Here is a 112,008-nt window from a genome sequence, read left to right as displayed (position 1 = left end):
CGAATCGCTGGGCTCGGGCGTGATCGTCGACGCCAAGAACGGTTACGTGCTGACCAACCATCATGTGATCGAGGGCGCCGACGAGGTCTCGGTGACCCTGGCCGACGGGCGCACGGTCAAGGCCGAGTTCCTGGGCTCGGACCCGGACACCGACGTGGCGCTGATGCGCATTCCGGCGCAGAACCTCAGCGCGATCTCGCTGGCCGATTCCGACGGATTGCGGGTCGGCGACTTCGTGGTCGCGGTCGGCAACCCGTTCGGCATCGGCCAGACGGTCACCTCCGGCATCGTCTCGGCGGTCGGCCGCAGCGGCCTGCGCGGGCTGGGCTACCAGAACTTCATCCAGACCGACGCCTCGATCAACCCGGGCAATTCCGGCGGCGCGCTGGTCAACCTCAACGGCGAGCTGGTCGGCATCAACACCGCCAGCTTCAACCCGCAGGGCAGCATGGCCGGCAACATCGGCCTGGGCTTCGCGATCCCGGTCAACCTGGCGCGCAACATCAAGGACCAGCTGATCGCCAACAACGGCGTCGTGCGCCGCGGCACCCTGGGGCTGGAATCGCAGGACGTGACCCCGCAGCTGGCGGCAGCGCTCAAGCTGGCCGAGCCGCGCGGCGCGCTGGTCTCGCGGGTGTTCGCCGGCAGCGCCGCGGCCGCGGCCGGGCTGCGCGCCGGGGACGTGATCCTGTCGGCCAACGGCCAGCGGGTCGACGGCCGCGACGCGCTGCGCAACTTCGAGGGCCTGCAGTCGATCGGCAGCAAGATCGCGCTGGAAGTGCGCCGCGAAGGCCAGGCACTGCAGCTCAACGCGACCCTGCGCGAGCAGCCGCGCTCGATCGACGGCGGCGAACTCGATCCGCGCCTGGCCGGCGCCAGCTTCGGCGAGCTGCCCGAGCGCCTGCGCCAGTCGGGCCTGTCCGGCGTGGTGGTGGAAAGCGTGGCCCGCGGCAGTCGCGCGGCGGCCAACGATTTGCGCAAGGACGACATCGTTCTTGCGGCCAGCAGCGGCAACTTCGACGATCTCCCGGGCTTCCGCGCAAGCTTCACGCGCGCTCCGGCACAGTTGCTGCTGCGCGTGCAGCGCGGCAACAGCGTCGGCAACCTAGCCCTGCGCTAAAGGCCGGCCTCGTGGCGATGCACGCAGGCCGTTAACATCGGCCCGCTAAGATCGACCCGCAAGCGCGGCCCGCAGCGGCCGCCGCGCACCACCCCGTTCATCGCCGTCGAGGGCAGCGGTATCGCCCGGACCTGGCACGGCTCGCCGAACCCGGGACCTGTTCCGCGGTTCATTCCTGCAGCACTACGGAGCAACACGGAGGAAACACCATGACCCCCACCTCGACCGATAACGTCAAGAGCAACCTCGGCCAGGCCGGCGGCCACCTCAAGCAGGCCGCCGTCGATGCCGGCGACGCCATCCGCAGCGCGGCCGGCGTGGCCGGCGAAGAGCTGAAGGTCGGCAAGGCCAACGTCAAGTCCGACCTCGCCGACAGCGCGCTGGCCGGCATCGCCGCGGCCGAGCACGCCGGCGGCGCCGCGCGCGAGCAGGTCGATGCGCTGATGGACAAGGGCCGCGACCTGATCGAAAGCGCCGCCGAGCTGGTGCGCGAGCGTCCGCTGGCGTCGTTCGGCGTGGCCTTCGCTGCCGGTTTCATCATCGCCAAGCTCGCCCGCAGCGGCGACAAGTGAGCGCAGGCGACGCGCCCCACGGCGAGCAGGCGCGCGCCGCAGGTCCCGACGGCGGCGAGCCCCGACAGGGGCCGCTGCCGATCGACGAGGCGGTGCGCGAGATCGGCGAGGCGGGCCGCGAAGGCCTGTCCGCCGCGCTCGACACCGGCCGCGCGCTGCGCGGTCTGCTGATCGCCGATCTCGCCCTGGCCCGCAGCGCGCTGGGACGGGCGCTGATGTGGGTGGCGGTGGCGATCGTGTTCGGCGCGTCGTCGTGGCTGTTGCTGATGGCGGCGCTGATCGCGCTGCTGCAGGGCGCGTTGGGCTGGTCGTGGCTGGCCTCGATGTCGGCCGCGGCCGGTTTGAGCCTGGTGGTCACCGCGATCGGCGGCTGGCAGGCGCTGCGTTATTTCGAACACACCCGGCTCTCGGCGACGCGGCGGCAGTTGCGGCGGATGGGGCTGGGCCACGACGACGACGATGACGACGACCGGGGCGCCGGCGCGCATCGGCAGGAGGCGCGATGAGCCGGTTCGATCGCCTGCAGCGGCGCGTGGACAAGCGCGAGCGGCTGCTGGAAGGCCGTTATGAGCAAGTGCAGGTGCGCAAGCAGGTGTTGCAGCGTTCCTGGCGCGAGGCGTGGACGCCGGGGCGGATCGTAATCGCCGGGCTGGTGTCGGGCTTCTTCATGGGCCGCGCCGAGCCGGTCAAGATCGCGGTCAAGAGCGGCAACCTGATGCAGATCGTGAGCCTGTTGTCGGGGCTGTTCGCCGGCGCCGGCGCGCAGGAAGCGGCCGACCAGGCGGGGCAAGCCGCCGGCCAGGCCGGGCGCGCGGCGCGCGCGGCGGATCAAGCCGCCGACGGCGCGCAGGCGGCGGCGCGCGACGCGGCTTGATTCGAACGAGCGCGACGTAAGCGGCGTGGTCGCTGATTAGTTGGGGGGCTTCGGACGTCGTCCGGGGCGAGGCAAGATTTTTCGTGTGTCCGCCTCTTAGGCAGGGGGCGAGACTTCGGACCTGCGGACCTTGGCCCGGGGAAGCTCCCCGCCGGCTAGGGCCTGCGGCAAACGCCGGCGGGGAGCTTCCCCGGGCCAAGGTCCTCCACCTCTATCGATTCCCGCCTCGTTGCAGGCCGCACGCGTCGCATTGACGCGTACGCACATCGATGCGCCGGGCACTACACGCAGCACTCCTCCAAGCCGCCTCCCACGAAGCCGCAGCATCGGGCCTGCGGGAGTCCCTCCCGGGCCTTTGCCGCAGGCCTTGGCCCGGGAGGGACTCCCGCAGGCCCGATGCCCCGCGCAAGCCCCGCCAAGCCCGACACCCCGCGCAAGCCCCGCCAGCCAAGAAATCGCGCTGGCGCCTACACACGCAAGAGCGCACAGTTTGCGCCGGCTCACCGCACGCTGCCGCCTTGACCCCGTCCGACTCCGATTCCAACCCGCCGGCCCCCGCCGTCCCATCGCCCGCCAGCGAATCCGCGGCGACGCCTGCGCCGCCGCGCCCGCGCGGCCCGGTCTCGCTGCTGATCCTGGCCACCCTCGCCCTGGGCTACACCTTGTGGGCGGCGCAGGAACTGCTGCTGCCGATCCTGCTGGCCGCGTTCTTCGCCCTGGTCGGCAATCCGATCCTGCGCCTGCTCGGCAGGCTGCGCCTGCCGCGGCTGCTGGCGGCGCTGCTGGTGCTGGCCGGCGGCCTGGCCGTGGCCGGCGCGCTGACCCTGCAGTTGGCCGAGCCGGCCGGCGAGTGGGTGCGCCAGGTGCCCAAGGAACTCAAGCAGGTCGGCCCCAAGCTGCGGCAGATGACCAAGCCGTTCCAGGACGCCAACCGCGCCGCGCAGAACTTCGCCCGCGCCGCCGGCGGCGAGAACACCGCCAAGCCGGTGCAGGTGGTCAAGACCGAACTCGACGATCCCTACCGCGCGCTGACCTCCACGCCCAAGCGCGTGGCCCAGGTGCTGGCGGTGGTGCTGCTGACGTTCTTCTTCATGGTGTTCGGCGAGTCGCTGCAGCGCAACGCGATCGCGCTGTTGCCGGGCCAGCAGCAGAAGAAGCTGACCATCGACATCCTGCATTCGATCGAGCGCGAGATCTCGCGCTACGTGCTCACCATCAGCCTGATCAACACCGGCCTGGGGCTGGCCCTGGCCGGCGCGCTGTACGCGCTGGGCACGCCGCTGCAGGAGGCGCTGCTGTGGGGCACGATGGCGGCGCTGCTGAACTTCGCCCCGTTCGTCGGCCCGCTGATCGGGGTGGCGGTGATGCTGGTGATGGGCCTGGTCGCGTTCGACCAGCTGTGGCCGTCGCTGCTGCCGGCCGGGCTGTACCTGGGCCTGCACACGATCGAATCGCAGGTGGTCACGCCGCTGGTGCTGGGCCGGCGCATGCGCCTGTCGCCGCTGGTGCTGATGCTGGCGCTGATGTTCTTCGGCTGGCTGTGGGGCATCGTCGGCCTGCTGCTGGCGGTGCCGCTGCTGGTGTGCGTGAAGCTGGTGCTGGCGCGGATCCAGGGCCTGGAAGGCTGGGCGCGGCTGCTGGAATGAGCGGCGCGTGATCCTCGCCGCCGACGTGCACTACTTCGACGGCCGCGCGCGCGCGGCCGCGGTGCTGTTCGCCGACTGGGGCGACGCGTGCGCGGCGACGACGCTGACCGCGGACATCGACGCGGTCGCCGACTACGAACCCGGCGCGTTCCACCGCCGCGAACTGCCGTGCCTGGCCGCGTTGCTGGCGAAGCTGGACGCGCCGCCGGACTGCATCGTCGTCGACGGCCACGCCTGGCTCGACGGCGCCGGCCGCCCGGGCCTGGGCGCGCAATTGTGGGAATCATTGCAGCGCCGGGTGGCGGTGGTCGGCGTGGCCAAGACCCGCTTCGTCGACACCCCGGCCGAGGCCGAGGTGGCGCGCGGCGCCGGCACCCGGCCGCTGTACGTGACCGCGGCCGGCCTGGACCCGGCGCTGGCGCGCGCGGCGGTGGCGCGCATGGCCGGCGCGCACCGGCTGCCGGACTTGCTCAAGCAGGCCGACCGGCTGGCGCGCGGCGGCTGAACGCGGCGATCGCCGCGCTCGGCGACGCGCGTCGTCCATCGGCGCGGACGCGGCAGGCTAAAATGGCCGCCATGAGCTTCCCAGTCCGCGCCATCACCCTGGACCTCGACGACACCATCTGGCCGATCGCGCCGGTGATGGTGCGCGCCGAGGCGGTCCTCGACCAATGGCTGCGCACGCATGCGCCGCGCACCGCCGCGCTGTACCCGATCGACGCGGTGCGCGCGCTGCGCGACCGCATCGCCGGCGAACGCCCGGACCTGGCCCACGACTACACCACCCAGCGCCGGCTGACCCTGCAGCACATGCTGCGCGAGTCCGGCGACGACCTCGGCCTGGCCGAGCCGGCGTTCGACGCCTTCTTCGCCGCGCGCTGCGAAGTCGAACACTACGCCGACAGCGAGGCCGCGCTGGCGCGGCTGGCCGCGCGGGTGCCGCTGGCGGCGCTGAGCAACGGCAACGCCGACCTCAAGCGGATCGGGCTGATGCCGCTGTTCCGCTTCCAGCTCGGCGCGCGCGAGCACGGCCGGGCCAAGCCCGACGCGAGCATCTTCCACGCCGCCTGCGCGCGGCTGGAGTTCGAGCCGGCGCAGGTGCTGCACGTGGGCGACGACATCGAGATGGACGTCGTCGGCGGCCGCGGCGCCGGCCTGCGCACGTGCTGGATCAACCGCGAGGCGCGCCAGTGGCCCGGCCAGCATCCGCGCCCGGACCTGGAATTTTCCACCCTCACCGAACTGGCCGACTGGCTGGATCGCACTTCCCTGGACCGCGCCGTCGTCGACGGCGCGTCCCGCACGGACACCACCTGCGCATGACCGAACCCCTGGGCTTCACCTCTTCCGCCAGCGGCGCCCTGCCGCTGGACCTGGTCGGCCGCGTCGACTTCGCCGCCTGGCGCGACGCGCTGCCGCCGGCCTCCGCCGCCTGGGTGCAGGCGCACGGCTTCGACGGCGCGCCGGGCACCGTGGTGCTGGTGCCCGGCCCCGACGGCGAACTGCTCGGCGCGGCGATCGGCATCGGCGATCCGCTCGATCCCTACTCCTACGGCCACGCGCCGTTCGCGCTGCCGGCGCGCAGCTGGCGCGCGCCGACCGGGCTGGGCCCGGGCGTGCGCGACGCGCTGCGCCTGGGCTGGGGCCTGGGCAGCTACCGCTTCGGCCGCTACAAGGCGCCGCCGCGCGCGCCGGCGCAGTTGCTGGCCGAGGGCTTCGACGACGAGGTCTTCGCCGTGCTCGCCGCCAGCGTGCGCGTGCGCGACCTGGTCAACACGCCGACCGAGCACATGGGCCCGGACGAACTGGAGCAGGTCGCGCGCGAGATCGCGCAGCGCCACGGCGCCAAGATCGAGGTGATCGCCGGCGACGAGCTGCTGGCGCAGAACTTCCCCGCCATCCACGCCGTCGGCCGCGCCTCGCACCGCGCGCCGCGCCTGATCGCGCTGGAATGGGGCGACGCCGCGCATCCGCACGTGGCCGTGGTCGGCAAGGGCGTGTGCTTCGACACCGGCGGCCTCGACCTCAAGCCGGCCGACGGCATGCGCTGGATGAAGAAGGACATGGGCGGCGCCGCGCACGCGATCGCCCTGGCGGAGCTGATCATGGCGCGCAAGCTGCCGTTGCGGATCACCCTGCTGGTGCCGGCGGTGGAGAACGCGATCGGCCCCAACGCGTTCCGCCCGGGCGAGGTGATCGCCACCCGCCAGGGCATCAGCGTGGAGATCGACAACACCGACGCCGAGGGCCGGGTGGTGCTGTGCGACGCGCTGGCCTACGCCGGCGAGCGCAAGCCGGCGCTGCTGCTCGACTTCGCCACCCTCACCGGCGCGGCGCGGATCGCACTGGGCCCGGACCTGCCGGCGCTGTACGCCAACCAGGACGCGCTGGCGCAGGACTGGCTCGACGCCGGCACGGCCCAGCGCGACCCGGTCTGGCGCATGCCGCTGTGGCGCCCGTACCTGCGCTACCTCACCAGCCACATCGCCGACATCGCCAACGGCGGCCCGTCGAAGATGGCCGGTTCGGTGACCGCGGCGCTGTACCTGGAGCGCTTCGTCCCCGCCGACCTGGCCTGGGCGCACCTGGACGTGTACAGCTGGAACGACGCGGACCGCCCGGGCCGCCCGGCCGGCGGCGAGGCCCAGGGCCTGCGCGCGGTATTCGCCATGCTCAAGGCGCGCGCGGCCGGCTGAGGCCGGCGGCGCGGGGGAACGGGCAATGACGTACCGATCGATATACATGGCGCTGGCGTTGGCCGCGGCGGCGGCGCTCGCGACCGGTTGCGCGGGCGCCGGGACGAAACGGGAGACGGCGGGCATGGCGAAGACGGACGAGACGGCGCGGATCGATTCGGGCCAGGCCGCTGCGAACCGGGCCGGCTCGCAGCCGGTCGCCCCGAACCAGGCCGAGGCGGTACCGGCGCGCCCGGCGCACTCGGAACTGGTGCGCTCGCCGCAGCCGTTGCCGGCCGACGACCGGCTCACGGTGTTCCTGGCCGGCAGCATCGACATGGGCGGCAGCGCCGACTGGCAGGCGCAGTTCGCGCGCGAGCTGGCCGACGAGGGCGTGGTGCTGCTCAACCCGCGCCGCGAGGACTGGAACCCGGCGTGGAAGCCGGTCGCCGAGGAACCCGAGTTCCGGCGCCAGGTCGAGTGGGAGCTCGCCGCCCTGCAACGCGCCGACGTGATCGCGATGTACCTGGCGCCGGGCTCGCAGGCGCCGATCAGCCTGCTCGAACTGGGCCTGCACGCCGGCTCGGGCAAGGTCCTGCTGGCCTGCCCCGACGGCTTCTGGCGCAAGGGCAACGTCGACATCGTCGCCCAGCGCTACGGCATCCCGCGCTACGACACCTTGCCGGCGCTGGTGCAGGCGGTGCGCGCGCGGCTGGCGGAACTGCGGCAGGCGCGGGCGCGCTGATCGCGGCCGGTTTTCGCGGCCCGGCCCGCCCGATGCGGACGCCAGCGGGGTTGCGCCGCGACGCTCCCCGGCCCTCATCCCCGCCAACGCAGGAATCCAGGGACTTCAGCGCCCTGCCTGGATAAAGCCCTGAATGCCCGCCTTCGCGGGCATGACGCTGGTCGGGCATGACGCTGGTGGAGTTGCGCCGCGACGCTCCCCGGCCTTCATCCCCGCCAACGCGGGGCGAAGCCGGCCACAAACTCCGGCGGATTCGCGCCACCCTGCCGACTCCCAGGCGCGCCTCCTGCCCCGCCGCGCTTTGCCGCTTCGGCCGTTGTCCTCTGCGCTCCCCGTATCGCGTTGATTCCTTTCGGTTCCGGGTCGCCCAGGGGACTGGCGCCGGCGCCATCGTTCATACAAAATGTGATTTGTGGCACATTAATTCAGTGTCATGAATCACTGAAGTCGGTCCAGGCCCCCGCGCCTGGGTCCAGGGCCGCCAGGCAGCCTCAGCGCCCGAACCTTCGCAGTAAGGCTCGCAACAGGGGAATCCATGAATCGCTCGACCCAATTCGGCCGCAAGGCCGGCGCGCTGCTGTGCGCTCTCGCGCTGGCGTTCGCCGGCAACGTCCTGGCCAGCGGCGCCACCACCCAGCGCCAGGCCAACGCCACCGGCGGCACCCTGACCGACGGCTCCGACGGCCTGCGCGTGACCTGGGGCAGCAACAGCCAGTTCCAGGTGCGGCTGGGCGGCGCCGACCAGGTCTACAACGCCGGCGCCACGCCCACCACCGGCAGCCTGTTCAACAGCGTCTACCTGCGGGTCGACCGCGGCAACGGCGCGGTGCGGGTCTACAACAACGCCAACAACGCCAACCAGGCCGCGTTCGCGCTGTTCACCCAGGTCTCGCAGAGCGCGCTGGCCGGCGCCGGCACCCCGGCGTCGCCGTACCAGACCACCACCGTGCTGCGGCCGAGCAACGCCGCCGACACCGGCATCACCCTGACCATCCTCGACAGCTACATCGTCCCGCAGGCCTGGTTCACCCGCCGGGTCTCGCTGAGCGGCATGCCCGCCAGCGGCGCGACGATCCGCTTCTACCAGAACGTCGATACCTACCTGCAGGGCGGCGACAACGGCCCGGGCTTCAGCCGCACCAGCCCCGGCAACACCACCAGCCGGCCCGACCTGGTCGGCGTCGCCAAGGGCACCCAGTTCGAAGCGCTGTGGTGGGAGCCCTCGTCGGGCACGCCGAACTGGGACCGCTACTTCAGCGGCAGCTACACCTTCCCGCAGTGGCAGATCTGCAACGGCGGCAACACCCAGACCGGCAACTGCACCACCGCCGGCGGCAACCTCAGCAACGCCATCGACACCAACGCCAACACCGACAACGGCATGGCGGCGCAGTGGAACATCCCCAGCGGCGCGTCCAGCTTCGTCGCCGAGTACCGGATCACCTTCGCGGTCAGTTCGGTCGACCTGGTCAAGCGCTTCGCGCCGGCCACGATCAACGTCGGCGGCGTGTCGACGCTGACCTTCGAGCTGACCAACAAGAGCGCCAACACCACCAACAGCATCCGCTTCACCGACACCCTGCCGGCCAACGTGGTGGTGGCGCCGACCCCGAACGTGCGCACCAACTGCCCGGCCGGCGGCGCCCTGAGCAACGCCCTGGGCAGCATGACCGTGACCGCCGCGGCCGGCAGCGGCTCGATCGCGGTGAACAACGCCACCGTCAACGGCGCGAACAGCAACGGCGGCCAGCTCGCCTGCCAGGTCGCCGTCGACGTCACCTCCGCCACCGTCGGCGTCTACCACAACACCAACGCCAGCATCGGCAACACCAACAACCTGGTGAACCTGGTCGGCGACGAAGTGCTGACCGTGGTGCAGCCGCAACTCACCGCCAGCAAGTCGGTCAGCGGCGCGCTCGCCGCCGGCCAGACCGGCGCGGCCGGCGACGGCTACTTCAGCATCGGCGTGCAGAACACCGGCAGCGGCGCGACCAGCGGCGCGATCGCCATCGCCGACACCCTGCCGGCCGGCTTCAGCCTGGTCTCGGCCTCCAGCGCGCAGGGCGCGGTGAACTGCGGCACCTTGCCGGCCACCGGCACGGTCAGCTGCAGCTTCACCCCGACCGCGCCGATCGCCGCCGGCGACAGCGCCAGCGTGCGCCTCAACGTCGCCATCGCCGCGACCGCGACCGGCTCGCCGGTGAACCACGTCGGCGTGGCCGGCGGCGGCGATCCCGATCCGCTGCCGGCCTGCCCGGCCGCCGGCAACGCGCAGTGCGCGCAGACGCCGGCGCCGATCGCGGTCAAGGTCAGCCTGAGCCTGGCCAAGAGCGAAGATCCGCTGTCTTCGACCTACACCCCCGGCGCCACCACCATCTACACCCTGCGCGCCTGCAACGACACCGGTCCGGCGGTGGCCAACGGCGCCACCCTCAGCGATCCGCTGCCCAACGGCGCGCGCCTGTCCGGTCCGTGGAGCTGCACCGGCACCGGCAACGGCATCTGCCCGGCCAACGGCGGCGCGACCGACGACGACGCGGTCAACATCGCCGGGCTGGTCCTGCCGGTGGGCGCCTGCATCAACGTGCGGGTGCCGGTGCGGTTCAATCCGAATCCGTCGGCGTACTGAGCCGACGCCGCGCGCCGCAGACGGCCGTCGCCGGGGGTCCCGGCGGCGGCCGTCTTGCGTTTCGCCGGCGCAACGCCGCGGCCGCGCGCCGCCATCGCCGGGGAGGGGGCCACGCCGCGGGCGTGACAAGTGTCAGCCGCGGCCGGCGACAGCGGCGCTGACAAAAACTGACTTTAAGCAGGTTGGATCGCGCGCGCGCCCCGGTCACACTAGGCGGCATCTGGCGTCTTGGTTGGGAACATGAGTGCATCCGCCGATCTGCTGAAGGAACTCCGCATCGACCGCAACCGCCCGCCGCCGCCGTCGGGGCCGGGCCGCGGCCTGATCGTCGGCGCGATCGTGCTGGTGCTGGTCCTGGCCGCGGTGGCCGGCTGGTTCGTGTTCGCCCGCAACGCCGGCGCCCAGGTCCGCACCGCCAGCGTCACCGCGATCGGCGCCGGCAGCGGCGGCGCGGGCGCCTCGGTGCTCGACGCCACCGGCTACATCGTCGCCCGCCGCATCGCCACGGTCTCGGCCAAGATCACCGGCAAGGTGCGCGAGGTGATGATCGAGGAAGGCCAGCGGGTCGAGGCCAACCAGATCATGGCCACGCTGGACCCGATCGACGCCAACGCCCAGCGCGAACTCAGCGCCGCCCAGCTCGCCGCCGCGCAGAGCGACGTCGCCCGGGTCCAGGCCCAGCTCACGGAGGCCGAGGCCAACGCCGGGCGCCTGTCCGGGCTGGCCCGGCAACAGCTGGTGTCGCGCTCGCAGTACGACCAGGCCGTCGCCCAGCGCGACTCGCTGCGCGCGCAGCTGCTGACCGCGCAGCGCAACGTCAAGGTGTCGGGCGATTCGCTGCGCATCTCCGACATCGGCGTGGACAACACCGTGGTGCGCGCGCCGTTCGCCGGCGTGGTCACCGCCAAGGCCGCGCAGCCGGGCGAGATCGTCTCGCCGCTGTCGGCCGGCGGCGGCTTCACCCGCACCGGCATCGGCACCATCGTCGACATGGATTCGCTGGAGATCGAAGTGGACGTCGGCGAGGCCTTCATCGGCCGGGTCCAGCCGAAGATGCCGGTCGAGGCCACCCTCAACGCCTACCCGGACTGGAAGATCCCGGCCGAGGTCATCGCCATCATCCCGACCGCCGACCGCGGCAAGGCCACGGTCAAGGTGCGCATCGCGATCAAGAGCCGCGACCCGCGCATCGTCCCGGACATGGGCGTGCGGGTGAGCTTCCTGGAAGCCGCCAAACCCGCCGGCGCGGCCCCCGCCAAGCCCAGCGCGATGCTGCCCAACGCCGCGCTGGCCCAGCGCGAGGGCAAGGACGTGGCCTTCGTGGTCGAGGACGGCAAGGTCCGCCAGGCCGCGCTGACCCTGGGCCGCAAGCTCGGCGACGACCGCGAGGTCACCGCCGGCCTGGTCGGCGGCGAGAACGTGGTGCTCGATCCGCCCGATTCGCTCGCCGACGGCGCCAAGGTGCGTGTCGAAAACGCCGGCGCCGATTCGTCGGATACGCAGTGACGCAACAACGACGCCGCCCGGCGGCGCCGAAGCGCACGATGCGCCTGCGCTGACGGCCGCGCGCCGCAGCGCACGCATCCAGGCAATCCCGCGCGGCCGCCATGGCGCCGCGCGCGCTCCACCGGTCCGCGACCGGCGCGCCCGCGCGCGCCCCGCCCTCCGCCGCACCGCTTCGCGCTGCACCGCTTCGATCCGCACCGCTTCGATCCGCACCGTTTCGATCCGCGCCGCTACCACCCGCGTCGCGCCCGCTCCCGTACCGATCCCGCATCCGCACACCCGAGGACGTCGAAGATGGACACCCTGGTTTCGATCAACCACCTCACCAAGACCTACCAGCGCGGCCCGGAAAAGGTCGAAGTGCTGCACGGCATCAACCTGGACATCGCCAAGGGCGACTTCGTCGCGCTGATGGGCCCGTCGGGTTCGGGCAAGAGCACCCTGCTCAACCTGATCGGCGGCCTGGACAACCCCAGCAGCGGCGAGATCACCGTCGAGGGCGAGCGCATCGACCGCATGAGCCCGGGCCAGCTGTCGCAGTGGCGCAGCCGCCACGTCGGCTTCATCTTCCAGTTCTACAACCTGATGCCGGCGCTGACCGCGCAGAAGAACGTCGAACTGCCGCTGCTGCTGTCGCCGCTCGACGGCGCCCAGCGCAAGCGCAACGCCGAGATCGCGCTGACCCTGGTCGGCCTGGCCGAGCGCCGCAGCCACCGGCCCAACGAACTCTCCGGCGGCCAGCAGCAGCGCGTGGCGATCGCCCGCGCGATCGTCTCCGACCCGACCCTGCTGATCTGCGACGAGCCCACCGGCGACCTCGACCGCCAGTCGGCCGAGGAAATCCTCAACCTGCTGCGCCTGCTCAACCGCGAACACGGCAAGACCATCGTCATGGTCACCCACGACCCGAAGGCCGCCGAGTACGCCACCCACACCCTGCACCTCGACAAGGGCACCCTGGTCGAGCAGCAGCCCGACGCGCACTGAGCCGGAGGGACGGGCCATGAAGTATTTCCATCTGATCTGGGCCGAGCTGATGCGGCGCAAGACCCGCACCGCGCTGACCCTGCTGTCGATCGTCGCCGCGTTCTTGCTGTTCGGCCTGCTCGACGGCGTGCGCGAGAGCTTCGACCAGGCCGGCAACAGCGCCAACGGCGCCAAGCGCCTGCAGACCGGCTCGCGGCTGTCGTTCATCCAGCCGCTGCCGATGTCGCTCAACGACCGCATCGGCCAGGTCCAGGGCGTGAAGCAGGTGTCCTACGCCAACTGGTTCGGCGGCGCCTACCAGGACCCGCACAACCAGATCTTCAGCTTCGCGGTGGCATCGAACTACCTCGACCTGTATCCGGAGATCCAGGTCGACAAGGCCCAGCGCAAGGCCTTCGACGAGACCCGCACCGGCGTGCTGGTCGGCGCGCAGCTGATGCAGCGCTTCGGCTGGAAAGTCGGGCAGAAACTGCCGCTGCAGTCGACCATCTTCCCCAACAGCGACGGCAGCAAGAACTGGAACTTCGACATCGTCGGCACGATCGCCGCCGCCGACAAGAAGACCGGCGGCTGGTACGACCAGATGGTGCTGCTGCACTGGAAGTACTTCGACGATTCCAACCCCTACAACCGCGGCCAGGTCGGCTGGTACATCACCGAAGTCGGCGACGTGAACCAGGCCGACCGCGTGGCCAAGGCCATCGACGCGATCTCGGCCAACTCCGACCACGAGAGCAAGACCCAGACCGAGGCGGCGTCGGCGGCGAACTGGATGAAGCAGATGGCCGACATCGGCCTGATCGTCGGCTCGATCATGGGCGCGGTGTTCTTCACCCTGGTGCTGCTGACCGGCAACACCATGGCCCAGGCGGTGCGCGAGCGCACCTCCGAGCTGGCCGTGCTCAAGACCATCGGCTTTCCCGACCGCAGCGTGCTGATGCTGGTGCTGGCCGAATCGGTGCTGCTGTTGCTGATCGGCGGCACCATCGGCGTCGCCCTGGCGCGGCTGATGGGCCCCGTCGTCAGCGCCGGCAGCCGCGGCGCGATCAATATCCCGCCGATCAGCGGCCACAGCTGGGCGCTGGCGGTGGGCCTGATGGTCGCCATCGGCCTGGTGGTCGGCGCGCTGCCGGCGATCCGGGCGATGCGCCTGAACATCGTCGACGCCCTGGCCGGGCGCTAACGGAGACCGCACATGAAGAAGCTCGTATCGTTCGGCCGCGGCCTGTTGACCGCGCTGGCGCTGATCGCCGGACTGGCCTTGTGGGCGGTGGCGCCGTGGCCGGTGCTGGTCGGCCTGGCGGCGCTGGTGGCGCTGTGGATGCTGCTGACCCGCAGCGGCCAGCAGGCCGCCTCGGTCGCCGGGGTCGGCATCAGCACGCTGCGCCAGCGCCTGGGTTCGTCGTCGGTGGTGGTGATCGGCATCGCCGGCGTGGTCGCGGTGCTGGTGGCGATGCTGTCGATGGCCGAAGGCTATCGCCAGACCCTGGCCCGCACCGGCAGCGCCGACACCGTGCTGGTGCTGCGCGGCGCGTCCGCGGCCGAGGTGATGTCGACCCTGGACCTGGCCAGCATCAACGTGATCGAACAGGCCCAGGGCATCGCCCGCGGCCCCGACGGACGCCCGCTGGCCTCGCCGGAGACCGTGGTCGCGGCCAACCTGCCGATCAAGGGCGGCGCGCCCGACCAGGACGGCAGCGTGCAGCTGCGCGGCGTCGGCGACCGCGCCTGGCTGGTGCGGCCGCAGGTCAAGATCGTGCAGGGCCGCAAGTTCGAGACCGGCAAGCGCGAGGTGGTGGTCGGCAGCGGCGCGCAGCGCCAGTTCGCCGGCCTGGAGGTCGGCAAGCAGATCCGCCTGGGCAGCGAGCAGTGGACCGTGGTCGGCACGTTCAAGTCCGGCGACGCGATGGATTCGGAAGTGTGGGCCGACGCCGAGATGGTCGCCGCGACCTACCGCCGCGGCGCCTCGCGCAACGCGGTGGTGGCCAAGCTGACCTCGGCCGGGCAGTTCAAGCCGTTCAAGGCCGCGCTGGCCGGCGACCCGCGCCTGCAGGTCGACGTCACCACCACCGCCGACTACTTCGCCAAGCAGTCCGAGGGCATGACCACGGTGATCCGGGTCATCGGCATCGTGGTCGGCTCGATCATGGCCATCGGCGCGGTGTTCGGCGCGCTGAACACCATGTTCGCCACCGTCGCCACCCGCGCGCGCGAGATCGCGACCCTGCGCGCGATCGGCTTCCGCGGCCTGCCGGTGGTGGTGGCGGTGATGCTGGAGACGATGCTGCTGGCCCTGGTCGGCGGCCTGATCGGCGGCGTGCTGGCCTGGGCGATCTTCAACGGCTACACCGCCTCGACCATCGCCGGCGGCGTCGGCCAGCTGACCTTCGACTTCCGCGTCACCGGCGAACTGCTGTGGAGCGGGCTGAAGTGGGCGCTGGCGATCGGCTTCGTCGGCGGCCTGTTCCCGGCGCTGCGCGCGGCGACGTTGCCGGTGACGGCGGCGCTGCGGGCGTTGTAGACCGCGCCGCTCGAACCGCATCGGCAGCGCGCGGACACGAAAGCCCCCTTCGCTGAAGGGGGCTTTTTTTCGTGACGCGCGGCGCGCTGCGTCGCATCGCGCTGCGCACGCCTGGCGCAGGTCGCGCGCATGCACCCAGCGCGGCGGAAAACGGCGCTGGCGGCCGCCACGCAACGCGCGCTAGGCTGCGCCAACGCCATCGTGTTCAGGGACCGGAATGAGCGCCAGCATGCGCAAGCGGCTGTACCACATCGCCGCCGTGGTCCTGGGCACGCTCACCATGATGTTCGCGCTGGAAGGCGTGCGGCCCGACGGGCATTCGCCGTGGCTCGGCCTGCTGCTGTTGCTGTCCGGCATGGCCGCCGCCGGCGCTTGCGCGATCGCCGCCTGGCGCATCGACCTGGACGCGCCCGACCGGCGCCATGCGCAGGTGCGCGAGGCGTTGCGCGACGGCGAAGTGCGCGGCGTCGGCGCCGACCCTACGTGGACGCTGGGCGTACTCACCGCGTTCGCGGCGCTATCCGCCTGGCTGGCGTGGTCCGAGGCTGCGCGCGGGCGCATCGCCCTGGCGCTGATTCCCGGCGCGCTCGCCGCTGCGTTCGGGATCGGCGCGCTGTGGCGTTGGCGCGCGCGCGGGTCGCGACGCGAACTGAGCATCGACGCCGCCGGCGTGCGCTCGCCCGATTTCGGCCTGATCGCCTGGGCCGATGTAGTCGGCATCAGCCGCTATCGCATGCAGGTGCTGGACACCGACAGCGAAGGGCTGCAGCTGCTGGTGCGCGATCCCGCCCGCTACATCGCGCGCGTGCCGGCCTGGCGGCGTCGCTATTCGGGACTGGACGGCGCCGGCCGCCGCTTCGCGCCGCTGCTGCTGCCGCTGGAGCTGTACGGCATTGCGCTCGAACCGACCTATGTCGCCGCGGTGACCTTGCGCCGGCGCGTGGCCGCGCCGTTCGTGGACGGCTGGCAGCCGCAGATGGACGACACCGAGATCGATGAGCTGCTGGCCGCTTCGCGCCCGCGCATCGGTCCGCCGGCCAACGACGGCACGAACGCAGCCAACGACATCGCAAACGCAGCGGCCGACGGCGCGCACCCACAGTTGGCCGCGCTGCGGCGCCAGCTGCGCTACCGCGCGCGCGAACGGCGCTGGCGCGAGACCGCGCCGGTACGCGCGGGCATCGCGCTCGCCGTGGCGCTCGGCTACGTCGTGCTGCGGGCCTGGAGCGAAGGCTTGCTCGGCTGACTCAGGCCGCGTTCGCCGCCGCCGCGAGCCTGCGCGAGCGCAGCGCGCCCTCGCTGGCGAACACCGCCAGCCCCGCCCAGATCAGCGCGAAGCCGACCGCGCGCTTGGCGTCGAAGGCCTCGCGCAGCACCAGCCAGCCGATCAGGAACTGCAACGTCGGCGCCACGTACTGGAGCAGGCCGATCGCGGTCAGCGACACCCGCCGCACCGCATAGGCGAAGCCGATCAGCGGCAGCGCGGTCAGCGCGCCGGCGATCACCAGCAGCGCGTCGATGCCCAGGCCCCAGCTGCCGAAGAAGCCGCCCATGCCCTGGCTTTCGCCCCACACCATCAGCGCCAGCGCCGCGGGGAACAGGTAGACGTTCTCCACGCCCAGGCCGGTCACCGCTTCCACCGCGACCAGCTTGCGCACCAGCCCGTACACCGCGAACGAGATCGCCAGCCCCAGCGCGATCAGCGGCGGACGGCCGTACTGCAGGGTCAGCCACAGCACCCCGGCGAAGGCCAGCGCGATCGCCAGCCATTGCACCGTGCGCAGCCGCTCGCCCAGGAACAGCACGCCGAGCATCACGCTCACCAGCGGGCCGATGAAGTAGCCCAGGCTGGTCTCGATCACGTGGCCGGCGTTGACCGCCCAGATGTACAGCCCCCAGTTGAACGCGATCAGGCAACCGCTGACCGCGAGCATGCCGGCCTTGCGCGGCTCGCGCAGCACTTCGCGCAGCCAGTGCCGGCCGTTCTTCCAGCACAGCCACGCGGTCACCAACAGCGTGCTCCAGACGATGCGGTGGGCCACGATCATCAGCGAGGGCACCGAGTTGAGCAGGTGCCAGTACAGCGGCATCAGCCCCCACAGCACGAAGGACGCGACCGCGATCCACAACCCGCGGCGGTCGGTGCCGGTATTCATGTCGACTTCTCCAGTTCGCCTGCGGCGACGACGGCCGGCGCGGGCGGGGCCGCGACCGGCGCGGCCTTGGCCGCGCGCGCTTTGGCCAGGGTGATGATGACCACGCCGACCAGGATCACCGCCATCGCGCCCAGGTCGTGGGAGGTGAAACGTTCGCCCGCCAGCAGCGCGCCGAACAGTACCGCGATTGGCGGATTGACGTAGGCATAGCTGGTCGCCAGCGCCGGACGCACGTGGTGCAGCAGCCAGATGTAGGCGGTGAAGCCGAAGATCGAGCCGGCCACCACCAGGTACAGCAACGCCGCGGTGGCGCCGACGGTCGGCACCTGCACGATGCGCTCGCCGGTGACGGCGGCGGCGGCCAGCATCCACGCGCTGCCGGTCAGCATCTGCGCGCTGGCGGTCATGAACGGCGACGGCAGGTCGAGGTCGCGGCTCCAGATCGAACCCCAGGCCCAGGCGATCGGCGCGACGATCAGGCACACCAGCCCGAGCGTGGACGCCGACAGCTTGCCGCCGGCGTTGAGCCAGACGACGCCCGCGAAACCCACCGCCAAGCCCACCCATTCGATCTTCGACGGATGTCGCCCGCGCAGCATCGCGAACACGCCGGCGAACAGCGGCATCGACGCCACCGCGATCGCCGCCAGGCCCGAATCGACCTGGGTCTCGGCCAGGTTCACCAGGCCGTTGGACAGCAGCACCATGAAGATCGACAGCACCCACAGCGTGCGCCACTGCTTGCGCGTCGGGCCCGGCACGCCGCGCCGGCGCAGCACCACCCACATGATCGCGCCGGCCAGGAACATCCGCGCCGCGCCGAGCAGGAACGGCGGATAGCTCTCCAGGGCGAAGCGGATGCCCAGGTAGGTCGAGCCCCACAGCACGTAGACCGAGGCCAGGGCCAAGGCGATGGCCAACGGGCCGGGAGCGCGGTGGTCGGACGGCGGGGCGGCGGGGGCGCTCATGCGGATACTCGCGGGGGAGGGGCGAACGGAACGGGGAGAAAAGCGCAATAGCTTGACGCGCCTGCGCGGCGAGCAGGAGCGAGCAAAACTTGAGTCAGCCTGTAAACAATCTTGAGTCCGCGCGGCGACGGCTTCGTGTCGCGGCGCGGCCGCGTCCATGCGCTGCGCTGCGGCTTCGCGCTTGCGGCGCTGCGCGCACGCCCATCGCACGCGTCCTGGCGCGCTGCGCAGCCTCGTCAGCGCAGCGCGGCGCGATGCAGCGTCGTTCCTGGCGCGCCGCGGCGCTGCATCCTTGCCGCGACCGGGAACGCGCGCGCTCCCTGCGCGCCACGCCTGCGTCCCGGCGCCGCACCGCGCAGCGCCGACTACCGCCTACCGCCGCAACCGCACGGGGCGGCGGCGCCCGGCCCGCTCAGTCCAGCGCGAGCAGGCGCGACACGCTGGTGCGGCCGCTGCCGACCACGCGCCGGCGCGGATCGTCGTAGACGTCGATGACCTCGAAACCGGCCTTGCGCATCATCCCGGCCGAGCCTTCGTTGTCCTCGTGGCGTTCGATGTAGATCTCGCGCAGCCCCATCGCGCGCATCCGCGCCACCGCCGCGGTCAGCAGCCGCGAGCCCAGGCCCTGGCCGCGGTGCGCGCGGTGCACCACCGCTTCGCCGACGTGGCCCTGCCAGGCGATCTCGCGCCCGGCCGGCTGGTAGCGATGGAACGCGTCGCTGGGCTCGAACGTGACCACCGCCACGATCGCGCCGTCGGCGACGGCGACCATCGCCTGGGTGCGCCCGCGCCGGATCCCGGCCAGGTGCGTGGCCAACTCGACCTCGGGTAGGTAGTTCCAGGGGTTGGGCCCGTGTTCGCGGATCAGCGCGAGGATCTCGCCGATCTGCTCGGGCGCGGCGGCTTGCATCACGTACCGGGACATCCCGGGGGCGTCCGTTGTGGAGGGGCAGGGAGCGCGCGGCGGCACATAAAAATTCCTGAGGACCTAAGCGCGAGAATAGCGTATCGATGTCAGTCAAATTGCGGTTGAATAATTGCCCGCGCAGACGCAAAAATCTTGCATGAATTCCGCCCCCCTGGTCCTCGACGAGTTCGACCACAAATTGCTCGAACTGCTGCAGCAAGACGCCTCGGCGACCCTGAGCGAACTCGGCGACGCGATCGGCCTGTCGCCCAGCGCGGTGCAGCGGCGCATGACCCGCTACCGCCAGGAAGGCCTGATGCGCCAGGTCGCAGTGCTCGACCCGACCGCGCTGGGCAGCACCCTGGCTGCGGTATGGGTGACGATGGAGCGCGAATCGGCCGAGGGCAACGCCACCTTTCACGCCCGCGTGCGCGCCGCGCCGGAGGTGCAGCAGTGCTACACCCTGGCCGGCGAGTGGGATTACCTCGTCATCCTCGCCACCACCGGCGTCGCCCATTGCCGCCAGGTGGTCGACCGCTTGTTCCTCGACGAAGGCAACGTCAAACGCTACGACACCCACCTGGTGTTCGACGTGGTCAAGCACGGGCTGGAGCTGCCGACCCGCGACGCGCCGCGCGCGGCGCGCAAGCGGCGCGGCGGGGGGTGAGGTCTGCCGGGTGGGCTGGGGCGGGGCGGTCTGAGCGAAGAGCGTCGGGCCTGAAGGCCCTCCCACAAAAGCTTGAAGCTCCTGCCACAAAAGCTTGAAGGTCCTCCCACAGAAGCCTGAAGGCCCGCCCGCAAGAGCTTGAAGGTCCTCCCGCAAGAGCCTGGAGGTCCGCCATAAGAGCCTGAAGGTCCTGCCACAAACGCTTGTTGAGGCGGCGGCTGCCGCGGGAAGGCTGTTGTGGGAGGGCCTTCAGGCCCGACGCTTTCCTCCCCGATCGCGATCTTCCACACCCGCCCCTGTAGGAGCGGCGCAAGCCGCGACCGCGATGGTCCGATCTCGCGCCGCATACCGATGGTCGCGGCTCGCGCCGCGCCCGCAGCGCCCACGACGCGGCAACCTCAAGCCGCCCGTTCGCGCCGCAGCAACGTCTCCTTCAGCGGCAGCCCCCAGCGATACCCGCCCAGCGACCCATCGCCGCGCACCACCCGATGGCACGGCACCACCACCGCCACCTTGTTGTTCGCGCACGCCTGCGCCACCGCGCGCGCGCCGCGCGGCGAGCCGATCTGCCGCGCCACCTCTTCGTAGCTGCGGGTCTGCCCCGGCGGGATCTTCATCAGTGCGTCCCAGACCTTCTTCTGGAATGCGGTGCCGATCAGATCGACCGGCACCTCGCCCGCGCCGCCGCCGAGGGTGTCGGCCACCGCCTGCACCCGCGGCGCCAGGAACTCGTCGCGGCCGGCGTCCACCCGTTCCAGCGCCGCACGCGGGAACTCCTCGCCCAGCCGCGCCTCCAGCGCCGCCGCATCGTCGCCGAGTTCGATCATGCAGATGCCGCGCGTCGTCGTCGCCACCAGCGCCAGGCCGAGCGCGGTGCGGGTCACGCTCCAGCGGATCTGCTCGCCGGCGCCGCCGCTGCGGTAGCGCGCCGGCGTCATGCCCAGGCGCGCGGCGCCGGCCTCGTACACGCGCGAGGGCGAGCCGTAGCCGGCGTCGTACAACGCCGCGCTGACGTCGTTGCCCTCGCGCAGCGCGCTGCGCAGGCTGCCGAGCTTGCGCTGGGCCAGGTACTCGGCCGGGCTCAAGCCGAAGCGCGCGCTGAAGCGGCGCTGCAGGTGCGAGGCGCTCAGGCCGACCGCGGCCGACAGCTCGGTCAGCGAGAGTTCGCCGCCGTCGAGCAACTGCCGGGCGCGTTCGAGCTTGTCGCCGGGGACGGGGACGGGGTTGGACGAAGCGCCGGCCACCGCCTGATCGGCGGAACCGGGACCGGACTTGCGCGAGGGGGTTTTGGCGTTCATGGGGCAAGACTAGGCCGGTGCGCGCGGGGTCGCTATCCGCATCTTGCGTGGGTCGGATTTTGTTGTCGAAGGCGTCGGTGGACGGGCTTTCGGCGCGAGAGCGGGCCTACGCGGTCGCGGCTCGCGCCGCTCCTGCAGGGAGGGGCCGCAGCGTCGCGGCAACTGCGGTTGCCGCATCCGCAGCCCCTGTAGGAGCGGCGCAAGCCGCGACCACGACATCCGGCCCACGACGCAAGACCGAAGCAGTGCAGTCGCCGAAACAAATCCCGTGAGACACCGCTCCCGCAGGAATGCCCCTCAGCGTTCGCCGCCGCCAAAAAGAAAGCGCGCCATTGGGCGCGCTTTCGGTGTTGCGTGAAACCCGGCAGGTTCAGTCGGCCCAATGCCCCGGCCGGGTCGCGGTCGGCAGCACCTGCGCCGACAGCTGGCGGTCGTTGTTGAGCAGGCGCACCGCGTCGGCCAGGATCGAGGCCGATTCGCGCAGCAGCGGGTCCGGACGCTTGTCGGCCAGCTTCTCGCGCGCCGCGTCCTTGACGATGTCGCGTTCCGACGAGGCCAGGCCGTCGTCGGTGGCGTCGTCGGCCAGCGGGTCCAGGGCCAGGCCGAGCGTCTTGCGCTCTTCCTGGCGCTGCTTGCGCTTGGCGTCTTCGCGGTCGCGCTCGGCGCGGCGGTCGGCCTCGTTGAGCGAGATCCACTTCTTGGCGCGCTCCTCGCGGAACTGCGCCACGTCCTGCGACCACCACTGGAATTCCTTGTCGCCGGCGATGCGCGCGCTGTGCAGGGTTTCCAGCTTCGGCAGCAACGGCGCGAAGTTGCCGTAGCTGGTGTGCTGCACCGAGGCGATCTTGGTCCACGGCAGGGCGTTGTCGTAGGTGCTCTCGCCGTACTCGGTCGCGTCCACCGACACCGGGAACGCGAGGTCGGGCACCACGCCCTTGTTCTGGGTCGAGCCGCCGCTGACGCGGAAGAACTGAGCGATGGTCAGCTTGACCTGGCCGAAGCGCGCGCCCTCGTTGGCCGGCCAGCGGTCGAGGTCGACCAGGTTTTGCACCGTGCCCTTGCCGAAGCTGGTCTCGCCGATGACCAGGCCGCGGCCGTAGTCCTGGATCGCGCCGGCGAAGATTTCCGAGGCCGAGGCCGAGCCGCGGTTGATCAGGACCGCCAGCGGGCCTTCCCAGGCGATGCCGTTGTCGCTGTCGCCCTCGACGCTGACCCGGCCGCCGGATTCGCGCACCTGCACCACCGGGCCGCGGTCGATGAACAGACCGGTGAGCTCGATGGCTTCGTTGAGCGAACCGCCGCCGTTGTTGCGCAGGTCCAGGACCACGCCGTCGACCTTGTCGGCGCGCAGCTTGACCAGCAGCTTGGCCACGTCGCGGGTCGCCGAGGCGTAATCGTTGGCGTTCTTGCGGCGGCCTTCGAAGTCCTGGTAGAAGCCCGGCAGCTTGATCACGCCGATGCGCTTGGCCGGAGCGTCGCCGGCGGCGGGGATGTCGATGATTTCCGACTTGGCCGCCTGTTCTTCCAGGCGCACCTTGTCGCGCACCAGCACGATGCGGTTGGGCTTGCTGTCCTGGCCGGCTTCGGCCGGGATCACGTCCAGGCGCACCTTGCTGCCCTTGGGGCCGCGGATCTTGGCGACGACGTCGTCGATGCGCCAGCCGATCACGTCCTCCATCTGCCCGCTGTCGCCCTGGCCGACGCCGACGATGCGGTCGCCGGGCTTGACCAGGTTGCTGCGCGCGGCCGGGCCGCCGGGGATGACTTCGCGGATCGCGACCACGTCGTCCTGCTTCTGCAGCTGCGCGCCGATGCCGTCGAGCGACAGCGACATGGTCATGTTGAAGTTGTCGGCCGACTTCGGGGTGAGGTAGTCGGTGTGCGGGTCGATCGCGTTGGCGTAGCTGTTGACGAAGGTCTGGAACACGTCCTCGCCCTTGAGCTCGCCGATGCTCTTGCCCATGTTGGCGTAGCGCTTGTCGAGCGTCTTGGCGATGTCGTCGGGCTTCTTGCCGGCCAGCTTCAGGCGCAGCCAGTCGTTGCGCACCGACTGCTTCCACAGCACGTCGAGCGCGGCGGCGTCGCCGACCCAGGGCGCTTCCTTGCGGTCGTAGTCGTAGCGCTCGCTGCCGCCGAAGTCGAAGTTGGCGTTCTGCTTGAGCAGGCCGCGCGCATAGGCGACGCGCTCGTCCACGCGCTGGCGGTAGGTGGCGAAGATCGAATACGCCGGGGTCAGGTCGCCGCTCTTGATCGCGTCGTCGAGCTGGTTCTTGTACGCGTCGAAGCGGCCGATGTCGGCGGCGGTGAAGAACTGCTTGTTCGGGTCGAGCGATTCGAGGTAGCGCTTGTACATGTCGGCCGACAGCGCATCGTCGAGCGCGCGCGGCCGGTAGGCGTAGCGGCTGTCGGAGAGCAGGCCGTAGACCAGCTTGGCCGCGGTCGCCTGGTTGGCGGTGGGCGCGCTGGGCAGGGTCGAGCCGGCGGCCGCGGCGGCGGCGCCGTCGGGCCGGGCCAGCAGCGCCAGCGGGGCGGTGAGCAGCAGGCCTGCGAACAGGGTCAGGGCACGCGTGTTCTTGGGAGTCATCGCGGAGTCTTCCCGGCTGGGGGAGCCGGATTTGTCGGGTGCTGCGGGAGGATGATGCGGCGTTGGACAAGCCCACAGTGCCGAAAGTTGCCTGCCCTGTCACGCGAGCCGGCGCAAATGCGTGTTGCACGGGTGAATCCGGTTCAGATTGCCCGGCGGCCCCCGCCGCGGACCGCGCGAAGCCAGGCCCGGCGCGGCGTTGCGCCCGCTCGCGCCGCCCGGGCTTGCCGCCCCAACCGGGCTGGACTATGTTGGCGCCGAGCAAAGGAATGGCCGCGCGGCGCTTGCGCCCGGCCTGTCGCCCACCCGCACGTGGAGTCCCCATGGAACCGGACCCATCCGCCTGCGCCCGCCGTCGCGCGGACGCATCCACGCCCGGCCGCGCGCGCCGCGCCGGCGCGATCCGCGCCTCTTTCCCGCCCGCGCCGTTCCCGTCCGGGCGCGTACCGATCCCAACCGCGCCGACCCCGCCATGCGCCTGACCCGCCTCGCCCTGTTCGCCGCCCTTTCCACCTGCCTACTGAGCGGATGCCCCATGTCCCGTACCGACGACGCCCAGCATTACTTCACCCAACAGGTCGCCCAGCTGCTGCAAGGCCGCGACTCGGCCGTGGTCGACGCCGCCGCGCTGACCGATTTCGACTGGCAGCAGCTGTGCTTCGAGCGCGAGGACCAGCTCGAACTCAAGTTCAGCGGCGGCGGCGCCGAGAAGGTCTTCCGCTTCGGCTATGAGGACTACTTCGTCGCCGAGCCCTACGTCGCGCGTTCGCCGGCCGAGCGCTGCATCGGCCGCCAGGACAAGCTGGTGCTGAAGAAGAAATACCCCGGCTACAAGGACACCGTGGAATTCCAGCTCGCCGACGGAGCGGCGACGCCATGAACAATCCGATGAGCGACCTCAAGCGCGGGATCGAACAGGACGCCTACCGCTATTACGAGCAACTCAGCGGCGAGAAACTGGCGCGGCGGCCCGACGGCAGCTTCGCCGGACAGGGCCACAACGATGCCCTCGACGCGTTCCGCCACGCTTACACCAGCGGCCGCACCACCCAGCTGGCGGCGGGCCAGCAATGGATCTCGCGCAGCTACGGCGACGACAACGAGATCGGCCCCAAGCACCCCAACGATCCGCGCGAACACCGCATGGACCTGTGGAACAACGAGGTCGGCCGGCGCCTGGGCGACGAGGCCTCGGGCAAGGACGACCTGGCCAAGCGCTGCTACGAGGCGGTCAAAAACGGCACCTTGATCACCGGCCTCGACGACAAGCGCATCGGCCAGCTCTATGCCGACGACCCGCGCCTGAAGCGGCCGGACGGCGATCCCGAGCGCGAGCTGATGACCAAGGAGGACGTCGCCAAGGTCAACCGCGACGTCAGCCACGCGCTCGACCATCCGCGCATTCCGTTTCCCAAGGATCACCCCGACCGCGACATGTACGACAAGCTGCGCTCGGGCCTGCCGGCCCAGGTCAGCGACGAAAAGGTCGCCGAGGCGGTGCTGGCGGCCAAGCGCGGCGGCATGCACGAGCCCGCCGACATCGGCAAGGTCGCGCTACAGGACGGCCAGATCTTCATCGCCGGCAGCACCCCGGGCTTCCGCGCCCAGGTCGATGCGGGCAAGCCGGCGGCGGACATGGGCGGCACGGTGCAGCAGTTGGATTCGCACAACCGCGCCGAGGCCTACGAGCAGAAGCAACAGCAGCAACAACAGCAGCAGCCGAGCCAGCAGTACGGCGGACGCTGACGCCGAGCATCGGCGCTGTCGCCACGGCCGGGAAACGAAAAAGCCGACGCATCCGCGTCGGCTTTTTCGTCATGGCGGACCGCGGCGCGCGGCGGCGGATCCCGCGGCGGAGCCGGCGCTCCGCCCTCGCCCGCCGGCGACCGCGGCGCCCGGCTTAGGCCACCGCGAACCCGGCGTCGATGGCCTGGCGGTCGGCGTGGTACGAGGAACGCACCAGCGGGCCCGAGGCGACGTGGGTGAAGCCCAGCGACATGCCGTAGACCTCGAGTTCCTTGAACTCGTCCGGCGTCCAGTAGCGCAGCACCGGGTGGTGGTGCGGGGTCGGCTGCAGGTACTGGCCGATGGTGATCATGTCCACGTCGTGCGCGCGCAGGTCGCGCAGCGTCGCCTGCACCTGCTCCATGGTCTCGCCCAGGCCGAGCATGATGCCGGACTTGGTCGCCACGTTCGGGTGCTGGGCCTTGAACTTCTGCAGCAGGGTCAGCGACCACTGGTAGTCGGCGCCCGGGCGCACGTTGGCGTACAGGTCCGGCACCGTCTCGACGTTGTGGTTGAACACGTCCGGCGGGTTGTTCGCGAGGATCTCCAGCGCGCGTTCCATGCGGCCCTTGCCGCGGAAGTCGGGGGTCAGCACTTCGATCTTGGTGCGCGGGCTCTGCGCGCGGATCGCGGCGATGCAGTCGACGAAATGCTGGGCGCCGCCGTCGCGCAGGTCGTCGCGGTCGACGCTGGTGACCACCACGTACTTCAGGCCCATGTCGGCGACGGTGTTGGCCAGGTTGACCGGCTCCTGCGGATCCGGCGGCTTGGGCCGGCCGTGGGCGACGTCGCAGAACGAGCATCGGCGAGTGCAGACCTCGCCGAGGATCATGAAGGTCGCGGTGCCGTGGCCGAAGCACTCGTGGATGTTCGGGCAGCTGGCTTCCTCGCATACGGTCACCAGGCGGTTCTCGCGCAGCTTGGCCTTGAGCTGGGCGACCGAGTTGCCCGAGGGGATGCGCACGCGGATCCACGAGGGCTTGCGCAACACCGGCGCGTCGGCGAACTGCACCGGCGAGCGGTTGATCTTGTCGCCGCCGATCTGCTTGGCGCCCGGGGTCATGGTCGTGGACTGCAGCACCGCCGGATTCGCGACCGGGTCGGCCGCACCGACGACGGTCAGCGGGATGGTCTTGGACGCGGTGTCGCTCATGTGTGCTTCGACTCTGATTCGTTGGACTCCCCCTCCCGCTTGCGGGAGAGGGCCGGGGTGAGGGCTTCGGCGGCCTGCGGTTTCGCGGCGCCCGGCGGATTCGCGTGCCCTCATCCGCCCTTCGGGCAACTTCTCCCGCAAGCGGGAGGAGGCAAATCGGTCAGCGGAAGTCCAGCGGCGCCGCATCCTCGACGCTCAAACCGAACTGGCGCGCGATGTTCGCCACCAGCACCGGCTTGACCTGGTCCATGCCCGAGGGGCCGCCCAAGTCTAGCACCGAGGTCACCTGCAGCCCCTGGTAACCGCAGGGGTTGATGCGCTGGTACGGCGACAGGTCCATCGCGATGTTGAACGCCAGCCCGTGGAAGCTGCAGCCGCGGCGCACGCGGATGCCCAGGGCCATGACCTTGGCCCCGGCCACATAGATGCCCGGGGCGCCGTCGCGGCGCGCGCCTTCGATGTTCCACTCGGCCAGGGTGTCGATCGTGGCCTGCTCGATCCGGTCCACGTACTCGCGCACGCCGACCTTGAGCCGGCGCAGGTCCAGCAGCGGATACAGCACGATCTGGCCGGGCCCGTGGTAGGTCACCTGGCCGCCGCGGTCGACGTGGATCACCGGGATGTCGCCCGGCATCAGCACGTGCTCGTCCTTGCCGGCCTGGCCGAGGGTGAACACCGGGTCGTGCTCGACCAGCCACAGCTCGTCGGGCGTGTCGGCGTCGCGGGCATCGGTGAAGGCCTGCATCGCCCGCCATACCGGTTCGTAGGGTTGCCGGCCGAGGTCGCGCAGCTGCGCGCGCGGCGGTGCCGCCGGGCCGCCGAGGACCTCGGCGACGACGTCGATCACAGCGTCCACTTCACTTCCGGATGGTCGCGCAGCACCTGGTGGGCCAGGTCGTACTGGGCGCGGTCGACGGCGCGGAAGCTGAGCCGGATCGACACGTACTTGCCGGTCGAGGAGTGCTTCCACTGGATGGTCTCGGCTTCCACGTCGATCCCGGCTTCGAGCAGGCGCCTGGGCAGCTCGCGCTCCAGGCCGGCGTCGGCGGCGCCCATCGCGCTGAGCTCGAAGGTGCCGGGGAACTGGAAGCCGTGATCGGGATTGTCGGAATGAATGTCCATGGCCGCCATTATGGGTCCGCGCGCAGGGCAACCCAAGCGCGGCCGCGGGACGGCGGCATTGCGCTGGTGGAACGCGGGCGCGGCGCGGGCAGGCGCGCGGCCGCGGCGGCGGGCCCGGCCGCAGCCGCCAGATTCGGCACGGCGGCGCCTCGCGCGCGGTTGCGCCTGCGCCCTGCCGAAACGGCGCGACAAACGTTAACGTGGGGCTCCCGTTCCGCAGTCAGGCCACGATGGGTCCGCGCGACCGCCAGCATTCGATCCGCCTCAAGGCCCCCGGCCTGCTCGCCCTGCTGCTGTTCGCGGCGGTGCTGGCGGTGGCGGTGCCGGCCCTGCGCAAGCCCGAGCACGAGGGCTGGATCGCGCTGCCGCCGCAGCCGATGGAAGCGACCGGGCCGGACATCCGCGAACTGCTGCGCAAGTCCGCGCAGTTCGCCCCCGCCGGCGAGCCGCCGCTGGCCGCCAGTTGCGGCGCCGACGAGGTCGAGAGCGAGCGCCTGCCGCCCGACTTCGCCCGTCCGCCGGCGCCGGCGGACGCGGACGACGCGCCGATCCAGCAGCGCTACCGGGTGCTGGTCGGCGGCCCGGACCGCACGACCTGGCGGCTGGACCTGCGCCTGGACGGCGAACGCGCCCGCCTGCGCACGCTCGGCCCCGGCGCCGCCGGCGCCGAACGCGAACTGCCGCTGGCCGCGCTGGCGCCGCTGCGCGAAGCGCTGGGCGCGCCGGAGCTGTGGGCCGCGCCGCAGCGCAGTTCGGTGTTCTGCGCCGACCGCCACCGCCTGCGTCAGGCCTTCGTCGAAGCCTGCATCGACGGCCGCTACTACGCCCGCGACCGCGCCTGCGACCGCAACGCCTGGCCGCTGCTGGACGGGCTGTGGCGGCAGGTGCGGGCGCTGGCGCCGGCGGCCGCGCCGACGCCCGCGCCGTGACCGGCGACCGGCCCGCCCCGCCCAGCGGCGACCGGTTGACGCTGATGCTGGACCTGGACGAGACCCTGATCTACGCCAGCGACGTCGAACTCGACCGCGCCGCCGACTTCCGCGCCGTCGGCTACCACGTCTACCGCCGCCCGCACCTGCAGGCCTTCCTCGACCACGTGCTGGCGCGCTACGACGTCGGCGTGTGGACGTCCTCGGGCCGGCGCTACGCCGAAGCCGTCTGCGCCGAGCTGTTCCCGCCGCAGGCGCTGCGCTTCCTGTGGGCGAGCGAGCGCTGTTCGCTGAGCCGCGACTGGACCACCGGCGCCTACCTCGAGCGCAAGCGGCTGCAGAAACTCAAGACCCACGGCTACCGGCTGGAACGGCTGGTCGCCATCGACGACACCCCGAGCAAACACACGCAGAACTACGGCAACCTGGTGTGCGTGGGCGAATACCTGGGGCAAGACCCGCACGACGACGAGTTGCCGCGGCTGGCCGCGTACCTGGACACCCTGGCCGGCGCGGCGAACGTGCGCACGATCGAGAAGCGGCGCTGGCGCGAGCGAATCGCCGGCAGCGGCCCCGGGCGGCTGTAGCAGCGGCGCGCGCCGCGAGCGCGAAACCACAGCGACGCCGCGACCGCGCGGGCGCAGGCCGCCGTCCTGGGCGCCTGCGGGGAGCCGCGCGGCAACCGGCCAGTCTCAATTTTTGCGCACAATGCGCAGTAAATTGGCATTCACAACGCTCCCGGACCCCGGCCATGCCCGCCAGCCAATCCGTCGCCCTGCCCCTGCGCGGCCAGTTCCGCGCGCTCTACCAGCAGCTCAAGCGCCGCGGCGCGCTGGCGAACACGCCGGTGATTTTCTGCGAGGGCGATTCGTGGTTCTCCACGCCGCTGGCGATGAACCTGCTCGACTGGATCGTCTCGCCCGCGCCGCAGGACGAGGAGCGCGGGGTGCCGCTGCTCGGCCGCGGCGGGCTGTTCTTCCGCGCCGAACACAGCGGCGACCACGCTGCGCGCAATCCCGATAATCCCAAGCGCTCGATGTTCGTGCGCGACAACATCGACGACCTGATCGGCTGGTATTCGAATTTCGAATTCGACCTGATCCTGCTCAGCGCCGGCGGCAACGACTTCGTCGAGGGCTTCCTCAAGCGCACCCTCGGCAACCGCAACGGCCTGAGCGCGCAGGCGGCGTTCCAGCTCGTGCTCGACAGCGGCAAGTACGAGACCGTGCGCAAGGCCTACGCGCTGTTCCTGCAGGCGGCGATCGCGGCGCGGCCGGGCGTGCCGGTGCTGGCGCACAGCTACGACTACCCGCTGCTGATCGGCCGCGCCGGCGCGCTGACGCCGGGCAACATCGGGGTCGCGGCGCTGCTCAAGAAGAGCGTGGGGCCGTGGATCGGGCCGTACGTCCAGGGCATCGTCGAGGCCGAGCGGCCGGCGTTCGGGCGCATGCTCATCGACGGTTTCGAGCGGCACGTGCTGCGCGCGCTCAAGGCCGATGCGCGCTTCGCCGCGGTGTTCGACTACGTCGACCTGCGCGGCACCCTGACCGGGCCGGAGCAGTGGTTCGACGAGATGCATCCGACCGAGGCCGGGTTCCATGCGCTGGCGACGAAGTTCCGCGGCGCGATGCTGGCCAAGCTGCCGGCGGCCAAGCGCTGAGCGCGGCTGGGGGCCTTCGGGCCTGAGGCTTTGCTTTCGGGTCGCGGCGATCGCAGACAAGAGCATCGGGCCTGAAGGCCCTCCCACAAGAACAAAAAAGGCCGGCGAGCGCCGGCCTTTTTCATCGCGGGGGACGCGAAACTCAGTCCGACTCCCACCACATCCAGAACTCGTCCCACAGCCGCTTGAAGAAGCCGCCCTGCTCGACCGCGGCCAGCGCCACCAGCGGGCGCTGCGAGACCACCTTGCCGTCGAGCATGACCTTGACCGTGCCGATGGCCTGGCCCTTGTTGATCGGCGCGACCAGGGTCTTGGGCACGTCCATGCTCGGCTTGAGTTGCGGGTACTTGCCGCGCGGCACGGTCACCAGCAGCGGCTCGGCGACGCCGAGCTGCACTTCGGCGCTCTGCCCCTTCCACACCTTCTGCCTGGCGACGGCCTTGCCGGCGTCGTAGAGCTTGTGGGTCTCGAAGAAGCGGAAGCCCCAGTTGAGCAGGGCTTGGCTGTCGCTGGCGCGCTGGGCTTCGGAGGTCGAGCCCATCACCACCGAGATCAGGCGCTGGTCGCCGCGCTGGGCCGAGGCCATCAGGCAGTAGCCGGCCTTGGAGTGGTGGCCGGTCTTGATGCCGTCGACCGAGGAATCGCGCCACAGCAGCAGGTTGCGGTTGGGCTGGGTGATCGGCCCGACCTTGAGCTCCTTGATCTTGTTGTACGAGTACGCGGTCGGGAAGTCGTGGATCAGCGCGCGCCCGAGCAGGGCCAGGTCGTGCGCGGTGGAGTAGTGGTTCTCCTGCGACAGCCCGTGCGGGTTCATGAAGTGGCTGTTCTTCAGGCCGATGCGCGCGGCGTACTGGTTCATCAGCGCGGCGAAGGCGTCCTCGCTGCCGGCGACGTGCTCGGCCAGGGCGATCGCGGCGTCGTTGCCGGACTGCACCACCATGCCCTTCTCCATCTCCACCAGCGGCGCGGTCTGGTTGACCGCGAAGCCGGAGTAGCTGCCGTCGGTGGCCGCGCCGCCCTTGCGCCAGGCGTTCTCGGTCATCATCACCTGGTCGGTGTCCTTGACCTTGCCGCCGGCCATTTCGGCGGCGATCACGTAGCTGGTCATGACCTTGGTGATGCTGGCCGGCTCGACCCGCAGGTCGGGGTTGTTGCTGGCCAGGATGTTGCCGCTGGCGGCGTCCATCAGCACCCAGGCGGTACCGGCGATCTGCGGCGGCGGCGGGACCGGCAGCGAATCGCTGGCGGGCGGCTGCGCGGCGGCCGGGGTGGCGGCAGCGGCGGCGGGCTTGGCCGCGGGCGCCTGGGCCGAAGCCAGGCCGGCGACGGCGGTGGCGAGGAAGGCCGAGGCCAGCGCGGCGAAGGCGGCCGCGCGCGGGGTGGCCATTCGCGTGAAACGGGAACTCATCGTTGAACTGTCTCCGGGACCGGTACCGTGCCGGCCGCAAGGCGTGGCGGTCGGCGCCGCCGTCCTGGCGGCCACCGTCGAAAATGGCCGGACCGTGCCTTCCTGCTGCGGTCCGCGAGCCGTGCATCGTGCCTGAGATGCGCGGCGCTTGCAGCCGCCGGCCGGTTCGGCCGGCAGGGCGGGTTCAGTCGGCGCGGGCCGGGCGCCTCCGTTGCCGGCCGCCCCGCCCCGCTTGCGCCGCGCTCAGTCGCGTACGCGCTGCGGCTGGCCGAAGCCCAGACCGACGATGCGGGCCGCAAGTTCCGGCGCGGCATCGGCCTGCAGCGGGCCGACCCGCAGCCGCCAGATCTTCTGGCCGCTGGCGGAGCTGCCGTCGAGCAGCCGGGCCGCGGAAATGCCGGCCCCGCGCAGCATGCCCAGGGCGCGGTCGGCGTTGCTGCGGGCGGAGAAACTCGCCACCTGCAAGGTCACATCGCCCGCGGACGGGGTGGCGGCGGCGACCACCGCGGCGGCCTTGGCCGGGCTCGGCGGCGGCGGCGCGGCCGGCGGCGCCGGCAATGCGGCCTGCGCGACGGCGGTGGCCGGCGCGGCCTTGCCGGCCTTCTTCGCCGCCTTCTCGGCCTCGGCCAGGGCGCGCTGCTGTTCCTTCTGCTGCTTGGCCAGCAGCTTCTGCTGCTCGCGCTGCTGCTTCTCCAGCGCGCGCTTCTCGGCCTTGGTCAGCGCCTTCGCCGGCGGCGGCGCGACCGGCTGGCCGGTGGCGACGCGCACCTGGCGCGACTTCATCCAGGCGTCGAATTCGTCCGCGGTCATCGACTTGCCGTTCTGCATCATGTCGAAACGGTAGTCGTGCGGCCCGGGCTTGCCCGTCGCGGCCGCCGGAGCGGTGCTGGCGACGGTCTTGGCCGGCGCCGGCTGGCCGGTGGCCACCGTGGTCTTGACCGGTTCGGCCGCGGCGACCGGCGCCGGCTTGCCGGTCGCGACCGTGGTCTTGACCGCCGCGGCGGGGGCCGCGGCCATCGGCGTCGGCTTGCCGGTGGCGATGCGCACGCCCGGCGGCAGTTCGCCGGCGTTGGCGCTGGCGATCGGCATGGCCGAGACCAACCGGTCCATCGCGCTGGGCGTCTTCGCCGGCGCGGCGGCGGGCGCCGGCGGCGGGTTGTTGGCGGCGCTGGCGTACACCGGCGGCGGCACCTCGCCCGGATGCAGCGCGCGCACCTCGACCCGGCCGGTGCCGCGCTGGGTGATGCCGAGCTTGATCGCGGCCGCGTAGCTCAGGTCGATCACGCGGTCGTCGTGGAACGGGCCGCGGTCGTTGACCCGCACCGTCACCGACTTGCCGTTGTCCAGGTTGGTGACCCGGGCGAAGCTCGGCAGCGGCAGCGACTTGTGCGCGGCGGTGAAGGCGTACATGTCGTACACCTCCAGGTTGGACGTGCGGCGGCCGTGGAACTTCTGGCCGTAGTACGACGCCGTGCCGGTCTCGACGTAGTCGTCGTGCGAGTCCAGCACCTTGTAGGTCTTGCCCAGCACCACATAGGGCGAGCGGTTGCCGAACTGCGAACGCGACTCGGCGACCACCTCGGGCTCGGGAATGGAATCGACGTCGGGGATGTAGTCCGGCGTGGAGTCCTTGACCCCCGGCGCGTACAGGCCGCCGGCCTTGTAATTGCCGCGCTTGCTGAGGTCTTCCTGGGCCGCCGCGTACGGCGATTTCTTGCGCCCGCCGCCGTGGGCCAGGGTCGAGCTGTGGACCCGGTCGCGGTCGGGCAGCGCCAGCGCCTCGGAGTTGGATTTCTTCGGGGAGCTGGCGCAGGCCGCGAGGGCCAGCGGCAGCGCGGCGACGACCAGCCGTGCGATCACCTCGATCGACGACCGCTTCGGGCCGGCCGCGCTCATGGGCGCGGCGCCTGGGGTTTGACGGCGGGCGCCGGCACGGGGGCTGGCGCAGCGGGGGCGGTCGCAGTGGCCAAGGGATTCTCCCGTCCGGCGATCGCTTCCGCCAACTGGTACACCGCCATGCCGTAGTGCTTGGAGATGTTGTAGCGGGTGATCGCGTAGAAGTTGCGGAAACCGAGCCAGTATTCGGGGCCGTTGACCCCATCGAGGTTCAGCAGCGTCGCGGTCTCGGCTGGCGCCACCGGGGTCAGCGGACGGTAGCCGCGCGCGGCCAGGTCCGTCAGCGAGTACACCGGGTCCATGCTCTCCGGTACGAAGTCCTGCGCGGTCGCATCGCGGCTGGCGCGCGCGACCACCGGGCCGCCGCGCACCCAACCGCCCTTCTTGACGAAGTAGTTGGCGACCGAGGCGAACACGTCGTCGAGATCGGTGAACAGGTTGCGCTTGCCGTCGTTGTCGCCGTCCACCGCGAACTCGCGGTAGCTCGACGGCATGAACTGGCCCCAGCCCATCGCGCCGGCGTAGCTGCCGGTCAGGGTGGTGATGTCGATGCCCTCTTCCTTGCCCAGCGCGAACAGCTGGCCCAGTTCGCCGCGGAAGAACGCCTCGCGGCGGTTCTCGCGATCGAGCTTGGCCGGATCGCCGCTGCGCGGGTAGGCGAAGGCGAGCGTGTACAGCGCATCGACCACGTTGTACTTGCCGGTGTTCTTGCCGAAGCTGGTCTCGACGCCGACGATGGCGACGATGATTTCCGCCGGCACGCCGGTCTGCGCCTGCACCCGCTCCAGTTGCGCGCGATGCTCGGCGAGGAAGGCCTTGCCCCCGTCGATGCGCGCCTGGGTGATGAAGATCGGGCGGTAATCGCGCCACGGCTTGCCTTCGGCCGGCCGCGACATCGCCGCCACGATGGCGTCCTTGATCTGCGCCTTGGCCAACACCGATTCGACGTAGGCCGGCTCCAGGCCGTATTGGATCGCGGTGTTGGCGACGAACTGGGCGCGGGCCTGCTCCAGCGGCATCTGCACCACCGGCTCGGGCAGCGCGGGCGTGCCGACCACCGGCGTGGCTGGCTTGGCCGGAACCGGGGCCGGAGCCGCGGGGGCCTGGGGCGCAGCGGCCTGGGCCGAGGCGATGGGCGCGATCGGCGCCTGCGTAGCGCAGGCGGCCAACGCGATCGTGAGCGCGCCGAACAGGGCGCAACGGGCGGTATGGCGTCGGGTCATCGGCGCGAGAGTAGCACGCGATTGCGAGGCAAAAAACCTTGGCATTGCGGGACTTAACCGATTTTATTCATGTAGGGTTTGCGGAGTGCGGGCGCCTGCGGCCGGCACGCGAACATGAACAGAGGGCGCCTTTTCGGCCGATCCCGACCCGCCCTCCCCGGCGCGCGCGGAAGGGACTTCCAGCGTTCGTGGGAGGGACTTCAGTCCCGACGCTTTCCGCTCACAGCCCCACGCGGCCCCTTCACTCCACCCCGCCCACCCGCGTATTGCCGATCGTCAGGTGCAACGCCGGCTGCGGCTCGCGCGGCAACCCCAGTTCCTCGCGCAGCGCCAGCAGGCGCTCGCAGCGCACCGGGCACCAGACGAAGCCGTCGGTCTCGCGCACCGCCGGGTCGTATTCGAACGTCACCGTCGCCCCGTCCCAACGTTTCCACAGCGCGTCGAGCGGCGGCCGCTCGCCGCGGATCGCCGAGATGTGCGCGCCCCACAGCGGGCTCTGCAACTGGCGCGTGCGCCGGTGGCCGAGCAGGAACTGATGGCGCAGGTAGCGCCCCAGTTCCGGATCGCAATCCACGATCAGCCACCACAGCGTGCTGCCGCCGTCGCGGCGGGTGTGGCCGCCGCGGCCGAGTTGCGGGCTGTAGCGCAGGGTGCCGGTGGCGGTCAGGAAGGTGCGATTCATCGCCCCGGCACGCCTACGCCATTGCCGCGAACCAACGCGCTTGCATCGCCTGCAGGAACGCGCGTTCGATCGCAAAGCCCGAGGCCGAGCCGATCACCGCGTCGATGCCGCAGGCCGGACACAAGGCGGTGACGCCGACCTCGTCGTCATTCGCGTCGGCGGCCGCATCCGCCGGCGCGTCGATCCACTCGACCACAGCCTGCGGCGAAAACATCGCCAAGCAGAAGAAACAGCCGCAGCGCTCGCTGGCGAGCAGCTGGGCGCGATGGTTCGCGCTGTGCCGGTGGGCGCGGTCGATATCAATGGTCATCGCGGCCGCCCAACAGCGCGCGCATCCGCGCATTCGGCACCTCGATCCCGCGCACTAGCGGCCGCTGCTGGGCCACGACGTCGAACCCGAAGCGGGCGAAGAACGGCTGCGCGCTGCGGCTGACGTTCGAATGCACCGCGACCAGCCCGCGTTCGCGCGCCAGCGCGAGCAGGTGGGCCATCAGCGCGGCGCCGACGCCGCGGCGGGCGTAGTCCGGCGATACGTAGAAATGATCGATTAAGCCGTCCTCCTGCAGGTCGGCGTAGCCGGCGGCGACGCCATCGACTTCGGCCACGAACGGATGCAGCGCGCGCACGCGCTCGATCCACCGCTCGCATTGCGCCGGCGGCCACTGGGCCGGCGACCAGGCCTGGATCTGCTCCGGCGCGTAGTCGCGCGCGGCGGTCACGCGCACGGCGGCGCGGAAGATCGCCAGCAACGCCGGCGCTTCGCCCGGCCGCAACGCGCGGATGCGCATCAGGCCCGCGGCGCGCCCACGCCGGCCGCCTGCGCCAGCGCGAGCAGCGCCTGCCCGTCCTGCGGCGAGGCCAGCGCGCGCAGCGGAATCGCGTGCGCCTTGCGCGGCGCGAAGAACAACAGCACGAACCCCTGGCTGCGCTTGACCCGCACGATCGCCGACCACGGGTGGGTGTGGGCGAACGCCGAGGTGGACACATGCACGCCGGCGGGGTCGAAGACGTAGTTGAACGGCTCCTGCGGCCCGCGCCGGACCAGGAAACCGGCCGCGGCGCTGAGCGCCAGCAAGGTCGGGATGAACACGATGCACAGCCCGATCATGCGCCACAGCGGCGCGCCGACCGGCACGCCGCCGGCCAGGGCCAGGATCGCCAGGATCAGGCCGACCGCCGGCCACGCCAGCGCGAATGCCAGGAACAGCTTGCGCTGGAAGGTCAGCGCCGCGGCGAGGCGGACGCGTTCCCAGGGGGTGAAGACGAACGAACAGCGGATGTCCTGGGCAGATGGCATCGAATACGGTCGGCGAAAGGCGAAAACGTTCGGGGCGGCGGCAGGCGCCCGCGCCCGTGCGGGAAAAGGCCGGCGCTCAGGCGACGCCGGCAGGGGCGGCGCGAGCGCACGGCGATGCGCGGGCGGGCGCGGTCCGCGCCGCCTGCGCTGGCGAGTGTACGTGGTGGCCGGCATCGGCCGGAACCGCGGCGGCCCGATGCGCGCCGCACCGCAGCTGCGCCGCCGCGCCGTCCGCGAAGGACGGCGCGGCGCGCGGCCGGGCATTACTGCGCCATGGCCTTGGCCTGGGTCTGCTGCGGATCCTGGCGCAACGGCGCGGCGGCCGGCACGTCCTGGGCCAGCGCCTGCGTGGTCTGTTCGACCGACTGGCCCACGGCCTGGGCCTTGTCGGCGACGACGCGGCGGTGGCTGGGGTCCTGCAGTTCGCCCTGCACCGCGAACAAACGCTGGCCGTCGGCGCTGGCGACGACATGGTCGATCTTGTTGAAGCCGCTCACCTTGGCCTCGTAGACCATCGTCGCCGCGGCGCGCTCGAGCTTGTCGCGGTCGCCGCCGAAGCCGGCCTGCGGGCCGAGCTTCTCCAGCCCGGCGACGGCCTGGCGGTACATGCCGTTGTCGGGATGGGCGGCGTCCGACAGCAGCGGCGCGGCCGGGCGGATCGGCGTGGGCTCGACCGCGCCGCGGGTCTGCGGCGTCGGCGCGACCGGCGTGGCGCCCGGCGCAGCGGGAGCCGGCGTCGGCGCAACCCCCTGCGGCTGCTCGCGCGCCGGCGCCGGCGCCGGCTGGGTTTGAGTCTGGGTCTGGGCCGGGACGGGCTGGCCGATGCCGAGCGCGGTCAGGCTCTTGGCGCCGGCGATGCCGTCGTCGTCGAGCCCGCGCGCGCGCTGGAAGGCCTTGAGCGCGTCGGTGGTCGGTGCGTCGAAGGTCCCGGTGACCGGCAATTGCGCGCCGTTGCGGTTCAGCGCGGCCTGCAGTTCGCGCACGTCGTCGGGCCGGCCGCGGCCCTCGCGCAGCGCGCCGCCGAGCACCGACGGATAGCCGCTGTTGCGGTCGCCGGTGGAGACCTCGCGATACGCCTCGTTGGCCGACATTCCGCTCTGCAGGTTCTGCTGGTAGCGCTCGCGCATCTGGGTCAGCGCCGCCGCGGACTGCGCCGCGGTGATCGAGGAACTGTTGCCGCCCACGCCGTCGTGATAACTGCGTCCGGTGCTCGGATCGGCGACGCTGGCGAACTCCTGCGCCAGCGCCAGCTGCGCGCCGCGCAGCGACTGCGGATTGCCGTCGCCGGTGATGAACGCGCGCACCTGCGGGCGTTTTTCGTCGACCAGATAGTCGGCGAACATGCGCTCCTGCAACTGCGGGGTGAAGCGCGCGCTCGGGTCGATGCCGAGCCGATCCACCGTCTCGCGCATCGTGCCTGGGACCATCTGGTACTTGCCGACCGCGAACAACTCGTCGCGATGGCCCGGGTTGGTCTCGTGCAGTTGCTGGCGGCGCATGACTTCGCCGACGGTGAGGTTCGAGAAGTCGATCTGCGCGCCGTTGGCGTCGCCGGCGCGGCCGCGGTTGTAGGAGTTGTAGCCGCCTTCGCCGCCGGAGATCAGCGCGCTGAGCGGACTGTCGCGGAACGCCGGCGCGGCCGCGGCGGGCGCCGCCGGCGTGGGCGCGGGTACGGGCGTGGGCGTTACCGGAGTCGGCGTCGGCGTGGTCGCGGCTGGCGCGGGTGCCGGCGCCGGAGCGGGCGTCGGCGTCGGTGCGGCCGGCGCGGGTGCGGCCGGCGTCGCGGGCGCGGGCGCCGGAGCCTGCGCCTGCGGCGCGATCCCCAGCGACTGCAGCGTGCGCGGGCCGGCGATGCCGTCGACCGGCTCCAGCCCCTTGGAACGCTGGTAGGCGGACACCGCCGCCTCGGTCTGCGGGCCGTACACGCCGTTGGTCGGCAGTTGCGCGCCGTTGCGGTTCAGCGCTTCCTGCAACTGGGTCACCTCCGCGCCTTGCTCGCCGCGGCGCAGCACGCCGTCGCGCATCGGCGAAATCGTGCCCGGCTGGATCGTGCCGTTGTCGATGTCGCGCACGTAGTTCTGGAACTGGCCGCGCTCGACTTCGACGTGGGCATGGATCGAACCCGGCGAACCGACGTCGCCCATGCGCCCCAGCGGCTGGCCGTACTCCACGCGCGCGCCTTCGGGCAGGGTCGAGCCGTGGGCCATGTGCAGCACCTGCCCCAGCCGCACCGCGCCGGGCTCACCGAACGGGCGGTCGAAGATCTGCACGGTGTTGGTGCCGTCGTTGAGACGGTGCACGTAACCGGCGACCGGCGCAGGAATGTTGACCGGCCCCGGCGTGTCCTGCGACAGGATGAAATCCTTCTTGATGAAGGTGCGCCCGTCGGACAGATGGCGGACTTCCTCGAGCTTGCCGCCGATGACTTCGTAATCGCGCCCGTCTTCGCGCCCGGAACTGGGATGGTGCTTTTCCAGGTCCTCGAAGCTGTGCACGTCCTCGCGTCCACCGTGACGGTCGACGCTTTCGCTCATGCGATATCTACCGCTCATGACTGCTCTCCTGATCCTTGGTGAGTCCGATCGTGGTTGAATGCGGGCCGGCGTCGCGCCTCAGGGCGAAGGCGGCTCGGGGTCTTCGGTGAGGCGCCAGCAACCGCCCTTGTCTTCGAAACGGTACGAATTGCCTTCGGACATGTTGAGCCGGTACGAAACCAGGCGCGCGTTCGCGCCCTGCCGGGACACGCTCAACTTCAGCGGCTGCTTGTCCGATTCGCCCTCGTGGACGAAGTGGTAGGCGCCGTTGCGGTAGCGCACATCGAAGCCGCGATACGCCGAGCCCAGCACGTACACCGGCTGCGGCACGTCGCCGTCCTCGTCCGAGCGCAGCTCCACCACCTTGACCAGCGGCGCGGTGAACTCGCGCGCCAGCGCCGGATCGGCGGCGAAGCGGGTCAGGAACTGGTCGAAATCGCCCGCCGGACACGCTGCCGCGGCCGGCGCGTCCACGCCCACGAACTCCCAGTAGCGCACCGCGGTGGCGGTGCCGTTGCCGAGGGTGTTGCCGCGGTCGTTGGGCCCATAGGTGCCGACGCGCACGCGCAGGCCGAGTTCGCGGTTGGCGAACCACATCTTGCAGTAGCCGTCGGAACTGCAGCCTTCGACTTCGGGAAGATAGGTGCAAACCCGCGCCTCGCCGCCGACGTTGCTGCGGCAATCCGGGTCGCGCAGCGGCAGCCAGCCGGCGCCGAGCAGGCGCTTGCGCAGGTCGCTGTAGGTGATGTCCTTGGAGAAGGACTTGGCGATCTCGGGCTCGGCGACGGTCGCGGCGGGCGCCGGTGCAGCCGGCGCGGCGGCGGCCGGCGCCGGGGCGGTTGCCGGCGCCTTGGCCACGGCGGGCGCGGGCGCAGGAGCGGGGGTCGCGTCGGCGGCGGAAGCGGCCGGCTTGCAGGCCGCCAGCAGCAGCGCGAGCGACAGGGCGGTGTAGATGGGGTAGCGCATACTCGTCCGTGTGGTGCGTTGATCCGCGCGCAGTCTAGCCAAAAAACATGGCCAAACGCGCCGCCGGGCCGCAGGCGCTGATGGACGGACGGCGAAAGGGCCGCAACCGCGGCCCGGCCCCGCATTCAGGCATTCGCGGCGAGGCGCCGGCACGGTCGTGCGGCCGGAACTGCGCGGCGGGGCCTGGCCGGCGCCGGGGCGGCCCGGCACCCGGCAACGCGCGACCCGGCTACTTGCGCTTCGACGCGTTCAACGCGATCGCCGCGCGCACCAGCGCCTGCAGCGCCTTGCCGTCGATCGCGTCGCCCTGGTGGAGATCGATCGCGCGCCGGGTATTGCCGTCGAGACTGGCGTTGAACAGCCCCGCCGGGTCCGGCAGCGAAGCGCCCTTGGCGAAGGTCAGCTTGACCGCGCTCTTGTAGGTCTCGCCGGTGCACACGATGCCGCCGCGCGACCACACCGGCACTCCGCGCCACTTCCACTCCTCCACCACCTGCGGATCGGCTTCGCGGATCAGCTTGCGCACCCGGGCCAGGGTCTCGCCGCGCCAGTCGGCCAGTTCCTGGATGCGTTCGTCGATCAATCGCGAGGCGGCGGCTTCGGTGGGCGCAGCGTCGGCGCCGGTAGTGTTTTTCATGCGCGGGCTCCTGCAGTCGTGGTCGAACCGGTACGGCCGGCGGCGCCTACATGCGCTCGCCCGGCAAGCGGCTGGCTTGCGCGATCCAATCGGCCAGTTGCGCCTCGTCGAACGGATCGTGCTCGTGGAGATGGTGATAACGCACGTCCGCCATTTTCGATGCGTGCGCCGGCGGCGGGTCCAGCGCCGCGCCGCGGAAAAAGGTGAGCTTGAGGTAGCGGTCGAAGCAATGCATGGCGAAGAACCAATGGCCCTCCTCGACCGCGTACAGCGGCGTGTTCCACTTCACCGCCTTGCGCACGCCGGGCACGGTGCGCTCGACCAACGCATCCAGGCGGCGAGCGAGATCGCGTTTCCAGCCCGGTACGGCGTCGAGATACGCCTGGACGGGGGCGTCGCCATGGCCTTTGGGAATTTGCGGATTGCCGCCGGACAGCAGGCGGGGAGCGCAAGCCGCGGTCTTGCCGGGCTTCGCGGCCGCGGCCTTGCGCCGGGAAGCGGGCGCCGCGCCCGCGGCCTGATTCGCCTTCGCCGTCTTCGCCGCCGGTGTTGCGGCCGTCTTGGCCGCGGCCGTCGCTGCGGACTTGGGTGTCTTTGCGGTCATCGCCAGCATCCCACTCAGAAGCCGACCAGGGCCGCAAGATACCTTTTTTCGCCGCCCCGGCGCGAACGCGGGGCCGCGAAGGTCATCGGCGCCGCGACGGCGCGCTCATCGCGTCCCCGACGCAGGCGCAGCCTCGATGTGATCCTGCGACAGCGTTTGCCGCAAGGTGACGCGGCAGACCGGATCGTAGGTCGCCACGATCCGGATCCTGCGGCGCGTGTCGGTCGTGCGCACCACTGCGAAATAGGTATCGCCCCAATCCTCGACCTCATGCGCGTCGGTGCGCAATCGCGTCGACAGCACCACGTCCTCGCCGTCGAGCACGTCCATCTGCGCGACGTCCAGGTCCTTGCCGTCCACCCGCTTGGCCAGCAGCACGAAATACTCGACTTCGGTCTTGGCGTCGTCCGCGTCCGTGGCCGGATGTTCGGAGACCTGATAACGGATCGGATCGGGCAACTCCTTGGGATAGCCGCGATCGGCGCAGACGATGCTCAAGGCGAACGCCGAAGGCGAAAAAAGCAGCAGCGCGGCCGCCAGCCAGCGCATCAGCCGCCTCCCGATTCGGTACCGCCCGCCGCGTCGCCGAACTCGCCGACGCGCAGCTCCATCCGCACCGTCAGGCTCAGCTTGCCCTCGTGGTTTTCCACCAGCTGATAGCCCTTCATGTCGTCCGCGCTGGCCATCAGCTTGGCGCGCCCGCCGCGCGCCATCGGATACGGCGGCTCGCTGTCGTCGTTCGGCTCGCCCCATTGCTGCGACAGGCTGTGCACCGAGCGCAGCCGCAGCCCGGCCGCATCGGCGATCAGCCGGGCCTGGCGCATGGATTCGGCCACTGCGGCGCGCAGCAATTCGTCGCGCTGCGCGCTGAGCGGGCCGTACTCGCGGCGCATGCCGCGCAGCGACACGCCCTTCAACGAGGCCAACCCGCCCAGCGCCTCGGGCACCGATTGCGCCGGCACCTCGCGGATCTCCAGGTCGATCTCGACCGAGGAACCGGAAAACCAGCGCTCCCCTGCGGCGAAGGTCAGCGAGTCGATGCGGATCTTGTCCTCGCCGACGCCGAGGCCGCGCATCAGCTCCTGGATCGCAATCAGCTCCTTGCTCTTGCGCACCGCCGCCATCGAGCCGACCGACGCGGTGCCGACGACGTGGACCTGCAGGGTGATGCCGGTGGGCGCGACCCAGGTTTCGCGGGTGACCTGGGTTTCGATGCGGTCGGGTTGCATGGACATTCGGGTATCCGGAGGGAAGGGCGGGAGTGCCGCGATGGGTCCGCTCGCACGCTCGGCCTCAGGCCGAGCGCACGTCCGCGCCGTGCGCCGCGGCCATGGCCACCAGCGCAGCCTGCACCGCCGAGTCGGGAATCGCACGGAACGGAATGCAGTGCGCGCAGCCGGGCGAGAAGAAGAACATCAGGAACCAGCGCCGGCGCTTGACCTTGAAGATCGCCGGCCACTTGTGGGTGAAGTCGTAGGTGACCGCGGCGACGTGGATGCCTTCGCCGTCGAAGGTGTAGGCGAACGGCTCGCGGGATTGGCGATGGAAGTAGTGGGTCATCGCCGTTCCGAGCAACACCATCGCCGGAACGAACGCGAACACCAGCGCGATCGCCAAGGCCAGTTCGCCCGTGATCGGCCGGCCCTTGGCCAGCGCGAACGCCGCCAGGCCGACGCCGCACAGCGGCCACAGCAGCGCCATGCACAGGCTCACCGGGCGTTCGCCGATCAGCGCCAGCGTGGCGCGCACCCGGTCCCAGTAGCCGAAGGCGAGCGAGAAGCGTATTTCCGTGGCATGTTCCATCGAGCCGAATCCATCCAATGAGCGCGAGCGGGTCGGCCGCCGCGCGTGCGGCCGCTAGCGCATATTCTGCAACCGTTCGGCGAACTGGCGCAAAAACGGCCGCTCGTCGCGCAGCCCCTGCGCCAGCAACGCCTCGAACCGCGGCGACTGCAACTCGCGCAGGCACTCCAGCGCCGACATCCGCGCCCACTCCTGGTATTCGTCCGGCCGGTGCCACGCCGCCCAGGCCAGTTCCTCGGCCGCGCGCACGCCCAGGCCCGCCAGCGAGCGGGTCGCGCGGCGGCGCACGTACTCGTCCTGGTCGCTGGCCAGCGCGAGCAACAGCGCCTGCGCTTCTTCGTCCCCGCGCAGATGGCCCAGCTCCACCGCCAACTGCCAGCGCGCGTCGGCCTCGCCGTGGGCGAGCGAGGCGCGCGCCAGGAAGCGCAACGTGCCCGGACGCAGCCGGCGGATTTCGCGGACCAGGTATTGCGCATCGTTGTCGCGGGCGATCGCGTACAGCACGTGGCCGACTTCCGCGTCCGACCAGCCGCGCGGATGGCGCCCCTCCACCCAGGCCAGCACCGCGCGGTGCCAGGCCGGCCACTGGCTGTAATCGCACTCCCATTGCCCTTCGCGCGGAACGATGCCGGCCCCGGCCCATTCGCGGAAACGGGTGGTCTCGATGCTCAGATCGGTCATGGCGGCGCGAGGGCCTCCGTGCGGGCGCTGGCGGCCAGCTTAGCGAAAAGCCGACGGCTTCGGAGCCGCGCCCGCACGCCGCCTCACCGCCCCTCACGCTGCAACGCCAATCACACTCGCCGCGCTCGCCGCACACCTAAGATCGCGGCGACGGCGGCGCCTGCCGCCGTCCACCGCAAGGCCAGTCCCCCGCGCGCAAGCGCCGTCGCCTTGGGCCGCAGTCGCGGCGCGCGCCGTCCGTCTTTTCCGCCACGGAGCAGACCATGAGCCGACGCACCCTCGCCTTTTGCGCTTTCCTGATCGCCGCCCTGCTGGCCGCCGACGCGGCGGCCAAGAACAAAGTCACCCGCCAACTCGGCGGCGCCTGCGGCGAAGACGCCAACACCATCGCCCAATGCGACGTCGGCATGAGTTGCAAGGACGGCTATTGCGCCATGAACAGTTATCTTTCCGAAGCGTCGAGGAGTTGCAAGGACCTCATGGTCAAGGCCGGCGTGGTGGGTGCGCGCGAAACCGTCTCGGTCCACGACGGCTTTTGCTACAAACACTGCGACGGCATGTACGAACTGGCGATGCAGGCCACGCCGGTCACCGAGCGCCTGATGCACCGCGCGCGCGTGGGCTCCAAGGAGTTCGGCGAAGAGGTCGCCAAGCTCTCCGACAGCGAGAAAGCCACGTTCAAGGCGGCCGAGAGCAAGTGCAATTCCTGCGGCAAGCAGTGCACGATCGGATCGAGCTTCCTCGGCCGCGGCGGCTACTGATCCGCAGCGGCGGCGCGCGCCGCCCGACGATGGTCAAGGCAGGCCGGCCAGCGCGCCGGCCACGAATGCGCCGTGCGCGGCCGCCCGCGCGGGCAAGGCGTCGGCGGCCGCCGCGGCGCAGTCGTCCGCGCGGACGCGGAACCCGACCGGCAGCGGCGCGCCCGTCCGCGCCGCCGTCGCGCCCCGCTGCCGGCCGAACGCAGCGGCCAGCGACAACGGCATGGTTTCGACCAGATGCAGCGCCGCCGGGGTACGCGCCCGCGCTTGCCGCGCATCGTCCGGCGCGAAGCGCAGCGCCGCCCCGGTCGAGGCCATGACCAACGCATAGACGATGAAGGCCGGCCGCAGGGCCTGGATGAAATCGCTCGACGTCAGCATGGGGTGGCCTCGATGGGGGTGCCATCGCACGCTATCGCCGGGCCTGGCCGGGCGCGGGGATTAGATGTCGAGTGGGGGAATCGGGGGGCGAGCGGCCGCGAGGGCCGATGAGCGGCGGGGCGCTTCGGTGGGGGGCGCGCCGCTGTCTCGCGGCGCTCCCAGCGCCCGCAGGTAATGCGTCGGCGCCGCACCGACGAAGCGGGTGAACGCCGCACTGAAGGCATTGGCCGATCCATAGCCCACCCGTTCGGCGATCGCCGCCAGCCCCTCCCGGCCTTGGCGCAGAAAATTCTTGGCCAAGGCCATCCGCCACGACAGCAGATACTCCATCGGCGCGACGCCCATCGCGCGGTTGAAGCGCTCGTAGAACGCCGACCGCGACAGCGCCGCCTCCTGCGCCATCGATGCCACCGTCCAGTGGCGCGCCGGCTGTTCGTGCAGGCGGCGCACCGCCGCCGCCAACCGCGCATCGGCCAGACAGCGCAGCAAACCCGGCGAAGCGGCGGTGCCCGACGACGAGCGCAGCGCTTCGATCAACATCACTTCCAGCAGCCGCGCCAGCACGATCTCGCGCGCCGGACGCCGGTGGCGCGCTTCCTCGCCGACCAGACGCACGATGGCGCCCAGGCGCGGATCGCCGCGCACATGGACGAGCTGGGGCAGCAGCGACACCAGCAGCGCGGCGTCCGGCGCGCCGAAGCTCAGGTGGCCGACCAGCGCGCGCAGGTTCGCCGGCGCGTCGGGATCGCCGTGCCGCACCTCGCCGTCGCGCACGGTCGCCGCGTCCGGGTCGGGGCCGTCGTCGGCTGCGGGCTCACCGCCGGACAACACGAAACCCGACAGCGCCGGGATCAGCACGAAGTCGTCCGGCGCCAGCTCGACCGCCTCGCGCCCCTGCACTTGCAGGCGGACCGCGCCCTCCAGCACCACGCAATAGAAAGGCCGGTCGCCGGGCGGACGGCGCACGCGCCAGGCGCCGCCGCCGCTGACCACCTTGGACAGCGCCGCCTGCGGCTGCAGCAGCGTGACGACTTCGGCGAGGGGATCGGTCACGACCGGACGATCCATGGTGATTAAAGGATTTTCGACTATGTAGCGTCCGGTTTCGGCTGTCTACAGTGACGGCTCCGCCCTGCCCTCCGCCATTGCGGAAGGCGCACAGCCTCACCAGGAGCCGCTTCATGAGCGAACCGACGATCAAACCCGACCGCGCCCCGGTCCCCGCCGCCACCCCGACCCTGGCCTTCCATCCCCTGCGGTTCGACATCCCAGGCCGCCTCGCGCCGCTGGAACTGCGCGTCACCGCCCCGGCCAGCGGCGACGCGCTGCCGATCGTGCTGCTCTCGCACGGCCACGGCGCCTCCAACTACCTGTCCTCGACCCGCGGCTACGCCCCGCTGGTCGACTTCTACGCCGCGCACGGCTTCGCGGTGATCCAGCCGACCCATCAGGATTCCAAGACCCTCGCGCTCGACCCCGCCGGCCCGGGCGGCCCGCTGTTCTGGCGCTCGCGCGCGCAGGACCTGCGCGACATCCTCGACCGCCTCGACGCCATCGAAGCCGCCGTCCCGTTCCTCTCCGGCCGCCTCGACAAAGACCGTATCGCCGCCGTCGGCCACTCGCTGGGCGGCCACACCGTGTACATGCTCGCCGGCATGCGCATGACCGCGGCCGACGGCGAAGTGGTCGATCTGATCGAACCGCGCCTCAAGGCCGCCGTGGTGTTCGGCGGCCCCGGCGACGGCGCGGACCTGGCGGCGTGGGCGTCGGAACACTATCCCGAACTCAAGGGCAACGACTTCGCCCATATGACCCAGCCCATGCTGGTCGTCGCCGGCGACAAGGATTTCCATCCGTTCTTTTCCGAACGCCGGGATTGGCGCGCGGATGCCTACCGGCTGAGCCCGGCGCCGAAGACGCTGTTGACCGTGTTCGGCGCCGAGCACCTGTATGGCGGCATCAGCGGGTACGACGCGAAGGAAACGACGGACGAAGACCCGCAGCGCCTGGCCGACATGCAACGGCTGAGCTGGGCGTATCTGCGCTCGGCGCTGTATCCGCAAGACCCGGCGTGGCCGACGGTCGTGGAGGCGTTGGCGAAGGCCGAAAGGCCGGTGGCCGCGGTCGAGCGCAAGTAAGGCTACCGGGCCGCATCGACGGCGACGCGAAACAGGAGGCGCGGCGGACTTGCGCAAGCCCGCCGCGCCTCCTGTTTCGCTTGCGCCCTGATCGCGGCAATGTTGCACCGCTGCACGCTTACCGGATGTCCGGTAGGCCGGAATGCCCGCGTTGTATCGAATGGCGTTCCCTGCATTCGCCCCGTTCCCTTGATCGCAATGCGCAACGCATCGATCGGCCTTGCGCACGACCCTGCGCGAGCGGCCGACGCTGCGCTGCATCCCGCAAAAGGACCTTGCCATGCCTCCCCGCCTGCTCGATCAGATAACCACCGGCATCCACCGCGCGTGGCAAGAATCGTTCGTCGACCGTTACCGCCTGTGGTCGGCGCGGGTGACCGGTATCGAAGTCACCCAAGCCATCCAGTACCACCGGGCGAACGAGCACCTGACCGACCCGGCCGACCGCGGCGCCGACAATTCGGTGCAGTTGGTGGCGTTCAAAGCCGCATGGGTGCGCGTCTATGTACGCTCGGGCTTGTTGGGCAACATCGTCAACGTTACCGGGACGCTGGAAGTGTCGCGTCGGAATCGCTTGCGCGACTACGAGCCGGTCGACACCTACGCGCCGCAGGGCGGCCCGGTCAGCGCCGAACAATTCCCCAACTACCGCGACGAGCGCGGCGACCTCGGCCGCAGCCTGAATTTCGTGATACCGGCCGCCGAGTTGTACGGCACGCTGCGCCTGACCGCGCGCCTGACCGGCCACGACGGCGGCGAGAAATCGGTGGAAGTGAGCGTACGCCTGGTGCAGACGCTGCGCGTGCGCGGCATCCTGGTGGCCTACGATGGCGACAGCACCTCGGCGCCGGCGACGCCGACCGCGCCGGTGACGCGACTGACCTTGCCGGCGCCCACCCTGGCGGACCTGCAAAGCACCGCGGCGACCGCATTGGCGGCGATGCCGGTGCAGGCCACCGGTTCGTTCGCGGTCTGTTCAAACCTGGATTGGTCCACGCCGCTGGACGACGCGCGCGTCGCGCCGGGCAAATGCTCGGACAACTGGAACGACCTGCTCGACGCGATGTCGCTGTTGCGCGACAACGACGGCAATCGCGACGACGTCGTGTACTACGGCCTGTTGCCAGCCGGCATACCGCTGGGCGTGCCCGGTTGCGGCGACGACGGGCTCGGCGCGGCCGCGGTCGGCAACGACCAGACCTTCCTGCACGAAACCGGGCACGGCTACGGCTTCCAGCACACGCCTTGCGGCGCGGCCGGCAACACCGACCCCAACTATCCGACCTACGAGCCGTACGCGTCGGCCTCGATCGGCGAATTCGGCCTGGATATCCGCGACGGCACGATTCACGACCCCCAGCTCACCTCCGACTACATGAGCTATTGCCGGCCGCGCTGGATGTCGCAGTACCAGCATCGACGCCTGCTCAGCCATCCGCGTCTGGCGCCGGAATGGTTGTCGCCGGACTTCCCCTTGCCCGATCCGCTGCATCGGCCCTTCGATCCCGAACACCTGTGGTGGCCCGATCCGCCGTGGCGCTATCAAGGCCCGGAGTGGCGCATGACGCCGGTGATCTCCGTGCAGGGCCGGGTGCTGGAGAGCGGACGCATCGAAGTCGAATCCGTCGCGCGCATCGAGGTGGCCGCGCCCGCGCTGGGCGTCCCGACCCAATGGAGCGCGCAACTGCTGGACGAGCAAGGCGGCGTGCTGTCGCGCGCGGTGCTGATGCGACGCGAACCGCAAGGCGGCGGCTGCGGCTGCGGCGGCAGCCACGACCATCGCGACAAGGATGCGCCCCCGTTTGCGTTCCGGGCGTACCTGCGCAACGTCGCGCCGGGGGCGTCGCTGAGGATCGATGGACCGGACAAACAAACCTGGAGCCGCAAGGCCAGCGCGCAGCCGCCGCGTTTCACTCACGCGGCAGCGAAGGTGGGCGGCGAGCATGAACTCGCGCTGGAATGGAAGCTGGATACCGCGGACGTCAAGGACGTCTGGGCGCAATGGCGCCGCGACGACAAAGACGCCTGGCATGGCTTGTCTGTCGGCTTACGCGGCAACCACTCGCGCTTGCCGCTGCAAGGCCTGCCGGCGAATCGCATCCAGGTCCGGCTGATCGCGCACGACGGCTTCCACTCCGGCGAATCCGAACCGGTCGACGTGGACCTGCCCGAGCGCGAGCCGGTGCTGGCCATCGTCAGCCCGTCCAGCGGCAAGACCTTCCGCGTCGGCCGGCCGGTGCAGTTGCAAGGCAATCTCACCGACAGCTCAGGCCAGCCGCTGCCCGACGACAAGCTGACGTGGTGGCTCGACGGCGTGCAGATCGGGCACGGCCGCGAGCGCTGGCTCGACGCGCCCGCCGCGGGGGATCACGAGTTGGTGGTGCAGACGCAGTGGAGCGGAGGCGTTGCGAAGCGGGCGGTGAAGTTCACGACAGAGCGCGGGCCTGGGCGCGGCGGGTGAGGCGCCCGCCTCGAACGATGGTTGCGCAGGCGCGGGCGAACGCGAAGACGCTCGGCGCCAGAGTCGAAGGCAACAGGCTACGGCAGCCCCAGGATCGAACCCACTGAAGCCTTGAGCAGATCGACCAGTTCCGGGTCCATGTACTGATACTCGTCCGGGATATCGAGCACATGCACAGGCTTGTTGGCGACGACGCGGCCGAACTCGGCCTGCAGCCTGGATCGATGCTTGTTCTCCATGACGAAGATGGAGTGAGCCCAGCGAATGTCGTCGGCGGACACGCGCCGGCGCGCATTCGGGCTGGTGCCGGCGGAGCGAGCCCGCAGGTCCGGGTGATTGCGCCAGACGGCTTCTGCCGTCGGGCTGCGCCATTGGTTTCGGCTGCAGATGAAGAGGAGGTTGAGGGGTTCGTTGTCCTCGATCTCGTGCTTGTTCGAGGGGTGCGGGTAGTCGATGCCGAGTTGCTTGGCGCGGGCGAGTTTTTCAGACCGGAGGTAGAGGAGCTTCCAGTTCTTCTCGCGCTTTTCTTTGGTTTTTGGTTGGTCTTCTTTCATGAGGTCTGGAGCTGAATTGAGCCTGGCCATCGAATGGCCTTTAGGGACTTGGCAGATTCACCTCCTACGCCCAAGTCGTTCTTAGCAGAGCAAGCGAACGCAACTGTGTTTTTCGTCTTTCATTAAACCGTACGTTTGGAAGCTTGAGTCAAGCCTTCATCTCGCACCATGTCATGGGCTGCGGCTGCCGCGGTCTTCTCCTGCTCGATTGCCAGATTCCGAGTACGCCGGCGCTGCGCCCCTGGCTGGACTGATTAAGCGCTGGCGGCAACGGCTCGACCAGTCCCGGGCGATGATCCGGATGGCTGGAGTGACCCGGAGCGGTCGGAGCGGGAGCGGATTGATCCGTAGGCACAGCACGGCCCGGAACCATGTGATCGGGCCGATCAACATCCCTGGCACGATCCGGCAGCATTGGCGCCATGCGTAGCGTGGCATCGTCAATGTCGCCCGTCTGAGGCAACCCGTGATCGCGCTGGAAGTCGAGCAACGCGCCCTGCATGTTCAACCTGTAGACACCGTCGCGGTCCAATGGACGGTCGCCGACGGCCCGGTATCCTTCGTCGGCCATCACCCGCTGCAGGTCCTTGATGCGTTCCCCTGACTCGCCAAGGCGAATCACACCGTCGTCCACCACTGGCAACGCCTGCATACCGATCCGGCGCTCATCCTCCAACGGAAGGCGGCCGCTCGTCAGGTCGGCAATGTAATTCTCGTACTGCTGGTAGTAGCGAGTATCCAGCTCCAGATGAACATGTTTGGCGCCCGTCTTTATGTTGCTCTGCGTCCCCAGTGACTGCCCATACTCAATCGTTTGATCCGCAGAGACCGTTATGTCGCTCATATGACGGACACGGGCGATGACGTCTCCACCCTTGTGATCGTAAATGTCCACCAACCCCTGAGTCGCATCCACTCGTCCGACATAGCCAGCTAAAGGCGACGGCACCGGCACATCCCTGGCCTTGTCGCTCATGGTCGGATGATCGGGGTGCTCGATGATGAAGTCCTTCTTGAGCAACACCTGATCCGGCTTCAACCCGTAGGTGTTCCCAGATTTGGCAGATTCGATTTCCTGGATTTCGCCACCGATGTAGGCGTGCCGCCTTCCGGCCTCACCGCGGACAATCAGGCCATCGACCATACGAGCGTTCCGGTTGTCGCTCGGATGATGGGTGACCAGGCTGTCGAAGTCGGTCACCGGCTCGTTGATCGTTACGCCTTTCTGGATGACGCGATAGGTCGTGGGTGTCTTGTCGGTCATCGGGAGTCCCTTCCCTTGGCTATGCCATCAATGGCAGCGGTTGTAAGTAGTGGATCGCTCGCCGTCGGTCACGGTGAGGTAGTCGCCGCTCAGGACGTAAATATCCACGACCGGATTCTTGTCGCCGTCGTGTTCCTCTATCGCTTCGATACGCCATGCTTTCGGCGTGTCGGAGATCAGCTGAACCCTCTTCGGCGTATCGGAATGCTCATAGCCTTGCAGCATGCGTGCGGCGATCTTGAAGCCGCCGTCGCTGTCATAGGCCAGTGGAAGCTTGCACGGATTGGGGCCCGGCTCCCATTGGCCGATGAGTGAAGCTGGATAAGTCGGCCCTTGCCGCTTCCCTGTGACGCTCTCTTTGACGAGTCCCTGCGCAGGCCCGGGTTCCTTGGCGAACGAGCAAGCTGGCAGTACCAGCGAGATCGCGAATGCTAAGCCGATGATCCTTTTAACTCGCATGTGGTCGCCTGCGTGGGAGAAAATTGCGCTTGCTGCATCGAAGATCGAATCAGCGCTTCAAATGATGCCTGCCGGGACAAAGAACTTTCGCATCCAGGTCGATGACGGTGCCTGAGCGTGGAAATCTAAACAAGGCTCAATTTTTGTGATAGCTAGGCTGAGACCTGTGAAGTTCCACGCGACTCACGTGAATGGAAGAAGTTTTCGCGGCACACATCCATACGGCTGAGCCCGGATCGCATCGCAAGAACACCCCGGGGTCTCCCGTCTCAATCGCCCGCGACATGGTCGTAACTGATTACCCGGGTAGTCACCCAGCGATCTTCCTTCCGTTTCCACAGATGCACGAACCGCGGATGCTCCGCCAACTGCCCCGCCTTGCCGTCGGAAACAATCCAGAAATTGTGCGCGCCCAACTGCACCGCGCCAAAGTCCTGGATGGCATGCGCCTCCGCCGCCGAGGCATCCAGCTCGCGTCGCAGGTTCGACTTGCCGCTGACGCAACGCTCTTAGAACGATTTCACCAGTTCGTCCACGCCTACCGACACGCTGTCGTTGTCGAGGCCCCCGTCACCTGCTCCATCGCCACCGGAGCCGGCACGCGCAAAAGTGCTTTGGCCGCCTCGATCCGCCATTACGCATCGCCGCAAAGCCCGCGATGACCGAAGCGGCCTGGGCGCCGGTCAGCGCGCCGGGTGCTGCGTGGCAGGCGACCTTGGCGGATTGCTAGGAAACACAGCCCCACAGCAACCAGCAGGCAGACGAGCCAGTCCGACTGAAAGCAACACCACTCTGCCTTCCTGCTTTCGCGATCGACCCACATTCTCCTCCGTTCAATCCCAGGCCGTCGCGTTCTTCGGAAACCCAGGCCGTTGCACCCGCACCACGCAGAACCGCTGCCCCGTGGGCGCCTGCATCACCACCCAGCGTTCCAGGCGGTCGACCACCGTTGCGCCCAGCGCCTCAAGACGCGTCACCTCTGCGGGAATGTCGTCGGTCTCGATATCGATATGAACCCGACTCTCGTGGTCGACCTTCTGAATCTGCACGATCGGCTCATCCGGCGGCGTTTCCAACATGCGGTAAGGGCCGCGGGTTCCCGGATGGTCGGGATCCAGCGGACGGCCCAGCGCGTCGGCCCAGAACTGGGCGGCACGGTCGATGTCGGAGGTGTTGCAGTCGATCAGAAGGGCGCAAAGACGCGAGTGGTGCATGGCGGGTTCCTTCGATGGGTGTGGCGCGAAATACGGGGCGGAGCGGTATTTTCCGAGCTCCATTCTGCCTGCTGTTGGAGAGGCGCTGTTTATCCTATCGAAGCCCGCGTGCAGCAACGACCTTCGCGGTTGCTAGGGCGGTCATCCGCCACGCAGCATGAAGCAGTCAGGTCCCTGTGACTTAACTACGCATCTTTCAGAAGTATCTGTTTTTTAGATATTCGGGATTGGCCAGTACCGTTGTTCTCCCTGTCGACGCACTCAAGCGAGGAACATCCGATGGCCGTTCAGACTCCTGCCCCGTCCTGCCTGGCGCTTTTGCTGCATTCGCTCTGCGAATCTCACGGGGATAGCATCCATGTGGCGAAACTCGATCCAGATACGCTCGACTACCTCCAGACCAGAGCCTCAGAACGGCATTTCCGAGCAATAAGCGAAGCTCGCGACCTGCTCGATGTCGTACTGGAGTCGTTGGAGTACCCTGCGCCTCCAGAGCATCAACGTCGTCTGATCGAAAGGGCCGACGACGAACTGGCGTCGGCTCAGCGCTGGGGCGAGTTGGCAGCGAACGCCCGGTTCTGTCGAGAACACCCCGAGTTGGCGCAGCAATTGACGGGCGATGCGCCGCCAGATGATGGGGCGCTCGATAGAGCCGCAGCAACGGCCAGTGAGCCAACGCCGAGGCGTGCGAAGCCGGGAGCAAGAAAACCGGGGTGAAGCTCTGGCGTGCGGCCGGCACCTATCGTCAGAATCAGATTCCGCAGAGCGGCGTAGTTCGTGGTCGCGGCTTGCGCCGCTCCTACAGCCAGATGACGCCCTTCGCCGACTACCGATTCAACTCGCTACGAACTCGCCGCCTGAGTGCAGGCGACGAATAACGAGCGCAGCCAGCATCCCATAGACGCCTTCCGGCGGGCAGTCGTTGTCGATAAAGCGGGCTCGGTCGATGGCGTACGCGGTGCCCAACTCGGCGTTTGCGTGAGCGATGCCGGCCAGGACGGCGTCGAGCACGGCTTGGTCGGACAAAGGGTCGTGTACGCAGGTGCCTATCGCGGGCATGCGCTCGACCCGCGGCTCTGCGCTCGGGTCTTGCGTGAGCCGCAGTTGCAGCAAGTTGTGCCTCGGGCCGGTGATGCGGCTGACGGTCAGGTATTCGTCCTGGCGGCTGTAGAACATGGGTGTTGGTCGCGTCGTTGTTGCGGGGTCGCGGTCGCGGCTTGCGCCGCTCCTACAGGTAGGCCATGCGGTTAGCGCCCGCCGTGTACCGGCTTGTGGGCTCGCACCGCCATGACTACACCCAGGCCGGCGAGCAGCGAGACGGCCGAGGTGCCGCCGTAACTCAGCAACGGCATCGGCACGCCCACCACCGGCAGCAACCCGGAAATCATGCCGCCGTTGACGATGACGTAGACGAAGAACGCCAACCCCAACGCGCCGGCGATCAAGCGCGAGTAGCCGTCGCGCGCGCCGGCGGCGATCCACAGGCAGCGGCCGACGACGAACAGGTACAGGGACAGCACGGTGATGACGCCGACCCAGCCGAACTCCTCGCTGAGCACGGCGAAGATGAAGTCGGTGGTGTGTTCGGGCAGGTAGTTCAGGTGCGACTGCGAGCCTTGCAGCCAGCCCTTGCCGGTCATCCCGCCGGCACCGATGGCGATCTTGGACTGGATGATGTTCCAGCCGGTGCCCAGCGGGTCGGTTTCGGGGTTGAGGAAGGTCAGGATGCGGTCTTTCTGGTACTGCCGCAGCAGGAAGAACCACGCGGCGGGCGCGATCGCGGACACCGCGCCGAACGCGGCAACGAACCACCACCACGACAGGCCCGCCAGGTACAGCGCGAACGCGCCGCTGATGCCGACCAGCATCGCGGTGCCGAAGTCGGGCTGCAGCAGGATCAGTACGGTCGGCGCGCCGATCAGCACGCCGGCGATCAGTACGTTGAGGAACTTCGGCGGCAGTTGCTGGCGGTTGAGGTACCACGCCACCATCATCGGCAGGCTCAGCTTCAAAAGCTCGGCCGGCTGGAAGTAAAACACCTTCAAGTCGATCCAATGGCGGCCGTGCTTGCCGGTGCCGATCGCCAGCACCGCCAGCAGCGGGATCATCGATACGGCGTAGATCAACGGCGTCCAGTTGCGCAGTTGGGTGATCGACATGCGCGACAGGCCCCACATCGCGGCCAGGCCGACGGCGAAGCGCGAGCCCTGGGCGAAGACCATGCGGGTGGAGTGTTCGCCGGCGCTGTAGAGCACGGCCAGGCCGATCACCATCAGCGCGAGCAACGCGGCCAGCATCATCAGGTCGAGGGTGCGGGTGAAGCGCAGGCCCAGGTCCCACAGGTAGCGCAGGATCACTCTCACCGCTGCGGCTCCACGGTCGGGCTCACGTCGTCGTCTTCGGGGTCGAGGTTGGGTTCGATCAGGGCGTCGTCGTGGCGCGCGGGCGGCGCGGCGCCGTCGGCGGCCTGTTCGGGCGGCGCTACGTAGCCGGGCAGGTTCGCCTGCAAACCCGCTTCGGCGCCGGCCGCAGCCTGCGGCACGTGGCCGGGCTGCGCGGCGACGCGGGCGTTGGCCATCGCCACCGCCTTGGCCCAAGCGCCGTTGACCGGCACCGCCACGACCTTGAGTTCGGCCGGCACCACGGCGCCTTCGCCGGGGGCCTGGCCGGGCGAGACGGTCGGCGCTGCGCCCGGCGCCACCGCCAGCGGGGCGACGGTCGGTGCGGGCTTGCCGTCCTTGCTCGGCGGCGCTTCGGGCATCTTGCCCAGCAGCCAGGCGTCGAAGATCTTGCGCGCGATCGGTGCGGCGGTGCTGCCGCCGTAGCCGCCGTGTTCGACCACCACCGCCACCGCGATGGTCGGGTTTTCGGCCGGCGCGTAGCCGACGAACAGCGCCTGGTGGCGCAGGTGGTACGGCAGCGAGTGCGGGTTGAGGCTGACGTTGCCCTTGCGGCTGACCTTCTGCGCGGTGCCGGTCTTGCCGGCCATGCGGTACGGCGCGCCGCGCGCCATGATCCGCGCGGTGCCGCGGCCGCCGTGGATGGTCGATTCCATGCCTTCGTGCACGGCCTGCAGGTGCGCGGGATTGTCGGTGATGCGGGTGGGTTCGTTGAGTTCCTTGGGCAGCCACGGCGATTCGTAGCCGGTGCGGATCTCGCGCACCAGGTGCAGCTGGCGCAGGGTGCCGTTGTTGGCGATCGCCGCGGTGCCGCGCGCGAGCTGCAGCGCGGTCACCACCCAGTAACCTTGTCCGATGCCGGCGATGACGGTCTCGCCCGGGTACCAGCCTTCCTTCTTGTTGCGCTTGGCCTTCCACTCCGGCGACGGCAGGATGCCGATGTTCTCGCCGAGCAGGTCGATGCCGGTCTTCTGGCCGAAGCCGTAGCGCAGCATGTACTGGTCGACCTTCTGGATGCCCATGTCGAGGGCGAGCTTGTAGTAGTAGGTGTTGACCGACTGGGCAATGGATTCGCGCAGGTCCACCCAGCCGTGGCCGCCGCCGTGCGAGTCGCGGTAGCCGCGCTTCTGGCCCGGGATGTGGAACTCGCCGGTCGACAGGATCTTGTCTTCGGCCCGGCGCGTGCCGCTGTCGAGGCCGGCCAGGGCCATGAACGGCTTCATCGTCGAACCCGGCGGGCCGCCGCCGAGCACGTTGCGGTTGAACTGCGGGCGCGAGGGGTCTTCGTTGAGCGCCTTGTAGTCGGTGCTGGAGATGCCGTTGACGAACAGGTTGCTGTCGTAGCTGGGCAGGCTGACCATCGCCAGCACTTCGCCGGTGCGCGGGTCCACCGCCACGGCCGAGCCGTCCATGTCGCCGAACGCGGTGACCATCGCGCGCTGCAGGTCGAGGTCGATGCTCAGGCGCAGGTCGGCGCCGGGCTTGGCCGGGACGTGGCCGACCTGGCGGATCGGGCGGCCGTCGACGTTGGTTTCGATCTGCTCGTAGCCGACCTGGCCGCGCAGCTGCTGTTCGTAGGAACGCTCAAGACCGGTCTTGCCGATGTGGGTCAGCACGCCGGCATTGACCCCGAGCGCTTCCTGGTCCTTGGTGTCGATGCGGCCGACATAGCCGATGACATGCGCGAACAACTCGCCGTACGGGTAGCGTCGGTTGAGGTAAGACACCAGCTCGACGCCGGGGAAGCGCCAGCGGTCGACCGCGAACGCGGCGACTTCCTCGTCGCTGACGCGCAGCTTCAGCACGATCGGCTTGAAGCCGCGGGTGGCCTTGCGCTCGGCTTCGAAGCGCGAGATGTCCTCGGGCGTCAGCGCGACCACCCGCGCCAGCTGCGGCAGCCATTTCTCGCTGTCGCCGGCTTCCGACGGGGTCACTTCGATGCGGAACGCGGGGACGTTGTCGGCCAGGATGCGGCCGCGGCGGTCGTAGATCAGCCCGCGCCCGGGCACCACCGGGCGCAGCTTGACCCGGTTCTGCTCCGAACGCATGGCGTAGTCGTCGTGCTGCCAGACCTGCAGGCGGAAGTACCAGAAGCCCAGGCCGACCACGCCGATGAGGACGAAGAAGAACGCGACCGCGGCGCGCAGGCGGAACTGGTCGGCCTCGGCCGCGGTGTTCTTGAGCACGCGCGGGCGGCGGTTGAGCAGGCGGCGGCGCGGGCCCATGTCAGCGCCTCCGCCAGGTGCCCAGGCGCAGCGCGTCGAGCAGCAGGAAGATCACCGGCCACAACGCCATGCCGACCAGCGGCGCGAACCAGTAGGTGGTCGGCAGCGAGGGCTCGCGCAGCACCATGTGGACCACGGCGGTGACGATGCGGTCGTTGAGCATCAGCCCGCCGATCGCCAGCGCCTGCTGCGACAGCGGGAAGAACCGCAGCCGCGCGCGGAAGCGCTGCAGGATGAAGGCCATCACCACCAGCCGCAGCGCCTGTTCGCCGAGCAGGCCGTCGGAAACCAGGTCGCCGCACAGGCCGACGACGAAGGCGAAGCCCAGGCCGACGCGCTCGGGGTCTTCGATCACCCAGTAGGCCAGGACCAGGCCGAGCCAGAACGGGCGCAGCGGCGCCAGCACCTGCGGCATCGGCAGCAGGCTCAGCGCCAGCGCGGCGACCAGGCTGACCGGCAACACCCAGTGGTGGCGGGCGCGGGTCATCGCTGCGGCTCCTGTGCGTTCTGCGGCGGGGTGCGGGCGGGCGCCGCCGAGGGCGCGGGCGCGGGCGCCGGCGCGCGCGGCGCCGACTGGCGCGCGGCGGGCGCAGCGGCGTTACGGTTGCCGGCGGCGGCGTCCGCGTTCGCGCCGGCGTTGGAGCGCGCGGCCGCGGCCGGCGGCGCCGGCTCGATTTCGGACTTCAGTTCTTCCGGCGCGGTCGCGCTGCGCGGCTTGGGCTTGCGCTGCTTGAGCTCGCTCAAGCGCTGCGCGGCGGCCTGCTCGGCCGCGGCCTGGGCCTGCGGCGTGGAGGCCGAGGCGGTCTCGGCCACCGCCGGCTGGGTGTCGAAGTCGGCGGTGTCCACCGGCGGCGGCGGCAACGACAGCAGCACCAGCACTTCGCGGCCGCGGTCGAGCTGCGCGGCCGGCTTCACTTCGCCGACCAGGAAGGCGCGGCTGTCGTCGGGTTTGAGCGCGGCGATGGTGCCGACCGGGAAGCCCGGCGGGAAGCGCCCACCCAGGCCCGAGGTCACCACCACGTCGCCGACGCGCACGTCGCTGGACAGCGGCACGCTGCGCAGGGTCAGGCGGTCGCTGCGGCCTTCGCCGTAGACCACCAGGCGCACGCCGTTGCGGGCGACGTTGACCGGCACCGCGTGCGAGGGGTCGGTGATCAGCAGCACGCTGGAGTGCAGCGGAGTGATGCCGGTGACCTGGCCGATCAGGCCGCCGGCGTCGATCACGCTCTGGCCCACGCGCAGGCGCTCGCGGCTGCCAGCATCGAGGATCAGGCGCTGGCGCGACGGGTCCAGGTCGATGTCGAGGATCGGCGCCAGCACCACGTCGAGGTTGCCGCGCTCGGCCACTTCCAGCAGCCCGCGCAGGCGCTGGTTGTCGGCGGCGACCGACTGCAGCCGGGCCATGCGCGCCTGGTTCAGCAGCGCCTCGTTGCGCAGGCGGCGGTTTTCGTCGGTGAGCTGGCTCAGGGTGCCGGCGTCGTCGCTGACCCGCTCGATCAGCCGGCCGGGCCAGCCGGCCACGGCCCACAGCGGCGCGACCAGGGTCGCGGCCTGCTTGCGCGCCTGGCTCAGCCAGCCGCCGCGGTGATCGAGCACGATCAGGGTCAGCGCCAGCGCCAGGTAGGCCATCAGGCGCAAGGTGTCGGCGACTTCGCCGCTGCGGGCTGCGGTGGGTGGGCCGGCGTAAGGGGGCATCGGGCCGGAAGGTCGCTGTCGGAATCAGAGGGAGTAGAAACGCGAACGCAGCGAAAGTTCGCTGCGCGCGTGACGATGGAGCTCGGTTTGGATCTTACCTGCTGCATCGCGCGGCGGGCGCATGAGCGGACGGCATCGGGGGAAATGCAGTCCGCGCGCGCCGCGCGTGTGGAGCGATGCGCGGATCACTCCGGCGCGAAGAACTCGTTGCCGTGCATGTCCACCAGTTCCAGCGCGCGGCCGCCGCCGCGGGCGACGCAGGTCAGCGGGTCGTCGGCGACCTGCACGTGCAGGCCGGTTTCCTCGCTGATCAGGCGGTCCAGGTCGCGCAGCAGGGCGCCGCCGCCGGTCAGCACGATGCCGCGCTCGGCGACGTCGGCGCACAGCTCCGGCGGGGTCTGCTCCAGCGCCAGCTTGATCGCCGAGACGATGCCCGACAACGGCTCGCGCAGGGCCTCGAGCACTTCGTTGGAGTTGATGGTGACCATCTTCGGCACGCCCTCGGCGAGGTTGCGGCCGGAGATCTCCACGGTGCTGGCGCGTTCCTGCGGGTAGGCGCAGCCGATCTCGAGCTTGATCCGCTCGGCGGTGGCTTCGCCGATCAGGGTGCCGTAGGTGCGGCGCACGTAGTTGATGATGGATTCGTCGAAGCGGTCGCCGCCGATGCGGACCGAGGCCGAGTAGACGATGCCGTTGAGCGCGATCACCGCGACCTCGGTGGTGCCGCCGCCGACGTCCACGACCATCGAGCCGCGCGCCTCGGTCACCGGCATGCCGGCGCCGATCGCCGCGGCCATCGGTTCCTCGATCAGGTAGACCTCGCGCGCGCCGGCCTCCTCGGCCGATTCCTTGATCGCGCGGCGCTCGACCTGGGTCGAGCCGCACGGCACGCACACCAGCACGCGCGGGCTCGGGCGCAGGAAGCGCGACTTGTGCACCTTGCGGATGAAATGCTTGAGCATTTCCTCGGTGTAGGTGAAGTCGGCGATGACGCCGTCCTTCATCGGCCGGATGGTGGTGATGTGGCCCGGGGTGCGGCCGAGCATCTGCTTGGCCTCGCCGCCGACCGCCGCGACCGTGCGGTTGCCGCCGATCATGCGGTCCTGGCGCACCGCGACCACGGACGGCTCGTTCAGCACGATGCCCTGGCCGCGGACATAAATGAGGGTATTCGCCGTGCCCAGGTCGATGGACAGGTCGTTGGAGAACATGCCGCGAAACTTCTTGAACATCGGGGGATTGGGCCGTCAAAAATGGGGGCGGAGCGGGGCCGTTAGCCTAGCAATCGCCCCCCCTGCGAGCAAGGAAAATCAACGGTTTCGGGCGCCGCCGGCTATTCAGCCAAGGCCCGCCGGCAGCGGCCCGGAACCCTGGGGATAACCCTAGGTCGGGGCCTCGCCGGGGCGGGTCGGCGGGCGCGGGCGGGGGGCGCCGGGACCGGCCCGGCGGGGTCGCCTTCGGGGGAGGCCGGCCCGGCCGCGCGACCGGGGTCCGGCCGGGGCCGGGGCCGGATTCGCCGCCCGCAACCGGGACCGGCCCGCCGGCAAGGCGGCCCCGATGCGCAAAAAACTGGCCGCGCGCGCGTCCAGCGGCTACGCTACCGCCGCCGGGCGGCCACAAACCGCCCGTTCTTGCATTCGCGGACTGGCGCTCGCCGATTTTCCCGTCCGCGACGACGACGCGTCCAATAACAATCTTCGGGGTGAACCTACATGTCTGCGCTGATCTGCGGCTCGCTGGCCTACGACACCATCATGGTGTTTCCGGACCAGTTCAAGAACCACATCCTGCCGGACAAGGTCCACATCTTGAACGTCTCGTTCCTGGTGCCGCGCATGCGCCGCGAGTTCGGCGGCTGCGCCGGCAACATCGCCTACAACCTCAAGCTGCTCGGCGGCGATCCGATTCCGATGGCCACCGTCGGCCAGGACTTCGGCCCGTACCGCACGCACCTGGAGTCCTACGGCATCCGCCTGGACTGCGTGCGCGTGTTCGAAGAGCAGTTCACGCCGCAGTGCTTCATCACCACCGACCTGGACAACAACCAGATCACCGCGTTCCATCCCGGCGCGATGTCGAACTCGCACAGCAACCACGTGCGCGACGTCGCCGGCGTCACCTTCGGCATCGTCGCGCCGGACGGCCGCGAGGGCATGCTGCAGAACTCGAAGGAATTCAGCGAGCTCGGCATTCCCTTCATCTTCGATCCGGGCCAGGCGATGCCGCTGTTCAACGGCGAAGAGCTGCGCGCGTTCATCGAGCAGGCCGACTACGTCGTGGTCAACGACTACGAGTCGAACCTGCTGCAGACCCGCACCGGCTGGGACGAGAAGCAGATCGTGTCGCGGGTGAAGGCCTACATCACCACGCTCGGCCCGCGCGGCGCGATCATCCACACGCCGGAAGAGACCTACACCATCCCGCCGGCGTACGAGCGCCGCGTGACCGATCCGACCGGCTGCGGCGACGCGTTCCGCGCCGGCCTGATCTTCGGCATCGAGAAGGGCTACGACTGGATGACCATCGGCCGCATGGGCAACCTGATGGGCGCGCTGAAGGTCGAACACCCGGGCACCCAGAACCAGCGTTTCGACTACGCCGAGTTCGCCGAGCAGTTCCGCCAGCAGTTCGGTTACGCGCTGTAAGCGCGGCGGCGGTCGCGACACCCGAAAAATCCCGGCTTCGGCCGGGATTTTTTTTGGCGATGCGCTCCCCTGTAGGAGCGGCGCAAGCCGCGACCGCGAATCCACAACAACGCCGCAACCGTGCGGGCGCAGGAAGCTTTCGGCGCAATCTGCCGCCCCGCGGTCGCGGCTTGCGCCGCTCCTACAGGGGGGCATGCGAGTGGCGCCGCGGCGGGCATAGAATCGGCGCGACCTCCTCGCCAGGACCCGCCCCATGCCGCGCCGCACCGCGCCCCGCCTGCTGCCGCTGCTGCTCGCCCTCGCCGCGGGCTCCGCCCACGCCGACGGCGTCGGCCTGGGCACGCTCGAAACCCGCGAGCCGACCACCGGCACCCAGGTGCCCGTCGCGATCCTCTACCCCAGCGCCGAGGCCAAGCCCGACGCCATCGCCGAAGTCGGCCCCTACTCCGTGCAAGCCCAGCGCGACGCCGCGCCGAAGGCCGGCACGTTCCCGCTGATCGTGCTCTCGCACGGCCACCTGGGCAGCATGTACGGCCACCACGACCTCGCCGCGGCGCTGGCGCGCCACGGCTACATCGTGGTGATGCCGCAGCACACCGGCGACAGCTACGACGACAGCCGCGGCGCCGGCACCGACCGCGCCCTGCTCGGCCGCGCCTGGCAGGCCAGCGCGGCCATCGACGCGGCGCTCGCCGACAAACGCATCGGCGCGCATATCGACGCCAAGCGGATCGGCGCCGCTGGTTTCTCCGCGGGCGGCTACACCACGCTGCTGCTGCTCGGCGCCAAGCCGGACTTCGACCTGTTCCCGAAATACTGCGAACGGCATCCGGGCCTGCCGGAGCTGTGCGACCGGCCTCTGCCGGCGACGATGCGCACCATCGCCGATCCGCCGCCGACCGTGGACCCGCGCGTGCGCGCCGGCTTCGCGATGGCGCCTTTCAGCATCCTGTTCGACGCGGACAGCTTCCGCGCGATGAAGCACCCGGTGTTCCTGTACATCGCGCAGAAGGACCAGGTGCTGGCGCCGGCCGACAACGGCCTGCGCATCCGTCCGCTGCTGCCGCACTTGGCCGGCTTCGCCGAAGTGCCCGGCGCCGGGCATTACGTGTTCCTGCCGCCGTGCAGCGCGGGCTTCGCCAAACAGGTGCCGGCGATCTGCACCGACGCGCCGGGCGTGGATCGCGCGGCGGCGCATCGCGACATCAACGCCGCGGCGGTGAAATTCTTCGACGCGCAGTTCAAGGGAAAGTGAACTTCGCGATCCCCCTGTAGGAGCGGCGCGAGCCGCGACCGCGAATCCGCAGCTACGGGGAAACTTCCGTCGCGACCGGCGGCTCCGCGGTCGCGGCTCGCGCCGCTCCTACAGGTAGATCGCGCGGTTGCGCGGGCGCGTCGCGCCAGCGCGCGAACGCAGCCGCGTCGCCGTCGAATACGTTGAGATCGACCGGCCCGTCGATGCCGTCGACCCGCGCGCGGTTGTGGTACTGCCACAACGTCCACGCGGCGCGCGAATCCGGCGCGTGCAGGATCGAACGCCGCCACAGCGGCCGCGGCGGCAGCGCGTCGCGGTAGGCGTCGAAGAATTCCGGGGTCACGTACAACAGCGCCGGCTTGGCGTACGCGGCCTCCACCGGCGCCAGGAACGCGTCGAGTTCGGCGCGCATCGCCGCCCCGTCGGGGCGGCGGCCGCAGTTGCCGCCGAATTCCAGATCCACTGCGGGCGGCAGCGCGTCGGCGATGGCCGGCGCGGCGGCGAGGAAGTTCGCCGCCTGCTCGGCGCCGGTACGGCAGAAGGTGAAGAAATGGTACGCGCCGACCGGGACGCCGGCCGCGCGTGCGTCGCGTTCGTTGACGGCGTAGCGGCGGTCGCGGTGGTCGCCGCCTTCGCTGGCCTTCAGGTAGGCGAAGGCGACGTCGTCGCGCGCGACCGCCTTCCAGTCGATCGCGCCCTGGTGATGCGACACGTCGATGCCGCGCAGCCGATAGCGCGCGCGGTCGGGCTGCCAGTGCAGGAACCACCAGCGCGCGGCGATGCCGATCGCCAACGCCGTGGCGGCGAAGATCAACGTGCGCCAGGCGATGCGGCGCCAACGGGCGGGAGCGAGCTTGTCGGGCATGAGTCGGATCCGTGCGCAGCCGCGTCCGTGGCCACGCGGCTATTCTTTCCCAGCGACCCGCGCCTGGCCAGAGCCGGGGCGACGACGCTGCGACTGCATTCAGCCCGGCGCCGGGGCGGAGCGATACCGCGAATGCATGGCGCTCGATCCAGGCGCCGTTATTCGTCTTCGTCGCCTGCGTCGGCGCCCTTGGCGAGGGGCACGCCGGCCCGAGTCAGGATCGCGTCGATCGTGCGCAGATCGCCCATTTCGTAGGCCGACTGGTCGCCGCTGCGTTCCTTGCCGTCCACCACGACCTTGACCTGTCCGCAGTGGTAGCACAACAGGATTTCGTACCGATGCCCTTGATCGGCGAATGCGATCGCATGACGATACTCCGCCGCGCAGGCATAACCGAAATTCGGCACCTTGCCGAGCGCGTCGCGCGCGGCCTGCAACACAGCGAGGCGGTCGGCGCCGCTCGTTTCCACCCGGCCGAGGACGCGATTGGCCTCGATGCACGCGTGCCCCCGGCACCATCGGCGCCGATCTTTTTCGAAAAAAGCGGCGACTCGTTCGGACTGCTCCGCCTCGGGCAATTTGTACCAGGCAGCAGGCGTGCGCGGCGTTGGCCAGGGCTGCAACGAGTACAGGGTCAATGCCTGCGCCCGATCCAGCGACGTCAGCGCCGCCAGCGCCTTCGCGCGCAGGCTGCCAGCCTTGGGCGGTTCGAGCTCGACCTTGAAATCCTGTTCTTCAGCGGACGTACCCGCCCGTGGTTCGTCCGTTTGCGCGCTCGCCAACGATACTGGTACCAGGAACAGCATCGACGCCAACACCAGCGCGAATCCCCATCCCCTGCTTCGCGAATCCATTCGTCCCCCTCGTCCGCGGCTCGCGGCTGGCTGTCGGCGCTGTCGCGCCGCCTCACTTCCAGCCCGGCATCTTCTCCGGCTTCAACCCGCCCACCTCGAACGTCGCGGTGCGGGTGCCGCCGGCCTTGACCGGGAACTCGATGCTCAACTCCTTCGCCCCGCCGAGCAGCCGCCACAACGCGCGCTCGTCCTCGACGAACATGGCGATGGCCTCGTCGGTCTTGGGCCGGCTGCCGGCCATGGTCTTGGTCTTGCCGTCCACGGCGACCTTGAGCTTGCAGCCGCCGTAGCAATTGAAGTCGCCGACCTGCAGCACGAGGTAGCTGCTGCGGCCCCAGTCGGGGTGGTCGCGGAAGATCAGCTGCACCGGCCGCGGGGTGCTGCCGTCGGTCTCCACGTTCGCCTTGGCGTAGATCGAGGCCGACAGCTGGATGCCGTCCTTGCCCTTGGCCAGCTTCACCGGCGTGCTCATGTACGACCATAGCGATTCGACCCGGCGCTGCTCGCGCGCGGCCTTGGCCTTGCCCTGCGCCTCCTCGTACTGGGCGCGGATGCGTTCGGCGGTCGGCGTGCCGGCGTACTTCGACGTCACGATCTCGCCGTAGGCGGCGGCCATGTCCCACTTCTGCCCGGCGTAGGCGCTGTCGAAGTTCTTGGCTTCGGCCGCGGCGGCCTGCTCCTTCTGCGCGGCCTGGGCGGCTTCGGCGGCCTTGGGATCGGGCTTGTCGCAGCCGGCCAGGATCATCGCGGCGGCGAGCAGGGCGGTGGCGTGGCGGACGTTCATCGCGGGCGGGCCTCGGTTATCAGTCGGTTCACCGCGTCGGCGGCTTGTTGCGGGCGTTCGACGATCGACATGTGGCCGCAGCCCTGCAGCAACACGCGCTGCGCCTGCGGCAGGCGCGCGGCGTACAGGTCCAGCGCGCTGGGATCGATCACCACGTCCTGCGCGCACCATAGCAGCAAGGACGGCTGGCGGATCCCGGCGGCCTGGATGCCGGGCAGGAAGCGTTCGTCGCTGCGGCCGATGTTGTCGAGCACGGATTGCTCGAACGCGGCGTCGCGGCGGCGCTTGTCGATGTAGATGCGGCTGGCCGGCCACGGGATGACCGGCTTGGCCGCGTCGTCGTAGAACACGATGTCGATGTAGCGCTGCAGCGAAGCCGCATCGTCGACCGCGAACGGGTTCTTGCCGCGCAGCACCGCCAAGCCGAAGGCGTTGTCGTTGAAGCGCACGCCGGCGGCGTCGAACAGGCCCATGCGGTCGACCTCGCGCGGATGCCGCGCGGTCGTCAGCGCGACGATGCCGCCGCCCATCGAATGGCCGAGCAGCACCACCTCGCTGCCGGACTTGCGCGCGACCTGTTCGATGAAACGCGCCACCCGCGCGCTCTGGGCGAGGAAGCCGTAGTCGCCGCCGGCCTTGCGCTCGCTTTCGCCCCAACCGGGCAGGTCCGGCGCGAACAGGCGGTAGCGGCCGCGCAGGCGCTGCGCCAGCGGATACCAGTTTTCCTTGCTGCCGGTGAAGCCGTGGATCATCACCACGGTCGGCGCGTTCGCCGGCGCGTCGTCGTTGTAGGCGTAGACCCAGCGGTGGTCGTCGATCTTGGCCGCGTTGCGGGTCAGCCCGGCCTGCCAGCGCTGGCGCGCGTAGTCGGCCAGCACCACGCGATAGGGATCGGGCCACAGCCAGATCGCCAGCGCGCACAGCAAGACGGCCGCCACGAGGGCGGCCGTCTTCAGCAGGGCGCGAGGCTTGCGCATGCGCCCGTCGTGTTACTGGCCCGCCGCCGCGGCCGGCGCCGACTTGGCCTTGGCGATCACCGCCTCGACCGAACCGGTGGTGATCGGGTGGTAACCCGGCCTGGCCTTGGCGAAGGTGTCCTCGGCCAGCTTCAGGCCCTCGGGGGTTTTCGCCAGTTCGGTGTAGGTCGGCATGATCAGCTTGCGCCGGCCGATCTTTTCCAGGAACGCGGCGATCGCCTTGTCGGCGTCGTGGTAGCCGCTGCGCACCGCCAGCGGATACCAGCGCTGGGCGATCTCGCCGTTGGGCGTGCCGGTGAACTTATAGGCCGCGTCCAGCGCCTTGAGCTGTTCGACGCTGAGCGTTTCCGGCATGCCTTCGATGAAGTGCACCCACTCCTGCGTGCTCCACTTCGCGGTGGCCGCGGCCTCGGGCAGCTTGCCGCCCTCGACCCAGCCCTTGCGCGCGGCGTCGACCGCGTCGAAGCGCGGCGACACCGTCGCCGGCGCCGACGCCGGGATGCCCGGGCCGTAGATCCACTCGTCCAGCTCGGCCTCGGTCACCTTGCCCGGATGCTTGGCCAGCAGGTTGGCCTTGGCGTACTCGACGAACTTGGTGGTCGGGATCGACTGGAACGCGAAGTGGTCGAAGTAGCTGCGCAGGAACGGGTCGAACGCTTCGCGGCCGTAACGCTGTTCGAGGAACTGCAGGAACCACGCGCCCTTGGTGTAGACCGTCGCGCTGGAGGCGTCGTCGGGGTCCTTCAGGGTGCCGGGCTTGAGCGCCAGCGCCTGCAGCTTGGGGTCGATGGTCTTGAACTCGGCGGCCAGCTCGTTGCGGCCGATCACGTTCTCCATGTCGGCGCGCTCCTTGCCGTACAGCGCCTCGACGATGCGGTTCTCGACGTAGCTGGTGAAGCCTTCGTTGAGCCAGCCGTCCTTGCTGCTGCTGAAGGTGACCAGGTTGCCCGACCAGCTGTGCGCGAGTTCGTGCGCGACCAGCGACACCAGCGACTTGTCGCCGACGATCACGGTCGGGGTGGCGAAGGTCAGGCGCGGGTTCTCCATGCCGCCGTACGGGAACGACGGCGGCAGCACCAGGATGTCGTAGCGCTCCCAGCGATAGGGACCGTAGAGCTTCTCGGTGGTCTCCATCATCTTTTCGGTGTCGGCGAACTCGTTCGCGGCCTTCTTGACCATCGCCGGTTCCGCCCACACGCCGCTGCGGTTGGAGATCGGCTGGAAGGTCAGGTCGCCGGCGGCGATGGCGAGCAGGTACGAGGGGATCTTCTGCGGCATCTTGAAGCTGTAGTCGCCGTCGCGCGCCGCCTTGGGATCGTTGTCGGCGCTCATCAGCACCATCGCGTCCTTCGGCGCGGTCACGTGCGCGGTGTAGGTGAAGCGCACGCTCGGCGTGTCCTGCAGCGGCACCCACGAACGCGCGTGGATCTGCTGCGACTGGCTGAACATGAAGGGCTGCTTCTTGCCCTCGGTCATCGACGGCTCCAGCCACTGCAGGCCGGACGCGCCCGGCGAGGTGACGTAGGCCACGCGGATGCGCTTGTTGCGCTGCGGCGCGTCGATGGTGAGCTTGCTGCCCAGGGTCTTGTCGGCGTCGGCCAGGGCGAACTTGAGGTCCTGCCACTTGCCGTCGGCGCCTTCGCCGGCGATCTTCTCGATCTTCAGCTCGCGGGTGTCGAGCACCAGCTCGGTGGCCTTGGGGTCGGTCCAGTCGAGCGTGTAGGTGGCGCTGCCGGCCAGGGTCTTGGCGGCGAAGTCGACCTTCAGCTCCAGCGCCAGGTCGTCGATGCGGACCCGGTCCGGCTGGGCGTAGGAATGTTCGTCGCGGTCGGCCGCGGCAACGGCGGTGTCGCTCACTTTGGCCTCCGGGGTCGCGGCGGGCGGGGACGAGTCGCTGGCGGGCGCGGATTCGCGCGAGCAGCCGGCGGCGGCGAGGGCCGCGACGAGACAGACGGACAGGATCGAAATGCGCATCGGAAAACCACGGAAGCCGGTGAATGGCCGAGTGTAGCGCCTCGCCCCGCGCCGGGGCTTGTGCATCTTGGCAGTCGGCGCGCACGCCGCCCGCGCGGCGGCGCGAGGCAGGCGGAGCGGCGCCGGCGACCGCGCGCGACCGGCGCCGCGACCGCGGTCGCGGCCGGGGACGCAACCCGGATCGGGCCAGCGCCCGGCGACCGGCCGGCGCCCCGCGCTGCGATATACAGCGTCCCGGCGGCGCGCACTGGCGCAACGGTCGCGGCCCGGCTAGCCTTGTACCGTTCTTCCATTATTCGGAACTTTAGACATGACGCTTCCCCTTGCAGGCAAAGTCGCCCTCGTCACCGGCGCCAGCCGCGGCATCGGCGCCGCCATCGCCCGCCGCCTCGCCGCCGACGGCGCCGACGTGGCGATCACCTACGTCAGCTCCGCACAGCGCGCCGAGGACCTCGCCGCGCAGATCCGCGACGGCGGCCGCCGCGCGATCGCCATCGCCGCCGACAGCGCCGACGCGCAGGCGGTGACCGCGGCGGTCGAGCGCACCGTGGCCGAGCTCGGCCGCCTCGACATCCTGGTCAACAACGCCGGGGTGTGGACCTACGGCCCGTTCGAGGACGAATCGCTGGAGAACTACGAGCGGGTCATGGCGATCCACGTGCGCGCGCCGTTCGTGGCGGCGCAGGCGGCGTCGAAGCACCTGCCGCGCGGCGGCCGCATCGTCACCATCGGCAGCTGCCTGGGCGAGCGCGTCGGCGCGCCCGGCATGGCGCTGTACTCGCTGAGCAAGGCCGCCGTGGTCGGGCTGAGCAAGGGCCTGGCGCAGGACCTGGGCCCGCGCGGCATCACCGTCAACACGGTGCAGCCGGGGCCGATCGACACCGACATGAACCCGGCCGACGGCGAAGGCGCCGACCACCAGCGCGCGGGCTTGCCGCTGCGGGCGTTCGGCAACGCCGACGACATCGCCGCGACGGTCGCGCACCTGGCCGGGCCGGGCGGCGCGTTCATCACCGGCACGCAGATTTCGGTGGATGGCGGGTTTTCGGCTTGAGTGTGGTGGGGCTCGGGCGTCGATGCGGGGCCGCGGCGAATTGAGCGGAAGGCGTCGGGGCTGAAGCCCCTCCCACAGGTTGCGTCGCGGTACAGCCCTGGATGTCCGCGTTCGCGGGCATGACGATAGGAGGGGTTCGCGGCGATTCTTTCCAGGAGTCGGCTTCGCGGCGCCCCCTCTAGCGGTCATCCCCGCGAATGCGGGGATCCAGAGTCTTCAGCGCGGTGCCGCAACACATCCCCTGCGCAACGAAAAACGCCGGGCGATGCCCGGCGTCTTTCCATCTGCGCGAAGCGCGGACGCGTCAGGCCTTGTAGCCGGTATGCACCGCGCAAATCCCCGCCGACAAGTTCTTGTAGTCGACCCGCGCGAACCCCGCCTCGACCATCATCCGCTTGAGTTCGTCCTGCGGCGGATGCTTGCGGATGCTCTCGGCCAGGTAGCGGTAGCTCTCGCTGTCGTTGGCGAACAGCTTGCCCAGCTTCGGCAGCACGTTGAACGAGTGGAAATCGTAGATCGGCTTGAACCAGTCGGCCTTCACTTCCGAGAACTCCAGCACCCGCGCCTGGCCGCCGACCTTGAGCACGCGCAGCATCTCGCGCAGCGCCGCGTCCTTGTCGGTGACGTTGCGCAGGCCGAAGGCGATGGTGACCAGGTCGAAGCTGGCGTCCGGGAACGGCAACGCCTCGGCGTTGCACTGCACGTACTCGAAGCCGGACACGCGGCCGCGGTCGGTCATGCGGTCGCGGCCTACTTTCAGCATGTCGTAGTTGATGTCGCCCAGCACGATGCTGCCGCTGTCGCCGACCCGGTCGCGCAACAGCGCGGCGATGTCGCCGGTGCCGCCGGCCAGGTCGAGCACGCGGTCGCCGCGGCGGACCTGGGCGGTGGCGGTGAAATAGCGCTTCCAGACCCGATGGATGCCCAGGCTCATCAGGTCGTTCATCAGGTCGTAGTTGCCGGCGACCGAGGAGAACACTTCGCCCACCAGCTTGCGCTTGTGCTCGCGCGGCACCTCGCGGAAGCCGAAGTGGGTGGTGTCGTCGGGCTGGGGCTTGGATTCGTTCATGGCCGCGATTATCGCATGGCGGCCGTGCCGGGGCTTTGCCGTTGTGGGAGGTGTCCACAGGCTCGATCCGGACGGAAACCTCCCCCGAAAGGATTAGCCCCGCCCCCGCTCCGCCGGCCGCCCGCTTTGGCATGATGCGTCCATGACCGCGACCGTGACCTGGCAAGCCAAGCGCTACGCCGACCTCAGCCTGGACGAGCTCTACGAGCTGCTGCGGCTGCGCTCGGAGGTGTTCGTGATCGAACAGGACTGCGTCTACCTCGATCCCGACGGCAAGGACCGCCACCCCGAGGCCGTGCACCTGATGGGCCGCGCCGGCGACGGCCGGCTGGCGGCGTACCTGCGCATCCTGCCGGCCGGGCTGAGCTATCCCCAGGTCAGCTTCGGCCGGGTACTGACCGCGGCGGACTTCCGCGGCCTGGGCCTGGGCGGGCCGCTGCTGGAGGCCGCGCTGATCGAAATCGAGCGGCGCTGGCCCGGCGCCGACATCCAGATCGGCGCGCAATCGCATTTGCAGGCCTATTACGGCCGCTACGGGTTCGCGCCTTCGTCCGAGCCGTATGTCGAGGACGGCATTCCGCACATCGACCTGCTACGGCGCGGCCGCGGCGGCGCCTGAGCGGCCGCGGCGTTCGGCCGCACCGGCGCGCAGCAAGGCCAGCGCGCCGAGCAGCAGCAACAGATCCTTGAGCAAGAACTGGCCGGTACCGCCGACGAACGGCGCGCCGTAACCCGGCTGCCAGCCCGGCAGGGTGAACAGGAAACTGTTGGTCAGCAGATAGGTCGCCACCGCCGCCCACAGGCCCCAGCGCGCCAGCCGCGGCCGCCACGGCCACAGCGCGATCAGCGCCGCGGTCGCCAGTTCGACCGCGCCGATCAGGTTCGAGGCGCCCTGCACGTCCAACGGCCCGTACAGCCAGGAAAACAGCGGGCTCGAACGCATCAGCCCGGCCACGCCCTCGGCTTCGATGCGGGTGAACTTCATCAGCCCGATCCACACCAGCACCAGCAGTTGCCCCGCCCACAGCGTCCACAGCGCGCGGGCGCAGCCGCGTTCGTGCGCGTACACGCCCAGCGCGAGGCCGGCGATGCCCAGGTGCTTGAGCAGGGTCTGGCCGGAGCCGATCACCGGGAAACCGCCGTAGGGCGGCTCGTGGATCCACGCCGCCGGGCTCAGCAGGGCGAACAGGCCGGCGGCCCAGAACGCCATCGCCGCCAGCGCCGCGCCGCGTCGCCAGCGGCCCGCGGGCGCGAGCAGCAGCGCCGCGCCGATCGCGCCTTCCAACGCGCCCAGCGCCGGGCTCAGCCAGGCCGCGTCGGCGGCGAACGCGGGCAGGCCGGCGCCGGCGAGCGTCTTGGCCAGCGCTTCGACTTCGAACGCGAACCCGCGCATCGCGCCGAACCAGACCATCAGCAGGCCCAAGATCCGGGCCGAGAATTCCCACACGCGCGCCAGCGGCGCGCGCTCCATCGCACTGTGCATCGTTCCCACTCCGATATCCGCCGCGCCATCCGCGCCAACCCCGATAAGAGGCCGCGCGGGCGCAAAAGGATTCGCCGCCCCTCGACCCGGACGCGCCGGCGCGCCAGACTGCGCAGCGAAACGCACCGGAGCCCCGCATGATCGCCACCCCCGACTACCGCGCCCTGCTCGCCACCGCCGTCGCCGAGGCCCGCCAGGGCATCGCCGAGGGCGGCATCCCGATCGGCGCGGCGCTCTACCACAACGACGGCCGCCTGCTCGGCTGCGGCCACAACCGCCGCATCCAGGAGAACGACCCCTCGGTGCACGGCGAGACCGACGCCTTCCGCAAGGCCGGCCGCCAGCGCCGCTACCGCGACACGATCATGGTCACCACCCTGGCGCCGTGCTGGTACTGCAGCGGCCTGGTGCGCCAGTTCAACATCGGCACGGTGGTGGTCGGCGAGTCGGTCAATTTCCGCGGCGGCATCGACTGGCTGCGCGAAAGCGGGGTCGAGGTGATCGACCTGGCCGATCAGGAATGCATCGAGATGCTCGGCGGCTACATCGCGGCCAATCCCGAGGTGTGGAACGAGGACATCGGCGAGGACTGAGCCGCACCGTGCGACCGACCGGAAAGGACATCCGCATGCGCGCGCGCATCGTCTGGCTGCTGTTGCCGCTGGCCGCCGCCTCGCCGGCGCCGGCCGCGGCGCAGCCGAACGACTGCGGCGCCACCGCCGAGGTCGCGCTGATCTGCCGCCAGGCGCAGGACGGCCGCAAGGCCAGCCTGGTGCGCACCGAACTGCCCGCGCGCGGCGGCTGCGAGCGGCCGCTGCTGGAGACCTTCACCGACAGCGACCGCGACCGCCCGCGCAGCCTGGCCCTGGCCGTGGGCCAGAGCGGCGAATGCCGCTTCGCCGACGGCGGCAGCGTGCGCGTGCGCGTGCAGCCCGCGCCGCCGCCGCCGGCCGGGCCGTGCAGCGGCCAGCCGTCGGCGAGTTTCTCGCTGTGGCTCGACGACCGCCGCGTGGCCGACCAGCGCGAAGTGCGCAGCCGGTGCGAAAGCGCGCCGACGCCGTGGACCTACCGCATCGACGGCGACGCCGTGTTCGACTGCAGCAACGGCGACTGCGGGCCGCTGCTGGCGCCGGACCAGGCGCTGGCGACGCTGCCGGTGGACGCCGGCGAATTTCCCGACGCCGCCGCCGCGGTGGCGGCGCAGGCGGCGGCCCAGGCCGCGGCCGCGCCCAACGGCCTGCAACGCCTGCTCGACCGCGGCCCGGTCTGCGCCGAGGCCGAGCGCCAGCTCGCGCTCAGCTGGGATGCGTTCGATCCGTTCCGCCGCGGCGCCGACGAAGACGCGCCGCTGCACCGCGTGGTCGCCGCCGAAGCGCCCGCCGGCACCGCGATGCCGCAGGCGCTGGAATTCGTGCACGGCGCGTGGCGCGCGTTCGACTTCGACTTCGACAACGACGGCCTGGTCGACCGGGTGTACCTGGGCGACACCCGCGACGCGCAGGCGTGGTATTCCTCGCCGCTGTTGGTGGTCGCCGGCGCATCGGCGCACGCGTTCCAGGCGCGCGACGGCGCCGCGGCGGCCCACGCGGTGCCGTGCCAGTGGGACGCCGCGCGGCCGCCGCTGTCGCACTGCGACGACCTGCGCAATCCGGCCTGGAGCCGGCGCGAACCGCTGCAGCAAGCGGTGCCCGCGCCGCTGCCGGGCATCGCCGGCGGCGACGACTTCTTCCGCACCCGCACCACCACCGCGTTGCCGCTGCGCTTCGGCGACGCCACCTACGTGGTCCTGTCGAGTTCGGCCGGCCCCGCGCGCGACTACGTCGGCGTGTACCGGCCGCGCGCGGACGGCGGACGCGAGGCGGTGTGCCTGATCCAGCGCAAGCCGGACCCGCGCTGACGCCGCAGCGGGCGCGCCCGGCGCTTACAGCCGTCACTGGGCAAGCGCCGGGGGCGGGCGCAGAATCGCCCGCACATGGCCGCCGCTCCCGCCCACGCATCGATCCGCGCCTACCGGCTCAGCGACTGGCCGCGCCTGTGCCAGATCCACGACCGCGCGCGCCTGGACGAACTGCAGCGCAGCGCCGGCGTCGATGCGTTCCGCACGCTGGCGCGCACCGCGCACAGCGAAGGTCTGTTCGACGGCCGGCTCGACGTGGCCGAAGTCGACGGCGTGGTGCGCGGCTTCGTCGCGTTCCAACGCGCCTCGCTCGACTGGCTGTACGTGGACCCCGACAGCTACCGCCAGGGCGTAGGACGCGCGTTGCTGCGCCACGCGATCGCGCTGTCCGGCCCGACGATCTCGACCCAGGCGCTGCTCGGCAACGAACCGGCGATCGCGCTGTATCGCTCGGAGGGCTTCGTCGAGATCGAGCGGCGGTCAGGCCGGTTGGCGGGGTGCGACGGGGCCGTGGCGGTGGGGGTGATCCTGGAGCTGCGGCGCTGAGGCGTTGCGGGGCTGGCTGGGTTCGTTGTCCAGACGAAAGCCGACATCACGAACCCGTCGTTCCAGCGAGCGCCGGAACCTCGCAAGCCCGTCGTTCCGGTTGGAGCCGGAACCTCACGAACTCCTCATTCCGGCGAAAGCCGGAATCCGTTTTGATCTTGCTCTTGCCGTTCGCGCGAACGAGCGCACGCGGCAACGAAACCGGTTGCGGCGTCCGCCGCAACGACCGGAGCTGGCGGTTCGGCCTGTCTGCGCAGCGACGGCCGGGGATTCGCGGCTTCGGGATGTTGCGGCCGGGCTACGCAGCTGCGGTTGGCTTCAGCACCATCAACCAGAAAATCCCCACCACGCTCAGGAACGCCGGCCAGCCCAGCCAGAACCACCAGAACATCGTGCGGTGGTAGCTCGCCGGTAACGGCGCGTTCGCGGCCGCCGCCTGCGCCGCGAGCCGGCGCGCGCGCGCCTGCAGCCACAACACCGGCAACCAGCACGCGCCGACCACGAAGAACAGGATCAGCGCGGTCTTGAGCCAGAACAGCGACCACGGGATGCCCAGGTACAGCGCCAGCCACACGCCGGTGCCGAACTGCACCAGCACCGCCGGCGCGGTGAAGCAGGCGTCGGCGATGACCACGGTGCGCGCGGTCTCGGCGATCACCTTGGCGTCGCCGCGCTTGTGCGCGATCCAGAAGAAGAACGCGATGCCCAGGCCCGTGCCGAACAGCAGGGTCGAGGACATGATGTGAATCCACTTCACCCACAGATACACCATCGTCTTATCTCCGATCCGCCAGCACCCACGCCACCGCCAGCGCCGGCAGCACGACAAGATTCTTCGCCAATCCGCCGAGCGGATCGAGCCACTGCGCCGGCAGCAAGGCGCCGAACGCGAGCGTGTACGCGAGCACGCTGAAGCCCATCAATCCCAGCATCAGCCGCGGCCGCCAGCCGCACAGCAAGGCCAGCGCCAACACGGCGTCGAGGCCGCCGGTGATGCGCGCCAACGCCACCGGTTGCCAGGCCGCCAGCGGCGAACCGGCGACCATCGCCTCGATGGTCGCCGTCGGCGTCAGCCAGCCGGCCGCGGCCGAGACCAGCCACAGCGCGACGATGGCCAGGCGCAAGGTCGGCGCGAGGAAGTACAGCTGCGCCTGCCAGCGGTCCTGTACCTGGCTCGGCGCCGCCGCGAGCGCGGCGGCCAGGTCGGCCGGCGCGTGACCGAAGTCGGCGCGCACGCGCGCATGCGCGTCCGGCCGGGTCACGTTGCCGCGGCGGAGCATGCGCCACATGGTCTCGCCGACCGGCCCGCGGCCGAGGCGTTCGCCGATCGCGACCTGCAAGCCGACCAGCGATTCGGGAAAGAACAGCGCGCGCTCGCCGCCGATGCGCAGCCAGCGCCGCCAGGTGGTTTGATACTCGCGCAGGCTCAGCGGCGCCGGGCCGCCGATCTGGTAGACGCCCGCCTGCGCGCCGCCGGCCGCGCGCGCGGCGATCTCGCCCAGATCCTCGGCCGCGACCGGCTGCAACGGCCAGCGTCCGTCGCCGGGCAGCAACTGGCGGCCCGGAAACGCCGCCAGCGCGCGCAACAGCGAGGTGCCGCCGTAGGAACCCGAGGCCGCATAGACCACCGAGGGGCGCAGCGCCACCGCGCTCATCGGCAGTTTCAGCAGTTCTTCGTCGAAGCGGTGCTTGGACGCGATGAACTCGCCGTCGACGGGCTCGCCCAATGCCGAGAGCTGGACGAAGCGCGGCACGCCGTACTCGACGCAGGCGCGCGCCAGCGCCAGCGGGCCGTCGACATGGATGGCCTGGAACGTCTGCGCGCCGGCTTCGCGCAGGATGCCGGCGGCGTTGACCACCGCGTCGACGCCGCGCAGGGTCTCGCGCCAGTCCTGCGGCGAGGTCATGCGGGCGAGATCGGCGCGGCGTTCGTCCTCGCGCAGCGCGCGGCCGCTGTCGCGGATGCCGCGCAGCACGCGCCAGCCGTGGCGGCGCAGGGAAGCGATGAGATAACCGGCGAGGAAGCCGTTGGCGCCGACGACGAGTGCCGTCTTTGGCGCGGGTGCGGGGTCGTCCATGGGGCGACACGGTAGCAGAGCACCGCGGTGGCCGGGACTGTCAATAACCGCGCCGTGGGCGCTGCCCTCGCCCTGGCCCTCTCCCGCCAGCGGGAGAGGCAACCGTTGCGTCGCTGCTGCAGCCCTCGCAGCAAAGCCGTCTTCCGCAAGCGGAAAGGGAACAGCTGCATCGCTGCTGCAGCCCTCGCAGCAAAGCCCCTCTCCCGCCTGCGGGAGAGGGGTTGGGGTGAGGGCCGCTCTACGCGATCAGAGAATGTACCGGCTCAAATCCGGATCCTTCACCAGTTCACCCAGGTGCTGGTCCACATACGCCTTGTCGATCGTCACCGCCTGCCCGCCGCGGTCCGGCGCCTCGTAGCTCAACACATCGAGCAAGCGCTCCAGCACCGTGTGCAAACGCCGCGCGCCGATATTCTCCTGGCGCTCGTTGACCTGAGCGGCGATCTCGGCCAGCCGGTCCACCGCATCGGCGGTGAACTCCAGCGCCACCCCTTCGGTGCGCAGCAGCTCGACGTACTGCGTGGTCAGCGCCGCCTTCGGCTCGGTCAGGATGCGCACGAAATCGTCCTTGCTCAGCGCGCCCAGCTCGACCCGGATCGGGAAGCGGCCTTGCAGCTCCGGAATCAGGTCGCTGGGCTTGGCCAGATGGAACGCGCCGGAGGCGATGAACAGGATGTGGTCGGTCTTGACCGCGCCGTACTTGGTGCTCACCGTCGAGCCTTCCACCAGCGGCAGCAGGTCGCGCTGCACGCCTTCGCGGCTGACGTCGCCGCCGCTCACGCCGGCTTCGCTGCGCTTGGCGACCTTGTCGATCTCGTCGATGAACACGATGCCGTGCTGCTCGCAGGCCTCGATCGCGGCCTGGCGCACGTCGTCCTCGTTGACCAGCTTGGCCGCTTCCTCCTCGATCAACTGCGGACGCGCGGCCTTGATCGACAGGTGCTTCTTGTGGGTCTTGCCGCCGGACACCTGCGAGAACATCTGCCGCAGCTGCTGGCCCATCTCTTCCATGCCGGGCGGCGCCATGATGTCGACGCCGCCGAGGTTGACCGCGGTTTCGATCTCGATCTCGCGATCGTCGAGTTCGCCGCTGCGCAGTTGCTTGCGCAGCTTGGCGCGGGTGTCGCTGTCGGGCGCGCTGTGGTCGGCGGCCGGGGTTTCCGAGCCGAAGCCGAAACCGCCGGGCACGCGCTTGGGCAGCAGCGCGTCGAGGATGCGGTCTTCGGCGCGGTCCTCGGCCTGGGTACGCACGCGCACCTTGGCCTGCTCGCGGTACAGCTTGACCGCGGTGTCGGCCAGGTCGCGCACGATCTGCTCCACGTCCTTGCCGACGTAGCCGACCTCGGTGAAGCGGGTGGCCTCGACCTTGACGAACGGCGCGTTCGCCAGCGTCGCCAGGCGCCGCGCGATCTCGGTCTTGCCGACGCCGGTGGGGCCGATCATCAGGATGTTCTTGGGCATCACCTCGTCGCGCAGCTCGGCCGGCAGCTGCATGCGGCGCCAGCGGTTGCGCAGTGCGATGGCGACCGCGCGCTTGGCCGAGTGCTGGCCGACGATGTGTCGGTCCAGTTCCTGCACGATCTCGCGCGGGGTCATGGTGGCGTGGCTGTTGTCGGGTTTCATGTCGGGTCGGGAATGGGGAATGGGGAATCGGGAGTCGTAAAGGCAAAGGCCGCGTAGCGGGCAGGATCGGGACGAATCGCTCTTACGATTCTCTATTCCCGATTCCCGACTCCCGGCTCAAAGCTCTTCCACCACCACGTTGCGGTTCGTATAGATGCACACGTCGCCGGCGATGTTGATCGCCTCGGTGGCGATGCCGCGGGCGTCGAGCGTGCTGTGGGCCATCAGCGCGCGCGCGGCGGACAGCGCGTACATGCCGCCGGAACCGATCGCGACGATGCCGTCCTCGGGTTCGATCACGTCGCCCGTGCCGCTGATGACCAGCGAGGTTTCCTTGTCGGCGACGGCGAGCAGCGCTTCGAGCTTGCCCAGGCGGCGTTCGGTGCGCCAATCCTTGGCCAGCTCGACCGCGGCGCGGGTCAGTTGCCCGTGCTTTTCCAGCTTGGCTTCGAACAGTTCGAACAGGGTGAACGCATCGGCGGCGGCGCCGGCGAAACCGGCCAGCACCTGGCCGTCGCGGCCCAGGCGGCGCACCTTGCGCGCATTGGACTTCATCACCGTATGGCCGAGCGTGACCTGGCCGTCGCCGGCGATGGCGACGCGGCCGTCGCGGCGGACCGAGACGATGGTGGTGGCGTGGAAAACGTTGGGATTCTGACTCGGGTCCATGGCGACCTCCGGGGGATAGCCCTTGGATGGGGGCTGGCCCGGGCGAGTCAAGGGGTGGGCCGGCGCACCGGTCAGCCGCGGCGTATCGACGCAAACCACACAGGCCGCGGTAGAACGCAGGCCGGCGCCCCCTCCCCGTCATTCCGGCGAAAGCCGGAACCCATTTTCGATTCTGCTTTGCGCGTGCGGCCGCGCTGCGTGAAAGCGCCGCAGCAAAATGGGTTCCGGCTTTCGCCGGAATGACGGAGAGAAAGAGTCCGCCGCGGCTGGAGACCCGAGGCAGGCCGCCGCGCGCGACGACACGCCGTGTTCGAAACGCCGCTACTCCTCGCGCTTGCGCTTGGCACGCGGATGCGCCGCGTCGTAGACCTTGGCCAGATGCTGGAAATCCAGATGCGTATAGATCTGCGTGGTCGAGATGTCCGCATGCCCCAGCAGTTCCTGCACGCCGCGCAGGTCGCCGGACGATTCCAGGATGTGGCTGGCGAAGGAGTGCCGCAGCAGATGCGGGTGCACGCGCTTGAACAGGCCCTGGCGCTGGGCCAGATGACGCACGCGCAACTGCACCGCGCGCGAACTGATCTGCGCGCCGCCGCGGCCGGGAAACACGAAGGCCTCGTTCGCCGCGCCGGTGGACGCGCGCCATTCGCCCAACGCCGCGCGCGCGTGCGAACCCAACGGCACGCTGCGCTGCTTGTTGCCCTTGCCGAGCACGGTGACCAGCGCGTCGTCGAGATCCAGGTCGCGCCAGCGCAGCGCGCACAGTTCGCTCAGGCGCAGGCCGGAGGAATAGAACAGCTCCAGCAACGCGCGGTCGCGCAGGCCCAGCGGCGCGTCGGTGTCGACTTCGACCAGCGCCTTGGCTTCGTCCGGGTCGAGCACCTGCGGCAGCTTGCGCGGCGCCTTGGGCGCGCGGATCGGCGCGGCCGGGCTGGCCTCCAGCGCGCCCTGCCTGACCTGCCAGGCGTAGAAGCTGCGGCAGGCCGACAAGCGGCGCTGCAGGCTCTTGGGGGTGAGGCCGCGGCGGTGTTCGGCGGCGATGAACGCGCGGATGTCCTCGACCTGCAGCGCGAGCACGTCGCCGCCGGCGTGTTGCAGGGTCCACACGGTCAGCGCGTCGAGGTCGCGCCGGTAGGCGTCGAGGGTATGCGCGGACATGCGCTTTTCCACGCGCAGGTGATCGAGGAAGGCGTCGACCGGATTCATGCCGCGCATCCTACTCCGCCGCGCGCGCACGCGGCGTCGCGGCGCCGCATCCGCCGCTGCGCGCCGTCAGTCGAAGCGGCGCAGCGCCACCGCCAGCGACTCGCCCATCATCCGCAGGAACAGCGTGCCCATGCCCGGGAAGAAGCGGTTGGCGTCGCGGCTGCCGACCGCGATCAGGCCGATGCCCGGCAGCGGCAGCAATGCGGTGGATTGCACGTCGGCGGCGCGGTCGGCGTACAGCACTTCGTGCTTTTCCGGCTGCAGGCGGCCGCACAGCGGCTCGCCGTCGGCGAGCGCGTCGCGGAACGGCTGCAGGCGCGCGTCGCCGTCCTCGATCGCCTGCAGCCACTCGCTGTCGGCGACGCCGTCGTAGCGGCGCAGCACGATCAGCCGGACCAGGTCGCCGTTGAAATCCTCGGCCAGGCTCGCGGCCATCGCGCGCAGGGTGTCGCCGGGGTTGGACTGGCGCATCAACGCCAGGGTCAGCTGGTGCGTGCGCACGGCCAGGCGTTCGTTCTCCTGGGCGTTGCCGAACAGCTCGTGCAGGCGGCGCGAGAGTTCGCGGTTCTTGTCGCGCAGCACTTCCAGCTGGTAGCTGGCCAGCGAGGCGGCCGAGCCTTCCTCGCGCGGCACCACCAGGCTCATCGACAGGTCGGGGAACTGCTGCAGGAAACGCGGGTGGCGGCGCAGCCACGCGGCGACTTCATGCGCGCCGAACTCGGCCGGCTTGTCGCCGGATCGTTCGCTCATCGGTTCCATTCTCCTTCGAATACGAATGCGGTCGGCCCGGACATCGACAGCGACGACTCGGCGTCGGGCCAGGCGATGCGCAACTCGCCGCCGGGCAGTTGCACGGCGACTTCGCGCTGGATGCGGCCGCGCTGCATCAGCACCGCGGCGGCGGCGCAGGCGCCGGAGCCGCAGGCCAGGGTCTCGCCGACGCCGCGCTCGTACACGCGCAGGCGGATGCGGTCGGGCGCCACCACCTGGGCGAAGCCGACGTTGGCCGATTCGGGGAATTCCTGGCTGGATTGCAGCATCGGCCCGATCGTCTCCACCGGCGCGGCGTCGACGTCGTCGACCTCGATCACCGCGTGCGGGTTGCCCATCGATACCGCGCCGAAGCCGATCACGGTGTCGTGCACGTCGAGCACGTACTGGTCCTGGCGCGCGGGATAGCCGCGCAGCGGAATGCGCGCCGGATCGAATTCGGGACGGCCCATGTCGATGCGGAAGCGCCCTTCGCCGAGCGCGGCGACCGGGTGGCGGCCGGCCGGGCTGTCGACGGCGAAGTCGCCGTCGCCGGCGGCGCCGTCGCGCACCAGCCAGGCGGCGATGCAGCGCGCGCCGTTGCCGCATTGCTGCGAGGCCGAGCCGTCGGAGTTCCAGATCCGGTAGGACGCCACCGCGCCGGCGCTGCGCGGGTCTTCGACGGTGAGTATCTGGTCGCAGCCCACGCCGACGTGGCGGTCGGCCAGGCGCCGGCACAATTCGGGGCCCGGCGCGGCACCGCCGCCGCGCAGGTCGAGCACGACGAAGTCGTTGCCGGCGCCGTGCATCTTGCTGAAGCGCAGCGGCGCGGCCGGAGCGGCGGCCTCAGCCATCGCCCTGGCCGCTGGCGGGGACCGGTTCGGCGGGCTTGTCCTGGGCCGGCTTGTCGGCGCCGTCGGAGGCGTCCTGCTTGTCCTTGTCCGCGCCCACGGCCGGCGGGGTCAGCACCTGGTCCAGCGACGGCACGGCCGCGCCCTTCTTGCGCGGGTCGGTCGCCACCGGCGGCGCGTTGGCGTTGGAGATGGTCACCGGCACTTCGCCGGGCTTGGCCTTGGGCGGCTCGGGCGGCGGCGGCGCGGTCGGCAGGACCAGCGGTCCCTTGTTGCCGCAGGCGGCCAGGACCAGGGTCAGCGCGGCCGGAATCAGGAGCGGGGCGAGGCGTGCATTCATGGCCGAAGTGTAGCCCGCGGGGGTGACCGAAACGAACCCGGCGCGCGGGACTGCGAACGGCGTCGGGGTGCGGGTTCAGGCTGGATGCGGCGCTCGGGTTCGCGGTGCGGCGGGCCTTCGGCGGGCGCCATGCGCGGCGCGGCGTTCAACCGGCCGGCGGCTCCGGCCGGCGCCACAACCACACCGCCACCACGGCCATGATCGCGGTGCCGCTGGCGGCCATCCACCACTTCGGCGAGGTCAGGAACATGATCGCCGCGCACAGCGCCATCATCGATACCGCCAGCCGCTTGGCCCGGCGGCCGACCGCGCCGTGCGCCTGCCAGTCGCGGATCATCGGGCCGAACTGGCGGTGCGCCAGCAGCCGGGCGTGCAGGCGCTGCGAGCCGCGCGCGGCGGCGTAGGCCGACAGCAGCACGAACGGCACCGTCGGCAGGCCCGGCACGACGATGCCGACGATGCCCAGGCCGAGGCTGGCGTAGGCCAGCAGCCACCAGGCCCAGCGCAAGCGGCCCTGGGGTGCCGGCGGCGGTGCGGGCGGCGGCGATGCGGCCTCGTTCGCGGCGGGCGGCGGCGGCGCGGAGCCGGCGGCGTCCTCGGGAGGCGGGAGAACGGACATGGCGGAAGTATGCGGCGTGGGATGTCGGCCGGCAGCAGGCAGCGGCGATCTGAAAAGAACGCATCGGGGCTGAAGCCCCTCCCACAAGAGCCGCCTGGGCTGCGGTCGCGACGGCCGTTGTGGGAGGGCCTTCAGGCCCGATGCTCTCCGCTCGGGTTCGCCACACCCCACAAACGAACGGGCCCGGCTCGCGCCAGGCCCGTCGTCGCACTCGGCCGCGGCGATTTACTTCGCCTCGGCCTCGTGGCTCACCTGCAGCTGGTCGATCATGAACGCGAACATCTCCGACTGCTCGCGATAGCGCCGGAACCGCCCCGACTTGCCGCCGTGGCCGGCGTCCATGTTGGTGCGGAACAGCACCGGGAACTTGCCGGTGTCCAGGGTGCGCAGCCGCGCCACGTACTTGGCCGGCTCCCAGTACTGCACCTGCGAATCCCACAGACCGGTGCCGACGAACATCGCCGGGTACGCCTGCCGCTTCAGGTTGTCGTAGGGCGAGTACGACAGCATGTACTCGTAGTAGGCCTTCTTCTCCGGATTGCCCCACTCGTCGTACTCGTTGGTGGTCAGCGGGATGCTGGCGTCGAGCATCGTCGTCACCACGTCCACGAACGGCACCTGCGACAGGATCACCCGGTACTTGTCGGGCGCCATGTTGGAGATCGCGCCCATCAGCAGGCCGCCGGCGCTGCCGCCGTACGCGGCGACGCGGTCCGGTGCGGCGTAGCCGGCCTCGACCAGGGCCTGGGTGACGTCGACGAAGTCGTTGAAGGTGTTCTGCTTCTTGAACAGCTTGCCGTTGTCGTACCACTGCCGGCCCATTTCCTGGCCGCCGCGGATATGGGCGATGGCGTAGACCATGCCGCGGTCGAGCAGGCTGACGTTGGTGCCGGAGAAGCCCGGGTCGCTGGAAATGCCGTAGCTGCCGTAGGCGTACTGCAGCAGCGCGGCCTTGCCGTTCTTCTGGAAGCCCTTCTTGTAGACCACCGACACCGGCACCTTGACGCCGTCGCGCGCGGTCGCCCAGAAGCGCTCGGTGACGTACTTGTCCGGGTCGTAGCCGATCACCGGCTGGCGCTTGAGCAGCTTGCGCTCGCCGGTGTGGGTGTTGAGCTCGTAGGTCGTCGCCGGCGTGGTCAGCGAGGTGTAGGTGTAGCGCAGCCACGGCGTGTCGTGCTCGGCGTTGGTCGCCAGGCCCATCGAGAACGCCGGCTCGTCGGCCTTGACGAACTCTTCCTTGCCGTCCTTGCCGTCGCTGCCCTTGTGGATCAGGCGCAGGCGCTCGAGCGCTTCGGCGCGCTCGGACACCACGGTGTAGCCGTCGAACAGCTCGAAGCCTTCGATGAAGACGTCGTCGCGGTGAGCGATCCAGTCCTTCCACTCCTTGCGCGAGCGCGCGCCGTCGGGCGCGGTCACCAGCTTGAAGTTCGGCGCCGGCTTGCCGTCGGCGCCCGGCGCGTTGGTGCGGATCACCCAGCGGCCGTCGAGGCGGTCGGCGTCGTATTCGACGTCGCGCTCGCGCGGGGCGAGCACGGCGAACTCCTTGGGATCGGCGGCCGGCGCGCAGCGGGTCTCGCTGGACACGGTGCTGTGCACCACGATGCACAGGTAGGCGTCGTCGCGGGTGCGGCCGATGCCCATGTAGAAGCTGTCGTCCTTTTCCTCGTACACCAGCTCGTCGCTGGACGCCGGGGTGCCGAGCACGTGCTTCTTGACCCGCACGGTCAGCAGCGTTTCCGGGTCGTTCTCGACGTAGAACAAAGTCTTGTTGTCGTCGGCCCAGACCAGGTCGGTGGACACGCCCTCGATCGCGTCCGGGTAGATCTCGCCGGTGTCGAGGTTCTTGAAGCGGATGACGTACTGGCGGCGGCCGACCGCGTCGTCGGCCCAGGCCAGGATGCGGTTGTCCTGGCTGACTTCCATCGCGCCGACGTTGAAGTAGTCCTTGCCCTTGGCCATGACGTTGACGTCGAGCATGACCTGCTCGGCCGCGTCCATGTCGCCCTTGCGGCGCGCGTGGATCGGGTAGTCCTGGCCGGTCTCGAAGCGGGTGTAGTACCAGAAGCCGCGCTCGCGGTACGGCACCGAGCTGTCGTCCTGCTTGATGCGGCCGACGATCTCGCCGTAGAGCTTGTCCTCCAGCGGCTTGAGCGGCTTCATCACCGAGTCGACGTAGGCGTTCTCGGCGTTGAGGTAGGCCAGCATCTGCGGGTTCTTGCGCTTGTCGTCGCGCAGCCAGTAGTACTCGTCCTGGCGTTGCGCGCCGTGCGGCGCCTTGACGGTGTGCGGCTGCTTGGCCGCGACCGGCGGCGCGGGCAGGCCGGCGGCGGGAGCGTTGAGGGTCGTGGTCATCAGTAGCGTGGCCGCTAGAGTGAAGAATGAAGGTTTCATATGGGGTCCGCCGGATTATTCATCAATGGCGCGGGACGTGGCGCGGGGAAATACGATTCGGGTCACGGATGCGGCGATGGCGCGACCGCGCCGACCCAAGCGACCGCCCGCCCGATGCGAGAACGGGCGCCCGAAGGCGCCCGTCCATGATCGAAACCCGTCGCGGTCGCCGCTGGCCGGATCACTTGGCCAGCTGCTCCCACAGGAAGGTGTAGGCCAGCGCGTTCATGTGCGCGGACTGGGCGTTGTTGGCCGCGCCGCCGTGGCCGCCTTCGATGTTCTCGTAGTAGCGCACGTTGCTCTTGCCGGCATCGAGCATCTTCGCCGCCATCTTGCGCGCATGGCCCGGATGGACGCGGTCGTCCTTGGTCGAGGTCATGAAGATCACCGGCGGGTACTCGCGCTTGGCGTCGAACAGGTGGTACGGCGAGAAGGTTTTCACGAACGACCAGTCGGCGGTGTCCGGATCGCCGTACTCGGCCATCCACGACGCGCCGGCCAGCAGGTGGCTGTAGCGCTTCATGTCCAGCAGCGGCACCTGCACCACCACCGCGCCGAACAGCTCGGGGTACTGGGTCAGCATGTTGCCGGTGAGCAGGCCGCCGTTGCTGCCGCCCTGCACGCCCAGGTGCGGGGTCGAGGTGATCTTGCGCGCGATCAGGTCGCGGCCGACCGCGGCGAAGTCCTCGTAGGCCTTGTGCCGGTTGGCCTTGAGCGCGGCCTGGTGCCAGCGCGGGCCGTACTCGCCGCCGCCGCGGATGTTGGCGACCACGTACACGCCGCCCTTCTCCAGCCAGCCCTTGCCGATGCTGCCGGAGTAGTTCGGGGTCAGCGAGATCTCGAAGCCGCCGTAGCCGTACAGCAGGGTCGGCGCCTTGCCGTCGTACTTGAGGTCCTTCGGCCGCACCACGAAGTACGGCACGCGGGTGCCGTCCTGGCTCGCGGCGAAGTGCTGCTCGATCACGTCCCTGGACGCGTCGAAGTAGCTCGGGTTGGTCTTAAGCGTTTCCGGCTTCTTGCCGATTTCGGCCAGCGCCAGGGTGGTCGGGGTCAGGTAGTCCGACGCCGACAGCCACACCGCGTCGCTGTCCTCGCTGTCCACCGCCGACACCATCACGGTGCCGAACGCCGGCGCGCCGACGAACTCGCTGCGCTTCCACTCGCCCGCGCCCGGGGTCAGCACGCTGAGCTTGTACTTGACGTCGTCGAGCACGTTCAGCACAAGGTGCCCGCGGGTCCAGGCCGAGCTGGCCAGCGAGGTGGTGTCGGTCGGCGCGAACACGGTGGTGAAGTCGCGCTTGCCGGCCATGAAGTCGTCGAAGCCGATCGCGATCAGGCTGCCGGCCGCGTACTTCTTGCCGCCGGCCTCATACGGGTCGCGCAGCTCGACCATCAGCCACTGGCGGTAGGCGTACTTCATCGCCGAGTTCGGCAGGTCGACCTTGGTCAGCGTGCCGTCCTTGCCGCGCAGGTACAGCTCGTCGTTGTAGAAGGCCAGGGTGCGGCGGACGAAGTCGCGCTCGAAGCCCTTGGTCGGGTCGTGGTAGGCATCCACCGACATGTCGGTGTCCTTGCCCTCGTACACCAGCTTGGCGTCGGCCATCGGCGTGCCGCGCGTCCACAGGCGCACGGTGCGGTTGTAGCCCGAGGTGGTCATCGTGCCCTTGCCGAAATCGGTGGCGACGTAGACGTGGTCCTTGTCGATCCAGCCCAGGCTGCCCTTGGCCTCGGGACGGAAGAAACCGTCCTTGACCCAGGTCTTGCTGGCCAGGTCGAACTCGCGGGTGACGTCGGCGTCGGAACCGCCGCGCGACAGCGCGACCAGGCAGCGCTGGTACTCGGGCTTGAGGCAGTCGGCGCCGTGCCAGACCCACTGCTCGTTCTCTTCGCGGTTGAGCGCGTCCAGGTCGATCACGGTTTCCCAGGCCGGCTGTTCCTTGCGGTACTCGGCCAGGGTGGTGCGGCGCCACAGGCCGCGCTGGTGCTGCGCGTCCTTCCAGAAGTTGTAGTAGTAGTCGCCGATCTTCTCCACCGCCGGGATCTTGGCGGTGGAATCGAGCACGGCGAGGATGCTGGCTTCGAGCTGCTTGAATTGCGGAGTCGCGGCCAGTTCGGCTTCGGTCTTGGCGTTGCGCGCCTTCACCCATTCCATCGCGCGCGCGCCGTTGACGTCTTCCAGCCAGGCGTAGGGGTCGTCGGTCACTGTGTTCTTCTCCTGGGCGGACGCCACGCCAGCGCTGGCGGCGGCGGCCAGGCCGGCCGCGAACAACAGGGACTGACAGCTCTGGGACAACTTGGGCATGGCGGTTCCGGAACATAGGAAGGCCGCCACGCTATCACAGGGCGCCGGGGCGGCCGCCCTGTCCTTGGTCATGTAGGGAGTTGCCGGGTCTGGCGCGTTGGCGGCGCCGCGGCGGGCGTCGCGAATGCCCGCGATGCAGGCGCAATCCGGCGCCGTCGGGGCCGGCCGGGAGGGCCGCCCGAGCGGCCTCGCGGCGCCTGTGCCGCAAGCCCGAAACCCGGCCGCCGCGACCGCGCCCCGCCGGCCACCGCCGCGGGTGCGGGCGCGATGCGCGCGCCGGCCGTATGGCTCAAGCCACCCGCGGCAGCGGCCGCACCGTGGCCGGGCGGACGCGCCGGCGCACCTGCAGCGCGCCGCGACGGCGGCGGCGCGCCGGCGCGGCCTCGGCGGCCGCGTCCGCGCGCGGCCACGCCGGCAGGCGGAAGCGGTTGAGCGCCCACCACGCCAACGCCGGCATCCCGACCAGCCACAGCGGCAGCCAGCCGATCGCGGCGTGCGAGCCGCGCGCGGCCGGCAGCATCAGCACCAGCAGCGCGCCGACGGCGGTGGCGTAGCCCAGGGCCGTGCCGAGGTCGGCGCGCCAATCCGGCGCGGCGCGCAGGTCGCCGCCGAACTCGGGATCGAACCCGCGATCGGGCGAGGAACCCGACGGGGCGTCGGCGCGGCGGGCGGTTTCGAGGACGGTCATGGCCGGACTCCGGAAGCGGGAAAGTGGGACGACTCGTGGTGAGTCCAACTTCCCGCCGCGGCGTCTCAGGGGCTGCGATATCGGCGACCGCTCGTCGGGACCGCCGTCGCGGCGGCCCCGGCCGGCTCAGTAGCCGGCCTTGTCCAGGGCCTGCTCGGCCTGTTCGCGGCCCAGCTCGATCAGTTCCTTGGCGCGCCAGAATTCATAGAACTGGCAGGCGTCGCGCGGAATGCGGATGACCAGTTCCGGCGGGTCCAGCGCCAGCTGCACGCGCGCGATCTGCGCCTGCATGGTGTCGAGCGAACGCGCCATCAGTTCGCTGAAACTCAACTCGTGCGGCGGCGCGTCTTCGGGCGGATCGATCGTCACCGGCTGGTTGCGGCGGAACCAGCGGCTCAGCGGCGGCGGCTTGACCGAGACGATCTGCTCGGCCGGCACCGGCGCGTGCCGGGCCTCGTCGGCGCCGGCATGGCGGCCGAGCGTGCCGGTGGGCTGGTCGGGCCAGCCGTGCATGTCCACCGCGATCAGCCGGTGCGCGTCGGACAGGCGCGTGGCGGTGATCGGCAGCGGCGCCAGCAGGCCGCCGTCGACCAGTTCGCGGCCGTGCAGTTCGTAAGGCGTGAACACGCCGGGGATGGCGATCGAGGCGCGGATCGCGTCCCACAGGTCGCCCTCGCGCAGCCACACCTCGCGCTGGCGCAGCAGGTCGACCGCGACCGCGGTGAACTGCACCGGCAATTGCTCGATGCGCGGCTCGCCGATCAGCTCGCGCAGCGCGTGCATGAGCCGGTCGCCGCGGAACAGCGCCGGCTGGCCGAACACCGGGTCGAGCAGGCGCAGCATGTCGGTGCGGCTCATGCTGTAGAGCCAGTCGCGGTACACCCCCATCTTGCCGGCGGCGAACAGGCCGCCGACCAGGGCGCCGCTGGAAGAACCGGCGACCGCGACGATGCGCAGGCCGCGCGCCTGCAGCGCCTCGATCACCCCGATCTGGGCCAGCCCGCGCGCGCCGCCCGCGCCGAGCACCAGGGCGACGGGTTCGCCCTGCTCGGCATGGCCGGCGCGCGGAATATCGGCGCCGGCCATCAGCGGCCGTAGTTGCTCAACGCCAGTTCCAACATGGTCTTGGCCTGTTCGCGCAGCACCACCGGCTCGACGATCTCGGCGTCGTTGCCGTAGTGCATGACGTCCATCAGCAACTCGCGCCCGGCGCTGTAGGGCACCTTCAGCTCGTAGCGGCCGTCCGGCAGGAACCGGCCCTGCTGCTGCGAATGCCAGTGCTCGTCGGCGACCCAGCGCGCCGCCTTGGCGCTGAACAGGATCGTCGCCCAGCCCTTGGGCGCGCCGGAGAAGATGCCGTAACTCGACGCCAGATGCTGGTCGAGCTCGTCGTCGGCGACGTCGCGCGCCACGTCCTCGCCGATCTTGGCCGCGCTGATGCGGTCGACCGAGAAGCTGCGCAGCGCGTCGCGCTCGTGGTCCCAGGCGTCGAGGTACCAGTTCTCGCGGTAATGCGTCAGCCGCTGCGGCGAGACGCTGCGGCGGGTGCGCTCGTCGGTGGAGCGGGCGCGGTATTCGAACGTCAGGCGCTTGCGGTCGAGCACCGCGGTGGCGACGGCGCGGAACGCGGTCTCGTCCTGGCGGCGGGTGCGGTGCGGGATCACCCGCACGCGCTCCACCGGCAGGCGGCGGCCGCCGGCGTGCTCGTCGAGCAGTTTCTCGATGCGCTGCTGCAACGGCGCCAGCGCGTTCGACAGCACCCCGCCGCCGCTGCGCATCAGCAACTGCTGCGCGGCCAGCAGCGCGTGCAGTTCCTCCGAGCTCAGCCACAGTCCGGGCAGTTCGAAGCGGTCGCCTTCGCTGGTGTCGTAGCGGAAGCCCGCCTCGCCGTTGCCGACCACCGGTGCCATCAGGTAGTCGCGCAGGTAGGCCAGATCCCGATAGACGGTCGCGCGCGAGCATTCCAGGTCCTCCTGGAGCCGCTGAACTGTGACCGGGTACCTGGCCGCAGTGAGAATCCGGTGCAACGCGTGAATGCGTTCGATACGTTCCATGTCGGCCGAGGTGTGGTGGAGGCGGTGGGGACAGAACTAGCATGGCATCGGCCGCTGTCCGGCCGCCACCATCGAACCTGGGGATCCTACGTGATCAAGACGTCATTATCCGCAACACTGGTCCCGGCGGCGGTACTGCTGGGCCTGGCCGCCGCCCACCCGGCCGTCGCCGGGCCGAAGGAGGAGGTGGTCGCCGCGGTGGACAAGTTCCTCGCCGCCAAGAGCTACCACGCCAGCATGAGCATGGGCCCCGGCGCGGCCACCGAGACCGACTTCGTCGCGCCCGACCGCATGCGCGTGAGGCTGGGCACGATGGGCAACCAGATCCTGATCGGCGACACCATGTACGTGACCGTCCAGGGCAAGACCCGCAAGCAACCCGCGCCCGGCGGCGGCGTGGCGGGCATGCGCAGCCGCGAGAAGGTGCTGGGCAACCTGCAGACGCTGAAGGTCGCCGCGCTGGGCGCCGAAACCCTCGCCGGCACCGCCACGCGCAAGTACAAAGTGGAGAACAGCCAACCGAACAAGACCTCCTCGACCTTCTGGGTGGCCGCCGCCACCGGCTACCCGGTGCAGGCGGTGAACGTGGCCGAAGTCGGCGGCAAGACCTATACCTCGACTTTGAAGTATTCGCGTTACAACGATCCGAGTATCAGGATCGAGGCGCCGGCGGTGAAGTGACATTAGACACGGCCGCGGTCGCACGGGTTGCGACCGCGGCGGCGGCGTCCCGCACATTCAGCCGCCCGTGGCGCGTATCGCCGCGCCCATCTTCTGCACCAGATACAGGGCGCCGATGCCCAGCGCCGCCGAGACGAGCGCGGCCAGGTACCAGCGATTGAAGCCCGGCCGGCGCACGCGCTCGCTGTAGCCGACCCAGGCCAGCAGTACTGCGACCCAGATCGGTCCGCCGCAGGCGGCGAACCCAAACACGACGTCCATTCCTTGGCGCTCCCTGGGCGCATCGTTGCGCAGCGCAGTATGTCCGGACCGGCGCGGCAGCGACAAGCCGGGCCGGCGCGCTCGCCTGAGTGCGACGCAGTAGGCACAATGGCCGCATGAGACAGCCCGCTCCGTCCGAGCCAGCGCTCGACCTGTCGCCCTCGCCCGGCGATACGGTCAAGACTACAACTTGTTACATGTGCGCCTGCCGCTGCGGCATCAAGGTGTGGCTGGCCGACGGTCGCATCCGCTACATCCAGGGCAATCCCGAGCATCCGGTCAACCAGGGCGTGCTGTGCGCCAAGGGCTCGGCCGGGATCATGCAGCACTACTCGCCGGCCCGGCTGAGCAAGCCGCTGCTGCGGGTCGGCGAACGCGGCCGCGGCGAGTTCCGCGAGATCGAATGGGACGAAGCGCTGTCGATCGCCGCCGGCTGGCTCGGCGCGATCCGCGAGCGCAATCCCGACGAACTGGCGTTCTTCACCGGCCGCGACCAGTCGCAGGCGCTGACCGGCTGGTGGGCGCAGCAGTTCGGCACGGTCAACTACGCCGCGCACGGCGGTTTCTGCTCGGTCAACATGGCCGCCGGCGGGCTGTACACGCTGGGCGGCTCGTTCTGGGAATTCGGCGAGCCCGACTGGGAGCATTCGCGCTACCTGATGCTGTGGGGCGTGGCCGAAGACCACGACTCCAACCCGATCAAGCTCGGCCTGGGCAAGCTGAAGGCGCGCGGGGCCAAGATCGTTTCGGTCAACCCGGTGCGCAGCGGCTATGGCGCGATCGCCGACGAGTGGATCGGGATCCGGCCGGGCACCGACGGGCTGTTCGCGTTCGCGCTGATCCACGAGTTGTTGAAGGCCGACAAGATCGACCTGGACTACCTGGTGCGCTACACCAATGCGCACTGGCTGGTGCTGCGCGATCCGGGCGGCGCCCAGGACGGTTTGTTCGCGCGCGACGGCGAAGGCCGCGCGCTGTGCTGGGACCGCAGCGCCGGCAGCGCGCAGCGCGCCGAAGCGGTGGATGTCTCGCCGGCGGTGGTCGGCGAATACACGCTCGCCGACGGCCGCCGCGCGGTGCCGGTGTTCCACCTCGTCGCCGAACGCTACCTCGACCCGCAGTACGCGCCCGACGCGGTCGCCGAACGCTGCGGCATTCCCGCCGACACCATCCGCCGCATCGCCGGCGAATTAGCGCAAGCCGCGTTCGAACAACCGGTGCGCCTGCCGATCGCCTGGACCGACGCGCACGGCCGCGAGCACGCCGAAATGGTCGGGCGCCCGGTCAGCCTGCACGCGATGCGCGGCATCAGCGCGCACAGCAACGGCTTCCACACCTGCCGCGCGCTACACCTGCTGCAGCTGTTGCTCGGCGCGGTCGACACGCCCGGCTCGTTCCGCTATCAACCGCCCTACCCCAAGCCGATCCCGCCGCCGAACCGTCCCGGCAAACAGCGCCAGGCCAACGGCGCGCTGGACGCCGCGCCGCTCGGTTTCGTCCACGGCCCCGAGGACCTGGTCGTCGACGCCGAAGGCAACCCGCGCCGCATCGACCACGCCTTCTCCTGGGGTTACCCGCTGTCCGCGCACGGCATGATGCACAGCGTGATCCGCAACGCCTGGGCCGGCGATCCGTACAAGATCGACACGCTGATGATGTTCATGGCCAACATGAGCTGGAACTCGGCGATGAACACGCGCCAGACCATGGCTTGGCTCACCGACAAGGACGACGGCGGCGACTACCGCATTCCACACATCGTCTACGCCGACGCCTACGCCTCGGAGATGACCGCCTACGCCGACCTGGTGCTGCCGGACACCACCTACCTGGAACGCTTCGACGCGATCAGCCTGCTCGACCGGCCGATCTCCGACGCGGATTCGGCCTGCGACGCGATCCGCCATCCCATCGTCGATGCCGCCGAGCAGCGCTTGGGCGCCGAGGAAAAACCGCGCGACGTGCGCGGCTTCCAGTCGGTGCTGCTCGACCTGGGCGCGCGCCTCGGCCTGCCCGGCATGACCCTGGACGACGGCAGCCCGCGCTATCGCGATTACGCCGACTACATCGTCCACCACGAACGCGCGCCCGGCGTCGGCCTGCTCGCCGGCTGGCGCGGCGAGCGCGGCGAACTCGAAGCCAAGGGCCCGCCCAATCCCGAGCAGTTGCAGCGCTACATCGACAACGGCGGTTTCTGGCGCGGCCACGTGCCGGAGGCGGCGCGCTATTTCAAGATGAGCAACCGCGCCTACCTCGACTGGGCGCAGAAGCTGGGCTTCCTCGGCCACGCCGACCCGATCGCACTGCAGTTGTATTCGGAAACGCTGCAGAAGTTCCGCCTCGCCGCGCAGGGCCACGGCCCGCAGCAGCCGCCGGAACAGCATCGCGAGCGCGTGGCGACCTATTTCGATCCGCTGCCGATCTGGTACGAACCTTTCGAAGGCGCGCAACTGGAAGACGGCGCCGCGCGCTTCCCGCTCAGCGCGGTGACCCAGCGGCCGATGTTCATGTACCACGCCTGGGGCTCGCAGAACGCCTGGCTGCGCCAGATCGCCGCGCGCAACTACCTGTACCTGCATCCGGACACCGGCGCGCGCCACGGCATCGCCGACGAGGACTGGATCGACGTCGAGTCGCACCACGGCCGCATCCGCGTGCAGGCCAAGTTCGCCGGCAACGTCCAGCCCGACACGGTCTGGACCTGGAACGCGATCGGCAAGCGCCGCGGCGCGTGGAAGCTCGACAAGAACGCGCCGGAAGGCCGCAAGGGCTTCCTGCTCAACCATTTGATCAGCGACGTGACGCCGCGCGGCGACTACGCCAACGCCGACCCGGTCACCGGCCAGGCCGCGTGGTTCGACCTGCGCGTGGCGATCCGCAAGGCCGACGCCGCCGGCGACGCGCAGTCGCAGCCGCAGTTCGAGCCCTTGCCGGGCCCGGCCGCCGATGACCGGCCGCTGCGTTACGGCGTAGAGTTCCGGCAACGGCGATGACCTGCGCCGCTGCCGCACCAACGCCAGGGAGGCGACCGCACCATGATTGCCGCTGCAGACACAGGCCGATGGGCCGTACCGACGGGCGCATCGCGATGAGGGCGCGGCGATGAGGGCGGCGCGCGTGTTCGCCGGCCTGCTGTGCATGCTGGCCAGCGTCGCGGCGGTGTTCCTGCTCGGCCTGGGCGGGCTGGATCCGGCCGCGCCGGCCGCGGCGACGCCGGCGGTGGTGGCGTTGTTGCCGAGCGTGGCGCTGGGCCTGTCGCTGTTCGCGCTGGGCTTGTGGCTGGTGTTCGCGGGGCGCCGGCGATGACCGCGCTGCCGCCGCCGTCGAAGAAGAAGCTCGGCCTGGTGATCGACCTGGACACCTGCGTGGGCTGCCATGCCTGCGCGGTGAGCTGTAAGGAATGGAACGCCGGCGGCTTCGCCGCGCCGCTGACCGACGAGCGCCCTTACGGCGAAGACCCCAGCGGGGTCTGGTTCAACCGCGTGCACAGCTACGAACTGGCGGCGCAGGACCCGCCGGCCGGCGGCTGCGGCGCCGGCGCCAGCACCGACGTCGCCGAGGCGCCGCAACCGGCGATGACTCTGCACTTCCCGCGTTCGTGCCTGCACTGCGAACAGCCGGCCTGCGTCACCGTGTGCCCGACCGGCGCCAGCTACAAGCGCGCCGAAGACGGCATCGTGCTGGTCGACGAGGACAAGTGCATCGGCTGCAAGCTGTGCTCATGGGCCTGTCCCTACGGCGCGCGCGAGTACAGCGCGGTCGAGGGCGTGATGAAGAAGTGCACGCTGTGCATCGACCGCATCTACAACGACAACCTGTCCGAAGCCGAGCGCCAACCGGCCTGCGTGCAGGCCTGCCCGACCCGCGCGCGCCACTTCGGCGACCTCGGCGACCCGGACTCGGCGGTGTCGAAACTGGTGGCCGAACGCGGCGGCGTCGACCTGATGGCGCAGCTCGGCTACCAGCCGACCAACAAGTACCTGCCGCCGCGTCCGCGCCGCGCGGGCGTGGCTAAGGCCGATGCGCCCGCGCGCGAGGAAGCGCTGGACGCGCAAGCCTTGCCGACGGTGCTGCGCTGGCTCGACCGGGTGCTGTCGCGATGAAGTCCGCGCGGCCCGCGCCGCCGCGGCGCACGCGACGCGGCGGTTCGCGGCATGCGCTTGGGCGCGCGCGGCGGGACCGGGCGGGCGCGGCGTGTGCGACGCTGATGCGCGCAGGCGGGATTGCGGCCGATCGGATTCTCCGCGCTCGGCAGCGGCCGGCCACGGCCTCGCCGGCTTCGATCCGGCCGGGCCGATTCGCTGCCTGCGCGTACTCGCTTTCCATGTTCCGCCCGATCCGCCGCACGCCGGCGCGTTCGACTCCTCTCGTGGCTCGCCTTCGCTGACGCATGCATCCGGCTTTCTCGGTCATTTTCTTCACCACCCTCTCCGGCGCCGGCTACGGGCTGATGGCTTGGCTCGGCGCGCTCGCGCTGCTGCAGCACGGCGGCCTGCGCGGCGCGCCGGAGCTGCCGCTGTCCACGCTCGGCGCCGGCCTGCTCGGCTCGCTGCTGCTGGTCACCGTCGGGCTGTTGAGCTCGACCGCGCACCTGGGCAAGCCGCTGCGCGCGTGGCGCGCGTTCTCGCAATGGCGCACCTCGTGGCTGTCGCGCGAAGGGGTGATGGCGCTGCTGACCTACGCACCGGCGCTGGCGCTGCTGGCCTGGCTGCTGGCGCTGGCCCCGCAGCGCGCGCTGCCGCCGGCGTGGCCGGCGCTGGCCGGCGCCGCGCTGGCGGTGTGCGCGCTGCTGACGGTGGCGTGCACGGCGATGATCTACGCCTCGCTGCCGCCGATCCCGGCCTGGCGGCATCCGCTGGTGGTGCCGGTGTACCTGGCCTTCGCCCTGCTCAGCGGCGCGGCCCTGCTCGCCGCGCTGCCGGCCTCGTTCGCCGGCGGCCGCGTCGCGGCCTGGGCGGTGCTCGCGCTGGCGCCGCTGACCGCACTGCTGAAGTGGCGCTACTGGCGCGCGATCGACCGCGACCCGCTGCCGGCGACGCGCGGCGAGGCGATCGGCCTGCCGGCGCGCACGCCGTCGGTGTTCGAGCGCCCGCACACCGAAGACAACTACCTCACCCGCGAAATGGGCTATGTGCTGGCGCGCAAGCATGCGGCCAAGCTGCGCCGGATCGCGCTGGTCCTGTTCGCGGCCGTGCCGCTGGCGCTGGCCGCGCTGGCGCTGGCGCTGCCGGCGGCGACCGCGCCGCTGATGGCCGCCGCCGCGCTGTCGGTGCTGGCCGGCGCCCTGGTCGAGCGCTGGCTGTTCTTCGCCCAGGCGCGGCATCTGGTGACGCTGTACTACTGAGCACGCCACCCCCGAAGGCCGCCCGTAACGGGCTGAATAGCCTGAATATTGTGACGGTCTTCACATTTATTCCTGCATAGTCTCCGGACCGCCGGATCCGCCCGGCGGTTTTTTTTGTCCACGATCCGGAGTCGCTGCATGTACAAATTGTTCGCCGCCGCCGCGCTGTGCGCCGCGTTCTCGCCCCTCGCCCACGCCCAGGAAGCCGCCAAGAAGGACGGCTGGAGCGGCACCGGCGAGCTCGGCCTGGCCATCTCCAAGGGCAACACCGACAGCCAGACCCTGATCGGCAAGCTCAACATCGCCAAGGAAGACGCGCAGTGGAAGCACTCGGCGGGCGCCTCGTTCCTGTACGGCAAGCAGGACAAGGTCGAGAGCGCGCGCCGCTACGAGGTCTTCGGCAGCAGCGGCTACCGCCTGGGCCAGCGCAGCTACGTGTTCGGTTCGGCGCGCAACGAGCGCGACCACTTCACCGCCAACGAGTACCAGTGGACCGCCGCGGTCGGCTACGGCTTCGAGGCGATCAAGGACAAGGACACCCACCTGACCTTCGAGATCGGCCCCGGCTACCGCTGGGCCAAGCTGCAGGACCTGCGCGAGCACAACAACGAAGTCATCGCCCGCGGCTTCATGGATTTCGGCCACAAGCTCACCGACACCACCTCGGTCTACAACACCCTGCTGATCGAGGCCGGTAGCGACAACACCTACGCCCGCAACGATCTCGGCCTGCTGGTCAAGATGACCGACGCGCTGGCGCTGAAGGCCGGTGTGGAAGTGCGCCACAACACCGACGTGCTGCCGGGGACCAAGAAGACCGACACGCTGACCACGATGAACGTGGTGTACGGCTTCTGATTCGCGGGGCCGCCCCGGTGGCGCCGGGGCGGCCTTGGGAATGGGGCTGGCAACCCGCAGCAGGGGTGCGGGCCCAAGGCCTCGGCGAGGTGCGGTACGCGGGGCCGGCTCGATTTCAGGCGTGAACCGGCGCAGCGAGGCTCATGCGCCCGCTGCGTGACCGCAAGCTGTCCGATGGGTGCTTCGGTCGCAGCCCTGTAACCGGTTCCATGGCATTATGCTGGGCCGTCTCCACGACCGCTTCCAGACGATGCTCGGTGCAATCGGGCTCGCCCTGCTCGGCGCGCCCCTGGTCACATTGCCCAATCCCGCCTTCGGCGGGGACCCGACGCTGATCGCCATCGCCAGCGATCCGGCGCAGATGCGTTTGTATTGTTTTTCGACCCGCTGCGGCGACGAGGAATGGCGCGTGGCGATGGCGCCGAAGCAGCGCCTGCCCGACATCGACCCGGCCGAACTGCCGCCGCTGCGGCCCAACGTGTTCCTGCCCGGCCAGCAACGCGTCGGCATCGGCGGCGTCAGCGCCCCGGCCAGCTCGCGCGAGAGCCGGGCGATGTACTCCAACGACTACCGCATCGGCACCCGCTACGGCGTGCAGGCCATGCGCGACGGCCCGACCCAGATCGGCCTGAGCTTCGGCGCCGGCTACCGCCTGGCGCCGCTGTACGACGACGGCATCAACCGCACCGGCGCGGTGTTCCGCGGCGAGCTCAACCTCGGCCAGCGCCTCACCGAGCGCGCCCGCTGGACCCAGCGCGTGCAGGTCGAAAGCGGCCGCGGCGACACCTTCGTCAAACAGTCGGTGCGGCTGGACGTGGACCTGTACTCGAACTGGAAACTGGAAACCGACTTCGCCATCCGCCACGACAACAGGGGCGGCGGCGGCAGCGACAGCGCGGAAAGTTCGATCGAGCTGATCCGGCGGTTCTGAGCCGCGCTCGGGCGCGGATCGCGGGCGCAGCGTCGGACACAAAAGCGTCGGGGCTAAAGCCCCTCCCACAAAACCTGGGCCACTTGTCCGTGGTTGTGGGAGGGCCTTTCAGGCCCGACGCTTTTCGCTCAGGCCGGCTCGCAGCATCGGATACGAAAGCGTCGGGGCTAACCCCCTCCCACAAAACCTGTACCACTTGCCCGTGGTTGTGGGAGGGCCTTTCAGGCCCGACGCTTTTCGCTCAGGCCGCCTCGCAACATCGGGTACGAAAGCGTCGGGGCTGAAGCCCCTTCCACACCTTCAGTCGTCCTCGCCGCCGTCCAGCAACGACGCGGCGATGAACTCACCCGCACCCTGCTCCAGCAGCTTCTGCGCGACCTCGATGCCCAGGCACTGCGGCGCGTCGCCGCGGCCTTCGCCGTGCGCGCGCACGCTGCGGCCGTCGCCGGCCGAGCCGACCTGGCCGTCCAGGCGCAGGTGTTCGCCGTCGAGCCAGGCATAGGCGGCGACCGGCACGTGGCAGCTGCCGTGCAGGCTGCGGTTCATCGCCCGCTCGGCCTCGACGCAGGTGCGGGTGGCGGCGTGGTCGAGCGCGGCGCACAGCGCGCGGATGGCGAGGTCGTCCTCGCGGCATTCCACCGCGATCGCGCCCTGTGCCGGCGCCGGCAGCCAGTGCGGCGCCTCCAGGCGGCGGCGGATGCGCGCGTCCAGGCCCAGCCGCTGCAGGCCGGCGCAGGCCAGGACGATGGCGTCGTAGTCGCCGGCGTCGAGCTTGCCCAGGCGGGTGTTGACGTTGCCGCGCAGGTCCAGCAGTTGCAGGTCCGGACGCAGCGCGCGCAGCTGCGCCTGCCGGCGCAGCGAGGAGGTGCCCACGCGCGCGCCGGGCGGGAGGTTCTCGATGCCGTCGTGGTCGTTGCTGACGAAGGCATCGGCGTAGTCGGCGCGCTCCAGCACCGCCGGCAGGGCGAAGCCGGGTTCCAGCTCCATCGGCACGTCCTTGAGCGAGTGCACGGCGCAGTCGGCGTCGCCGCGCTGCATCGCCAGTTCCAGTTCCTTGAGGAACAGGCCCTTGCCGCCGATCGCCGCGAGCGACCGGTCCAGCACCTCGTCGCCGCGGGTGCTCATCGGCACCAGGGTCACCGTGAGGCCGGGGTGCGCCGCGCGCAGGCGGTCGGCGACGTGCTCGCTCTGCCACAGGGCGAGCGGGCTCTTGCGGGTGGCGATGCGCAGGGTCTTCATGCCGGCATTATCGCCGCTGCGGCGGGTTGGGGCCAAAGGGCGGGGCGATGAATCGCGTCGAGGCCGGACGCGGCACCGCCTGCGCCCCGGGGAGCGGCGGTGCCGCCTGCGGCCGTCATCCCCGCGAACGCGGGGATCCAGGGCCTCATCCAAGCATGACTCTGAAGTCTCTGGATTCCCGCGTTCGCGGGAATGACGAAGTGGCGGATCGCGCCGGCCTGCGCCGCCGCAACGCGAGCCGCTGCAGAAACTGCGCGAGCTGCGGCCGCGACATCGCGCTGGCGACGCAAGCGGCTACCCCGCGGTCGCAGCTTGCGCAGCTCCTACAGGGAGCTGCCGATCGTCCGGCGAGGAGAGGCTATCGCTCCGCGATCACAGATGCTTCAACGTCTCGCGCAGCGACGCCACGCAGCGCCGGCTCACTTCCAGCGGCTGCTTGCCGTGGCGCAGGATCGCCTGCACGTGGCCTTCGGCGTTGCGCTTGAGCTCGACGATCTCGTGCCGCGCGACCAGGCAGTTGCGGTGGATGCGCACGAAGCGTTCGCCGAATTCGTCCTCCAGCGACTTCAGCGATTCCTCGATCAGGTCTTCGCCGCGGGCGTGGTGGACGATCACGTACTTCTCTTCGGCGTGCAGGTAATGCACGTCCTCGATCGGGATCAGCCGCAGGCTGCCGCGCAGGCGCGCGCACAGGTGGCTGCGGACCTGGCCCGGCGCGGTCTCGCCGTCGCCGGCGCGCTCGCGGCCGGCGGCGAAGGTGCGCACGCGTTCGAGCGCGGCGTCCAGGCGCTCGGGCCGCACCGGCTTGACCAGGTAGTCGATCGCCTCGGCCTCGAACGCCGACAGCGCGTGGGCGTCGTAGGCGGTGCAGAACACCACCGCCGGGCGCGGCTCGAACGCGGCCAGGTGGCGCGCGGCCTCCAGGCCGTCGATGCCGGGCATGGCGATGTCGAGCAGGACCAGGTCGGGGCGGTGCTCGGCGCAGGCGTGCAGGGCGTGCTGGCCGTCGGCGGCCTCGGCCACGACCTCCACGTCCGGACGCAACGCCAGCAGCCCGCGCAGGCGTTCGCGCGCCAACGGCTCGTCGTCAGCGATCACCACTCTCATGGCCAGCCTCGCACCCTTCATCGGCTCTGCGCCTCCACCCCGGTCGGCACGTGCAGTTCGCACAGATAGTAGCCCCCGTCCCATCCTGCGGTCATTCGCGCCGTGGGTCCATAGGCATAGCGCAGGCGCTGGCCGATGCTGTGCTGGGCGTGGCGGGCGCCGGCGCGGCCCTCGGCCGGGGCCGGGGCGGGGTTGCGGATGCGCAGCAGCAGGTGGTCGCTGAGCTGGGTCAGCTCGATCTCGACCTCGCCGCCGCCGGGCAGGCGCGAGATCCCGTGCAGGACCGCGTTCTCGACCAGCGGCTGCAGCACCAGCCGCGGCAGCGGCATCTTCCACGGCAGCGGCTCGCGCCGGCGCCAGGCCACCCGCAGCCGCTCGCCCAGGCGCAGCTGCTCGATCGCCAGGTAGCGCTCGGCCAGCTCGACCTCCTCGGCCAGGCTGGAGTCGCTCTTCGACGCGCCCAGCGCGGCCCGGAACAGGTCCGACAGGTCCAGCACCGCGCGCTCGGCCACGACCGGGTCGCTGCGCACCAGCCCGGCGATGGTGTTCATGCTGTTGAACAGGAAATGCGGCTTGATCCGCGCCTGCAGCGCCTCGACTTCGGCGCGGGCGTTGGCGCGCACCTGCGCCTTCCAGCTGTCGTTGACGTACAGGTAGCGCAGCACCACGCTGACCGCCAGGATCGCGATCGCCGCGGTGCCGCCGACGAAGCGCGCGAACGAGGTACCGGCCGGGATCAGGCCGACCCCGGTGACCGAATCGATGAAGTGGGTGACCCCGGCCACCGCAGCGGCGATGGCGGCGGCGGTGGCGGTGGCGATGAAACCGCCCAGCCCCGGCGGCAACCGCGACAGGTGCCGGCGCGAGACGCACAGCAGCACCGAGATCGCCAGCGCCAGCCACAGGGCGAAGGCGCTGGAGGAGACGAACCGGCCCAGGTTCCAGGCGCTGCCGTCGGGCGCCAGCGCCAGCACGATCACGATCAGCTCGGCCATGCTCAACATCACCACCAGCCGCGGCAGCCGGCACAGGTCCGGCAGCCAGGGCTCGGGCTCGCCCGCGGGGACGCCGGTGCGCAGGTCGGCCATGGGCGCGCGGCTCGACGGCGGGCTCAGGCGGCGGCGAAACGCTGCGACAGCCAGGCGGCCACCGCGTCGATTTCCTCGGCGCAGGCCTGGTGCGCCATCGGATAGGTGTGCCAGTCGATCTTGAAGCCGAGCGTGCGCAGGCGCGCAGCGGCCATTTCGCCGCCGCGCAGCGGCACCACCGGGTCGTGGCTGCCGTGGGCCATGAACAGCGGCTGCGCGCTGGCCGCGGGCGCGGCCTCGCGGACCAGCCGGTCGGCCATCGGCAGGTAGGTCGACAGCGCGATCAGGCCGGCCAGCGGCTCGCGCCGGCGCAGGCCGGCGGCCAGGGCGATGGCGCCGCCCTGGGAGAACCCGGCCAGGACCACCCGCGAGGCCGGCACGCCGCGCTCGGCCTCGCGCGCGATCAGCGCCTCGACCTGGGCCACCGACTCCTCCACCCCGGCCTCGTCGGCGCGGTTGGCGAGGTCCTGGAAATCGCGGATGTCGTACCAGGCGCGCATGCGCGCGCCGTTGTTGATGGTGACCGCACGCACCGGCGCGTGCGGGAACACGAAGCGCAGCGCCGGCCAGTCCTTGCGCACCAGCTCGGGCACCACCGGCGCCCAGCCTTCGCCGCTGTCGCCCAGGCCGTGCAGCCACAGCACGGTCCAGGCCGGCTGCGGGCCGGTTTCGATTTCGACGGTGTCGAGCGGGGCGGCGACGGCCGCGGCAGGGGAGGCGTTGTCCATGCGCGGCATTGTGGCCGCTCGCGCCGACCGCGCCAACCGCGGCGCCGGGCCGGCGCGCGCCGGCGGCGGTTACCGCAGCCGGCGCTTCGGCCGGCGGGCCGACCGCGGCGCGAGGCCCGCGCTCAGCGCCGCGGCAGCTTGAAGTTCAGGGTGCGCCGGGCCGGGTGGCTCTGCCCGCTGGCCTCGAAGCGCAGCCGCGCCACCGCCGACAGCGCGGCCTCGTCGAACACCCCGGCCGGCTGCGAGGACAGCACCCGCGCCGCGCCGGTGCTGCCGTCGGGCTGGATGGTGAAGGCGACCTCGACGCTGCCCTCGAGCTTGCGGGTGATCGCCACCGACGGGTAGCGCGGGCTGGCGTCGGCGATCAGCCGCGGCGCGGCCTTGGCCGCCGGCCGGGGCGCCGCCGGCGCCGCGGCGGCGGGCGGGGCCGGCGCGGCCGCGGCGGTCGCGGCCGGATGCGGCACCGGCGCCGCCGGGGTCGACGCGCGCGCGGCGGCCTCGTCGGCCGCCGCCGCGCTGGCGCTGGCCTGGGCCTTGAGCGCGGCGTTGGCCGCGGCGCTGCGTTGCGCGGCCTGGGCGCGGGCCTGGGTCGCGGCCTCGGCGCGTTCGCCGGCCAGCCGCTCGGCGTCCTCGCGCGCGCGCCGCTCGTGTTCGCCGTGCGCGCTGCGCAGGCCCTCGCGCAGGCGCGGCAGCGCCGGCGCCTGCGGGTCCATGCGCGCGAGCAGGTCGGTCAGGCGCCGCGATTCGGCCAGGTCGCCGTCGGCCAGGGCCTGTTCGCCGGCGATCACCACGTACGGCTGCAGTTCGGTCAGCGCGGCGGCGACGTCGGCGTGGCCGGGGTCTTTCTCGCGCAGGGCCAGGTAATAGTCGACCGCGCTGTCGCCGGCCGGGGTGTGGATGCGTTGCTCGCGCAGCGCGCGGGCGGCGCGGTCGCGCAGCCCGCCGGCATCGAGTTCGTCCAGCGCCGGCGGCAGCGGCGCGGCGCTGTCGGCCGCGGCCTGCGCGGAAACCAGCGCCGCCGCGGCGGATTCGGACGCGGCCGGCTTGCCCGAACCGCACCCCGCCAAGACCGCCAGCCCCAGACCCAAGGCGACGCCGGCTGCGGCGTCCTGCCATCCCCACGCGCCATTCCTGCGGCGCGCGCCCGGGCCCTGGCCGGCGGCGACGATGCGCACCGGCTCAATCACAAACTTCACTGCCAACCCCCTGTACCGCGACTGCGAACTGCCGAATGCGAAACACCGAATGCGTACCGCTCGATGCGCGCGCAGCTTAGGGCCGGGATATGACGCGGCGAATGCATCGCATTGCCCGCTCGTGGCGGATGCGAGGCGTCCCGTCCGCGTCCCCCGGCGTCCTGCCGCGCGGCGCGGATTATCGCGGGGGCGCGGCGGCGGCGCGATGCGCAATCGGTCCACTGGCGCCTGCGGCGCGCGGTCGCCGCGCGGCGGCCGCAGGCCGCGATAGCGCTGCCTGGCGCACGAAACGCCGGCGCAGACTGAACGACATGCGCCCCGGTGGAATTGTATTGCGCGCGCGCCGGCTTCTAAGATCGCGCCCATGCCCGTCCGGTCCGCCCTCGCGAACGTCATGCGCCACCTCGTCTTCGGGGTGCTCATCGTCGTGATGCTGCTCAAGCCGGTGCTGGCCTTCGCCGGCGAAGTCGGCGAACTGGACGACCTGGTGCCCAACGCCGCCCTGGTGTTCGACGCCGCCCACGCCGGCGGCCTGCCCGACCAGGACGGCTGCGGCGACCTGCAACGCCACGTCACCCATTGCTGCGCCGTGCAGGCCGCGCTGCTGCCGCGCATCGAACTGGGGCTGCTCGCCCCCTCCCCCGCGAGCCCGCTGCCAGCGCGCGCCACGACCTTCGTCGCGGCCGATCCCACCCAGCCGCTGCGCCCGCCGATCCACGCCTGAGTCGCCGCCGGCCCTGCCGGCACGGACATCGCCGTCCGCTCCCGCCGCGCGCGCCCGACGCCGCGCGGCGTCTATTGCGATTCAGGAGACAACCCCATGCGTTTGCGTCCGACGGCCCTGGCCGTCCTGACGGCTGCGCTGTGCTTTTCCGCACAGGCGCGACCGCCCGTTGCTGCACCCCCGCCGCCCGGTTCGCCGCCCGGCGCGCAAGCCGGCACCCACGCCGAAGCCGGCACCGCCGCGCGCGCCGGCTCGAAGCGTTCGGCCCCGGCGCGCGCCGACTCGGCACGCACCGACCCGCCCCGCCCCACCTCGTTCTTCACCCTCGACGATGCCTTCGGCCGGATCCAGGACACCCACCCGGACCTGCGCCTGTTCGGCAACCAGCGCAGCGTGCTGGAAGCCGAGCGCGACCTCGCCGCGCAGAAGCCCGCCTACGTCGCCGGCGCCGCGATCGACAACACCCTCGGCACCGGCGCGCTGAGCGGGACCAAGGCCGCCGAAATCACCCTGACCCTGGCCTCGGTGTTCGAACGCGGCGGCAAGCTCGACGCGCGCCGGGCCTTCGCCCAGAGCCGCATCGACGCGCTGGCGGTGGACCGCGAAGGCCGCCGCCTCGACCTGCTCGCCGAGGCCGCGCGCCGCTACCTGGCGGTGGTCGCCGAACAACGCCGGATCGAACTGGCCGAGTTCGACATCGCCCAGCGCAAGCGCGCGGTGGCCGCCGCGCGGGTGCGCCTGGAGGCCGGCGCTTCGCCCGAGTCGGGCCTGTTGACCGCGCAGGCGCAGCTGGCCCGCGCCGAACTCGACCGCAGCCGCGCCCAGCGCGGGCTGCTGGCCGCGCGCCAGTTCCTGGCCGCGCTGTGGGGCGAGCGCGATCCGGGCTTCGCCGCGGTCGCCGGCGATCCGTTCGCGCTGCCGCAGATCCAGGACGCGACCGCGCTGGCGAGCCTGCTGGAACGCAATCCGGAACTGTCGCGCTTCGTCGACCAGCGCCGCATCGCCGAGTCGCGCGTGCGCCTGGCCCAGACCCAGTCCAGGGCTGACGTCGATTGGCAGGTCGGCCTGCGCCGACAGCAGGAAAACGGCGATTTCGGCTTCGTCGCCAGCGTGTCGATGCCGCTGGGCGCGGCCGCGCGCGCGCAGCCCGGCATCCGCGGCGCCCAGGCCGAACTGGCGCTGCTGGAAACCGAGCGCGAGGCCAAGGGCCTGTCGCTGTACTCCACCTTGGTCGAGGCGCAAGGCCGCTACCGGCTCGGCGCGCTGGAAACCGAGCGCTTGAAGCAGGACGTGCTGCCGCGCCTGGAGCGCGCCGAGAAAGCCGCCGACTACGCCTATCGCGCCGGCGCGATCAGTTACCTGGAACTGGCCCTGCTGCAGGCCGAGAGCGTCGCCGTGCGGCGCCAGCGCCTGGACGCCGCGCTGGACGCGCAACTGGCGCTGATCGAGATCCAGCGCCTCACCGGCGAACCCTTCCTCGCCGCACCCACCGCCCCCGCAGGAGCCACGCCATGAAGCCCGAACTGTTGATCGCCGCGGGCCTGCTGGCCCTGAGCCTGAGCGCCTGCGGCGGCGCCTCCGATAAGAACGCGGCCAAGGCCGCCGCCGCGCAAGGCAAGAACGACCACGCCGACGAGGGCCATGCCGACGAAGGCCAGGACGGCCACGCGCACAAGGAAGCCGCCGGCGAAGCCGGTCACGGCGAAGGCGCGCCCGGCAAGGGCGGCGGCGAAGAAAAGCCCGAAGCCGCCACGATCCCGAACGAGATCGCGCGCCGCTCCGGCATCGTCGCCGCCGCGGCCGGCCCCGGCACGGTCGCCGACGAGCACGACGTGCAGGGCCTGATCACCCCGCTGGAAGGCCGCGTGGCGCGCATCACCGCGCGTTATCCCGGCCCGGTGCGCTCGCTGCGCGCCAACATCGGCGACGCGGTCAAGGCCGGGCAGACGCTCGCCACCATCGACAGCAACCTCAGCCTGACCACCTACGGCATTTCCGCGCCGATCTCCGGCGTGGTGCTGGCGCGCAACGCCTCGGTCGGCGAAGTCGCGGTCGAAGGCACGCCATTGTTCGAGATCGCCGACCTGTCGACGCTGTGGGTCGACCTGCACGTATTCGGCGCCGACGCCTCGCACCTGCGCCCGGGCCTGCCGGTGACGGTGATGCGCATGGGCGAGGACAAGGGCGTGGACACGGTCATCGACCGGATCCTGCCGGGCACCGCCACCGCCAGCCAGAGCACCGTGGCGCGCGCCTCGATCAAGAACCCCGACGGCCTGTGGCGTCCCGGCTCGGCCGTGCACGCGCGGGTGACGGTGGAGCAGCAACCGGTGGCGCTGGCGGTGCCGCTGACCGCGCTGCAGCGCATGGACGAGGGCGATGTCGTGTTCGTGCGCGACGGCGAGCGCTACAGCGCGCGCCCGGTCAAGCTCGGCCGCCGCGACGCGCGACGCGTCGAAGTGCTGTCCGGGCTCAAGCCCGGCGAGCAGGTGGTGGTGGAGCAGAGCTTCCTGATCAAGGCCGACATCGAAAAATCGGGGGCCTCGCATGAGCACTGAGCCGCTGCCCCCGAACAAGGGCGAGTCCGCGGGCGACGACAAGGCCGGCGCGCTGGAGCGCATCATCGGCTTCGCCATCCGCCACCGCTGGCTGATGCTGGCGCTGACCGTGGCGCTGATCGGCCTGGGCGTGTGGAGCTTCACCCGCCTGCCGATCGACGCCACCCCCGACATCACCAACGTGCAGGTGCAGATCAACACCCAGGCGCCCGGCTATTCGCCGCTGGAGGCCGAACAACGGGTCACCTTTCCGATCGAGACCGCACTGGCGGGCCTGCCGAAGCTCGATTACACGCGCTCGCTTTCGCGTTACGGGCTTTCGCAGGTCACCGTGGTGTTCAAGGACGGCACCGACCTGTACTTCGCCCGCCAACAGGTGACCGAACGGCTGCAACAGCTCAAGTCGCAGATCCCCGACGGGCTGGAGCCGCAGCTCGGGCCGATCGCCACCGGCCTGGGCGAGATCTTCATGTACACCGTCGACGCCGACCCGAAGGCGCGCAAACCCGACGGCAGCGCCTACACCGCCACCGACCTTCGCACCCTGCAGGACTGGGTGATCCGCCCGCAATTGCGCAACACGCCCGGCGTCACCGAGGTCAACACCACCGGCGGCTTCGCCCGGCAGATCCACATCACCCCCGATCCGGCGCGCTTGATGGCGCTGAACCTGAGCCAGCGCGACATCGTCAACGCGCTGGCGGCCAACAACCAGAACGTCGGCGCCGGCTACATCGAGCGCAACGGCGAGCAGTTCCTGGTGCGCGTGCCCGGGCAGATCGTCGATATCGAACAGATCGGCGGGATCGTGCTCGACCGCCGCGACGGCGTGCCGATCCGCATCCGCGACGTCGCCACGGTCGGCGAAGGCCCGGAACTGCGCAGCGGCGCGGCCACCCAGAACGGCCACGAAGTGGTGCTCGGCACGGTGTTCATGCTGGTCGGCTCCAACAGCCGCGACGTCGCCCAGGCCTCGGCCGAGAAGCTCAAGGTCGCCAACGCCAGCCTGCCCAAGGGCGTCAGCGCCAGCCCGGTCTACGACCGCACCTCGCTGGTCGACCGCACCATCGCCACGGTCGCCAAGAACCTGGTCGAGGGCGCGCTGCTGGTGGTGGTGGTGCTGTTCCTGCTGCTCGGCAACTTCCGCGCCGCGCTGATCACCGCGCTGGTGATCCCGCTGGCGATGCTGTTCACCATCACCGGCATGGTCCGCGGCGGCGTCTCCGGCAACCTGATGAGCCTGGGCGCGCTCGACTTCGGCCTGATCGTCGACGGCGCGGTGATCATCATCGAGAACTGCCTGCGCCGCTTCGGCGAAGCCCAGCATTCGCTGGGCCGGCAGATGACCCGTGAAGAGCGCTACGAACTCACCGCCAAGGCCACCGCCGAGGTGATCCGCCCCAGCCTGTTCGGCCTGGGCATCATCACCGCGGTGTACCTGCCGATCTTCGCGCTCAGCGGCATCGAAGGGAAAATGTTCCACCCGATGGCGATCACCGTGGTGCTGGCGCTGACCGGCGCGATGCTGCTGTCGCTGACCTTCGTACCGGCGGCGGTGGCGATCTTCCTCGGCGGCAAGGTCGACGAGAAAGAGAACAAGGCCATGGCCTGGCTCAAGCGCCGCTACGAGCCGGCCCTGGCCTGGGCGCTGCGCAGCCGCGCCGTCGTGGTCGGCGGCACCGCCGCGCTGGTGATCGTCAGCGGCTTCATCGCCACGCGCATGGGCACCGAGTTCGTCCCCAGCCTCGACGAGGGCGACGTGGCGGTGCAGGCCATGCGCATTCCCGGCACCAGCCTGACCCAGTCGACGACGATGCAGAAGCACCTGGAGCAGGCGCTGCTGGCGATGCCCGAGGTCGAGCGGGTGTTCAGCCGCATCGGCACTTCGGAAGTCGCCAGCGACCCGATGCCGCCGTCGGTCGCCGATGCCTACCTGATCCTCAAACCGCGCAAGGACTGGCCGAATCCCAAGAAGCCCAAGGAAGCGCTGATGGAGGAGATCGAAGCCATCGCCGGCACCCTGCCCGGCAACAACTTCGAGTTCACCCAGCCGATCCAGATGCGCACCAACGAGCTGATCTCGGGCGTGCGCGCCGACGTCGCGGTCAAGGTCTACGGCGACGACCTGCAACAGTTGCTCAAGGTCGCGCAGCAGATCGAGGCGGTGGCGCGCAAGGTGCCGGGCGCGGCCGACGTGAAGACCGAACAGGTCACCGGCCTGCCGATGCTGAGCATCGAGCCGAACCATCGCGCGCTGGCGGTGTACGGGCTCAATCCGGCGGCGGTGCAGCAGACCGTGGCGACCGCGGTCGGCGGCGAGGTGGCCGGCCAGTTCTTCGAAGGCGACCGCCGCTTCGACCTGGTCGTGCGCCTGCCGGAAAACCTGCGCCAGGACCCGGCCGCGCTGGCCGACCTGCCGATCCCGCTGCCGGCCGGCAGCGCCGACCGCGACGAGTCCAGCCGCGACGCCACCTGGCTCGCGGGCGCGCCGCGCACGGTGCCGCTGCGCGAGGTGGCGACGATCAAGTCGGTGCTCGGCCCGAACCAGATCAACCGCGAGAACGGCAAGCGCCGCATCGTGGTGACCGCGAACGTGCGCGACCGCGACCTGGGCGGCTTCGTCACCGACCTGCGTTCGCGCATCGATGCGCAGGTGAAGCTGCCGGAGGGCTACTGGATCGGCTACGGCGGCACCTTCGAGCAGTTGATCTCGGCCAGCCAGCGCCTGGCGGTGGTGGTGCCGGTGACCCTGGTGCTGATCTTCGCCCTGTTGTTCATGGCGTTCGGCTCGGCCAAAGACGCCGCGATCGTGTTCAGCGGCGTGCCGCTGGCGCTCACCGGCGGCGTCATCGCGCTGTGGCTGCGCGGGATACCGCTGTCGATCTCCGCCGGCGTCGGCTTCATCGCGCTGTCGGGCGTGGCGGTGCTCAACGGCCTGGTGATGATCGCCTTCATCCGCAAGCTGCGCGAACAGGGCGACCCGCTCGACAACGCCATCGTCGACGGCGCGCTCGGCCGCCTGCGGCCGGTGCTCATGACCGCGCTGGTGGCCTCGCTGGGCTTCATCCCGATGGCCTTCAACGTCGGCGCCGGCTCGGAAGTGCAGCGGCCGCTGGCCACCGTGGTGATCGGCGGCATCGTCTCCTCGACCCTGCTGACCCTGCTGGTGTTGCCGGTGCTGTACCGCTGGCTGCACCGCAACGAGGAACGCGGCGGCAACAGCGATACGCCGGCCGCGCTGGCGGCGGGCGAGCCCGCGCCGGCGCACTGACGCCGGTCCTGCGCGGGCCGTCGCGAGACGGCCCGCGTCCATGCCGCGCCGCTCACGCGCGGCGCGCTTGAATGGGCCGTCGCCGCCCGGCGGCGGCCCGCATTGACGGAGAATCGACATGGGCAGCGGACACGACCACGGCACCACTGCGATCCGCCACGAGAAACCGCTGTGGTGGGCGCTGGGGCTGACCGGCGGCTTCCTCATCGCCGAGGTCATCGGCGCCTTCCTCACCAACAGCCTGGCGCTGCTGTCCGACGCCGCGCACATGGGCACCGACACGGTCGCGCTGATGATCGCGCTGACCGCGGTGCGGCTCAGCCGCCGGCCGGCCGACGCCCGCCGCAGCTTCGGCTACGCGCGCATGGAAGCGATGGGCGCGATGGCCAACGGCCTGATGCTGTTCGTCGTCGCCGGCTACATCCTCTACGAGGCGGTCGGCCGCTTCGCCAAGCCGGCGGAGATCGCCACCACCGGCATGCTGGTGATCGCCTCGCTCGGCCTGGCGGTCAACCTGATCGCGATGCGCCTGCTGCGCGCCGGCAGCGGCGAGAGCCTCAACATGAAGGGCGCCTACCTGGAAGTGTGGAGCGACATGCTCGGCTCGGTCGCGGTGATCGCCGGCGCGATCGCGATCCGCTACACCGGCTGGGCCTGGATCGACCCGGTGCTGGCGGTGCTGATCGGCCTGTGGGTGCTGCCGCGCACCTGGACCTTGCTGCGCGAGGCCGGCAACGTGCTGATGGAAGGCGTGCCCAAGGGCATCGACCTCGACGCGGTGCGCGCGCTGCTGGCCTCGACCGCCGGCGTGGCCGGCGTGCACGACCTGCATGTGTGGTCGCTGGGATCGAGCACGCCGGCGCTGACCGCGCACCTGGTGGTGGCGCCGGGAACCGACGGCGAGGCGTTGCGGCGGGAATTGACGAAGCTGCTCGATGAGCGCTATGGGATCGAGCATTGCACGTTGCAGATCGAGAGCGAGGCGTGCGAGGGCGAGGCTTGCGATGCGCCGCATGGTTGAGCGTGTTTTTTGCGGTTGGCCTCAACCGCGTGAAGCTTGAAAGCACTGAGTCCAACTGCCGTTTCGATCGCTTTTGTTGTTGCTCTTGCCGCTGCTTCTGGCTTTAGCTTTGGCTTTGTCTCCACCTCGCCCGAGGCCGCAGTTCCGCAGACCCGGAGGGCGCGCGCATGGATGCGCGCGTGCGCCGTAGGGGCAGGAAGCCCCTTACGGCGCATCCCGGCGCAAGGTGCTGGACTTAGTGGCT

General features: G+C 70.7%; 104 protein-coding genes and 3 pseudogenes (1 of these 107 only partly in view). 45 read left to right on the top strand and 62 right to left on the bottom strand.

Going from position 1 to position 112,008, the window contains the following annotated elements; genetic code table 11:
* From BLV01_RS19530 to BLV01_RS19460, 15 genes are all read left to right on the top strand, one after another.
* On the top strand, positions 1-1,120 hold the 3' portion of the coding sequence (locus tag BLV01_RS19530) for a Do family serine endopeptidase (RefSeq protein ID WP_091803867.1). The gene continues 320 nt to the left of window position 1, outside the view; the window shows 1,120 of its 1,440 coding nt (coding positions 321-1,440); the start codon falls outside the window, past its left edge; it ends in the stop codon at positions 1,118-1,120.
* 209 nt (positions 1,121-1,329) lie between these two features.
* Complete coding sequence (locus BLV01_RS19525) at positions 1,330-1,692, top strand: hypothetical protein (protein ID WP_091803864.1); 363 nt, start codon at positions 1,330-1,332, stop codon at positions 1,690-1,692.
* Positions 1,689-2,198 (top strand): phage holin family protein, encoded by a 510-nt coding sequence (locus tag BLV01_RS19520; protein WP_254782700.1) that lies wholly within the window; start codon positions 1,689-1,691, stop codon positions 2,196-2,198. The genes BLV01_RS19525 and BLV01_RS19520 overlap by 4 nt, the downstream gene beginning before the upstream one ends.
* Entirely contained in the window at positions 2,195-2,566 is a 372-nt protein-coding gene (locus BLV01_RS19515) for a hypothetical protein (protein ID WP_091803861.1), read from the top strand. Before BLV01_RS19520 ends, BLV01_RS19515 begins: the two co-directional genes overlap by 4 nt.
* Before the next feature lie 518 nt (positions 2,567-3,084).
* A complete protein-coding gene (locus BLV01_RS19510; RefSeq protein WP_254782699.1) occupies positions 3,085-4,212 on the top strand; it encodes an AI-2E family transporter in 1,128 nt (375 codons plus the stop codon).
* Positions 4,213-4,219: 7 nt separating this feature from the next.
* Positions 4,220-4,717: an endonuclease V gene (locus BLV01_RS19505; RefSeq protein WP_091803856.1), complete on the top strand. Its 498-nt coding sequence runs from the start codon at positions 4,220-4,222 to the stop codon at positions 4,715-4,717.
* Positions 4,718-4,788: 71 nt separating this feature from the next.
* On the top strand, positions 4,789-5,535 hold the full coding sequence (locus BLV01_RS19500) for an HAD family hydrolase (RefSeq protein WP_091803900.1): 747 nt from the start codon (positions 4,789-4,791) through the stop codon (positions 5,533-5,535).
* The gene (locus BLV01_RS19495) at positions 5,532-6,908 is read left to right on the top strand and encodes a leucyl aminopeptidase family protein (protein ID WP_091803853.1); all 1,377 of its coding nucleotides are present in this window, start codon (positions 5,532-5,534) and stop codon (positions 6,906-6,908) included. The genes BLV01_RS19500 and BLV01_RS19495 overlap by 4 nt, the downstream gene beginning before the upstream one ends.
* Positions 6,909-7,032: 124 nt before the next feature.
* A complete protein-coding gene (locus BLV01_RS19490; protein ID WP_091803897.1) occupies positions 7,033-7,632 on the top strand; it encodes a nucleoside 2-deoxyribosyltransferase domain-containing protein in 600 nt (199 codons plus the stop codon).
* 535 nt (positions 7,633-8,167) lie between these two features.
* On the top strand, positions 8,168-10,261 hold the full coding sequence (locus BLV01_RS19485; protein ID WP_091803850.1) for a DUF7933 domain-containing protein: 2,094 nt from the start codon (positions 8,168-8,170) through the stop codon (positions 10,259-10,261).
* Positions 10,262-10,501: 240 nt separating this feature from the next.
* Positions 10,502-11,767, top strand: coding sequence for an efflux RND transporter periplasmic adaptor subunit (locus BLV01_RS19480; protein ID WP_091803848.1), 1,266 nt, complete (start codon positions 10,502-10,504; stop codon positions 11,765-11,767).
* 294 nt (positions 11,768-12,061) lie between these two features.
* On the top strand, positions 12,062-12,754 hold the full coding sequence (locus BLV01_RS19475) for an ABC transporter ATP-binding protein (RefSeq protein WP_091803845.1): 693 nt from the start codon (positions 12,062-12,064) through the stop codon (positions 12,752-12,754).
* A 16-nt stretch (positions 12,755-12,770) separates the two neighbouring features.
* Positions 12,771-13,937 carry an ABC transporter permease gene (locus tag BLV01_RS19470; RefSeq protein WP_091803842.1) on the top strand — a complete coding sequence of 389 codons (1,167 nt, stop codon included), beginning with the start codon at positions 12,771-12,773 and terminating at the stop codon, positions 13,935-13,937.
* A 12-nt stretch (positions 13,938-13,949) separates the two neighbouring features.
* A complete protein-coding gene (locus BLV01_RS19465) occupies positions 13,950-15,275 on the top strand; it encodes an ABC transporter permease (RefSeq protein WP_091803839.1) in 1,326 nt (441 codons plus the stop codon).
* A 217-nt stretch (positions 15,276-15,492) separates the two neighbouring features.
* Entirely contained in the window at positions 15,493-16,521 is a 1,029-nt protein-coding gene (locus BLV01_RS19460) for a hypothetical protein (RefSeq protein WP_091803836.1), read from the top strand.
* A 1-nt stretch (position 16,522) separates the two neighbouring features.
* On the opposite strand, the gene rarD is transcribed toward BLV01_RS19460, so the two are convergent.
* The 3 genes from rarD to BLV01_RS19445 all read right to left on the bottom strand — a co-directional run bounded on the left by rarD (position 16,523) and on the right by BLV01_RS19445 (position 19,324).
* Entirely contained in the window at positions 16,523-17,431 is a 909-nt protein-coding gene (rarD, locus tag BLV01_RS19455) for an EamA family transporter RarD (protein ID WP_091803833.1), read from the bottom strand.
* Positions 17,428-18,399, bottom strand: coding sequence for a drug/metabolite exporter YedA (gene yedA / locus BLV01_RS19450; RefSeq protein WP_091803830.1), 972 nt, complete (start codon positions 18,397-18,399; stop codon positions 17,428-17,430). The genes rarD and yedA overlap by 4 nt, the downstream gene beginning before the upstream one ends.
* 412 nt (positions 18,400-18,811) lie before the next feature.
* The gene (locus tag BLV01_RS19445; RefSeq protein WP_091803827.1) at positions 18,812-19,324 is read right to left on the bottom strand and encodes a GNAT family N-acetyltransferase; all 513 of its coding nucleotides are present in this window, start codon (positions 19,322-19,324) and stop codon (positions 18,812-18,814) included.
* Between the two features lie 139 nt (positions 19,325-19,463).
* On the opposite strand from BLV01_RS19445, the gene BLV01_RS19440 reads away from it, so the two are divergent.
* Positions 19,464-19,973: an Lrp/AsnC family transcriptional regulator gene (locus tag BLV01_RS19440; RefSeq protein ID WP_057949079.1), complete on the top strand. Its 510-nt coding sequence runs from the start codon at positions 19,464-19,466 to the stop codon at positions 19,971-19,973.
* Between the two features lie 398 nt (positions 19,974-20,371).
* Here BLV01_RS19440 and BLV01_RS19435 read toward each other — a convergent pair whose 3' ends face one another.
* Positions 20,372-21,271 carry a bifunctional transcriptional activator/DNA repair enzyme AdaA gene (locus BLV01_RS19435; RefSeq protein WP_091803824.1) on the bottom strand — a complete coding sequence of 300 codons (900 nt, stop codon included), beginning with the start codon at positions 21,269-21,271 and terminating at the stop codon, positions 20,372-20,374.
* Between the two features lie 370 nt (positions 21,272-21,641).
* Complete coding sequence (locus tag BLV01_RS19430) at positions 21,642-23,855, bottom strand: carboxy terminal-processing peptidase (protein WP_091803820.1); 2,214 nt, start codon at positions 23,853-23,855, stop codon at positions 21,642-21,644.
* Between the two features lie 535 nt (positions 23,856-24,390).
* On the opposite strand from BLV01_RS19430, the gene BLV01_RS19425 reads away from it, so the two are divergent.
* Entirely contained in the window at positions 24,391-24,735 is a 345-nt protein-coding gene (locus tag BLV01_RS19425; protein ID WP_091803815.1) for a hypothetical protein, read from the top strand.
* Positions 24,732-25,601 (top strand): DUF6973 domain-containing protein, encoded by an 870-nt coding sequence (locus BLV01_RS19420; protein WP_091803812.1) that lies wholly within the window; start codon positions 24,732-24,734, stop codon positions 25,599-25,601. Before BLV01_RS19425 ends, BLV01_RS19420 begins: the two co-directional genes overlap by 4 nt.
* A gap of 154 nt (positions 25,602-25,755) precedes the next feature.
* Here BLV01_RS19420 and lipA read toward each other — a convergent pair whose 3' ends face one another.
* The 3 genes from lipA to BLV01_RS19405 all read right to left on the bottom strand — a co-directional run bounded on the left by lipA (position 25,756) and on the right by BLV01_RS19405 (position 27,915).
* Positions 25,756-26,793: a lipoyl synthase gene (gene lipA / locus BLV01_RS19415; RefSeq protein ID WP_091803809.1), complete on the bottom strand. Its 1,038-nt coding sequence runs from the start codon at positions 26,791-26,793 to the stop codon at positions 25,756-25,758.
* Between the two features lie 160 nt (positions 26,794-26,953).
* Entirely contained in the window at positions 26,954-27,640 is a 687-nt protein-coding gene (gene lipB / locus BLV01_RS19410; protein WP_091803806.1) for a lipoyl(octanoyl) transferase LipB, read from the bottom strand.
* Entirely contained in the window at positions 27,637-27,915 is a 279-nt protein-coding gene (locus tag BLV01_RS19405; RefSeq protein ID WP_091803803.1) for a DUF493 family protein, read from the bottom strand. Before BLV01_RS19405 ends, lipB begins: the two co-directional genes overlap by 4 nt.
* A 230-nt stretch (positions 27,916-28,145) precedes the next feature.
* On the opposite strand from BLV01_RS19405, the gene BLV01_RS19400 reads away from it, so the two are divergent.
* From BLV01_RS19400 to BLV01_RS19390, 3 genes are all read left to right on the top strand, one after another.
* Positions 28,146-28,844 (top strand): hypothetical protein, encoded by a 699-nt coding sequence (locus BLV01_RS19400; RefSeq protein WP_091803800.1) that lies wholly within the window; start codon positions 28,146-28,148, stop codon positions 28,842-28,844.
* Positions 28,841-29,431: an NIF family HAD-type phosphatase gene (locus BLV01_RS19395; RefSeq protein WP_217633546.1), complete on the top strand. Its 591-nt coding sequence runs from the start codon at positions 28,841-28,843 to the stop codon at positions 29,429-29,431. Before BLV01_RS19400 ends, BLV01_RS19395 begins: the two co-directional genes overlap by 4 nt.
* 164 nt (positions 29,432-29,595) lie before the next feature.
* Complete coding sequence (locus BLV01_RS19390; RefSeq protein ID WP_091803797.1) at positions 29,596-30,504, top strand: hypothetical protein; 909 nt, start codon at positions 29,596-29,598, stop codon at positions 30,502-30,504.
* A 142-nt stretch (positions 30,505-30,646) separates the two neighbouring features.
* Here the strand turns inward: BLV01_RS19390 and BLV01_RS19385 are convergent, their stop codons facing one another.
* The 15 genes and pseudogenes from BLV01_RS19385 to BLV01_RS19310 form a co-directional block, all read right to left on the bottom strand.
* Positions 30,647-31,912 (bottom strand): D-alanyl-D-alanine carboxypeptidase family protein, encoded by a 1,266-nt coding sequence (locus tag BLV01_RS19385; RefSeq protein WP_254782698.1) that lies wholly within the window; start codon positions 31,910-31,912, stop codon positions 30,647-30,649.
* Between the two features lie 243 nt (positions 31,913-32,155).
* On the bottom strand, positions 32,156-33,808 hold the full coding sequence (locus tag BLV01_RS27140; RefSeq protein WP_091803791.1) for a septal ring lytic transglycosylase RlpA family protein: 1,653 nt from the start codon (positions 33,806-33,808) through the stop codon (positions 32,156-32,158).
* Positions 33,809-33,876: 68 nt separating this feature from the next.
* Positions 33,877-35,031, bottom strand: a pseudogene (mltB, locus tag BLV01_RS19375) (lytic murein transglycosylase B); the annotation flags it as partial.
* A gap of 241 nt (positions 35,032-35,272) precedes the next feature.
* The gene (locus tag BLV01_RS19370) at positions 35,273-35,713 is read right to left on the bottom strand and encodes a hypothetical protein (RefSeq protein ID WP_091803785.1); all 441 of its coding nucleotides are present in this window, start codon (positions 35,711-35,713) and stop codon (positions 35,273-35,275) included.
* A 13-nt stretch (positions 35,714-35,726) separates the two neighbouring features.
* Positions 35,727-36,023, bottom strand: a complete 297-nt coding sequence (locus tag BLV01_RS19365) for a cytoplasmic protein (protein WP_091803782.1) — start codon at positions 36,021-36,023, stop codon at positions 35,727-35,729.
* Entirely contained in the window at positions 36,013-36,501 is a 489-nt protein-coding gene (locus tag BLV01_RS19360; protein WP_217633545.1) for a GNAT family N-acetyltransferase, read from the bottom strand. Before BLV01_RS19360 ends, BLV01_RS19365 begins: the two co-directional genes overlap by 11 nt.
* Positions 36,501-37,010 (bottom strand): YcxB family protein, encoded by a 510-nt coding sequence (locus BLV01_RS19355; protein WP_139178879.1) that lies wholly within the window; start codon positions 37,008-37,010, stop codon positions 36,501-36,503. The genes BLV01_RS19360 and BLV01_RS19355 overlap by 1 nt, the downstream gene beginning before the upstream one ends.
* A gap of 263 nt (positions 37,011-37,273) precedes the next feature.
* Complete coding sequence (locus BLV01_RS19350) at positions 37,274-39,562, bottom strand: peptidoglycan-binding protein (protein WP_091803776.1); 2,289 nt, start codon at positions 39,560-39,562, stop codon at positions 37,274-37,276.
* Positions 39,563-39,622: 60 nt separating this feature from the next.
* Positions 39,623-40,510, bottom strand: a complete 888-nt coding sequence (locus tag BLV01_RS26405; protein WP_175486119.1) for a hypothetical protein — start codon at positions 40,508-40,510, stop codon at positions 39,623-39,625.
* 229 nt (positions 40,511-40,739) lie between these two features.
* Positions 40,740-41,147, bottom strand: coding sequence for a DUF1801 domain-containing protein (locus BLV01_RS19335; protein ID WP_091803767.1), 408 nt, complete (start codon positions 41,145-41,147; stop codon positions 40,740-40,742).
* A 46-nt stretch (positions 41,148-41,193) separates the two neighbouring features.
* A complete protein-coding gene (locus BLV01_RS19330; protein ID WP_175486117.1) occupies positions 41,194-41,751 on the bottom strand; it encodes a DUF1801 domain-containing protein in 558 nt (185 codons plus the stop codon).
* A gap of 105 nt (positions 41,752-41,856) precedes the next feature.
* The gene (locus BLV01_RS19325; RefSeq protein WP_091803761.1) at positions 41,857-42,300 is read right to left on the bottom strand and encodes a hypothetical protein; all 444 of its coding nucleotides are present in this window, start codon (positions 42,298-42,300) and stop codon (positions 41,857-41,859) included.
* Complete coding sequence (locus BLV01_RS19320) at positions 42,300-42,986, bottom strand: SIMPL domain-containing protein (RefSeq protein ID WP_091803758.1); 687 nt, start codon at positions 42,984-42,986, stop codon at positions 42,300-42,302. Before BLV01_RS19320 ends, BLV01_RS19325 begins: the two co-directional genes overlap by 1 nt.
* 58 nt (positions 42,987-43,044) lie before the next feature.
* The gene (locus BLV01_RS19315; protein WP_091803755.1) at positions 43,045-43,554 is read right to left on the bottom strand and encodes a YcxB family protein; all 510 of its coding nucleotides are present in this window, start codon (positions 43,552-43,554) and stop codon (positions 43,045-43,047) included.
* Between the two features lie 54 nt (positions 43,555-43,608).
* On the bottom strand, positions 43,609-44,235 hold the full coding sequence (locus BLV01_RS19310; protein ID WP_091803751.1) for a HEAT repeat domain-containing protein: 627 nt from the start codon (positions 44,233-44,235) through the stop codon (positions 43,609-43,611).
* 263 nt (positions 44,236-44,498) lie between these two features.
* Between BLV01_RS19310 and BLV01_RS19305 the strand changes: the two genes are divergently transcribed.
* Positions 44,499-44,996, top strand: a complete 498-nt coding sequence (locus tag BLV01_RS19305; RefSeq protein ID WP_091803747.1) for a hypothetical protein — start codon at positions 44,499-44,501, stop codon at positions 44,994-44,996.
* A 33-nt stretch (positions 44,997-45,029) separates the two neighbouring features.
* On the opposite strand, the gene BLV01_RS19300 is transcribed toward BLV01_RS19305, so the two are convergent.
* Both BLV01_RS19300 and BLV01_RS19295 read right to left on the bottom strand, forming a co-directional pair.
* Positions 45,030-45,404 carry a hypothetical protein gene (locus tag BLV01_RS19300; RefSeq protein ID WP_139178877.1) on the bottom strand — a complete coding sequence of 125 codons (375 nt, stop codon included), beginning with the start codon at positions 45,402-45,404 and terminating at the stop codon, positions 45,030-45,032.
* A 30-nt stretch (positions 45,405-45,434) separates the two neighbouring features.
* Entirely contained in the window at positions 45,435-46,427 is a 993-nt protein-coding gene (locus tag BLV01_RS19295) for an AraC family transcriptional regulator (protein WP_091803887.1), read from the bottom strand.
* Between the two features lie 128 nt (positions 46,428-46,555).
* Between BLV01_RS19295 and BLV01_RS19290 the strand changes: the two genes are divergently transcribed.
* The gene (locus tag BLV01_RS19290; RefSeq protein ID WP_091803741.1) at positions 46,556-47,512 is read left to right on the top strand and encodes an alpha/beta hydrolase family protein; all 957 of its coding nucleotides are present in this window, start codon (positions 46,556-46,558) and stop codon (positions 47,510-47,512) included.
* Positions 47,513-47,792: 280 nt separating this feature from the next.
* The gene (locus BLV01_RS19285) at positions 47,793-49,973 is read left to right on the top strand and encodes a hypothetical protein (RefSeq protein WP_139178875.1); all 2,181 of its coding nucleotides are present in this window, start codon (positions 47,793-47,795) and stop codon (positions 49,971-49,973) included.
* Between the two features lie 77 nt (positions 49,974-50,050).
* Here BLV01_RS19285 and BLV01_RS19280 read toward each other — a convergent pair whose 3' ends face one another.
* The 3 genes from BLV01_RS19280 to BLV01_RS25705 all read right to left on the bottom strand — a co-directional run bounded on the left by BLV01_RS19280 (position 50,051) and on the right by BLV01_RS25705 (position 52,250).
* Positions 50,051-50,527 carry a low molecular weight protein tyrosine phosphatase family protein gene (locus BLV01_RS19280; protein WP_254782697.1) on the bottom strand — a complete coding sequence of 159 codons (477 nt, stop codon included), beginning with the start codon at positions 50,525-50,527 and terminating at the stop codon, positions 50,051-50,053.
* 148 nt (positions 50,528-50,675) lie between these two features.
* Complete coding sequence (locus BLV01_RS19275) at positions 50,676-51,791, bottom strand: peptidoglycan-binding domain-containing protein (RefSeq protein WP_091803735.1); 1,116 nt, start codon at positions 51,789-51,791, stop codon at positions 50,676-50,678.
* Between the two features lie 27 nt (positions 51,792-51,818).
* A complete protein-coding gene (locus BLV01_RS25705; protein WP_139178873.1) occupies positions 51,819-52,250 on the bottom strand; it encodes a hypothetical protein in 432 nt (143 codons plus the stop codon).
* A gap of 356 nt (positions 52,251-52,606) precedes the next feature.
* On the opposite strand from BLV01_RS25705, the gene BLV01_RS25700 reads away from it, so the two are divergent.
* On the top strand, positions 52,607-52,912 hold the full coding sequence (locus BLV01_RS25700) for a hypothetical protein (RefSeq protein WP_139178871.1): 306 nt from the start codon (positions 52,607-52,609) through the stop codon (positions 52,910-52,912).
* A 171-nt stretch (positions 52,913-53,083) separates the two neighbouring features.
* On the opposite strand, the gene BLV01_RS19265 is transcribed toward BLV01_RS25700, so the two are convergent.
* The gene (locus BLV01_RS19265; RefSeq protein ID WP_091803728.1) at positions 53,084-53,464 is read right to left on the bottom strand and encodes a VOC family protein; all 381 of its coding nucleotides are present in this window, start codon (positions 53,462-53,464) and stop codon (positions 53,084-53,086) included.
* Between the two features lie 279 nt (positions 53,465-53,743).
* On the opposite strand from BLV01_RS19265, the gene BLV01_RS25695 reads away from it, so the two are divergent.
* On the top strand, positions 53,744-54,181 hold the full coding sequence (locus BLV01_RS25695; protein WP_139178869.1) for a hypothetical protein: 438 nt from the start codon (positions 53,744-53,746) through the stop codon (positions 54,179-54,181).
* 117 nt (positions 54,182-54,298) lie between these two features.
* Here BLV01_RS25695 and BLV01_RS19255 read toward each other — a convergent pair whose 3' ends face one another.
* From BLV01_RS19255 to BLV01_RS19230, 6 genes are all read right to left on the bottom strand, one after another.
* Positions 54,299-54,640 (bottom strand): hypothetical protein, encoded by a 342-nt coding sequence (locus BLV01_RS19255; protein ID WP_091803723.1) that lies wholly within the window; start codon positions 54,638-54,640, stop codon positions 54,299-54,301.
* Positions 54,641-54,711: 71 nt separating this feature from the next.
* Positions 54,712-55,827 carry a rod shape-determining protein RodA gene (gene rodA, locus BLV01_RS19250; RefSeq protein ID WP_091803720.1) on the bottom strand — a complete coding sequence of 372 codons (1,116 nt, stop codon included), beginning with the start codon at positions 55,825-55,827 and terminating at the stop codon, positions 54,712-54,714.
* On the bottom strand, positions 55,824-58,088 hold the full coding sequence (gene mrdA / locus BLV01_RS19245; RefSeq protein WP_091803718.1) for a penicillin-binding protein 2: 2,265 nt from the start codon (positions 58,086-58,088) through the stop codon (positions 55,824-55,826). Before mrdA ends, rodA begins: the two co-directional genes overlap by 4 nt.
* A 1-nt stretch (position 58,089) precedes the next feature.
* On the bottom strand, positions 58,090-58,575 hold the full coding sequence (gene mreD / locus BLV01_RS19240; protein ID WP_091803716.1) for a rod shape-determining protein MreD: 486 nt from the start codon (positions 58,573-58,575) through the stop codon (positions 58,090-58,092).
* Positions 58,572-59,783, bottom strand: coding sequence for a rod shape-determining protein MreC (mreC, locus tag BLV01_RS19235; RefSeq protein ID WP_091803713.1), 1,212 nt, complete (start codon positions 59,781-59,783; stop codon positions 58,572-58,574). Before mreC ends, mreD begins: the two co-directional genes overlap by 4 nt.
* Positions 59,784-59,968: 185 nt before the next feature.
* Positions 59,969-61,015, bottom strand: coding sequence for a rod shape-determining protein (locus BLV01_RS19230; protein WP_057949112.1), 1,047 nt, complete (start codon positions 61,013-61,015; stop codon positions 59,969-59,971).
* 480 nt (positions 61,016-61,495) lie between these two features.
* On the opposite strand from BLV01_RS19230, the gene BLV01_RS19225 reads away from it, so the two are divergent.
* On the top strand, positions 61,496-62,428 hold the full coding sequence (locus BLV01_RS19225) for a carbohydrate kinase family protein (protein WP_091803710.1): 933 nt from the start codon (positions 61,496-61,498) through the stop codon (positions 62,426-62,428).
* A 253-nt stretch (positions 62,429-62,681) separates the two neighbouring features.
* Positions 62,682-63,683, top strand: coding sequence for an alpha/beta hydrolase family protein (locus BLV01_RS19220; protein ID WP_091803707.1), 1,002 nt, complete (start codon positions 62,682-62,684; stop codon positions 63,681-63,683).
* A 52-nt stretch (positions 63,684-63,735) separates the two neighbouring features.
* On the opposite strand, the gene BLV01_RS19215 is transcribed toward BLV01_RS19220, so the two are convergent.
* The 5 genes from BLV01_RS19215 to BLV01_RS19195 all read right to left on the bottom strand — a co-directional run bounded on the left by BLV01_RS19215 (position 63,736) and on the right by BLV01_RS19195 (position 69,137).
* Entirely contained in the window at positions 63,736-64,548 is an 813-nt protein-coding gene (locus BLV01_RS19215; RefSeq protein ID WP_091803704.1) for a GH25 family lysozyme, read from the bottom strand.
* Between the two features lie 158 nt (positions 64,549-64,706).
* Positions 64,707-65,402, bottom strand: a complete 696-nt coding sequence (locus tag BLV01_RS25690) for a hypothetical protein (RefSeq protein WP_139178867.1) — start codon at positions 65,400-65,402, stop codon at positions 64,707-64,709.
* Positions 65,403-65,454: 52 nt separating this feature from the next.
* Positions 65,455-66,186, bottom strand: a complete 732-nt coding sequence (locus tag BLV01_RS19205; protein WP_091803696.1) for a hypothetical protein — start codon at positions 66,184-66,186, stop codon at positions 65,455-65,457.
* Positions 66,183-67,163 (bottom strand): alpha/beta fold hydrolase, encoded by a 981-nt coding sequence (locus tag BLV01_RS19200; RefSeq protein WP_091803690.1) that lies wholly within the window; start codon positions 67,161-67,163, stop codon positions 66,183-66,185. The genes BLV01_RS19205 and BLV01_RS19200 overlap by 4 nt, the downstream gene beginning before the upstream one ends.
* Before the next feature lie 12 nt (positions 67,164-67,175).
* A complete protein-coding gene (locus BLV01_RS19195; protein WP_091803683.1) occupies positions 67,176-69,137 on the bottom strand; it encodes a M1 family metallopeptidase in 1,962 nt (653 codons plus the stop codon).
* Between the two features lie 310 nt (positions 69,138-69,447).
* On the opposite strand from BLV01_RS19195, the gene BLV01_RS19190 reads away from it, so the two are divergent.
* Entirely contained in the window at positions 69,448-70,191 is a 744-nt protein-coding gene (locus BLV01_RS19190; RefSeq protein WP_091803678.1) for a 3-oxoacyl-ACP reductase family protein, read from the top strand.
* A gap of 304 nt (positions 70,192-70,495) precedes the next feature.
* Here the strand turns inward: BLV01_RS19190 and ubiE are convergent, their stop codons facing one another.
* On the bottom strand, positions 70,496-71,260 hold the full coding sequence (gene ubiE, locus BLV01_RS19185) for a bifunctional demethylmenaquinone methyltransferase/2-methoxy-6-polyprenyl-1,4-benzoquinol methylase UbiE (protein WP_091803673.1): 765 nt from the start codon (positions 71,258-71,260) through the stop codon (positions 70,496-70,498).
* Positions 71,261-71,402: 142 nt separating this feature from the next.
* Between ubiE and BLV01_RS19180 the strand changes: the two genes are divergently transcribed.
* The gene (locus tag BLV01_RS19180) at positions 71,403-71,879 is read left to right on the top strand and encodes a GNAT family N-acetyltransferase (RefSeq protein ID WP_091803669.1); all 477 of its coding nucleotides are present in this window, start codon (positions 71,403-71,405) and stop codon (positions 71,877-71,879) included.
* On the opposite strand, the gene BLV01_RS19175 is transcribed toward BLV01_RS19180, so the two are convergent.
* Positions 71,853-72,743 carry a DUF417 family protein gene (locus BLV01_RS19175; protein ID WP_091803664.1) on the bottom strand — a complete coding sequence of 297 codons (891 nt, stop codon included), beginning with the start codon at positions 72,741-72,743 and terminating at the stop codon, positions 71,853-71,855. The two genes, BLV01_RS19180 and BLV01_RS19175, sit on opposite strands and share 27 nt — an antisense overlap.
* 137 nt (positions 72,744-72,880) lie before the next feature.
* Here BLV01_RS19175 and BLV01_RS19170 point away from each other — a divergent pair, with 137 nt between their 5' ends.
* The 3 genes from BLV01_RS19170 (at position 72,881) to BLV01_RS19160 (ending at position 75,186) form a co-directional block, all read left to right on the top strand.
* A complete protein-coding gene (locus BLV01_RS19170) occupies positions 72,881-73,336 on the top strand; it encodes a nucleoside deaminase (protein ID WP_091803658.1) in 456 nt (151 codons plus the stop codon).
* A gap of 35 nt (positions 73,337-73,371) precedes the next feature.
* Complete coding sequence (locus BLV01_RS19165; protein ID WP_091803651.1) at positions 73,372-74,640, top strand: hypothetical protein; 1,269 nt, start codon at positions 73,372-73,374, stop codon at positions 74,638-74,640.
* Positions 74,641-74,715: 75 nt separating this feature from the next.
* Positions 74,716-75,186: a GNAT family N-acetyltransferase gene (locus BLV01_RS19160; RefSeq protein ID WP_091803643.1), complete on the top strand. Its 471-nt coding sequence runs from the start codon at positions 74,716-74,718 to the stop codon at positions 75,184-75,186.
* A gap of 298 nt (positions 75,187-75,484) precedes the next feature.
* On the opposite strand, the gene BLV01_RS19155 is transcribed toward BLV01_RS19160, so the two are convergent.
* The 14 genes and pseudogenes from BLV01_RS19155 to BLV01_RS19090 all read right to left on the bottom strand — a co-directional run bounded on the left by BLV01_RS19155 (position 75,485) and on the right by BLV01_RS19090 (position 90,757).
* Positions 75,485-75,958, bottom strand: coding sequence for a DUF2269 family protein (locus BLV01_RS19155; protein ID WP_091803636.1), 474 nt, complete (start codon positions 75,956-75,958; stop codon positions 75,485-75,487).
* A 4-nt stretch (positions 75,959-75,962) separates the two neighbouring features.
* Positions 75,963-77,264: an NAD-dependent epimerase/dehydratase family protein gene (locus tag BLV01_RS19150; RefSeq protein WP_091803633.1), complete on the bottom strand. Its 1,302-nt coding sequence runs from the start codon at positions 77,262-77,264 to the stop codon at positions 75,963-75,965.
* Between the two features lie 246 nt (positions 77,265-77,510).
* The gene (gene hslU, locus BLV01_RS19145) at positions 77,511-78,887 is read right to left on the bottom strand and encodes an ATP-dependent protease ATPase subunit HslU (RefSeq protein ID WP_254782696.1); all 1,377 of its coding nucleotides are present in this window, start codon (positions 78,885-78,887) and stop codon (positions 77,511-77,513) included.
* Between the two features lie 117 nt (positions 78,888-79,004).
* The gene (gene hslV / locus BLV01_RS19140) at positions 79,005-79,556 is read right to left on the bottom strand and encodes an ATP-dependent protease subunit HslV (RefSeq protein WP_091803630.1); all 552 of its coding nucleotides are present in this window, start codon (positions 79,554-79,556) and stop codon (positions 79,005-79,007) included.
* A gap of 321 nt (positions 79,557-79,877) precedes the next feature.
* Positions 79,878-80,762 carry a tyrosine recombinase XerC gene (xerC, locus tag BLV01_RS19135; RefSeq protein ID WP_091803628.1) on the bottom strand — a complete coding sequence of 295 codons (885 nt, stop codon included), beginning with the start codon at positions 80,760-80,762 and terminating at the stop codon, positions 79,878-79,880.
* A gap of 66 nt (positions 80,763-80,828) precedes the next feature.
* Positions 80,829-81,512, bottom strand: a complete 684-nt coding sequence (locus tag BLV01_RS19130) for a DUF484 family protein (protein ID WP_175486115.1) — start codon at positions 81,510-81,512, stop codon at positions 80,829-80,831.
* Positions 81,509-82,366 (bottom strand): diaminopimelate epimerase, encoded by an 858-nt coding sequence (gene dapF / locus BLV01_RS19125; RefSeq protein WP_091803624.1) that lies wholly within the window; start codon positions 82,364-82,366, stop codon positions 81,509-81,511. Before dapF ends, BLV01_RS19130 begins: the two co-directional genes overlap by 4 nt.
* Positions 82,367-82,613: 247 nt before the next feature.
* Positions 82,614-82,703: pseudogene (locus tag BLV01_RS27195) on the bottom strand (lipoprotein); the annotation flags it as partial.
* 145 nt (positions 82,704-82,848) lie between these two features.
* Entirely contained in the window at positions 82,849-83,322 is a 474-nt protein-coding gene (locus BLV01_RS19115; RefSeq protein ID WP_091803621.1) for a YbaN family protein, read from the bottom strand.
* 225 nt (positions 83,323-83,547) lie between these two features.
* Positions 83,548-85,713, bottom strand: coding sequence for a S9 family peptidase (locus BLV01_RS19110; RefSeq protein WP_091803618.1), 2,166 nt, complete (start codon positions 85,711-85,713; stop codon positions 83,548-83,550).
* A 181-nt stretch (positions 85,714-85,894) separates the two neighbouring features.
* On the bottom strand, positions 85,895-88,015 hold the full coding sequence (locus BLV01_RS19105) for a prolyl oligopeptidase family serine peptidase (protein ID WP_091803616.1): 2,121 nt from the start codon (positions 88,013-88,015) through the stop codon (positions 85,895-85,897).
* Positions 88,016-88,304: 289 nt separating this feature from the next.
* Complete coding sequence (locus BLV01_RS27190; RefSeq protein ID WP_343124250.1) at positions 88,305-88,703, bottom strand: hypothetical protein; 399 nt, start codon at positions 88,701-88,703, stop codon at positions 88,305-88,307.
* Between the two features lie 126 nt (positions 88,704-88,829).
* Complete coding sequence (locus tag BLV01_RS19095) at positions 88,830-89,789, bottom strand: patatin-like phospholipase family protein (protein ID WP_091803614.1); 960 nt, start codon at positions 89,787-89,789, stop codon at positions 88,830-88,832.
* Positions 89,789-90,757 carry a helix-turn-helix transcriptional regulator gene (locus BLV01_RS19090; protein ID WP_091803611.1) on the bottom strand — a complete coding sequence of 323 codons (969 nt, stop codon included), beginning with the start codon at positions 90,755-90,757 and terminating at the stop codon, positions 89,789-89,791. The genes BLV01_RS19095 and BLV01_RS19090 overlap by 1 nt, the downstream gene beginning before the upstream one ends.
* Before the next feature lie 90 nt (positions 90,758-90,847).
* Here BLV01_RS19090 and BLV01_RS19085 point away from each other — a divergent pair, with 90 nt between their 5' ends.
* Entirely contained in the window at positions 90,848-91,438 is a 591-nt protein-coding gene (locus tag BLV01_RS19085; RefSeq protein WP_091803608.1) for a LolA-like protein, read from the top strand.
* Positions 91,439-91,495: 57 nt separating this feature from the next.
* On the opposite strand, the gene BLV01_RS19080 is transcribed toward BLV01_RS19085, so the two are convergent.
* Complete coding sequence (locus tag BLV01_RS19080) at positions 91,496-91,699, bottom strand: hypothetical protein (RefSeq protein ID WP_091803605.1); 204 nt, start codon at positions 91,697-91,699, stop codon at positions 91,496-91,498.
* A 116-nt stretch (positions 91,700-91,815) separates the two neighbouring features.
* Between BLV01_RS19080 and BLV01_RS19075 the strand changes: the two genes are divergently transcribed.
* From BLV01_RS19075 to BLV01_RS19050, 6 genes are all read left to right on the top strand, one after another.
* Entirely contained in the window at positions 91,816-94,692 is a 2,877-nt protein-coding gene (locus tag BLV01_RS19075; protein ID WP_091803602.1) for a molybdopterin oxidoreductase family protein, read from the top strand.
* 109 nt (positions 94,693-94,801) lie between these two features.
* On the top strand, positions 94,802-95,005 hold the full coding sequence (locus BLV01_RS19070; protein WP_091803599.1) for a hypothetical protein: 204 nt from the start codon (positions 94,802-94,804) through the stop codon (positions 95,003-95,005).
* Complete coding sequence (locus BLV01_RS19065) at positions 95,002-95,802, top strand: 4Fe-4S dicluster domain-containing protein (protein WP_091803596.1); 801 nt, start codon at positions 95,002-95,004, stop codon at positions 95,800-95,802. Before BLV01_RS19070 ends, BLV01_RS19065 begins: the two co-directional genes overlap by 4 nt.
* 287 nt (positions 95,803-96,089) lie before the next feature.
* Positions 96,090-97,043, top strand: a complete 954-nt coding sequence (locus BLV01_RS19060; protein WP_091803593.1) for a dimethyl sulfoxide reductase anchor subunit family protein — start codon at positions 96,090-96,092, stop codon at positions 97,041-97,043.
* A 138-nt stretch (positions 97,044-97,181) separates the two neighbouring features.
* Positions 97,182-97,901, top strand: a complete 720-nt coding sequence (locus BLV01_RS19055; RefSeq protein WP_091803590.1) for a DUF481 domain-containing protein — start codon at positions 97,182-97,184, stop codon at positions 97,899-97,901.
* A 250-nt stretch (positions 97,902-98,151) separates the two neighbouring features.
* Positions 98,152-98,832, top strand: a complete 681-nt coding sequence (locus BLV01_RS19050; RefSeq protein ID WP_217633544.1) for a DUF481 domain-containing protein — start codon at positions 98,152-98,154, stop codon at positions 98,830-98,832.
* A gap of 300 nt (positions 98,833-99,132) precedes the next feature.
* Here the strand turns inward: BLV01_RS19050 and hemC are convergent, their stop codons facing one another.
* From hemC to BLV01_RS19025, 5 genes are all read right to left on the bottom strand, one after another.
* Positions 99,133-100,071, bottom strand: a complete 939-nt coding sequence (gene hemC / locus BLV01_RS19045; protein WP_091803584.1) for a hydroxymethylbilane synthase — start codon at positions 100,069-100,071, stop codon at positions 99,133-99,135.
* Between the two features lie 372 nt (positions 100,072-100,443).
* Positions 100,444-101,178, bottom strand: coding sequence for a LytR/AlgR family response regulator transcription factor (locus BLV01_RS19040; protein ID WP_091803581.1), 735 nt, complete (start codon positions 101,176-101,178; stop codon positions 100,444-100,446).
* 17 nt (positions 101,179-101,195) lie between these two features.
* The gene (locus BLV01_RS19035) at positions 101,196-102,266 is read right to left on the bottom strand and encodes a sensor histidine kinase (RefSeq protein ID WP_091803578.1); all 1,071 of its coding nucleotides are present in this window, start codon (positions 102,264-102,266) and stop codon (positions 101,196-101,198) included.
* Positions 102,267-102,289: 23 nt separating this feature from the next.
* The gene (locus BLV01_RS19030; protein ID WP_091803575.1) at positions 102,290-102,994 is read right to left on the bottom strand and encodes an alpha/beta hydrolase; all 705 of its coding nucleotides are present in this window, start codon (positions 102,992-102,994) and stop codon (positions 102,290-102,292) included.
* A 122-nt stretch (positions 102,995-103,116) separates the two neighbouring features.
* Positions 103,117-104,190, bottom strand: a complete 1,074-nt coding sequence (locus BLV01_RS19025; protein ID WP_091803573.1) for an energy transducer TonB — start codon at positions 104,188-104,190, stop codon at positions 103,117-103,119.
* Between the two features lie 394 nt (positions 104,191-104,584).
* Here BLV01_RS19025 and BLV01_RS19020 point away from each other — a divergent pair, with 394 nt between their 5' ends.
* The 5 genes and pseudogenes from BLV01_RS19020 to BLV01_RS19000 all read left to right on the top strand — a co-directional run.
* Positions 104,585-104,914, top strand: coding sequence for a hypothetical protein (locus BLV01_RS19020; RefSeq protein WP_091803570.1), 330 nt, complete (start codon positions 104,585-104,587; stop codon positions 104,912-104,914).
* A gap of 96 nt (positions 104,915-105,010) precedes the next feature.
* Entirely contained in the window at positions 105,011-106,429 is a 1,419-nt protein-coding gene (locus BLV01_RS19015; RefSeq protein WP_091803566.1) for a TolC family protein, read from the top strand.
* Positions 106,426-107,472 carry an efflux RND transporter periplasmic adaptor subunit gene (locus BLV01_RS19010; RefSeq protein WP_091803563.1) on the top strand — a complete coding sequence of 349 codons (1,047 nt, stop codon included), beginning with the start codon at positions 106,426-106,428 and terminating at the stop codon, positions 107,470-107,472. The genes BLV01_RS19015 and BLV01_RS19010 overlap by 4 nt, the downstream gene beginning before the upstream one ends.
* A complete protein-coding gene (locus BLV01_RS19005; RefSeq protein ID WP_091803560.1) occupies positions 107,462-110,743 on the top strand; it encodes an efflux RND transporter permease subunit in 3,282 nt (1,093 codons plus the stop codon). Before BLV01_RS19010 ends, BLV01_RS19005 begins: the two co-directional genes overlap by 11 nt.
* A gap of 118 nt (positions 110,744-110,861) precedes the next feature.
* Positions 110,862-111,722, top strand: a pseudogene (locus BLV01_RS19000) (cation diffusion facilitator family transporter); the annotation flags it as partial.
* Between the last annotated feature and the right edge of the window lie 286 nt (positions 111,723-112,008).

Origin of the sequence: Lysobacter sp. yr284, from assembly GCF_900107375.1 — a bacterium.
Taxonomy (GTDB): Bacteria; Pseudomonadota; Gammaproteobacteria; order Xanthomonadales; family Xanthomonadaceae; genus Lysobacter.
This window is presented reverse-complemented; position numbering and strand designations above follow the sequence as displayed.

What these genes read in the sequence shown, in the direction of transcription:
- BLV01_RS19525 (WP_091803864.1), top strand. Translation starts at nt 1,330, where the DNA reads ATGACCCCCACCTCGACCGATAACGTCAAGAGCAACCTCGGCCAGGCC.
- BLV01_RS19515 (WP_091803861.1), top strand. Translation starts at nt 2,195, where the DNA reads ATGAGCCGGTTCGATCGCCTGCAGCGGCGCGTGGACAAGCGCGAGCGG.
- BLV01_RS19500 (WP_091803900.1), top strand. Translation starts at nt 4,789, where the DNA reads ATGAGCTTCCCAGTCCGCGCCATCACCCTGGACCTCGACGACACCATC.
- BLV01_RS19495 (WP_091803853.1), top strand. Translation starts at nt 5,532, where the DNA reads ATGACCGAACCCCTGGGCTTCACCTCTTCCGCCAGCGGCGCCCTGCCG.
- BLV01_RS19490 (WP_091803897.1), top strand. Translation starts at nt 7,033, where the DNA reads ATGGCGAAGACGGACGAGACGGCGCGGATCGATTCGGGCCAGGCCGCT.
- BLV01_RS19485 (WP_091803850.1), top strand. Translation starts at nt 8,168, where the DNA reads ATGAATCGCTCGACCCAATTCGGCCGCAAGGCCGGCGCGCTGCTGTGC.
- BLV01_RS19480 (WP_091803848.1), top strand. Translation starts at nt 10,502, where the DNA reads ATGAGTGCATCCGCCGATCTGCTGAAGGAACTCCGCATCGACCGCAAC.
- BLV01_RS19475 (WP_091803845.1), top strand. Translation starts at nt 12,062, where the DNA reads ATGGACACCCTGGTTTCGATCAACCACCTCACCAAGACCTACCAGCGC.
- BLV01_RS19470 (WP_091803842.1), top strand. Translation starts at nt 12,771, where the DNA reads ATGAAGTATTTCCATCTGATCTGGGCCGAGCTGATGCGGCGCAAGACC.
- BLV01_RS19465 (WP_091803839.1), top strand. Translation starts at nt 13,950, where the DNA reads ATGAAGAAGCTCGTATCGTTCGGCCGCGGCCTGTTGACCGCGCTGGCG.
- BLV01_RS19460 (WP_091803836.1), top strand. Translation starts at nt 15,493, where the DNA reads ATGAGCGCCAGCATGCGCAAGCGGCTGTACCACATCGCCGCCGTGGTC.
- rarD (WP_091803833.1), bottom strand. Translation starts at nt 17,431, where the DNA reads ATGAATACCGGCACCGACCGCCGCGGGTTGTGGATCGCGGTCGCGTCC.
- yedA (WP_091803830.1), bottom strand. Translation starts at nt 18,399, where the DNA reads ATGAGCGCCCCCGCCGCCCCGCCGTCCGACCACCGCGCTCCCGGCCCG.
- BLV01_RS19445 (WP_091803827.1), bottom strand. Translation starts at nt 19,324, where the DNA reads ATGTCCCGGTACGTGATGCAAGCCGCCGCGCCCGAGCAGATCGGCGAG.
- BLV01_RS19440 (WP_057949079.1), top strand. Translation starts at nt 19,464, where the DNA reads ATGAATTCCGCCCCCCTGGTCCTCGACGAGTTCGACCACAAATTGCTC.
- BLV01_RS19435 (WP_091803824.1), bottom strand. Translation starts at nt 21,271, where the DNA reads ATGAACGCCAAAACCCCCTCGCGCAAGTCCGGTCCCGGTTCCGCCGAT.
- BLV01_RS19430 (WP_091803820.1), bottom strand. Translation starts at nt 23,855, where the DNA reads ATGACTCCCAAGAACACGCGTGCCCTGACCCTGTTCGCAGGCCTGCTG.
- BLV01_RS19425 (WP_091803815.1), top strand. Translation starts at nt 24,391, where the DNA reads ATGTCCCGTACCGACGACGCCCAGCATTACTTCACCCAACAGGTCGCC.
- BLV01_RS19420 (WP_091803812.1), top strand. Translation starts at nt 24,732, where the DNA reads ATGAACAATCCGATGAGCGACCTCAAGCGCGGGATCGAACAGGACGCC.
- lipA (WP_091803809.1), bottom strand. Translation starts at nt 26,793, where the DNA reads ATGAGCGACACCGCGTCCAAGACCATCCCGCTGACCGTCGTCGGTGCG.
- BLV01_RS19405 (WP_091803803.1), bottom strand. Translation starts at nt 27,915, where the DNA reads ATGGACATTCATTCCGACAATCCCGATCACGGCTTCCAGTTCCCCGGC.
- BLV01_RS19400 (WP_091803800.1), top strand. Translation starts at nt 28,146, where the DNA reads ATGGGTCCGCGCGACCGCCAGCATTCGATCCGCCTCAAGGCCCCCGGC.
- BLV01_RS19390 (WP_091803797.1), top strand. Translation starts at nt 29,596, where the DNA reads ATGCCCGCCAGCCAATCCGTCGCCCTGCCCCTGCGCGGCCAGTTCCGC.
- BLV01_RS19385 (WP_254782698.1), bottom strand. Translation starts at nt 31,912, where the DNA reads ATGAGTTCCCGTTTCACGCGAATGGCCACCCCGCGCGCGGCCGCCTTC.
- BLV01_RS27140 (WP_091803791.1), bottom strand. Translation starts at nt 33,808, where the DNA reads ATGAGCGCGGCCGGCCCGAAGCGGTCGTCGATCGAGGTGATCGCACGG.
- BLV01_RS19370 (WP_091803785.1), bottom strand. Translation starts at nt 35,713, where the DNA reads ATGAATCGCACCTTCCTGACCGCCACCGGCACCCTGCGCTACAGCCCG.
- BLV01_RS19365 (WP_091803782.1), bottom strand. Translation starts at nt 36,023, where the DNA reads ATGACCATTGATATCGACCGCGCCCACCGGCACAGCGCGAACCATCGC.
- BLV01_RS19360 (WP_217633545.1), bottom strand. Translation starts at nt 36,501, where the DNA reads ATGCGCATCCGCGCGTTGCGGCCGGGCGAAGCGCCGGCGTTGCTGGCG.
- BLV01_RS19355 (WP_139178879.1), bottom strand. Translation starts at nt 37,010, where the DNA reads ATGCCATCTGCCCAGGACATCCGCTGTTCGTTCGTCTTCACCCCCTGG.
- BLV01_RS19350 (WP_091803776.1), bottom strand. Translation starts at nt 39,562, where the DNA reads ATGAGCGGTAGATATCGCATGAGCGAAAGCGTCGACCGTCACGGTGGA.
- BLV01_RS26405 (WP_175486119.1), bottom strand. Translation starts at nt 40,510, where the DNA reads ATGCGCTACCCCATCTACACCGCCCTGTCGCTCGCGCTGCTGCTGGCG.
- BLV01_RS19335 (WP_091803767.1), bottom strand. Translation starts at nt 41,147, where the DNA reads ATGAAAAACACTACCGGCGCCGACGCTGCGCCCACCGAAGCCGCCGCC.
- BLV01_RS19330 (WP_175486117.1), bottom strand. Translation starts at nt 41,751, where the DNA reads ATGACCGCAAAGACACCCAAGTCCGCAGCGACGGCCGCGGCCAAGACG.
- BLV01_RS19325 (WP_091803761.1), bottom strand. Translation starts at nt 42,300, where the DNA reads ATGCGCTGGCTGGCGGCCGCGCTGCTGCTTTTTTCGCCTTCGGCGTTC.
- BLV01_RS19320 (WP_091803758.1), bottom strand. Translation starts at nt 42,986, where the DNA reads ATGTCCATGCAACCCGACCGCATCGAAACCCAGGTCACCCGCGAAACC.
- BLV01_RS19315 (WP_091803755.1), bottom strand. Translation starts at nt 43,554, where the DNA reads ATGGAACATGCCACGGAAATACGCTTCTCGCTCGCCTTCGGCTACTGG.
- BLV01_RS19310 (WP_091803751.1), bottom strand. Translation starts at nt 44,235, where the DNA reads ATGACCGATCTGAGCATCGAGACCACCCGTTTCCGCGAATGGGCCGGG.
- BLV01_RS19305 (WP_091803747.1), top strand. Translation starts at nt 44,499, where the DNA reads ATGAGCCGACGCACCCTCGCCTTTTGCGCTTTCCTGATCGCCGCCCTG.
- BLV01_RS19290 (WP_091803741.1), top strand. Translation starts at nt 46,556, where the DNA reads ATGAGCGAACCGACGATCAAACCCGACCGCGCCCCGGTCCCCGCCGCC.
- BLV01_RS19285 (WP_139178875.1), top strand. Translation starts at nt 47,793, where the DNA reads ATGCCTCCCCGCCTGCTCGATCAGATAACCACCGGCATCCACCGCGCG.
- BLV01_RS19280 (WP_254782697.1), bottom strand. Translation starts at nt 50,527, where the DNA reads ATGAAAGAAGACCAACCAAAAACCAAAGAAAAGCGCGAGAAGAACTGG.
- BLV01_RS19275 (WP_091803735.1), bottom strand. Translation starts at nt 51,791, where the DNA reads ATGACCGACAAGACACCCACGACCTATCGCGTCATCCAGAAAGGCGTA.
- BLV01_RS25705 (WP_139178873.1), bottom strand. Translation starts at nt 52,250, where the DNA reads ATGCGAGTTAAAAGGATCATCGGCTTAGCATTCGCGATCTCGCTGGTA.
- BLV01_RS25700 (WP_139178871.1), top strand. Translation starts at nt 52,607, where the DNA reads ATGCTCCGCCAACTGCCCCGCCTTGCCGTCGGAAACAATCCAGAAATT.
- BLV01_RS19265 (WP_091803728.1), bottom strand. Translation starts at nt 53,464, where the DNA reads ATGCACCACTCGCGTCTTTGCGCCCTTCTGATCGACTGCAACACCTCC.
- BLV01_RS25695 (WP_139178869.1), top strand. Translation starts at nt 53,744, where the DNA reads ATGGCCGTTCAGACTCCTGCCCCGTCCTGCCTGGCGCTTTTGCTGCAT.
- BLV01_RS19255 (WP_091803723.1), bottom strand. Translation starts at nt 54,640, where the DNA reads ATGTTCTACAGCCGCCAGGACGAATACCTGACCGTCAGCCGCATCACC.
- mrdA (WP_091803718.1), bottom strand. Translation starts at nt 58,088, where the DNA reads ATGGGCCCGCGCCGCCGCCTGCTCAACCGCCGCCCGCGCGTGCTCAAG.
- mreD (WP_091803716.1), bottom strand. Translation starts at nt 58,575, where the DNA reads ATGACCCGCGCCCGCCACCACTGGGTGTTGCCGGTCAGCCTGGTCGCC.
- mreC (WP_091803713.1), bottom strand. Translation starts at nt 59,783, where the DNA reads ATGCCCCCTTACGCCGGCCCACCCACCGCAGCCCGCAGCGGCGAAGTC.
- BLV01_RS19230 (WP_057949112.1), bottom strand. Translation starts at nt 61,015, where the DNA reads ATGTTCAAGAAGTTTCGCGGCATGTTCTCCAACGACCTGTCCATCGAC.
- BLV01_RS19225 (WP_091803710.1), top strand. Translation starts at nt 61,496, where the DNA reads ATGTCTGCGCTGATCTGCGGCTCGCTGGCCTACGACACCATCATGGTG.
- BLV01_RS19220 (WP_091803707.1), top strand. Translation starts at nt 62,682, where the DNA reads ATGCCGCGCCGCACCGCGCCCCGCCTGCTGCCGCTGCTGCTCGCCCTC.
- BLV01_RS19215 (WP_091803704.1), bottom strand. Translation starts at nt 64,548, where the DNA reads ATGCCCGACAAGCTCGCTCCCGCCCGTTGGCGCCGCATCGCCTGGCGC.
- BLV01_RS25690 (WP_139178867.1), bottom strand. Translation starts at nt 65,402, where the DNA reads ATGGATTCGCGAAGCAGGGGATGGGGATTCGCGCTGGTGTTGGCGTCG.
- BLV01_RS19205 (WP_091803696.1), bottom strand. Translation starts at nt 66,186, where the DNA reads ATGAACGTCCGCCACGCCACCGCCCTGCTCGCCGCCGCGATGATCCTG.
- BLV01_RS19200 (WP_091803690.1), bottom strand. Translation starts at nt 67,163, where the DNA reads ATGCGCAAGCCTCGCGCCCTGCTGAAGACGGCCGCCCTCGTGGCGGCC.
- BLV01_RS19195 (WP_091803683.1), bottom strand. Translation starts at nt 69,137, where the DNA reads ATGCGCATTTCGATCCTGTCCGTCTGTCTCGTCGCGGCCCTCGCCGCC.
- BLV01_RS19190 (WP_091803678.1), top strand. Translation starts at nt 69,448, where the DNA reads ATGACGCTTCCCCTTGCAGGCAAAGTCGCCCTCGTCACCGGCGCCAGC.
- ubiE (WP_091803673.1), bottom strand. Translation starts at nt 71,260, where the DNA reads ATGAACGAATCCAAGCCCCAGCCCGACGACACCACCCACTTCGGCTTC.
- BLV01_RS19180 (WP_091803669.1), top strand. Translation starts at nt 71,403, where the DNA reads ATGACCGCGACCGTGACCTGGCAAGCCAAGCGCTACGCCGACCTCAGC.
- BLV01_RS19175 (WP_091803664.1), bottom strand. Translation starts at nt 72,743, where the DNA reads ATGCACAGTGCGATGGAGCGCGCGCCGCTGGCGCGCGTGTGGGAATTC.
- BLV01_RS19170 (WP_091803658.1), top strand. Translation starts at nt 72,881, where the DNA reads ATGATCGCCACCCCCGACTACCGCGCCCTGCTCGCCACCGCCGTCGCC.
- BLV01_RS19165 (WP_091803651.1), top strand. Translation starts at nt 73,372, where the DNA reads ATGCGCGCGCGCATCGTCTGGCTGCTGTTGCCGCTGGCCGCCGCCTCG.
- BLV01_RS19160 (WP_091803643.1), top strand. Translation starts at nt 74,716, where the DNA reads ATGGCCGCCGCTCCCGCCCACGCATCGATCCGCGCCTACCGGCTCAGC.
- BLV01_RS19155 (WP_091803636.1), bottom strand. Translation starts at nt 75,958, where the DNA reads ATGGTGTATCTGTGGGTGAAGTGGATTCACATCATGTCCTCGACCCTG.
- BLV01_RS19150 (WP_091803633.1), bottom strand. Translation starts at nt 77,264, where the DNA reads ATGGACGACCCCGCACCCGCGCCAAAGACGGCACTCGTCGTCGGCGCC.
- hslU (WP_254782696.1), bottom strand. Translation starts at nt 78,887, where the DNA reads ATGAAACCCGACAACAGCCACGCCACCATGACCCCGCGCGAGATCGTG.
- hslV (WP_091803630.1), bottom strand. Translation starts at nt 79,556, where the DNA reads ATGGACCCGAGTCAGAATCCCAACGTTTTCCACGCCACCACCATCGTC.
- xerC (WP_091803628.1), bottom strand. Translation starts at nt 80,762, where the DNA reads ATGAATCCGGTCGACGCCTTCCTCGATCACCTGCGCGTGGAAAAGCGC.
- BLV01_RS19130 (WP_175486115.1), bottom strand. Translation starts at nt 81,512, where the DNA reads ATGAGCGAACGATCCGGCGACAAGCCGGCCGAGTTCGGCGCGCATGAA.
- dapF (WP_091803624.1), bottom strand. Translation starts at nt 82,366, where the DNA reads ATGGCTGAGGCCGCCGCTCCGGCCGCGCCGCTGCGCTTCAGCAAGATG.
- BLV01_RS19115 (WP_091803621.1), bottom strand. Translation starts at nt 83,322, where the DNA reads ATGTCCGTTCTCCCGCCTCCCGAGGACGCCGCCGGCTCCGCGCCGCCG.
- BLV01_RS19110 (WP_091803618.1), bottom strand. Translation starts at nt 85,713, where the DNA reads ATGAAACCTTCATTCTTCACTCTAGCGGCCACGCTACTGATGACCACG.
- BLV01_RS19105 (WP_091803616.1), bottom strand. Translation starts at nt 88,015, where the DNA reads ATGCCCAAGTTGTCCCAGAGCTGTCAGTCCCTGTTGTTCGCGGCCGGC.
- BLV01_RS27190 (WP_343124250.1), bottom strand. Translation starts at nt 88,703, where the DNA reads ATGACCGTCCTCGAAACCGCCCGCCGCGCCGACGCCCCGTCGGGTTCC.
- BLV01_RS19095 (WP_091803614.1), bottom strand. Translation starts at nt 89,789, where the DNA reads ATGGCCGGCGCCGATATTCCGCGCGCCGGCCATGCCGAGCAGGGCGAA.
- BLV01_RS19090 (WP_091803611.1), bottom strand. Translation starts at nt 90,757, where the DNA reads ATGGAACGTATCGAACGCATTCACGCGTTGCACCGGATTCTCACTGCG.
- BLV01_RS19080 (WP_091803605.1), bottom strand. Translation starts at nt 91,699, where the DNA reads ATGGACGTCGTGTTTGGGTTCGCCGCCTGCGGCGGACCGATCTGGGTC.
- BLV01_RS19075 (WP_091803602.1), top strand. Translation starts at nt 91,816, where the DNA reads ATGAGACAGCCCGCTCCGTCCGAGCCAGCGCTCGACCTGTCGCCCTCG.
- BLV01_RS19070 (WP_091803599.1), top strand. Translation starts at nt 94,802, where the DNA reads ATGAGGGCGGCGCGCGTGTTCGCCGGCCTGCTGTGCATGCTGGCCAGC.
- BLV01_RS19065 (WP_091803596.1), top strand. Translation starts at nt 95,002, where the DNA reads ATGACCGCGCTGCCGCCGCCGTCGAAGAAGAAGCTCGGCCTGGTGATC.
- BLV01_RS19060 (WP_091803593.1), top strand. Translation starts at nt 96,090, where the DNA reads ATGCATCCGGCTTTCTCGGTCATTTTCTTCACCACCCTCTCCGGCGCC.
- BLV01_RS19055 (WP_091803590.1), top strand. Translation starts at nt 97,182, where the DNA reads ATGTACAAATTGTTCGCCGCCGCCGCGCTGTGCGCCGCGTTCTCGCCC.
- BLV01_RS19050 (WP_217633544.1), top strand. Translation starts at nt 98,152, where the DNA reads ATGCTCGGTGCAATCGGGCTCGCCCTGCTCGGCGCGCCCCTGGTCACA.
- hemC (WP_091803584.1), bottom strand. Translation starts at nt 100,071, where the DNA reads ATGAAGACCCTGCGCATCGCCACCCGCAAGAGCCCGCTCGCCCTGTGG.
- BLV01_RS19040 (WP_091803581.1), bottom strand. Translation starts at nt 101,178, where the DNA reads ATGAGAGTGGTGATCGCTGACGACGAGCCGTTGGCGCGCGAACGCCTG.
- BLV01_RS19035 (WP_091803578.1), bottom strand. Translation starts at nt 102,266, where the DNA reads ATGGCCGACCTGCGCACCGGCGTCCCCGCGGGCGAGCCCGAGCCCTGG.
- BLV01_RS19030 (WP_091803575.1), bottom strand. Translation starts at nt 102,994, where the DNA reads ATGGACAACGCCTCCCCTGCCGCGGCCGTCGCCGCCCCGCTCGACACC.
- BLV01_RS19020 (WP_091803570.1), top strand. Translation starts at nt 104,585, where the DNA reads ATGCGCCACCTCGTCTTCGGGGTGCTCATCGTCGTGATGCTGCTCAAG.
- BLV01_RS19015 (WP_091803566.1), top strand. Translation starts at nt 105,011, where the DNA reads ATGCGTTTGCGTCCGACGGCCCTGGCCGTCCTGACGGCTGCGCTGTGC.
- BLV01_RS19010 (WP_091803563.1), top strand. Translation starts at nt 106,426, where the DNA reads ATGAAGCCCGAACTGTTGATCGCCGCGGGCCTGCTGGCCCTGAGCCTG.
- BLV01_RS19005 (WP_091803560.1), top strand. Translation starts at nt 107,462, where the DNA reads ATGAGCACTGAGCCGCTGCCCCCGAACAAGGGCGAGTCCGCGGGCGAC.